Genomic DNA, 112,406 nt, shown 5'->3' on the forward strand with positions numbered 1-112,406 from the left:
GGAGATACGGTCCCATTGCGTGTCGTTCAGAACGAGCCGATCCAGAACCCCCAAGGCTTCCTCCTAAAAGAAAGCCTTGAATCACGTTCCGTCTGATTTGAGAATCCCAAGAGTCCACACAGCCTAGCGCTGCACCGGCGCGTTCGGATCCGGGAAAGGCGTACCGGCAGCGGTGGCCGGCTCGGCTGCGGGGGCTGCCGCAGCGGCGGCCGGCTTCGGCCGCTTCGGTCGCGGCTTGCGCGCCTTGGGCGGCGGAGCCGTGGGCTTCAGTTCCGCAACCACGGGGTTTGGATCGACGACGGTCGATGCCGCAGTGGTGAGGTCGCCGGGGTTGCGGACCACCGTGACCGGAACCGTGGCCGATTCATACTTCGGCAGGTTGAAGGTGACGGAGAAGCCACTGTCGGGCGCTGCCACCGAGACGGTGCAGGGCGTTTTGCAGCCCGGTCCGACCGAGGTCACCGCGTCCGCGCCCGGAGGCGTCGATTCGAGCTGAACCTGGACCGGCGCAGGCGCCGACTTGAACGAATCCCAAGAAAAAGACGAACAGCCCGCCAGGCTTGCCCCGGCGACGGCAATCGCGATGACACGACGCATGATTGATCCACCTAACTGTGGCTGAGAGCCACAATCCCCGGCCGGACCATAGGAGGGTGGGCACTGCGGCGCAACGGCGCAGGGCGAATTCGCTAAGCGATGGTTAATAAGGATGCCTGGCGTTGCAGAAAAGCAACGTTATCTCAGTAGGTTAAGAGATATTCACAGCCCTGGCGAGGCTGTCGACGGCCGCCGGCAGCTCCCGCATATGGCCGATCAGCCGATCCGGCTTCAATTCGGCAATAGGTATCTCGGTATAGCCGAATTCGACTCCGATCACCGGGATACCTGCCCGTCGGGCGACCCCGACATCCGGCCCGCCATCGCCGACCATGATTGCGGAGGATAGCTGTCCCTCCGCCCGCGCCACCGTTTGCCGGAGGATCGCGGGATCCGGTTTCGAGATTCCGAAGGTGTCCGCGCCGCAGATTGCAGCAAACCGGCCGCTCAGGCCGAGTTGATCGAGCAGGAGCTTTGACAGGAACTCGAGCTTGTTGGTGCAGACCGCAAAGCGGAACCCCTGCGCGGCGAGTTCGTCCAGGGCGTTTTCCAGGCCTTCGAACGGGCGCGATTCGTTGGCGATATGGGCGGCGTAATAGTCGATGAAATCCTTGGTCAGCCGGCTGACGTCGTCCGTGCTGATCTGGCGGCCCTCGACCTCGAGCGCGCGCTCGATCAATCTGCGTGCTCCGCCGCCGATCATGGTCCGCGCCGATTGCAGCGGCATCGGGGCCAAGCCCTCGCGGTCCAGCACGTAATTGAGCGCGCTGATCAGGTCGGGCGCGGTATCGACGAGGGTACCGTCGAGATCGAAAACGACAATGCCGGGAGAGTTCATCCTCCTTTGGCTATCGTTTCCGGCGCCGTCATGCAAGAGAAGAGGGCGGACTTCGCTGCGCATAGAGCATGATCCGGAAAAGTGGAGACCGGTTTTCCGAAAAGATCATGCTCAAACAAAAGATCCGAGGGAGGGCGTTCCATGCGTGAACTTGCCGGCAGAACAGCCTTTGTCACCGGCGGGGCCAGCGGCATCGGCCTTGCGCTTGGTCGTGCGTTCGCGGAGGCCGGCATGAAGGTGATGCTCGCCGACATCGAGGCGGACGCGCTCGAACGCGCCGTCAAAAGTCTGGCTGAGTTTGGTTCGAGCGTCAGAGGCACGCTCTGCGATGTCGCCGATCCCGCAAGCGTCGAGGACGCCGCCGGTGCCGCGTTCGATGCCTTCGGCAATGTCCACATTCTCTGCAACAATGCCGGCGTCGCCGCCGGCGGCGGCATTGACGCGATCTCGCTCGAGAGCTGGCGCTGGGTGATCGATGTCAACCTGATGGGCGTCGTGCATGGCATCGCAAGCTTCCTGCCGCACATGCGCAAGCACGGCGAGGGCGGGCACATCGTCAACACCGCCTCGATGGCGGGGATAAACGGCGGCCTCGGCTTCAGCCCATACTCGGCGACGAAGTTCGCGGTCGTCAGCATGTCCGAGGGGCTGGCCCTGCGGCTCAAGCCGCTTGGCATCGGCGTCAGCGTGCTGTGCCCGAGCTTCGTGCGGACCCGGATCGGCGAGAGCGGACGCAACCGCCCTCCGCGCTACGGTCCGACGCCTGCACTCGATCCTGAGAGCCCGGCGGCCGCCATGGTCGCGGAGATCGCGCGGCAGCTTGAGGCCGGCATCGATCCGGCCGACGTCGCCGCACGCGTCCTTGCCGCCATACGGGAGGATCGCCTCTATGTATTTACCCATCCCGGCATGCGGGCCGAGGTCGAGACTCGGTTTGGCGCGATCCTGGCCGCGATGGACGAGGTCTGAAAGTTAATCTTTCGGTAGAGGACGAAGCATTGCGTCGCCGGAAGAAAGCGTGGAAAAACAGCACGCTGGCGCCGGGTTCTGATCGAATATTAAAACTGCATTCCGCGGCCGTATAAGGCGCTATTGGCGCTGTCCCTGCGCGCAAAAGGCGGCTAGATATGCGCCGCCGGAGCGGGGATGGGGCCGCTCCCAAGCCTTGACAACTGGTCCCGCGAACAAGTTCTGGGAAATCGTCGCACGTGGACATGGACGGATTGAAACGACAGGCCGCCGCGCGCGCCCTGCAAGAGGTGCGCGACGGCATGAAGCTCGGGCTCGGCACCGGGTCGACCGCCAAGCATTTCGTCGACCTGCTTGGCGAGAAGGTGCGCGGTGGCATGAAGGTCGTGGGCGTGCCGACCTCGGAGGCGACCCGCGCGCAGGCGGAAGCCTGCGGCATTGCGCTCGCCACACTGGACGAGATCAACCATCTCGATCTCACGGTCGACGGCGCCGACGAGGTCGATCCCGCGCTCAACCTGATCAAGGGCGGCGGTGGCGCGCTGCTCCGCGAGAAGATCGTGGCGGCCGCATCCGATCGCATGGTCGTGATCGCCGATGAGAGCAAGTGGGTCGATCCGCTCGGCCGTTTCCCGCTGCCGATCGAGGTGAGCCCGTTCGGCCTCGCGGCGACCAAGGCGGCGATCGCCAAGGCCTTTGCGGAGGCCGGCGTTGCCGGCCAGATGGTGCTGCGGACGGCCAAGGATGGCCACGTTTTTGTCACCGATGGCGGCCACTGGATTGTCGACGCCCATCTGGGACGGATAGGGGATGCGCCGCGCCTGGCGGGACTGCTGAGCGTGATCCCGGGCGTTGTCGAACACGGGTTGTTCATCGGTCTCGCCGGCACGGTCGTGCTGGCGGGCGCGCAGGGAATTCGCGTTGTTGAACGGCGCTGACGCCGTAAATTCTGGGAGAATTAGAATGACGAGCTTTGTACGGATTTTGTCGGCCACAGGCCTCGGATTGGCTGTGGCCCTGACCGCCGTATCGGTGAGCGCGCAGCAGAAGGCGCCGGCTCCCGCGGCGGCGCCCGCGCTGAAGGAAGGCTCGCCGGCGGCGATCGCCGCGGCCAAGGAAATCCTCAAGATGAAGAACGCGAGCGCGATGTACGCCAACGCCGTTCCCAACATCGTGCTGCAGACCAAGGAAAGCCTGCTGCAGTCCAACCTCAACTACCAGAAGGACCTCAATGAGGTCGCCACCATCGTCGCCAAGAACCTGGCCGGCCGCGAGCAGGAGATCGGCGATGGCATGGCCAAGGTCTATGCCAACGAATTCACCGAGCAGGAACTGAAGGACCTCGTCACCTTCTACAAGTCGCCGCTGGGCCAGAAGCTGCTCGCCAGCGAGCCCCGGGCAATCCAGTTCTCGATGTCCTATATGAACCAGTGGGCGCAGCAGTTCGCCGAGACTGTGAACGCCCAGTTCCGGGCCGAGATGCGCAAGCGCGGCAAGGAGATCTAATTCTCTGAAGTAGGACATAGAGCGCCATGGCTGAATACGACGTCGATCTGTTCGTCATCGGGGGCGGTTCGGGCGGGGTTCGCGCCGCCCGTATCGCCGCCGGCCATGGTGCCAAGGTCATGGTCGCCGAAGAGTACCGGATGGGCGGTACCTGCGTGATCCGCGGCTGCGTGCCGAAAAAGCTGTTCGTGATCGGCTCGCACGTCCAGCAGGAGATCGAGGATGCCGCCGGCTTCGGCTGGACCATCCCGCAAGCCTCGTTCGACTGGCCGACGCTCGTCGCCAACAAGGACAAGGAAATTGCGCGGCTGGAGGCGGCCTATACCACCAATGTCGAAAAATCCGGCGCGCATATCGTCAAGACGCGGGCCATCTTCGAGGACGCGCACACGCTGCGTCTTGCGACCGGCGAGACGGTCAAGGCCAAGTACGTGCTGATCGCGACCGGCGGCGCGCCCAACCATGGGCCCGTGATTCCCGGTATCGAGCACGTGATCTCGTCCAACGAGGCGTTTCACTTGCCCGAGTTGCCGCGGCGCATCGTGATTCAGGGCGGCGGCTACATCGCGCTGGAATTCGCCGGCATCTTCGCCGGCTTCGGCTCGGACGTCACCGTGATCTACCGCGGCGACAACATCCTGCGCGGCTTCGACGAGGACGTCCGAGAGCATGTGCGCGCCGAGATGGAGAAGCGCGGCATCACCATCCTGACCGGCTGCACCGTTACCAAGGTCGATCGTCACGGCAAGGAATTCACCACGCATCTGTCCAACGGCTCGAGCCTCGCCTCCGAGAAGGTGATGTTCGCGATCGGCCGGCATCCGAACGTCGCCAATCTCGGCCTGGAGAAGGCGGGCGTCGCCATCAATCCGGACAATGGCGGCATCGCGGTCGATGCCTGGTCGAAAAGCTCGGTGCCGAACATCTACGCCATCGGCGACGTCACCCATCGCCACAACCTGACGCCGGTCGCGATCCGCGAGGGCCACGCCTTCGCCGACACCGTGTTCGGCAAGCGCCCGGTCCAGGTCGACCACGCCAGCATTCCGACCGCGGTGTTCTCGCAGCCGGAGGTCGGCACCGTGGGTCTGACGGAGGCCGAGGCGCGCGCGCAGTTCAGCCATGTCGACGTCTACAAGACCAGTTTCCGCCCCATCAAGGCGACGATGTCAGGCCGCGACACCCGCGTGCTGATGAAACTCGTGGTCGACGGCGTAAGCGACCGCGTGCTCGGCTGTCACATCGTCGGCGATTGCGCCGCCGAGACCATCCAGGTGCTCGCGATCGCGGTGAAGATGAAAGCGACCAAGGCCGACTTCGACGCGACCATCGCGCTACACCCCACCGCCGCCGAAGAACTCGTGACCATGCGCACGCCAAGCGCGCGGTACGTCAGGCAGGCCGCGGAGTAGCCCCCGCTCGTCATTCCGGGGCGCGCGAAGCGCGAGCCCGGAATCCGTCTTGCCATTCGCGTCCGCGGTCCGATGGATTCCGGGCCTGCGTGCTGCGCACGCATCCCGGAATGACGAGGGCGGAGGGGCAACGCTCCCGTCTCACTGCACAAGGCTGCGCACCGCCCACAGCCCTGCGAACACGGTGCGCAGCGGGGGCGATCCGGCCATGACGCCGGAAACTTGAATGCCCATGCAACGCATTTTGCTTCCGCGGCGGCGCCTCCGCGCCAGCGAGCGCTCAAAAGAACCTTTCCGGAGTTCGGCGATTAGGCGAACGAGGAAGCCCCTCAAAACCTGCGGAGAGTTCCATGCAAGTCCAGGAAATGATCAGCCGGCACCCACGGGCCCATGGCCAGGGCGATGGCCTGCTCGTCCGCTGCATCGAGGAATGCTATTCCTGCGCCCAGATCTGCACGTCTTGCGCCGACGCCTGCCTCGCCGAGGACATGGTCAAGTCGCTGACGCAATGCATCCGCCTCAATCTCGACTGCGCAGACGTCTGCAATATCACCGGCAGGATGGCCACCCGTCAGACCGGCTGGGACGACGAAATGATCCGCCGCATGCTGCACACTTGCGCCGCTGCCTGCCGGCTCTGCGCCGACGAATGCCAGAAGCACGCAGGCGAGCACGAGCATTGCCGCATCTGCGCCGACGCCTGCCGCCGCTGCATGCAGGCCTGTGACGAGGCCGGACGCAGCATGGCGCATTGACGGAACTGACCCGACAGCCATCTGTCGACGCGGCTATTCCGCGCCTTGCCGCCGGAACGAAGCGGCCGCTCTTGGCTTATGAGAACAGGAGTTTTGGTTTCGAGCAGAGCGGCGAGGAGCACATGCTCGCCCTGTCCATCATATGGAGCTGTCCAAACTGTCATCTGCCGCTGACGCACGTGGAGACAGTTTGGGACATGGAGAAAAGAGAGCGTATTCGGATATTCGAGTGTGGTCGCTGCACCGAATTGATCTGGGAGGATTCGTCGTGCGCGGTGGCCGCTTCACGCGCGAAGCGCTCGACTGTCCGTCAGCCTCACCACGTTACGCGAAAGGCCACCTTGCGCCCATAGCGGGGAGAAATCTCACCTGCCAGGAGCATCGGCGGCGCTGCGGGGCTCCCGCCGGCCGCCATCCGAGGGCCTGTCCGTATCCGGCTAACCGGGGCGGTCGAGTATCTCGCGGACGCGCAAAGCAAGCTTTGCTTGCGATACGGGCTTTTCCAGGAGATCGACCCCTTGATCCAGCCGGCCTTGGTGCACAATGGCGTTGCGCGAATAGCCGGTCATATAAAGGATTTTGAGTTCCGGCCGGATTTGGATCGCTCGTTTGCCCAGTTCCCTGCCGTTCATGCCGGGCATCACCACGTCCGTCAGCATGAGATTGATGTGCGGCTGATCCTGCAGCAGCAGCGTGAGCGCCGCTTGCGCGCTTGGAGCGGTGAGCACGCGATAGTTCAGGTCGCGCAGCAGCTCACCTACATAGGCGCGGAGATCTTCGTCGTCCTCAACAACAAGGATTGTCTCAACCTTGTCGCCTTCGGCGAAAGGCTCGCTGATCTCTTCCGCTTCCATGACCGCGCCATGGTGGCGCGGGAAATACATCTTGATGGTCGTTCCCTGTCCCACCTCGCTGTAGATCTTGACGTGTCCGCCCGACTGCTTGACGAACCCGTAGACCTGGCTGAGACCGAGGCCCGTGCCGTGGCCGGCTTCCTTTGTCGTGAAGAAGGGCTCGAAGGCATGATGCAGCACGTCCTGGTTCATGCCCACGCCGTTGTCGGTGACGCATACGACCACATACTGGCCCGGCGTCAGCTCGGGATTGCGTGAGCAATATTCCTCGTCGGCGGCGACGTTCACCGCTTCGATCGTGAGCTTGCCGCCCTCCGGCATGGCATCGCGCGCGTTGATCGCGAGGTTGACGAGCGCCGATTCCAGGTGGTTGGGATCGACCTCCACCTGCCAGAGGCCGGCGCTGCCGACGGTCTGCACTTCGATCCGCTCACCAAGGGTCCGCTGCAGGAAGTCCTGCAGGCCGGCCAGGAAGTTGTTGGGGTTGATCGACCTGGGGTCAAGCGCCTGGCGGCGCGAGAAAGCGAGCAGCCTGCTGGTCAGCGCGGCCGCACGTTGGGCGCCGCGCTTGGCGTGAGCGAGCGCGCGTTGGATGCTGCTGTTGGCCGGAACCTGCTTGAGATGGCGTTCGGCGGTTTCGAGATTGCCGATCACGATCATCAAGAGGTTGTTGAAATCGTGCGCGATGCCGCCGCTGAGCTGTCCGACCGCTTCGAGCTTCTGCGAGGCGACCAGCTGGTTTTGAATTTCCGCCAGCTTATCCTGGGCCTCCTTGCGCTCGCTGATGTCCCGCGTGACCTTGGCAAATCCGATCAATTCGCCGTTCTCGTCGGTGATCCTGTCGATCACCACGGAGGCCCAGAACTTCGAGCCATCCTTGCGGATTCGCCAGCCCTCGGCCTCGAACCGGCCTTGGCGCGCGGCCTGCTCCAGCGCCTTTTTCGGAATCTCGAGGGCGCGATCCTCTTCGCTGTAGAAGCGTGAGAAATGCTGGCCGATGATCTCGTCCGGCTCGTAGCCCTTGATCCGCTGCGCACCGGGGTTCCAGGTAACAATGTTGCCGGCAGCATCGAGCTGGAAGATCGCATAATCGACGACCGCTTCGATCAACTGCCGATAGCGCTGCTCGCTCTCCAGAAACCTCTGGTGGGCGTCCTGCCGCTCGGTGATGTCGCGGGTCAGCTTGGCGAAGCCAAGCAGCCTTCCTTGTTCATCCTTGATGGCATCGAGCACGACCATTGCCCAGAACCGGCTGCCGTCCTTGCGCACCCGCCAGCCTTCGGCGGTGAACCGTCCTTTCTCGCGGGCAGTGGCGAGCGCCCGTTCTGGCAGCCCAGCGTCGCGATCCTCGGGTGGGTAGAACATCGAGAACGATTTTCCGATGATTTCATCGGCGCGGTAGCCCTTCAGGCGCGCGGCGCCGGAATTCCAGCTCGCGATCGTGCCATCCGGCTCGACCATGTAGATGGCGTAGTCGACAATGGCGTCGATGAGGAGTTGAAGGCGTTCAGCGTCCGCTATCTGGTTTACGGGGTGTTCCATGCTTGGGAAGGCTGCTCGCGTGTCGAGGCATTGGGGCCGTGCAGGTTCTGCGCTGCACGATTGGCGGTGTTGCTGACAATAATAGCAGTAGCTCTAGCTAGTTCCGCTATCGGCCAAACGGCTTACCGTGACCGATAGGCAGTGATGATCGACCGGTCCGGCACACCCCTAACGACGGCCGCATAGACATAGGTTGTGGCGCGAGTCGGCGGCGGCTGTGAGCATGACGTGCCGGACTATTGACACCCCTTGTGAGTCCGGCAGGCCTCCGGTCCCCAGCTCATTCGGAGCTGGGGATTTTTATTCCTGCAGCCGCGGGCTGCGATGGATCGTTGCGGCCGCAGCCTTTTCCAGTTTGTTTGGAAATCCGGCTTGCGTTGGCGCGGATGGAAAGCGAGGAAATCTGGTTCCGGAATTAACCTGAATCCGCAGCATCAAGCTTAATTCCGGTATTGTGCTGCGGTCGGGAAATCTTGGCACTAGGTTGCGGTATGCCAAACCGCAACCGCCGCAATGAGCCGCCATCAGCGCCCTGGATCAGAAACGATCTGCGCGCCCAGTACGAAGAGCTTCTTCGCCTGCGAGCCAAGTTGAAGCGCTTGCTCGCGAAGAAGAAGCGCGGTCAATCGAAGCGACGGTCCAGCCACCATTAAAGCGAAGGACGAGCTATGATGTGCTCTTGCACATCAGAGAATCCATTAGGCCACAAGCGTGAACGGCGAAATGGACTCAATGCCGGACTTGGGCAAAATGCGATCTCACTCTCGTGGAATTTGTGCACCCGGCGCGGCGTGACTGTGAGGCCTCCTTTCCGGCGGCGACATAATGCGATCGATTCTACGGCACATAGCCTTGTAGCAATCGCATGCCGCTGCTTCGAGCCGCGGTCTGTCAATCTCAATCAGACCCCGCCGATTGGACCGGATGGCGCGCGACACCCGAAGCTTGTGCACGACCTGCGTCACGGTCGTTCGCCGCACGCCGAGCAACGTCGAAAGTTCCTCCTGCGTCACCGGCAGGATGTCACCATGAATTCTATCGTGGATGTGGAGCAGCCACCGCGCCAAGCGGGCGTCGACCGAGTGCAGCGCATTGCAGGCGCCCACGTACTGGAATTGCGTCATCAGGACCCCGGTGTGGGCCCAAACCAAATCCCTGATCGCGCCACTGTGGCTGAAGGCCGCATGAAATCTTGCAGGAGAAATCTGCAACGATGTCCCAGCGACGAGCACGATCGCGGTCGCCTCAGAGCGGGTGGGGCCCAGCGCCGACAACAGCCCCGCGGCTGCCTCATTCCCGATGACAGCGGTTGCCACCGTTTGTCCGTTGGGCATGTCCAGCATGAACGAAATCGTCGCGCTGCATGGGAAATAGATCTGCTCAATTCGCTCCGTTGATCGTATCAGAACCTCGTCGCGTTCAAGCGATACGTTTCGGAGGTAGGGAGCGAGCAAATTAAAATCTGCCGGCGGCAGTGCAGCTAACAGTCGATTACCAACCCTGGTAGGGTGCTCCATCACGGGAAAGCTCCTTCCCTCGACGGACGTGCGGCTCTCTGCAGAGAATTTCGGGGGCCAGGCTGCGGTGCCGCGCCTGATGGTCTTTCATTTCGCTAAGGTGTCCTGCTTGAAACGCAGTGGTGGTAGCTTGGCAGCCTCTTCGCGAAGCGCCTTAGCGTCCGCAGCCGGCGGGAGCACAACCGATCTCTCGGTTACCGACGCCCGCGAATAATCGCCACCAGCAACGCTAAAATTATGCGCCTAAATCCAAAATCGCGCTAGCCCTCCACGATGAACGATTTCGTAAGAACCTCGGGGCGTTTTGATCTGGATCAAGCTCGGCGGATGGGGCGGTGAACTCGTGGAAGGCTTTGATCTAAGTCAAACGAAATGCAGGCTCGCAACGAAAACTGTTGATGGTGCTGGTCCCCCTTTGGCGCGGGCATCTCTGCTGGAGCTATCGGATCGACGGCACTCCACAATCGGGAGGATGCCCATGGCTCGTTACGGTCTCATCGGCTTCGCGGCAGCCATTCTTGTCGCTGCCAGTTTGGTTCCAGATGACGCTTTTGCCCGCCGTGGTGGAGGTGGAGGGCTCCGTGCCGGTGGATTTCATGGCGGCGGCATGCGCGGCGCTCAGTTCCGGGGCGGGGCTGTTCATGCCGGGCGCGTCGGCGGATACGGGGTCGCCGGACGTGGATACGGGTATCGGCCAATAGCGGGGCGGCCGGTTGCCCGAGGGGTTTATGGCAATGCGGCTTATCGTGGGGCGTGGACAGGAGCGGCCTATGGTCTGGGTGCGGCAGCGGTCGGAGCCGCCGCAGCCGGGGCCTACGGCTACTACGGCAGCGGCTACAACAACTGCTCCTATGACACCTACGGCAATTGGGTCTGCCCGGGTCAGTATCCCTATGGATATCGGTAGTGACGACATTGATCGATTTGCGGACGGCAGCGCGCCAAGGCGGTTGCCGCCCGCTTTCAGATTTGTCGCCGCTTCCAGCGTCGCGTGCGCGGTGAGACGAATTATGCAAGCGATTCCAACAGGATTTGCCTCGTCCAGCCCTCGCACGAAAAATAAACCGCTTAACCCGTCGGGCAAATCAGTGATTTAACTCGGCGCGTCTCACGGCGGATGAGGGGCGGCTCGCGATCGTCACGAACGTTGTAGTGAGATGCGGTGGACGAGATGGGTGTGACTGACGAGCACGCGCATCACGGACGGTGAAGTCGTGTGGTCCTGGCGCCCCGACGCTGGCGCTAAGTTCGCAGAGATGATCTGTGAGTGATGGTGGCAAGAAAGCCCGGTCACCAAGGAGAGCACGAAGTAAGCCGTAAACCATCGCGCAGGGAAAGCCGGAATGCTTCGGTTGAACCTGTGGTCCTACCCCCGTACTTTTTGTTGCACGGGACCCATGGGTGCAACCGGCACCCGGCTTTCCCTGCGCCCTCTGTTCGATGAGAGGGTGAAACGAGACGCAAAGCTCGGGCACTTCATGCCGCGAGAGCGCGAACGCACATCCTCACGCTGTTTGAAAGTTGAATCAGAGCCCATCCCCGTCGTTGCGAGCGCAGCGAAGCAATCCATCGCGCCACTTGCGGAGAAAATGGATTGCTTCGCTGCGCTCCACCCATCCTACGGCCTGACCTCACTCGCTTGCCTCGAGCCATTCCGCGGCACCGCGCCAGAGCGTGTCGCGGTGCTCGGGACGGAAGAAACCGAAATGGCCGATCTTCGCAACGCCGGCATCATCAGGCGTGATCGCGATGATCTCCGGTTTGGCGGCGCCAAATCCCGAGCACAGCAATTCGACCGCGGGCCGCGTCGCCCAGGGATCGTCGCTGATGCAGAGCGCGCGCAGGGGGCCCTCGAACTTTGCGAAATTCGACACCGCGGTGAGCGCGGCATCATCGAACAGATAGCGCGGGCTGTTCACCCAATTCGTCCATTGCTCGAACACCCCCTTTGGCAAATCCATGCCGAGCCCCGCCCAGCCCGGTGTGTAGCCGAGCATGCGGGTCAACGGCAGGAGGACGTAGTTCATGGCGGCAAAGACCCGATAGCGTTCGGGCGAGGCCATCAATCGCCAGGTCGCGGCCTGCGAGGCGACCAGGAGCGCGCGCGACACCTCGATGTTGTTCGGGATCAGTCCCAGCGCCTGGCCACCGAAGGAATGGCCGATATAAGCGAGCGGCAGCGCCCGGTTGCGCTCGCGCATCCATCTCACGGCGGCGGTGACGTCGAGTGCGGCCCAGTCCGACATCGAAGCCTTGAAGCCGACCAGCGATTTCGGCTGCTTGTCTCCGCTCACGGACTTCGGCCCGGAATCGCCGGTGCCGCGATAATCGTAGGTGAGGACGACGGAGCCGCGCTTGGCGAGATAGGCGGCAAAGCCCTTGTAGACCTTGCGCGGCACGGCGGTCGCCGAATTGATCAGGACCGCTTGCCGCTTGGCGCCGCGGGGCAGGAACAGCGTCGCTCCGAGAGGGTAGCCGTCGATGGCGGGTACAATGATGTCGTCGGCGAAGACGTCGTCGAGCGCAGCCTCAGCCACTTACGGATTTTCCTTAAGCGTTGACGTTTTGCTCTAACAAATGCGAATTCGACTGTTGTTGCAAGAGCTTGAGCGGACAGATGGAATTCCGGCTGGCGGTCCTTCGACAGCCTGTATATATAGCTTCGCTTTCCCGGATAAGTAGCGGTTTTTGCTCAGGAGTTAACGCCCATGTCCGAGCGCTGGACACCCGACAGTTGGCGCGCCAAGACGGTCTTGCAGATGCCGGACTATCCGGATGCCAAGGTACTGGCCGACGTGGAGGCGCAGCTTGCGACCTTTCCGCCGCTGGTGTTCGCGGGCGAAGCCCGCAACCTGAAGAAGGCGCTGGCGCGTGTCGCTGCCGGCGAGGCTTTCCTCTTGCAGGGCGGCGACTGCGCGGAGAGTTTTGCCGAGCACGGCGCCAACAACATCCGCGACTTCTTCCGTGTGCTGCTGCAGATGGCGGTAGTCCTGACCTATGCCGGCGCGCTGCCAGTGGTGAAGGTTGGCCGCATCGCCGGACAATTCGCCAAGCCGCGCTCCTCGCCGACCGAGAAGGCAGGCGACGTCGAACTGCCGAGCTATCGCGGCGACATCATCAACGACATTGCCTTCACGAAGGAGGCGCGCACGCCCGACCCGCAGCGCCAGTTGATGGCCTATCGGCAGTCGGCGGCGACCCTCAATTTGCTGCGGGCGTTCGCCACCGGCGGCTTCGCCAATCTTGGGAGCGTGCACCAGTGGATGCTCGGCTTCCTGAAGGACTCGCCGCAGTCACGCCGCTACAAGGAACTCGCCGACCGCATCTCGGAAGCGCTGAACTTCATGCGTGCCTGCGGCCTAGACCTCGAGAGCCATCCGGAACTGCGATCGACCGATTTCTATACCAGCCACGAGGCCCTGCTGCTCGGCTATGAGCAGGCGCTGACGCGGGTCGATTCCACGACCGGCGACTGGTACGCGACCTCGGGCCACATGATCTGGATCGGCGACCGCACCCGCCAGCTCGAGAACGGCCATGTCGAATATTTCCGCGGCATCAAGAATCCGATCGGCCTGAAATGCGGCCCGTCGCTGAAGGCCGATGAGTTGTTGAAGCTGATCGACGTGCTGAACCCTGACAACGAGCCCGGCCGGCTGACGTTGATCGCCCGCTTCGGCGCCGACAAGGTTGCCGAGCATCTGCCGGCGCTGATCCGGGCGGTGCAGCGGGAAGGGCGCACGGTGGTGTGGTCCTGCGATCCCATGCACGGCAACACCATCACCTCGACATCAGGCTACAAGACCCGTCCGTTCGACCGGGTGCTGTCGGAAGTGAAGTCGTTCTTCGCCATCCACCAGGCCGAAGGCACCTACGCCGGCGGCGTTCACCTGGAGATGACCGGGCAGGATGTCACCGAATGCATCGGCGGCGCGCGCGCGATCACGGACGAGGATCTCAACGACCGCTACCACACGGTCTGCGATCCCCGTCTCAACGCCGAACAGTCGATCGATATGGCCTTCCTGATCGCAGAGCTCCTGAAACAGGAGCGGGCGAGCAAGGTCAAACCGATGCCGGCAGTAGCGGGGCTCTAACACTTGCTGCGGTTCTGGCGGGCCACCATCAATTCGTGGAACGGCCTTGGCTTTGCGATCCGTTCCGAGCAGGCGGTTCGCGAGGAGGTGGTGGCGCTGTTGTTGTCGGTGCCGGCGGCGTGGCTGATCGGCGCCACCGTGATGCGCTCCGTCGAGCTCGTTGCATCGGTGGTGCTGGTGCTCGTGATCGAGCTGGTCAACACCGCGATCGAGAAGCTCGCCGACCGTCTGACCACGGACCATGATCCGCAGATCGGTCGGGTCAAGGACATGGGCTCGGCCGCGGTCGGCGTGACGCTGGTGATGGCCGGGCTGTTCTGGCTGTTCGCCCTCGCCGAGCGCATGGGCATGATCTAACGCAGACGATTGCAGTTTACAGGGGTGCAAGGCACCATTGATCCCATGAGCGAACCTGAGTTCATTGTTACACTCGCGCAACTCAATCCGACTGTCGGCGACGTCGCCGGCAACGCCGCGAAGGCGAGCGCCGCGCGGCAGACGGCGAAGGCCGCCGGCGCCGATCTCATGGTGCTGTCGGAGCTGTTCATCGCCGGCTATCCGCCGGAGGACCTGATCCTGAAGCCGGCGTTCCAGGCCGCCTGCCGTGCCGCAGTCGAGGAACTGGCGCGCGAGACGGCTGATGGCGGTCCGGCGGTCCTGATCGGGACGCCCTGGGTCGAGGACGGCAAGCTCTATAACGCCTGCGCGCTGCTCGACGGCGGCCGCATCGCAGCGCTGCGCTTCAAGGCCAACTTGCCGAACTACGGCGTGTTCGACGAGAAGCGGCTATTCGCACGCGGACCGGCGCCGGGGCCGGTCACCGTGAAGGGTGTCCGGGTCGGCGTGCCCATTTGCGAGGACATCTGGCTCGAAGAGTCCGAGGATTATGAGAACGTCGTCGAATGTCTCGCCGAGACCGGCGCGGAGATTCTGGTCGTGCCGAACGGCTCGCCCTATGCGCGCGACAAGAACGATCTCCGGCTTTCGATCGCGGTCGCCCGCGTCACCGAAAGCGGCTTGCCCTTGATCTATCTGAACGAGGTGGGCGGGCAGGACGAATTGGTGTTCGACGGCGCCTCGTTCGCGCTCAACGCTGATCTGTCGGTGGCGGCGCAGCTTCCGGCCTTCGAGGAGAGCATCACGACGCTGCGCTGGACCAGGAGCGAGGCGGGCTGGCGCTGCAACGGACCGATCATGCCACTGCTCGAGGGCGACAAGGCGGACTATGCGGCCTGCGTGCTCGGTTTGCGCGACTATGTCCGCAAGAACGGCTTTCCGGGGGTGCTACTCGGCGTCTCCGGCGGCATCGATTCGGCGCTCTGCGCGGCGATTGCGGTGGACGCGCTCGGTACTGAGCAGGTCCTCGGCGTGATGCTGCCGTTCCGCTACACCGCGCAGGTGTCGCTGGATGATGCGGCAAGCCTGACCAGGATGCTCGGCATCCGCTACGAGGTGCTGCCGATCGCGGACGCCGTGAGCGGGTTCGAGAAGATCCTTGCCGAGCCGTTCAAGGGCCTGCCGCGCGACATCACCGAGGAGAATTTGCAGGCGCGGACCCGCGGCACCTTGTTGATGGCGCTCTCCAACAAAACCGGCGCGATGGTGGTGACTACCGGCAACAAGTCGGAGATGTCGGTCGGCTATGCCACGCTCTACGGCGACATGAATGGCGGCTTCAACCCGATCAAGGACATCTACAAGACCGAGGTGTTCCGGCTTTCCGCCCTGCGCAACACCTGGAAGCCGGACGGCGCGCTCGGCCCGTCGGGCGAGGTGATCCCGCCCTCGATCATCACGCGGCCGCCGACGGCCGAACTGCGCGAGAACCAGACCGATCAGGACTCGCTGCCGCCTTACGACGTGCTCGATGCGATCCTGGAACGCCTGGTCGAGCGCGAGGAGCCGCTCGCGTCGATCGTCGCCGCAGGCTTCGATCGCGAACTGGTCGCGCGTATCGACCGGCTGCTTTCCATCGCCGAATACAAGCGCCGGCAGGCCGCGCCCGGCGTCAAGGTCACACCAAAGAATTTCGGCCGCGACCGCCGCTATCCCATCACCAACCGCTTCCGCGATCGCGGCGAGGCGTTGCCGCAGCCGGACGAGAAGCTCGTGACGCGCGGTACCCGCGCTTCGGTGGAGGCGTTCGAGGGCTGATTATTGTTGTTTCTTCGGGAGGAAAGTCGGGCCAACGGTGCGGATCGGCCGATCTCCCGGCGGGGTCTGGTCGACCGGCGCCGCCGGTGCGTCGGGCGCCGGGCTGGCATTCGCTGATGTCGCGCCCTTCTTCCCGGCCGGGGCTTGCTTGGTGGACTGCTGTTGCGCGCGTTGCTGCATCTTCCGCGCGCTCTCCTCGGTGACGATGATGTCGCCCTGCTGCTCGACGGCGGCCTTGTCGTCGACCGATTTCAGCGCCTCCGCCCAGGTCTGCCCTGCCGGCTTGCAGGAGCAGGACGGGTTGAACTCGGTGCGGAACTTGAACGCGTTCGGCAGCGACGTATAGGGCTGGCCATTGACCGAGACCGCCTGGTTGATGTCCTCGCCGGGATTGCGATAGGCGAACAGGGTTGCTTCCGCCGCCGGGCACTGCGCCTTGCAGGTCTTCTCGTCGTCGGCGAAGCGTCCCTGCACCGTCGCAAACGAGATCGGGAAATAGGCGCCGTCACAGCTTCGCACGCAGACCGTACGGTAGGTGCCGGATTGCGGGGCGAGGTCGCTGGTCGGCGGCGCAATGGTCACGTTATCATCGTTACGATTGCCAAAGAGATTGTCGAGGAAATTGCCAGGCCCCCGCACGGCATTGGCATATTGCGGGCCGCAATTGTTCTGCGCGAGCGCAGTCAACACCGAGCGGCGCTGGTTCTCGCGGTCGCCGCCGCCGAGCCCGCCGCTGCGCATCCGCTCCAGGGTCATCATGATTTGATCGAGATTGCTGCGCATCTGCTGGATCTGGGTGTTGATCGGACCGCATTGCGCCGGGCCGTTGTTGAACAGCGAGAAGAAGCCGGAGCCATCGCAGCCCATGCGCCGCCCCTGCGCGATCACACGGTCGAGCTCTGCCTGCTGTCTCGAGGCGGCTTCCTGGTAGCGGCGGATCTGCTCGTCCCTGATCGAATCGCCGCTGCCGCCTCCGCGGTCGATGCTCGCAAGCTGACCCTCGAGCCGGATGCAGATCGGATTGGACGGCGCGCCCGGCGGCGCGTCCTGAGACATCTGCGCGTAAGCATCGTCAGGCGTCTGCGCCAAGGCATCAGTGGCCGGCAGGGCAGTGCCGACCAGAAGGGCGCACATCAAAATCCAGCGGGAGAAGCAAGAGTTCAGGCGATTGGGCATGTCCAGTCACAGAATGACGCCGCGCGGCGGGCGAGCCCGAAGGCGCGGCCAAGGCCGCCTGCAATAGCCGTTTCTCGGGGCAGCGTCACGTCGTTTCCGGGGCCCCGATGTGGCAAAACCCCGTGAGAATACCGGCCATTGGTGCCCCTTGGCCGGATCAGCGCTGGCAGGTGATGGCGATATATTCGCCGCAGGCGGCGCCGCTGCAGTTTCCCGCGGCCTTCGGAACGGCGCCGGTAATTTCGTCAGGATCGACGCGGCGATAGGCGGTGGCCTGGGGCAAAATCTCGTGACTGGCAATAGGAGCGGGCGGCGTGCGCCCCGCACTTGTCGCCCCGCGCGAGGCATTCGTCGACACCATAGCCGTCATCATGGTTGGCGATGATGAAGACGCGGCTGTCGGCCAGTGCGGCGGAGGTGGCTAAAATGAATGTGCAGGCAAGGAATGCCGATCGAAATCGCATGGAGCACCGAGTGGGGAAGGGAACCAGTGCCTATCCGATTACGCCCAATACGTTAATAATGATTAACCATGGTGCGTTTGGAATCATCGGAAGGGGCGGAATCGCCTTCAGAACGGGCGCAAACAGCCCTTGACGCCGTCCCCCGGATGGCGCCATGGTGGAACCATGAACGGCCACCTCGCCATCTGCAGCATTTGCCGCGAGATTATTAGCTAGCGATTCGCTGGCTGAGGCCGTCTTTTCTCACATCGAGATCACGTGACGCCCCGGCCACAAGGGACGGGTATTCCATGCAATTGCGTCTGTACGATACGTTGACCCGGGAAAAGCGGCCCTTCGTGCCGCTCGATCCCAACAATGTGCGCATGTATGTCTGCGGGCCGACGGTCTATGACTTCGCCCATATCGGCAACGCGCGCCCGGTGATCGTCTTCGACGTGCTGTTCCGCTTGCTGCGGCACGTCTATGGCGAGAACCGCGTCAAATATGTCCGGAACGTCACCGACGTCGACGACAAGATCAACGACCGCGCTGCGCGGGATTATCCCGGCCTGCCGCTGAACGAGGCGATCCGCAAGGTCACCGAGCAGACGGAGCGCCAGTTTCACGAGGACGTCGACGCGCTCGGCGCGTTGCGCCCCACCGTCGAGCCGCGCGCGACCGAGCACATCGCGGAGATGCGGGTGCTGATCGAGAAGCTGGTCACAGATGGTTTTGCCTATGTCGCCGAAGACCACGTGCTGTTCTCGCCGCAGGCGATGAACGCCGCCAACGGCGTGCTGCCGCGTTACGGCGCGCTCGCCAACCGCTCGCTGGACGAGATGATCGCGGGCGCCCGCGTCGATGTTGCCCCCTACAAGCGCGACAACACCGATTTCGTGCTGTGGAAGCCGTCCAAGCCCGGCGAGCCGTCGTGGCCGTCGCCGTCAGGCATCGCAGCGCCGGGACGTCCGGGCTGGCATATCGAATGCTCGGCGATGGCCTGGAAGCATCTCGGCGAGCAGTTCGACATCCATGGCGGCGGCATCGACCTCGTGTTCCCGCATCATGAGAACGAGCTCGCGCAAAGCTGCTGCGCCTTCCACGAAGCGCGTATGGCGAACACCTGGATGCACAACGGCTTCCTGCAGGTCGAAGGCGAGAAGATGTCGAAGTCGCTCGGCAACTTCGTCACGATCAGGGAGTTGCTGGCGGATTGGCCGGGCGAAGTGCTGCGCCTGAACATGCTCAAGACGCACTATCGCTCGCCGATCGACTGGACGCTGAAGGGATTGGAAGAAAGCGCCAGGACGCTCGACGACTGGTACGCCGTGGCAGCAGATGCCGTGGGCGATCGGCCGGCTGAGGGCGTGGTCGAGGCATTGTCCGACGATCTCAACACGGCGCAGACGATCACGGCGCTGCACGGATTGCGGAATGCGGCTGTGAGCGATGGAGAGGCGCGCGGCACTTTTGCGGCATCGCTCCGCTTCCTGGGCTTCCTCGGCCAGAGTGCCGCGGAATGGAAGGGCCGCAAGCAGCAGGCGAGTGGCATCGATCCGAAATGGGTTGAAGGCCTGATCTTGGATCGTGCGGCCGCACGTGCGCGGAAGGATTTCAAGGAGTCCGATCGCATCCGCGACGAGCTTGCGGCCAAGGGCGTCGTGCTGAAAGACGGCAAGGGGGCCGACGGCAAACCCGTGACCACATGGGAGTTGGCATGATGGCACAGGCACTCCCACAACCCGGACTGCGACCGTTCCTGCCGGCGGATACGCCGATGCTGGCGGCGATCTTCGTGGCCGCGATCCAGGAACTGACCGGCGACGACTACGGCGAGACGCAGCAGGAAGCCTGGGCAGCCGTGGCTGATGACGAGGTGGCCTTCGGCAAGAAGCTCGCCGGGGAGTTGACGCTGATCGCAACCATCCAGAATTCGCCGGTCGGCTTTGCTTCGCTGAAGAACAACAACCAGATCGACATGCTCTACGTGCATCCGAGCGTGGCCGGGCAGGGCGTCGGCGCGATGCTGTGCGACGCGCTGGAAAAGCTCGCCGGCGCGCGCGGCACCAAGACGCTTTCGGTCGATGCCAGCGACAACGCGCTCGATTTCTTCCGCAAGCGCGGCTACGTCGCCAAGCAGCGCAACAGCGTGAGTATTGAGGGCGAGTGGCTCGCCAACACCACGATGCAGAAGACGCTGGCGAATGGCACTGCCGCGGGAGGTACGCCGTGAGCCGCGAACGTCTCTATCTCTTCGACACCACCCTGCGCGACGGCGCGCAGACCAATGGCGTCGATTTCACCTTGCAGGACAAGCAGGTGATTGCGCAAATGCTGGACGAACTCGGCATCGACTATGTCGAGGGCGGTTATCCCGGCGCCAACCCGACCGACACCGAATTCTTCTCGGCAAAGCCGAAATTCGACCATGCACGCTTCACCGCCTTCGGCATGACGCGGCGTCCAGGCCGCTCGGCGTCCAACGATCCCGGGTTGGCGACGATCCTGGAGGCGAAGGCGGACGCGATCTGCTTCGTCGCGAAATCGAGCGCCTATCAGGTGCGCGTCGCGCTGGAGACCACGAACGAGGAGAACCTCGCTTCGATCCGTGACAGCGTCGCCGCGGCGACGGCTGCCGGGCGCGAGGTGATGGTCGATTGCGAGCATTTCTTCGACGGCTACAAGGAGAATGCCGAGTTCGCGCTGGCGTGCGCCAAGGCCGCCTATGAGGCCGGCGCGCGCTGGGTGGTGTTGTGCGACACCAATGGCGGCACCATGCCACATGAGATCGAAACCATCGTCGGCGACGTCGTGCGCCACATCCCCGGCAGCCATCTCGGCATCCACGCCCATAACGATACCGAGCAGGCGGTGGCGAACTCGCTTGCGGCGGTGCGCGCCGGCGTGCGCCAGATCCAGGGCACGCTGAACGGGTTAGGGGAGCGCTGCGGCAACGCCAATCTCTGCTCGCTGATCCCGACGCTCAGGCTGAAGAAGGAGTTCTCCGAGAAGCTTGAGATCGGCGTTACGCCAGAGAAGATGACGACGCTGATGAAGGTGTCGCGCACGCTCGACGACATGCTCAACCGCGCGCCCAACCGGCACGCGGCTTATGTCGGCGAAAGCGCCTTCGTCACCAAGACCGGCATCCATGCGTCCGCCGTGCTGAAGGACCCTCAGACCTACGAGCACGTGCCGCCGGAATCCGTCGGCAATCACCGCAAGGTGCTGGTGTCGGACCAGGCCGGACGCTCCAACGTCATCGCCGAGCTCGACCGGGCCGGCATTCCCTACGAGAAGAACGATCCGAAGCTGACGCGGCTCGTCGCCGAGCTGAAGGAGCGCGAGGCCGCGGGCTTCGCCTATGAATCCGCCAACGCCTCGTTCGAGCTGCTGGCGCGCCGTACGCTCGGAAAGGTGCCGGAATATTTCAAGGTCGAGCAGTTCGACGTCAATGTCGAGCAGCGCGACAATGCGCTCGGCCAGCGCGTCACGGTCGCGCTCGCGGTAGTGAAGGTCAACGTCGCCGGCGAGCGGCTGATCTCGGCCGCCGAAGGCAACGGCCCCGTCAACGCGCTCGACGTCGCCTTGCGCAAGGACCTCGGCAAGTATCAGAAATATATCGAGGGATTGAAGCTGATCGATTACCGCGTGCGTATCCTCAATGGAGGCACCGAGGCAGTGACGCGCGTGTTGATCGAGAGTGAAGACGAGACCGGCGAAAGCTGGACCACGGTCGGCGTGTCGCCGAACATCATCGATGCTTCGTTCCAGGCGTTGATGGATTCGGTATTCTACAAACTGGTGAAGTCAGGCGCGACGGGGTGAGGGGCGCGGCGACGCATCGGCAAACACCGTCATTGCGAGCGCAGCGAAGCAATCCATCTCTCCACGCGTGGAAGCATGGATTGCTTCGTCGCTTCGCTCCTCGCATGACGGTGAACCTGGGGTGAGGGTAACGCATGATCGACCATCTCTCTGTCGGTGTCAGCGATCTCGAACGTTCCGCGCGCTTCTATGAAGCAACGTTCGCACCGCTTGGCCTCTCGCGCCTGGTCACGCGTCCGGCCACGATCGGGTTCGGCAAGAGCTATCCCGAATTCTGGATCAACCTGCGCGCCGGGATGAAGCCGGTCGCGTCTGATACGGGCAGTCACATCTGCCTGCGGGCGAAATCAACCGCCGAGGTCGATGCCTTCCATGCCGCGGCCCTGAGTGCCGGCGGCCGTTCCGACGGCGCGCCTGGGCTGCGCCCGCACGACCGTGTCAGATACTACGCGGCGTTCGTCACCGATCCCGACGGCAACCGCATCGAGGCGGTGACGTTTCCGAGCGAGTGAACCTCTTCGTTGGAGCATGATCTCCGCGCAAACGCTTCGCGTTTGTCGCGAGGGAAAACCGGTTTCCACTTTTCCGGATCATGCTCTTACAGTCGCCGCGCCACGTCCGGCGCGAGTTCCTTGCCGGCCTCGGGCGCGCGCGCGGCAGCGGCGCGCAGGCGCGGCACGATGTCCTCGACGCGGTCGGCCGTCAGCACCTCGAGCGGCAGCGTCGGGCGGATGAAGGCCGTCGAGCGCATATGATCGAGCAGCGCGAGCAGCGGCTCCCAGAAGCCGTCGATATTGGCGAGCAGCACCGGCTTGGTGTGCCGGCCGAGCTGCTGCCAAGTGAGCTGCTCGACCAGCTCTTCCAGCGTGCCGATGCCGCCGGGCAGCGCCACGAAGGCATCCGAGCGCTCGAACATCAGCCGCTTGCGCTCGTGCATGTCGGGTGTGACGATCATCTCCTGGACGCGGGTGAGCGCGTTCTCGCGGGCGCGGAGAAAATCCGGGATGATGCCGGTGACCTTGCCGCCATGGTCGAGCGTGGAGGTCGCGACCGCGCCCATCAGTCCGATCGAGCCGCCGCCATAGACGAGGCGGATATCACTCTCGGCAAAGATCCTTCCGAGCGCGTTGGCTGCTTCGACAAAGCTGGGGCTGGTGCCGGGGCCGGAGCCACAATAGACGCAGACGGTTTTGATCTGGTTCATAGGTCTGATTTGGTTCATCCGCTCATGTGGCACTGCAACGAAAAAAACGTCAAGCCCGGCATTTCACGTGTCGTGGCGTAAAAGTGGCGTAAATCGCTGAAAATCGTGAAAGATCCACTCCATGAGGGTTTCCGCGAGGTCAAAATCCCCTATATGACGGGCACAATGCGGATCCATGCAAATCACGTGACAGCGAACCGGCGCGCCGTCCTGACGTCGGCGATGGCTTAATGTCGTCCCAACCCCAACTGCGCCTGAACGATATGTCATCTGCCGACGCAAACAGAGCCGAGAAGGCTACCCTGGTCGGTACGCTCGCGCATCTGTGGCCCTATATCTGGCCTGGCGACCGCACTGATCTGAAGATGCGCGTAGCGTGGTCGATGGTGCTTCTGCTCGTCGCCAAGCTCGCGACGCTGTCGGTGCCCTTCACCTTCAAATGGGCGATCGACGCGCTGAACGGCACGCCCAGCGCGCCGGTGCAATCGTCGAACTGGACGATGTGGCTGATCGCTTCGCCGCTCCTGTTGACGGCTGGGTACGGCGCGGTGCGTGTCCTGATGGCGGTGCTGACGCAATGGCGCGACGGCATCTTTGCTCGCGTCGCCATGCATGCGGTGCGGCGGCTTGCCTATCTCACCTTCGTGCACATGCACGAATTGTCGCTGCGCTTTCACCTGGAACGCAAGACCGGCGGACTGACGCGCATCCTCGAACGCGGCCGCACCGGCATCGAGACCATCGTGCGGATGGTGATCCTGCAGTTGATCCCGACGGTGGTCGAGGTTGCGCTATTGACGGCCGTGCTGCTTTGGCAGTTCGATTGGCGCTATGTCGGCGTCGTCGTGATCACTGTCGCGGCGTTCATGTACTACACCTATGTCGCGACCGAATGGCGGATCGAGATCCGCCGCAAGATGAACGACTCCGACACCGAAGCGAACACCAAGGCGATCGACTCGCTCCTCAACTACGAGACCGTGAAATATTTCGGCGCCGAGGCGCGCGAGGCCGAGCGCTACGACCGCTCGATGGAGCGCTATGAGCACGCCAGCATCAAGACCTATACGTCGCTGGCGATCCTCAACACCGGCCAGGCGATCATCTTCACCGCCGGCCTGACGGCGATCATGCTGCTGTGCGCGATCGGCATCCGCAATGGCAGCAACACGGTGGGCGATTTCGTGCTGCTCAACGCCATGATGATCCAGCTCTACCAACCGCTCAATTTCATGGGCATGGTCTATCGCGAGATCAAGCAGGCGATCATCGACATCGAGAAGATGTTCGGCGTGCTTGCGCGCAAGGCGGAGATCAAGGACGCAGCCGATGCCAAGCCGCTGGTGGTGACGGCGGGCAGCGTGCGGTTCGAGGATGTGCGGTTCGCCTACGAGCCTGATCGCCCGATCCTGAAAGGCCTCTCCTTCGAGGTGCCGGCCGGCAAGACGGTCGCGATCGTCGGCCCCTCGGGCGCCGGCAAGTCCACGATCTCGCGGCTGTTGTTCCGCCTCTACGACGTCTCCAGCGGCAGCATCCTGATCGACGGCCAGGACATCCGCAACGTCACGCAAAATTCGCTCCGGGCCTCGATCGGCATGGTGCCGCAGGACACCGTGCTGTTCAACGACACCATCCGCTACAACATCCGCTATGGCCGCTGGGATGCCGACGATGCCGAGGTGGAAGAGGCGGCGAAGCTCGCGCAGATCGATACGTTCATCCGGATGTCGCCGAAGGGCTACGAGACCCAGGTCGGCGAGCGCGGCCTGAAGCTGTCGGGCGGCGAGAAGCAGCGGGTGGCGATCGCCCGCACGGTGCTGAAAGCGCCGCCGATCCTGGTGCTGGACGAGGCGACGTCCGCGCTCGATAGCCACACCGAGCATGAGATCCAGGCTGCGCTCGAGCGGGTCTCGCGCAACCGCACCTCGCTGGTAATCGCGCACCGGCTCTCGACCATCGTCGGCGCCGACGAGATCATCGTCATCGACCAGGGCCGCATCGCCGAGCGCGGAACCCACCCCCGGCTTTTGGCGCAGGGCGGGCTTTATGCCAGTATGTGGAACCGGCAGCGCGAGGCCGAGGAGGCGCGGGAGAAGCTGGCGATGGTCGACGACGGAAGCGAGGCGCCGAACCGCGAGCCGCCGCCGGTCGACGAACCCGAGCCTGATCCCGTCGAGAAGCCCTTGCCGACGGCTGCCGAATAGGCTCCATCTCCGTCGCGAGCCTGATCCGATTAGACGGAATCGGATCATGCTCTCATCTCTTTGTTTGAGCATGATCTTTTCGGAAAACCGGTTTCCACTTTTCCGGATCATGCTCTAGGACCGGAAAACCGAGTGAGATTCGATGTCGATCGCCAATTCCATCCGCGCGCAGATTCCGCCCATTCATCCTGAGGGCTATCCGTTCATCGGCGGCTTCGCGCTGGCGAGCCTGATCCTGTTCTGGATCTGGACGCCGCTGGGCTGGATCGGGACCGTGCTGACGGTCTGGTGCGCGCTGTTCTTCCGCGATCCGGTGCGGGTGACGCCAGTGCGGGACGGGCTGGTGGTGGCGCCCGCCGACGGGCGCGTCTCGATGATCACCCAAGCCCTGCCGCCAGCCGAACTGGGGCTAGGCGACCGGCCGCTGACGCGGGTCTCGATCTTCATGAGCGTGTTCAACTGTCACGTGAACCGCAGTCCGGTTGCGGGGCGGATCGACCGGATCGCCTACCGGCCGGGCGTCTTCATCAATGCGGAGCTCGACAAGGCCAGCGAGGACAATGAGCGCAACTCGCTCGTGATCTCGACGCCCAACGGCCGCATCGGCGTGGTCCAGATCGCAGGCCTGGTGGCGCGGCGCATCGTCTCCTTCGTGCGCGAAGGCCAGTCGATCGGCGCCGGCGAACGGTTCGGCCTGATCCGGTTCGGCTCGCGGCTCGATGTCTACCTGCCCGAAGGCACCAAGCCGCTGGTATCCGAGGGCCAGACGGCGATCGCGGGCGAGACCGTTCTGGCCGATTTCCGCACCCCCGAGCCGGGGTGGACGTACCGGGCCGATTAACCATCGGCACCGCCAGTTGCGGCGCCTTGCCGCTGCAATGGCGGAGGGCGCCGGCGCTTGCTATATAATCGCGAGCCATGATGCCGATCGATTCCAAATACCCGGAACTGCGCCGCCGGCGGTTTCGCCAGATTCCGGTCCGGTTGCTGGTGCCCAATGTCATCACGCTGCTCGCGATCTGTGCCGGCCTGACCGCGATCCGCCTGTCGACCGAAGGGCGGATGGAGCTCGCGGTCGCGGCGATCGTGTTCGCTGCAGCGCTTGACGGCATCGACGGGCGCATCGCGCGCCTGATCAAGGGCCAGTCGAAATTCGGCGCCGAGCTCGACAGCCTCGCGGATTTCGTCAATTTCGGCGTGGCGCCTGGTCTGATCCTCTATTTCTGGCAACTGCACGAATTGGGCAATGGCGGCTGGATTGCGGCCATGGTGTTCGCGATCAGCGGCGGGCTGCGGCTCGCCCGCTTCAACGCCTCGATCGACGATCCAAACAAGCCGGCATTCGCGGCGAATTATTTCACCGGCGTGCCGGCGCCAGCTGGCGCCATCACGGTGTTGCTGCCGGTCTATTTGGGCTTCCTGGGCATCACTACGCCGCCGACGATGCTGACGGCCTTCTACACGCTCCTGATCGCGTTCCTGATGGTGTCGCGCCTGCCGGTGTTTTCCGGCAAGACAATGCGCATGCGGGTGCCGCCGGAAATGCTGCTGCCGGTGTTCGTGTCGGTGGTGTTCTTCATCGCGCTATTGGTCAGCTATCCCTGGCACATCCTCTCCGCGGGCTCGGTGCTCTATCTGATCAGCCTGCCATGGGGCTGGAAAACCTATCGCGACCACGCGCGCGCCGCGGAGGCGCAGGCCGCTGTGCCGGCCGGAGCCCCGACGTCGGCAACTCCGTCGCCGAGCTATCCGGGTGTCGCTGACGCCGACCACGACGACCGTCCGGCCCGTCTTAATTGAATAATGCTCGACCCTCATCCTGAGGAGCTTGCGTAGCAAGCGTCTCGAAGGATGAGGCCACAGACGGGGCCTCATGGTTCGAGACGGCGCGAAGACGCGCCTCCTCACCATGAGGGGCGGCAGTTGGCTTTCCCCCAAATATCAGCCATGAGCGGAAGCTTGGTTGGGTTCACGGCCGATCTCGGCTATAGGCATGGGCCAAGATCGTCTCGTCAAGAAGCGTCCATTTGCCAGGAGAAACGCCGTGAATAAAGCCGTCACTGCCCCGCTGCCCGCGTCCGTCCTCGAAGCCTTGGCGCGCTATGACACGCCGACGATCTGCAATGCGATGGAGATCGTCGCCCCGGAACGGCGGTTGATCGGCTACACCACTAAGCCGTTGGTCTGCCCGTTCCCGGACCTGCCGCCGATTGTCGGCTATGCCCGCACCGTGACGATCCGCTCCGTGCTGCAATCCGGTCTGCCGGCGGCCGAGCAGGCCAAGCGCCGCATCGAATATTACGAATATGTCGGCACCGGCTTTGGTCCGCGCATCGCCGTGATCCAGGATATCGATGGCGCCGATGTCGGCTATGGTGCGTTCTGGGGCGAGGTGCAGAGCAATGTCCACAAGGCGCTCGGCTGTCTCGGTGTGATCACTGACGGCTCGATCCGTGACATCCCGCAATGGGCGCCGGGCTTCCAGGCGCTCGCCGGATCGATCGGCCCGTCGCACGCCTGGGTGCATGCCGAGAGCTTCGGCGGCGAGGTGCGGGTTGCCGGCATGACCGTGCGCTCCGACGATCTTATCCATGCCGACAGCCATGGTGCGATCGTGATCCCGAACGATGTCGCCGCCAAGCTGCCGGACGCGGCCGAACTCTGCGCGCGTCGCGAGACGCCGATCCTGGAGATCGCACGCAGCCCGGACTTCTCGCTCGAGAAGCTGAAGGACGCGCTGAAGCGCTCGGCCGAGATCCACTAACTCCAATAGGTCGCGGCTCAGAGCGCCGCGACCTTGGCGACGTCGTGGGCGCCGCGAATGACCATGTCGATGGCGACATAGAGGATGACGGCGAGGCCGACATAGGCGATCCAGCGATGCTTCTGCAGCAGCCGCGCGATGAAGGTCGCGGCTGCGCCCATCAATGCGATGGAGAGGATCAGGCCGAAAATCAGCACGCTTGGGTGCTCGCGGGCCGCTCCCGCGACAGCCAGGACGTTGTCGAGCGACATCGAGACGTCGGCGATGATGATCTGCGTCGTGGCCTGGAAGAGCGTCTTCCGGGGCGCCCCGTCTGCAGACGCGCCACCGAGCTCTGCGTCGGCTTCCTCTTTCGCGGTGGCGCGCAGCTCGCGCCACATTTTCCAGCACACCCACAACAGCAGGATTCCGCCGGCAAGCAAGAGGCCGACGATCTGCATGATCTGCGTTGCCACGACGGCAAACATGATGCGCAGCACGGTCGCCGCCAGAATGCCGATCAGGATCGCCTTGCTGCGTTGCTTCTCGGGCAGGCCGGCTGCGGCAAGGCCGATCACGACGGCATTGTCGCCTGCGAGCACCAGGTCGATCAGGACGACCTGCAACAGCGCGGTGAGAAATTCAAAGCCAAGAAATTCGGACACGGGTCATGCTCCCCTTCTGGTCTGGAGAGTGACCCGGATGAGATACCGGCTTGATGGCGACGCACATCGGTGAGGGATTCACCGATACGTCCCGCGATCAATGCCGCAGATCAAAGCAGGGCCGCTCCAACTTAACTCCAGTCCGACATCGCAGCCTGTCGGCTGCCAGAGGGGCCCGGCCTGGTACGCTTTAGATCATGATCCGATGAGACGGATCATGATCTCATCTCTTTGAGTTTGAACATGATCTCTTCGGAAAACCGGTTTCCACTTTTCCGGATCATGCTCTGTTACGGTCGCGAATTCGCACGCGCGACGGCTTCTTCCTCGAAGAACAGCGCCGCCTGGTCCGGTTCGCCAAAGATTGCCGCTGCACACCCCATGAAGGTGAATGCACCGGCAAAATCCCACCACGTGACTTTCCCTGAGTTCTCCTGAGCCTTGATCAGGCGCGTCAGGATGGCGGCCACTGCGGCCTCCGCGAACAGCAGGATGCTGAACGCAGGCAGCACGAGCTCAGGTTCGAGCACGCGGATCATCAGGATGGCAGGGAACACGGTCAGGGCGCCGAACAGTGCGAACAGACCGAAAGGCTCCAGCGACGGAGCATTTCGCATGATCCAGTTTGAACTGGAGGCCAACATCGGTTCCCTTTGAATGAACGAACGCCCAATAGCAGCCGCGCAGCATCTGCTGACGAGCCAGCTATTGGCGGCAACCAATAGCAAAACACTCTTGCGCGCGGGAGGTTTCTGACCCGTGGCGCAGCGCCGCAGACGGGTGTAGTTGTCCTTCGACCGCCGTGTGGAACCCGGGCGGGCAGGGACCGGAGGTGTGCGATGGAAATGCGTGACAAAACCGTGTTCATCACCGGCTCAACCGACGGTGTCGGCCGCTACGTTGCGAAGAGGCTCGCCATCGGCGGCGCCAGCGTGCTGGTCCACGGGCGCGACAAAGCGCGCGGGGCATCGCTGATCGAAGAGATCAGGCGGGCAGGAGGCCGCGAGCCCATTTTCTATCAGGCCGACCTGTCCTCGCTTGCCGAGACGCGAAAACTCGGCGAGGCCGTGCTCGCGAACCACAAGCGGCTCGACGTATTCATCAGCAATGCCGGGATCGGCTCGCAGAACGAGGGACCGGCGCGGCAGACCAGCAGGGACGGCTATGAGCTGCGCTTCGCCGTGAACTACCTTGCGGGTTTCCTGCTCGCGCGTCTGTTGCTGCCGCTGTTGAAGGCGAGCGCGCCGTCGCGGATCGTCAATGTCGCTTCGCTCGGCCAGCATCCGATCGACTTCGACGACGTGATGATCACGAAGAACTACAGCGGCTCGCGCGCTTATGCCCAGAGCAAGCTTGCGCAGATCATGTTCACGATCGATCTCGCAGAAGAGCTGAAAGCCTCGGGCGTCACCGCAAATTCGCTGCACCCGGCAACCTATATGAACACCACGATGGTGCGCGCCGGCGGCATCACCCCGATCTCGACCGTCGAGCAGGGCGGCGAAGCGATCCTGCATCTGGTGTCGGGAGACGATGTCGCCGATGAGAGCGGGCTGTTCTTCAACGGCATGAACGAGGCCAGGGCCAATCCGCAGGCCTATGAGGCGTCCGCGCGGAGACGGCTGCGCGCGCTCAGTCTCGAACTCACGGGGCTCGATAGCGGTCACTGAGCGGCGCCGGCGATTATGGTTAGCGAAAGATTGAGACCAGCGCTGCGCTCAGGCCTGATCCGGCCACTCGGGATTTTACGGGTTCCTCTTCGGCTTAACCTTTACGGGTCTTTAATGGCGGCCACGTAGGGTTTTCCGGCGCGGTCCGGGGTTGGGTCGTGCACCGTCCAGGACAGGCGGTGTGTAGCGTACGCGTTGGAGTCTCCCATGGATATTATGACGGGCGTCGGGCTCGTGATGGGCATCATCGTGATCTCAGCGATGATGCTGATGGGCGGCGACCTGCACATGTTCATTTCCGAACATGCGATGATCATCATTTTCGGCGGATCGATCGCGGCCACGATGATCCGCTTTCCATTGGCCGCGATCCTGCATGGCCTGCCGCTGGGCGCCAAATTCGCCTTCACCATGAGCCGGCTTTCGGCGCGCGATCTCGTCGACGAACTGGCCCGGATTGCCGAGATCGCCCGCAAGCAGGGGCCGGTGGGCCTTGAAAAGGTCGAGACCAACGAGCCCTTCCTGGCCAAGGGAATCCGCTACGTCGCCGACGGCTACGACCTCGAATTCATTCGCGACAATCTCGAACGCGACCGCGACAATTTCCTGATGCATCTCGACGAGGGCAGCAAGATCTACCGCGCGATCGGCGACTGCGCGCCGGCCTTCGGCATGATCGGCACGCTGATCGGCATGGTGCAGATGTTCGCCAACATGACCGATCCCTCCAAGCTCGGCCCGTTCATGGCGACCGCGCTGCTGGCCACGCTCTATGGCGCGCTGGTTGCGAACCTGTTCTGTCTGCCGATCGCCGACAAGCTGCACGGCAAGCTCCTCGACGAGGAAACCAACCGCACCCTGATCATCGACGGCATCCTGATGATCCGCGATTCGAAGAGCCCGGCGCTGGTTCGCGAAATGCTGCTCGCCTATCTCCCGGAAAAGCACCGCGAGGGAGAGGGCGAGCCGGTCCCGGCCTGACCTTCGGCCTGGCAGCGATCCGGAGCTTCACGCGATGGCCAAGAAAAAGCGCGGCGATGCACATACCGGAGGTCACGGCTGGTTCGTGACCTTCGCCGACCTGATGGGCTTGATGATGAGCTTCTTCGTGATGCTCGTCGCCTTCTCCAGCATGGACAACAACAAGCTGAAGATCGTCGCAGGCTCGATGCGCGACGCCTTCGGCTCGCAGACCAATGTGCGCTATTCCGGTATCATCGAATCCGACGGCCTGCCGACGCGGCCGAAGTTGAAGAACGTCGAGCATATCTCGCCGGAGGAGACGTCGGACAGGCCGACGCCCGACGAGAAGGAGCGCAACCAGGAGAACGGCGCCAAGCTGCACACCGACCGCGCCTTCGCGCTCGCGTCCGCTTCGCTGCGGCAGGCGCTCCAGGACATGCCGGAATTGACCGAAATGTCCAAGCACATCATGTTCGAGGAAACCAAGGAGGGTCTCAACCTCGAGATCATTGACCAGGACGGCCGCTCGATGTTCGCCGACGGCTCCAAGGTACCTTACGACCGGACACGGCGGCTGATCCAGAAGCTCGCCGGGCCGCTTAAGGCAACGCCGCTGCGCGTATCCATCGTCGGCCACACCGCCGCCGGTTTCGTGCCGGCGCGCAGCGACTACGGAGCGTTCGACCTGTCGGCGGACCGCGCCAACGCGGTGCGCCAGATCCTGGAGCGCGAAGGGCTGCCCCCCTCGCACATCTTCGCCGTCTCGGGCAAGGCCGACAGCCAGCCGTTGTTTCCGGACGATCCTTCGCTCGCGGCAAACCGTCGCGTCACCATCACCTTGATGCGTGAGGATCCGCCGCTGCCGCCCGGCTTGAAGCCGTAATCCGCCGAATTTACTATCGGCCGCCTGTCCAGCCGGAAACCGTTACGCGCTTGTCGCGGCCGCCGCAACCGTTGACAGGGAACGCGGAAGCGTGGATAGCGGCGCCGGATCAAACTAGCAGATGGGGCGTTCCTCCCGCCATGGCTGTCAGCGTCTCATCCAGCGAGGTCCAAGAAGGGCCGGTCACGTCCAACTTCTGGGCCTTGACGCTGGGCAGTATCGGCGTGGTGTTCGGCGATATCGGTACCTCGCCGCTCTATGCGTTCCGCGAGGCAGTCGCCGGCGCGACGCATGGACAGCCGGTATCCCGAATCATCGTCCTGGGTGTGCTGTCGCTGATCCTGTGGGCGCTCTTCATTGTCGTCACGTCGAAATACGTGCTGCTGCTCCTGCGCGCCGACAACAACGGCGAGGGTGGCACGCTCTCGCTGATGGCCCTGGGGCAGCGGGCGCTGGGGCGGAGAAGCTGGCTGTTGCTGGCGCTCGGCGTGGTCGGCGCCTCGATGTTCATCGGCGATTCCATGATCACGCCGGCGATTTCCGTGCTGTCGGCGGTCGAAGGCCTCAAGCTCGCGACGCCCGCACTCCAACATTACGTAGTGCCCGTCACGATCGTCATCCTGGTCGTCTTGTTCTCGGTCCAGCGCATCGGCACCGGGCGGGTAGCTTCCGCCTTCGGGCCCGTGATGGTGGTCTGGTTCGCCACGCTCGCCGTGATGGGGCTGGTCCACATCAAGGATGACCCATCTGTACTGGCGGCGATCAATCCCTATTACGCGCTCCAGTTCCTGCTCACGCATGGCACCATCGGGCTGGTGACGCTGGGAGCGGTGTTCCTGGCCGTCACCGGCGGCGAGGCGCTTTATGCCGATCTCGGCCATTTCGGCCGCAAGCCGATCCAGTCCGGCTGGCTGTTCTTCGTGCTGCCGTCGCTTCTGCTCAATTATTTCGGGCAGGGGGCGCTGGTGCTCTCCGATCCATCCGCGATCGAGAATTCGTTCTATCGGATGGTTCCCGACTTCCTGCTGCTGCCGTTGGTGGTGCTCGCGACCGCGGCCACCGTGATCGCGAGCCAGGCCGTCATCACCGGCGCCTATTCGCTGGTCCGGCAGGCGGTGCAGCTCGGCCTGCTGCCGCGTTTCGAGGTCCGCTACACCTCGGAGTCCCATGCCGGGCAAATCTATCTGCCGCGCGTCAACCGCTTGCTGTTGGTCGGCGTTCTCTTGCTGGTACTGATGTTCCACACCTCGAGCGGACTGGCATCGGCCTACGGCATCGCCGTCTCCACCACCATGGTTGCCGACGGCATCATGGGCTTTGTGGTGATCTGGAAATTGTGGAACTGGCGCGCAGCGACCGCGGCCGCGGTGATCGTGCCGTTCGTGGTGGTCGACATGACGTTCCTGAGCGCCAATCTCCTCAAACTGTTCGAGGGCGCCTGGGTGCCGCTTTTGTTCGGCGCAGCCATGGCGGCCATGATCTGGACCTGGCGGCGCGGGACGGCCATCCTGATCGCCAAGACCCGGCGCATCGAGGTGCCGCTTGACGACCTGATCAAGAGCCTGGAGAAGCGGCCGCCGCATATCGTCAAGGGCACCGCGGTTTTCCTCACCAGCGATCCCGGCTTCGTGCCGACCGCGCTGCTGCACAATCTCAAGCACAACAAGGTGCTGCACGAGCAGAATGTCATCCTGACCATCGAGACGGCGCAGACGCCGCGCGTTGATGTTTCCGAGCGCGTCTACATGGAACGCATCAGCGACAAGTTTTCCAAGGTGCGCCTCAGGTTCGGCTTCATGGAGTCGCCGAACGTCCCGAAGGCGCTGGTGATCGCCCGCAAGCTCGGCTGGCAGTTCGATATCATGGCGACGTCATTCTTCGTGTCGCGGCGGTCTCTCAAGCCCGCGGCGCAGTCGGGCATGCCGCTGTGGCAGGATCACTTGTTCATCGCCATGAGCCGCTCCGCCAACGATGCCACCGACTATTTTCAGATTCCGACGGGGCGGGTGGTTGAGGTCGGCACCCAGGTAACTATCTGACGGGCGCACGATTGTGGCTGGTTAAACGATCGAGCTATGTGTAAAATGCATGGAGGCAGCCCATTTCTCGCCTAACCTATGCATTCGAGCGGGGATATAGGCCTGCGGCGCTGTTTCATTGTGCAGTGAACAATAGAGGCTCCCTCCCATGTCGTCCGAGAGTGCGGTCACCGCGGCGGAAACGCCCGCGGCCAGTGGACATGGAGAGGCGCATTCCACGGCAGGGTTCGGAGCGCTGACGCTCGGCAGCATCGGCGTCGTCTACGGAGACATCGGCACCAGCCCGCTCTACGCTCTGCGCGAAGCCGTTGTGGCGGCCAGCGAGCACAGTGGCGTCGCCACGACGCAGGCGGTCCTCGGCGTGCTCTCCCTGATCCTGTGGGCGCTGATTGTCGTCGTCACGCTCAAATATGTGGTGATCCTGCTGCGCGCCGATAACCACGGCGAGGGTGGAACGCTGGCGCTGATGGCACTGGCCGAACGCGCCGTTACCAAGGGCGCCGGCGCGGTCGTGATGCTCGGCATCATCAGCGGGGCCTTGTTCTACGGCGACGCGGTGATCACGCCGGCGCTATCGGTGCTGTCGGCGATCGAAGGCATCAAGCTCGTCACCGCGACCTTCGAACATTATGTCGTGCCGGTCACGGCGTTGATCCTGGTGGTGCTGTTTGCCGTGCAATCCCATGGCACAGCGCGGGTCGCCGCATTTTTCGGACCGATCATGTGCGTCTGGTTTGCGGTGCTGGCGATTGCAGCCGTGCCGCAGATCATCAAGCATCCCGAGGTCCTTCTGGCCTTTAATCCGCTGTATGCGGTCTCCTTCATGCTTCATCACGGTGTGATCGGGTTCGTCACCCTCGGCGCGGTGTTTCTCGCCGTCACCGGCGCGGAAGCGCTCTATGCCGATCTCGGGCACTTCGGCAAACGGCCGATCCAGTTCGCCTGGATGTTCATCGTGCTGCCGGCGCTGGTGCTGAATTATATGGGGCAGGCCGCGCTCGTCATCGTCGATCCCAAGGCGATCGAGAATCCGTTCTTCCTGATGTTCCCGGATTGGGCGCTGATCCCGATGGTCGTGCTTGCCACCGTCGCGACCGTCATTGCCAGCCAGGCCGTCATCACCGGCGCCTATTCGCTGACGCGCCAGGCGATCCAACTCGGCCTGCTGCCGCGCTTCGAGATTCGCCATACCTCGGAAGCCCATTCGGGGCAGATCTTTATTCCCCGCATCAACCGGATGCTGCTCATCGCGGTGCTGTTGCTGGTGCTGATGTTCCGCTCCTCCAGCGCGCTGGCCGCGGCCTATGGCATCGCGGTGACCGGCACCATGGTGGTCACGGGCATGATGGGCTTTGTCGTGGTGTGGAAGGTTTGGCGATGGTCGCCGATCGCCGCCGCCGCGCTGATCGCGCCCTTCCTGTTTCTCGACTTCACCTTCCTGACGGCAAACCTTCTGAAGGTGCTTGAGGGCGGCTGGGTGCCGCTGGCGCTCGGCGGGGCCGTGATGGCGCTGATGATCACGTGGCGGCGCGGCAGCCGGCTGTTGTTCGAGAAGTCGCGCAAGCTGGAATTCCCGCTCGCCGATCTTGTGGCGATGCTGGAGAAGCGGCCACCGCAGCGCGTCTCGGGCACGGCGGTGTTCCTGACCAGCGATCCCGCCAGCGCGCCGACCGCGCTGATGCATAGTCTAAAACACTACAAAGTGCTGCATGAGAAGAACGTCATTCTCACCATCGAGACCGCGCCGACGCCGCGGATCGACCCGTCCGAGCGGGTGCGAATGGAGCAGATCAGCCCGACTTTCTCCAAGGTGACGCTGCGCTTCGGCTTCATGGAATCGCCGAATGTGCCGAAGACGCTGGCGATCGCCCGCAAGGTCGGCTGGCAGTTCGACATCATGTCGACCTCGTTCTTCCTGTCGCGGCGCTCGCTCAAGCCCGCCGCGCATTCCGGGATGCCGCGTTGGCAGGACCATCTGTTCATCGCGCTCAGCCGCGCCTCCAACGACGCCACCGACTATTTCCAGATCCCGACCGGCCGCGTCGTCGAGGTCGGAACGCAGGTCACGATCTAGCTTTTTGCTGGTCCTAAGCTGTTTGCGGTGCTTGATTTTCCCCGCGCAAGAGGCGACTTTGCGCCCGAAACGGGGGCCGGCTGAGCCCAAGAACTGAGCCCAAGAATTGTCTGGAGAACGCGCGTGGCCGACCACAAGGTGCATGATCTAACGCCTCAGGAAGTGTCGAACGGGATAGCGGATGGACGCTATCTCCTGGTCGACGTCCGCGAGCCCAACGAGGTCGCCGCTGAGGCCTATCCGGATGGCGTCGTCGTGCCGCTGTCGACGTTTGATCCGGACGAGATTCCGGATCCGCAGGGCAAAGAGGTCGTGTTTGCCTGCCGCTCAGGCAAGCGCTCGGTGACGGCATCGCTCGCGGCGCAGGCGGCGGGGTTGCCTTACGACAAGCATCTGGCAGGGGGCATATTGGGCTGGAAGGCTGCGGGATTGCCGACCAAGACGGGCGGCTGACTTTCCATGACTTCCATGAACAAGGTCTTCGCAGACCTTCCCGTCACCATTTTCGAAGCGATGTCGCAGCTCGCGCGCGACAACAACGCCATCAATCTCGGCCAGGGCTTTCCGGACGATCCCGGTCCGGAGGACATCCGTCGCGCGGCCGCGGATGCTTCCGTCAACGGCTACAATCAGTACCCGTCGATGATGGGTATCCCCGAGCTCAGGCAGGCGATCGCCACCCATTACGGCCGCTGGCACGGACTTGACCTCGATCCCATGACGGAAGTCATGGTGACCTCGGGCGGCACCGAAGCGCTCACATCGTCGATCCTCGCGATGGTCGAACCGGGCGATGAAGTGGTCGTCTTCCAGCCGGTGTACGATTCCTATCTGCCGATCATCCGTCAGGCCGGAGGCATTCCGCGCCTGTTGCGGCTGGAGCCGCCGCACTGGCGGCTGAACGAGGAGATGCTGCGGAGCGTCTTCAACCACAAGACCAAGGCGGTGTTGTTCAACAATCCGCTCAATCCGTCCGCCGTGGTCTATCCGCGCGAAGACCTCGAACTGCTAGCGCGGTTCTGCCAGCAATTCGACGTGGTCGCGATCTGCGACGAGGTCTGGGAGCACGTGATCTTCGATGGCCGCGAGCACATCCCGCTGATCACGCTGCCGGGCATGCGGGACCGCACCATCAAGGTCGGTAGCGCCGGCAAGATCTTTTCGCTCACCGGCTGGAAGATCGGTTTTGTCTGCGCCGCGCCGCCGCTTCTGCGGGTTGCCGCCAAGGTGCATCAGTTCCTTACCTTCACCACCGCGCCCAACCTGCAGGCGGCGGTGGCCTATGGGCTCGGCAAGACGGATGCGTATTTTCACGACATGCGCAAGGACCTGGCGCGGAGCAGGGATAGGCTGACAAAGGGACTGGAGAGCCTCGGCTTTCCCGTCCTGAAATCGCAAGGTACCTATTTCCTCACCGTCGACCTGTCGCCGCTCGGGCTCAACGAGACCGACGAGGCGTTCTGCCGGCGCATCGTGACCGACTACAAGGTGGCGGCGATCCCCGTCTCGGCCTTCTACGAAAAGGACCCGGTGACCTCGGTCGTACGTTTTTGCTTTGCAAAGAAGGATGCAACCCTCGACACTGCGCTCGAGCGTCTGTCGGACGCGGTGCACCGTCGAAAGAGGTAGAGAGATGCACGGGCAGGGCCGTCATTCAATTTTTCTCGCCGCCCTGTTTGCCGCGGCTCTGCTCGTCTCCTCATCCGCCCGCGCCGAGGAACGCACGGTCAATTTCTACAATTGGTCGAACTATATGGCGCCGGGTGTGCTGGAGGACTTCACCAAGGAGACCGGCATCAGGGTGGTGTACGACACCTTCGACGCCAACGAGACGCTGGAAACGCGGCTGCTTGCGGGCAAGTCCGGCTACGACGTCGTGGTGCCGACCGGCTATTTCCTGCAGCGCCAGATCACCGCAAAGGTCTTCCTCAAGCTCGACAAGTCGAAACTGCCGAATCTCGCCAATGCCTGGCCGGTGGTGACCAAAGAGCTCGCGACCTACGATCCCGGCAACAACTACGCCGCCAATTACATGTGGGGCACCACCGGCATCGGCTACAACGTCCAGATGGCGCAGAAGATTCTCGGCCCCGACGCCAGGATCGATAGCTGGGACATGGTGTTCAAGCCGGAGAATCTCGCGAAGTTCAAGGATTGCGGCATCCATATGCTTGATTCCGCTGACGACATCCTGCCCGCGGCCTTGAACTATCTCGGCATCGATCCGAACTCCACCAAGCAAGCCGATCTCGAGAAGGCCGCTGACCTCGTCAGCAAGATCAGGCTTTATGTTCGCAAGTTTCATTCCTCGGAATATCTGAGCGCGCTCGCCTCCGGCGAGATCTGCTTCGTGGTGGGCTGGTCGGGCGACATCATGCAGGCGCGCAGCCGCGCGGTCGAAGCCAAGAACGGCATCGAAATCGGCTACGCCATCCCGAAAGAGGGCGCGCAGATGTTCTTCGACAATCTCGCGATTCCTTCGGACGCCAAGAACGTCGCCGAGGCCTATGAGCTGATCAACTACCTCTACCGGCCGGACGTCGCTGCGAAGAACTCGAACTTCCTGTCCTACGCCAACGGCAACTTGGCCAGCCAGAAGCTGATCGATCCGAAGATTCTCAACGACAAGAACATCTACCCGGACGAAGCGACCCAGAAGAAACTGTTCGTCATCACCGCGCGCGACCCGGCCACCCAGCGGATCATCAACCGGCTCTGGACCAGGGTGAAGACGGGGAAGTGAGGCTCGCTGCCGCCGTTATTGCGAGGAGCGCAGCGACGAAGCAATCCATATCTCCGCAAGTGGCGCAATGGATTGCTTCGCTTACGCTCGCAATGACGCGCAAAGGCAGCAGTCGGCTCACCGCCAGCGGCGGTGCAGCCAGAGCCACTGTTCCGGATATTCGCGCACCCAGCCTTCGATCACATTGGTGACGGCCTGCATCGTGCCCTGAATATCGATCTCCCCGGACGCATTGAACACGGGCTTCACTTCCTCCGACAGCTCGCCGCGGAAGCGGTTATTGGGCAGGCGGATGATGCGGGCGCCGTGGATCGGGCATTCCACTTGACGTCGGAGCCGCGCCAGCGTCGGGTTGGCCTTGGTCTTGCGGCCGAAGAAGGTGACCTCGACCCCGTTGGTCAGATATTGGTCGACGAGCATGGCGACGTGCTTGTTGTCTTGCAGCGCCTGCGCAAGCCGGAGCGGCGCGTCGCGGCCGGCGGGGATCAGCGTGCCCATCTTGATCGCGCGGATCTTCTCGATCGCGCGGTCGGCGGCTTCGCTATTCGGCCGGCGGAACAAAATCGCGGTGTCGAGCCCGTGCGCAACCGCCGCCAGCGCCGGCAATTCCCAATTACCGAGATGCGCGGCAAAGATCAGCGCCGGCTTGCCGTCGTCCCTTATCTGATCGAACAGCTCCATGGTCCGCGGCGACAATTCGATGCGGCTGTTCTCGGGATGGTCGCGGTCGTAGTCCCAGATATGGTCGAGATGGGCGAATTCGGCGCCGATGCGGCCGAGATTGTCCCAGACGCCGGCCAGGATCTTCTCGATCTCCTCAGGCGATTTTTCCGGAAACGCGGCCTTCAGATTCTCGCGACCGATCCGGTCCTCACGCAGCCTGCGACCGATGAAATGCGCGGCGCGTCCGAAGAAATCGGCAGTCTTGAACGGATCGAAGCAGCGCGTGGTGCGCAACAGAGCGATCGTCAGCGCGCCCACCGCTGCCTCGCCCACGGGCTTGACGGCGTCGCGAAGGCGCGCGCGGGCACGAAGGAGCTGGAGGCGGTTCATCGCGACAAGCGGCGCAGCGTTTGGTTGAGCATGATCTCTTCGGAAAACCGGAGATCAGTTCTTCCGATCATGCTCTAGGCCGGCTCGCGCGTCAGGATCAATGAGGCGTTCTGCCCGCCAAAGCCGAACGAATTGGACATCACGGCAGTGACACGGGCGTCGCGCGCCTTGTTGCCGACCACGTCGAAATGAATGGTCGGGTCCGGTACGTCATAGTTGATGGTCGGTGGAATCCGCTGGTGCTCGAGCGTGAGCAGCGAGAATACCGCCTCGACCGCACCGGCCGCGGAGATCGTGTGGCCGACCATCGATTTGTTCGACGACACCGGAATCTTCGAGATCTGCTCGCCGAAGACCGCCGAGGTCGTCAGATATTCCATCTTGTCGTTCTCGGGCGTCGCTGTTCCGTGCGCGTTGATGTGGTCGATCTGCTCCGGCTCCATCCCGGCGTCCGCCAGCGTTTTGCGCATGCAGCCGATGATCGGCTTGCCGTCCGGGCTCGAGCGGGTGCGGTGGAACGAATCAGTCAGTTCGCCGCAGCCGGCGACGACACCCAGGATCCTCGCGCCGCGCGCGGTGGCCGCCTCATAGCTCTCCAGCACCAGCGCGCCGGCGCCTTCGGCCATCACGAAGCCATCGCGATTCTTGGAGAAGGGCTTGGAGGCACCCTGCGGCGGATCGTTCTGCGTCGACAGTGCCGAGAGCAGGGAGAAGCGGACTACGGCCTCGGGATTTACCGAGCCGTCGGTTGCAACGCAGAGCGCCGCATCCGCCTCACCGCGACGGATCGCCTCGACGCCGAGCTGGATCGCGGTTGCGCCGGAGGCGCAGGCGGTCGACAGCGAGATCGGCGAGCCCTTGGTACCAAAGTTCTCGGCGAGGTATTTTGCGACCGAACCGAACATGAAGCGATCATGATAGGGCGCGAACCTGCCGCCACCGCTCGCGCGCAGCATGTCGTAGTAGTCGAATTCCTTCTTGTCGATCGTGCGCCCGAGTTCGAGCCGCTGCGGCCATTCGGTCTCGACCGGCGCGACTGCGAGGAAGAGGGGGCCTGGAAAGTCACCCTTGCTGCCGATACCGGATTGCGCCAGCGCTTCGTCGGTGGCGATTTCGGCGATGCGCTCGGAAAGGCTGGTCGAGGTGAACGGATCGACGCTGACGAAATCCACCGTTCCCGCCATCGTGGTCCTCAGTCCATCGATCGGAAAACGGGTGACCGTCTTGATGCCGGATTCGCCGGCAACGAGCTTGGCCCAATTGTCGGCTTTGCCGGCGCCGAGCGACGTGACGATGCCCATGCCGGTCACGACAACGATCGGCCTGCCAAACTTATCGCGTGGTGTCGCCATGCTTCCCCCGTCGATGCTTGCGCGAATGCGCCCTACTTGACGGCCTCAACCAGGGCCATCCCTTCGCCCTGCCAGTGACCGGTTCCCATCACTACAATCTGGGTCGGCGGATCGGATTTTTCAACCTCGAAGCCGGTCGGATCGTTCGGCGGAAACAGCGCGCCGCGTGAGACCGAGAGCGCCGCCAGGGCAACGCCGAGCGGGAATTGGGCCTCCACGGTGTGGCCGAACATCGTTCCGGTGGCGCGCACGGCAAGGCCCTGGTGCTGGCGCAGGAACGCGCGCTCCTCTGACGTGACGGGCTCGGCGCCGGTCGCGCCGGTGACCACCACGCCGACATCGTCGTCGACGCCGAGTTTCGACCATAGCGCCTCCAGAGACTTCGTCACCGCGCCCGGCTGTTTGCGCTGTGCGAGGTCGGCGACCACCTTGGAGAGCTTGGCATAAGGCTTGGCGCCGCGCGCCTCGGCGTGCTCACGGGATTCCAGCACCAGGAACGCGCCGGCGGAACCAAGCGCGAATCCGCTGTTGTTCTCGCGGGCCCAAACCGGAGTGAACTCTCCGGTCAGGTTGAAGTCGCCGAATTCGAAGAGGACGAGCAGGTCGAGGCGTTCGCCATTATAGGCGCCGCCGATCAGCGCAATGTCGCTTTGGCCGGCCTCGATGCGCGCCACCGCAATCCGCGCCGCATCGATGCTGGAGGCTTCCTCACCCATGAAAGTGCGCGAGGTGCCGCGGACGCCGTGAACGATGGCGATATTGCCCGCAAGCAGGTTGGAGAGCTGCGCCAGGAACAGCGTCGGGCGCAGCTCGCTCATCAGCCGCTCGTTGAGGAAGCCGGGGCTGAAATTGCCACGCGCATCGGCGTTCAGGATCGCCGTATCGACTGCGAGGTCGCGCTCGCCGCCGCCGGCCGCGACGATCATGTCCATGCGGGACAGGATTTCCTGATTGCCTTTGACGCCGGCCGAATCCAGCGCCATCCCCGCAGCATAGGTGCCGATGCGCTGCCAGGCTTCCATCTGGCGCTGGTCGCCCTTCTTCGGGATCTGCGCGTCGAAACTGACCGGGGCGAGCGGATGGACGATATAGGGCGCGAACCGCTTGTCGTCGATGTTGATGCGCTTGGCGTTGAGCGCATCCCAATGCGCGTCCAGTCCTTCGCCGAGCGACGAAAGGACGCCAATGCCGGTGATCCAGACTTCCTTCCGCTCAGTCATGCGTCAGCGCCTGCAGCGGAAAGCCGATCTTCTTGGCCATCGCGTCCATGTGCACGCGAAGATCGGGATGGGGGAAGGGGATGTGGCGGAATGTCAGATCGGCGCTGCATTTCAATTCCTTGCCTACCCGAACCTTGGCCGACGTCACCGCAAAGCCCGAACCTTCATGCTCGACCTTGGCCTCGATCGTCAGTACCTCGCCCGGGTTGACGAAGCCACGCATCTTGGCTTCCTTGATCATCGCGAGAAAGGGCATCCGCTCGAACTTCATCAGGCCGAGCAGCAGCCAGCCGGACGACTGCGCCATCGCTTCCGTCAGCAGCACGCCAGGCATGATCGGATAGCCCGGGAAATGGCCTTCGAAGATCGTGCTGGTCTGCGGAACGTCAGCTTCCACCACGATCGTCTTGTCGCCGATGTTGAGGTCGACGATGCGATCGATGAGCGTGAAATATTCGAGCTGCATGGGGCGCTCGGTTACGAGCCCGACGCCGTGCCCGTGCCTGCGTTCTTGGCCGCGACCAGTTCGTCGATGCGGTCAGCGAGGTTCTTCAGCACGAAGTACTGCTCGGTCGTGGCCTTGCCGTCGTTGACTTCCTGGGTCCACTTCTCAAGTGGCATCTTGATCCCGAACGCCTTGTCGATCGCAAAGGCGATGTCGAGGAAGTCGAGGCTGTCGATCCCCAGATCGTCGATGGCGTGGCTTTCCGGCTTGATCGTGTCGCGCGGGATATCGCAGGTCTCGGCGATAATGTTGGCGATCTGCTCGAATGTGGAAGACATCACTAAGCCTTTGATATATTGGCGATAAATTCCGGGACGATCGGGAGGCGGCGGGCTGATTTGCCCCGGAATGCCCTGTTCCCCCGGGCGGACTCGAGTGCCCGTATATCGGAGCGGGGCCGCGAGTTCAATGGAGCTTGGCCTTGTCTGTGGAGCCGCTTTGTTGGGCAGCAGATAGGGCTGCGGTTCCAGCGCTAGCCCCTCGGCATCACCGAAATCCGCGCGCAATCGCGCCGGCCCATCAGGACGCAATCCTGGGTTTTGCGCAGGTCGGCGATGCTCACGGCCAACCAGATGCCGATTGCGGTCAGCGCCACCGTGAAAGCGAAGGCCGCGATATTGGCCAGCATGCGCTGGCGGAAGTCATCGGGCTCCTCGCGCGGGCGCTCGTAATGGGAAAGGTCCCGGGCCACTTGCCCGGGCTTTCCCGCCTCGAGCGGTTGCTCGTGGCGGGCGGGCGGATGGGCGGAGGTGCGCGGCCGGAATTTGAGCACCACGTGCTCGCCGTCCGAGCTGATAGGCCGCTGGGTTTTCACTGCCGTCCGTCCGCAGAAGTTGTGATCCTGTTTAGCACGCCGTGCGCGCTCCTCACGTAAAATATTGGTGCGCGCTCTCGCAACCTGATCCCCCGCGACACTTCATGGAACTGACAGTGGGGCGATGGGCGCAAGGCATCGCGGCGATGCGTGCGATGCACCCTCGCGCGTCGTGGGGGATCCTCTGTTCACAGCTTGTCGAAACGAGAGACCAAGGAATTCAATCCCTGGTGGCGACGTGCCATAGTGGAACCGGCCCTCGATGGTTTCCGTCGGCAGCAATAGGGAGTTGAACCATGGCAAATACGCGTGAGCCGATTCTCAAGCCGGTTACGATCATGTCCCTGCGCCCGACTCAGATGACGGTCGGCATGAGGGAGGTCAAGGAGAAGCGTCAGCGTTGGCGCGAGCACAAGTCAGCGAAGAAGCGCGCCGAAATGCTCGGCCAGCACATGATCCCGGTGGTGCTCGGGCCCGATGAGCGCCACTACGTCGTCGACCATCACCATCTCGCCCGCGCGCTGCACGATGAGGGCGTCAAGGATGTGCTTGTCACCGTGATCGGCGATCTCACCATGGTCGAGCGCGATGCATTCTGGGGGGTGATGGACAACAAGCGTTGGGTCTTTCCCTACGACGCGAAGGGCGACCGCAGGCATTTTCGCGATCTGCCGAAATCGGTGGTCGACCTGAAGGATGATCCATTCCGCAGCCTCGCCGGCGAACTGCGCCGTGCCGGCGGCTTTGCCAAGGATACCACGCCATTCAGTGAATTCCTGTGGGCGGATTTCCTGCGCCGCAGGGTCGCCCGCAAGCTTGTGGACGCTGATTTCGACACGGCGATGGAGAAGGCGCTCGCGGCGGCAAAGAGCAAGGACGCGGTCTACCTGCCGGGCTGGTGCGGTCCAGCGTCCGATGACTAGCCGTTTGCCGGTCCCCGTGGTGGCGTGACCGCCGTATCCCGCTCACCGGGATCGTCGTGGCCGCCCAGTGCGCGATGCAGCAAGCGCTCAGTGCGGCGGCCGACGGTCAGGAGCACGAGCGCGATCACCAGGGCCGTCGCGACGATCCGCCACTCTCCGGCTCCGGAGACGATCCCGATACAGGCGGCCAGAAAGGCACAGGCGGCGCTCGTCAATCCACGGACGCGGAAGTGTTCTCTCTCATGGACGATGACGCCGGCGCCGAGAAAGCCGATGCCGGTCAAGATGCCCTGGATCACTCGGCTGGTCGCATCGGTGATCTTGCCAACTTCGGTGAACTGCACGGCGACCACCACGACTGTCGCGGTGGACAGTCCGACGATGCCGAGCGTCTTCAGGCCGATCGGCTTTCCGCGCAGATCGCGATTGAGGCCGATCAGGGCGCCCGCCAGCGTGGCGACGCCAAGGCGCAGGATGATGTCGCTCCATTCAAGCACGCGGCATACCTCGGCGGCCGGCTATTTCGGCAACCGTCCCATCATGTAGAACTCGTCGTTCGGGCGCATCGCGGTGAAATTCGCCATCCGGTTTGACAGTGCAAAGAAGGCGGCGATCGCCGCGATGTCCCAGATGTCGTCGTCACTGAACCCGTGCGCTTCGAGCGCGCTGAAATCTGTCTCCGAGATTGTGCTCGCCTCGCGGCTCACCTTCATCGCAAAATCCAGCATGGCGCGTTGGCGCGGCGTGATGTCGGCCTTGCGATAGTTGACGGCGATCTGGTCGGCGATCAGCGGATTCTTGGCGCGGACGCGCAGGATCGCGCCATGCGCGATCACGCAGTAGTGGCACTGGTTGGCGGCGCTCGTTGCCACCACGATCATTTCCCGCTCGGCCTTGGAGAGGCCGCTGTCCTTCTCCATCAGCGCGTCGTGATAGGCAAAGAAGGCGCGAAACTCGTCGGGGCGATAGGCGAACGCCAGGAAGACGTTCGGCACGAAACCGGATTTCTCCTGCACTGCGAGGATACGCTCGCGGATATCCTCGGGCAATTTGTCGAGGGAAGGCGTGGGAAAGCGTGTTGCGATCGGCTCAGTCATGGGCGGGTTCCGGCTCAAGGCAATGCAGCTTGGCCGGAACCATAGTCGATGACGGCGCGAGCGCAAGCGCCCGGCTGAAAGCGCTCAGCGCAATGGCTTCTTCAGGAGCGAGAAGCGGTCCGGATCGAGTCCCATCGAGGGCTGCAGCATCGGCGCATCCAGCGTGGTGCTGCGCGCGGCGGGCCGCTCGCTGATCGCGGGGTCGTTGGGCACGTCGCGGTGCGAGGTCGCGCCGCGCCAGCGCTCCAGGACGGCCGAGACGAAATGCATGTCGTGGCCGGCGGCAACCGACGGCACGGTCGCGATGGTGGCTTCGCTGCGCGGAAGCTGATGCGGCGGCACCTCCTTGAAGCGCAGCCGCGTCGGCAGCGCCACGCCCTCGCCGAACGCCAACACCTCGCGAGTGCCGAGCGAGGGCACGAACGACAGCAGGTTGGCCGCGGCGTCGGAAACCGCCGAGCGCAACAGCGCCTGGTCGCGGTCGTTGGCGAGCCGCATCGTGAACAGCGTGTTGCACTGGGAGATGATGGTGGCATCCAGCTCGGCCGGGCGCTGGGTGACGAGGCCGAGATAGACGCCGTATTTGCGGCCTTCCTTGGCGATACGGGAGACCGCCTTGCGGGTCGGGCCAAAGCCGATATTGCGGTCGGCGGACGCGTAGCGGTGCGCCTCCTCGCAGACGAACAATAGCGGCGAGACGCCGTCGCTCCACAGCCCGAAATCGAATGCCATCCGGCAGAGCACGCTCACGACGGAATCGATGACCTCGGCCGGGAAGCCGGCGAGCTGCATCACTGTCATCGGCTTGCCGTTGGCGGGCAGGCGGAACAGGTGGCTGATGACCTCCGCCATGGTGTCGCCGCCGACATTGGCGTTGTCGAACATGAAGGCGTAGCGCGGATCGTTGCGGACGGTTTCGATGCGCGAGATCAGCTTGTGATAGATGATGCGCGAGGAGCGGTTCTCGAGCTTGCCCATGCGCTCGTCGATCAGCGCGATCAGGTCGACAAGACGATACGGCACCGGCGTGTCGACGGTGTAGCCGATCTGCTTGGGATCGATGCGCTTCAGTCCGATACGGTCGGCATTCTGGTATTGGGTGTAGATGCCCTTCGCCATCGGGATGACTTCGGCAAGGATGTCGAGTTCTTCCGGCACGCCGGGGCGGCCGCCGAACAGCACGTCGACGATCTCTTCGAAGTTGAACAGCCAGAACGGCAGCTTCAGGTTGCGCGGGTTGAGCACCTGGGCGCGGTCGCCGAAGCAGCGCCCGTATTCGTTGTGCACGTCAAGGAGGAAGATGCGCAGGGTCGGCCGCGACTTCAGGATCTCGTTGAGGAGCAGCGACACGCCGGTGGACTTGCCGACGCCGGTCGAACCGAGCACGGCGAAGTGCTTGGACAGCATTTCCTCGATATCGACATAGGCGGTGACTGAACGATCCTGCTGCAGAGTGCCGACATTGATCTGGTCCGAGCCGCTCGGCGCATAGATCGTACGCAGTTCCTCTGCGCTGATCAGGTCTACGGTGTCGCCGATGGTCGGGTAGTTGGTGACGCCGCGCTGGAATTTGGGACGGTCGCCGCCGAGGATTTCGCCGAGCAGGTCGACGGAGGCGGTTGCGATATAATTGTCGGATGTCGGCAGGTCCTCGCAGCTCACCTCCGTGATCATGGCGACGATCACGGAAGACGCACTCCGGATGCTGACGAAGCGGCCGACGGTCGCACGCACTTCCGAAAACGGCATCTGGCTGGTTGCCAGGAGTCCGACGCGGGCTTGCGAGCCGCGCACCGAAATCACACGTCCAAAGGATGTCACAGTTCCGGACCCGGGATATTGTGAGATTGAGGTGGGCTCTCACTATGGGAAGCGGGGCTGCACAAAGGGTTAAACCGACGCCGTTCCGAATTTGCTAAATCCACATCATCTGAGTGAGGATTTACCTCTGGGCGATAGCGAGGGAGCCAAGTTGTACGGGAAAATCAGGGTTTTCTCGGTGGAACTCGGTTCGTGGCTCCGGTTAACGATCGATTTACCACTTCAGCAGAGCGCGATACCGTCAACCATGCGCGCCGCACCACTTTGATCGGGGCAGGGTGGAGGGGGGCCGATGGCACCGCGTATCGACTTTACCAGCGAACAATTTTTCCGCGATCCGGCGACCGCCGTTGCGGCGCTGCGAGCCCGAGCGCCTGTGGTCGCCACGCGATTTCCGATCGTGGGCAAGGTCTGGGTCACCACGACCTATGAGACCACCGCACAGATGCTGAAGGATTCCTCCACCTTCACGCTGCGCAAGGAGGACGGGGCGCTCGCAGGACTGCAGTGGTGGATGCCGAAATCCATCGCGACGATCGCCAACAGCATGTTGACGAAGGACGAGCCGGATCACAGCCGGTTGCGCGGCATCGTCGATGAGGCCTTCCGCCGTCGCTCCGTGCTCGGGATGGAGCCGCACATCCGGGTGATCGCGGACGGCCTTGCGGACCAACTGTTCGCATCGGGCAGCCCCGCCGATCTGGTGCAGCGCTATGCGCGCATCCTGCCGCTCTCCGTCATCTGCGAGCTGCTCGGCCTACCGGCGGCCGATCGGCCGAAATTCATCGGCTGGGCGAATGCGATGGGGCAGATTACCAGCGCCTTCGGCTTCCTGCGCATGCTGTTCACCTTGGGGAAGATCCGACGCTATCTGGAGGAGCGGCTACAGGCTGCGCGCAAGGAGGGCGGCGAGGGGCTCATTGCCGAACTGGTGCAGGTCGAAAGGGAAGGCGGCCGCATCACGCCGGACGAAATGGTGTCGATGGTGATGCTGCTGCTCGGAGCGGGTTCCGAAACCACCACGCATCTGATCAGCGGATCCGTCTTCGAACTGTTGAAGAACCCCGAAACGCGTGACTGGCTGGAGGCCGACTGGAACCGCGCCGCCCTCGCGATCGAGGAATTCCTGCGCTTCGTCTCGCCGGTGCAATTCTCGAAGCCGCGCTATGTGCGACACGATGTCGAGCTCGGCGGTGTCGCCCTGAAGAAGAACGATCGCGTGATGGCCATGATCGTGGCGGCCAATTTCGATCCCGCATCGCACGTGCAAACCGAGCAAATGGATCTCGAGCGGCGTCCGAACCGCCACATCTCCTTCGGCACGGGCATCCATTTCTGCCTCGGTCACCAGCTCGCGCGGATCGAGGCGATCTGCGCACTCAAGGCGCTGTTCACCCGCTGGCCAAAGCTTCAGCTTGCGGTTCAGCCGTCGGAGATCCATTGGCGACGCCGTCCCGGGATACGGATGATCGAGAAGTTGCCCGTGGTGTCGAATGCGTGAGCGGCGTAGCCTATCGAGACCATGCTAGCCTGTACGACCGGCCGCCGGGGTCGAAGTTGCGAGGAGGCGGTTCTTGGCAGACATCTGGGCCAGGAAATCGACAGCCGACCTGCTGCAGGAGGCGGCAGGCGTAGAAGGAGACGCGCGGGCCTCGCCGCTGCGGCGCACGCTGTCGGCGCTCAATCTCGTCGCGCTCGGGATCGGCGCCGTCATCGGCGCGGGCATCTTCGTCCTGACCGGACACGCCGCGGCGGCAAATGCAGGACCTGCGGTGACGCTTTCGTTCGCGTTCGGCGCGGTCGCCTGCGCTTTCGCGGGCCTCTGCTATGCGGAGATGTCATCGACCGTCCCGGTCTGCGGCAGCGCCTACACCTTTGCCTATGCGACGCTCGGCGAATTCGTGGCCTGGATCATCGGCTGGGACCTGATCCTGGAATATGCCGTCGGTGCTATCGCGGTCTCGATCGGGTGGTCCGGCTATGCCGTCAGCTTCGCCAGGGATTTTGGCCTTACGATCCCGCCGGAGCTCGCGTCTGCGCCGCTGAGCTATGACGCGACCACGCACGCATGGTCGTCGACGGGCGCGATCTTCAACGTGCCGGCGATGGTCGTCATCGTCTTCATCACGGCGCTGCTGGTTGCAGGGATCAGGGAGTCGGCGCGGTTCAACAATTTCATCGTCGCGGTGAAGCTGATCGTCATTCTGCTCTTCATCGCCTGCACGATCTCCTCGTTCTCGACCGCCAATTGGGTCACCGCGAGCAATCCCGAAGGGGCCTTCATTCCGCCGAATGCGGGCGTCGGCATCTTCGGCTGGTCCGGCGTGTTCCGCGGCGCGGCCGTGGTGTTTTTTGCCTATATCGGTTTCGACGCGGTCTCGACCGCAGCGCAGGAGGCGAAGTCGCCGGAGCGCGACATGCCGATCGGCATTCTCGGCTCGCTCGTGATCTGCGCGGCGGTCTATGTCGCCGTCGGCTTCGTGCTGACCGGGATCGTCCCCTTTGACCGGCTGAACGTTCCCGACCCGATCGCGGTCGGGATCGATGCGGCCGGCGTCGGCTGGCTGTCGCCGGTCATCAAGCTCGGCATCCTGTTCGGCCTGACGTCGGTGATACTGGTGATGCTGCTGGCGCAGCCCCGGATCTTCCGCGCCATGGCCTATGATGGATTGCTGCCGCCGGCGATCGCAAACATCCATCCGCGTTTCAGGACGCCTCATGTCGCCACCATCGGTTCCGGCATCGTCGTTGCCCTTCTCGGCGGGTTGCTGCCGATCGGGCTGGTCGGCGAACTCGTCAGCATCGGCACGCTGTTCGCGTTTGCCGTGGTCTCGATCGGCACCATGGTGCTGCGCGTCGTCGATCCCGACCTGCCGCGTCCGTTCCGGGCGCCGGCGATCTGGCTGGTGGGCCCGGCCGCGGCCGCAACCTCGATCTTCCTGATGCTCAGCCTGCCGATGGACACCTGGATCCGGCTCGCGGTGTGGCTCGTGATCGGCCTTGTGATCTATGCCGCCTATGGCCGGACGCATAGTCGTCTGCGCGCGGGCGATCAGCGCTGACGCGGCGGAACGATTCGGCCCGAAGCAAATTCCCCCATGACGCCTCACGCGATTTTGCAGATGTGAAGGCGTATTCCTGGCGTTCGGTGCTAGCGTGAGATCGATCAACGAGAGCGGCAAGGGAGCGCGTCGTGAGCGAGCAAACAATCGCCAACAGCGAACGACGACCATCCCGCCGGCATTTTCTGCAAACAGGTGCGGCGGTCGCGGGCGGGGCCGCCCTCGGCGCGACACCAGGCACCGCGGACACCAGCAACCTTCCGCCCAACATTCCCGAATGGATGAAGGCGCCGGGCGCACCGATGGGCGATCAGCCCTATGGCACGCCGTCGGTCTATGAGAAGGGCGTCGTCAAGAATATCTCCAAGACGCTGCCGCAATATATCTCGGCCTCCGGCCGTACGCCGCTGCAGGAACTCGACGGCATCATCACGCCGAACGGGCTGTTCTACGAACGTCATCACGGCGGCGTCCCGACGATCGATCCGGCGCAGCACAGGCTGATGCTGCATGGGCTCGTCGATCGCCCGCTGATCTTCACGATGGACGACATCCGCCGCTTTCCGTCGCAATCGCGGATCCATTTCATCGAGTGCTCCGGCAATCCCGTCTACACCAAGCCCTATGGCAAGACCGCATCCGATCTCGTCGGCCTCGTGAGCTGCGCCGAGTGGACCGGCGTGATGCTGAAGGACGTCCTTGACGAAGCCGGCCTGCAGAAGGAAGCGAAGTGGATCGTGGCCGAAGGTGCGGATGCGGCGGCGATGACGCGCTCGATCCCGATCGAGAAATGCCTCGACGACGCCATGCTGGTCTACAGCCAGAACGGCGAGCGGCTGCGCCCTCAGCAGGGCTATCCGTTGCGCCTCTTGCTGCCGGGCTTCGAGGGAAACATGAACATCAAATGGCTGCGGCGGCTGAAGGCGGTGGCCGAGCCGGTTTATTCGCGCGAGGAGACCTCCAAATATACCGACCTGATGCCCGACGGCACTGCGCGCGAGTTCACCTTCTACATGGAAGCGAAGTCGATCATCCTGCGTCCCTCGGGCGGACAGAAACTGAATGACACCGGCTTCCACGAGATATCCGGCATCGCCTGGAGCGGGCACGGCAAAATCAAGCGCGTCGAAGTCTCCGTCGACCACGGCAAGAGCTGGCAGGTCGCCAGACTTCAGGAACCGGTCCTGACCCGCGCGCTCACCCGCTTCCGCCTGCCATGGCAGTGGGACGGCAATCCCGCCGTAATCCAGAGCCGCGCGATCGACGAGACTGATTATGTGCAGCCGACACTTGCCGAACTGCTCGCGGTTCGCGGCGTCAATCATTACTACCACAACAACGCGATCTGGCCGTGGCGCATCAGCGCGAATGGGGAGGTGAGCAATGCGCTGGCTTAGATCGCATGTCGCCCTGCTGGCCGCCGTGATCGCCGGGCTCGCTGCTGCCGCGCAGGCCGAGGAGTCTTTCCATATCGGACGCGCGGCGACGCCGGCGGAAATCAAGGGCTGGGACATCGACATCGGCCATGATGGATCGAACCTGCCGCCCGGCAGCGGCAACGTCGAGCGCGGCCGCGTGGTCTTCAGCGAACAATGCGCCGCCTGCCACGGCGCCGACGGGCAGGGCGGTGTCGGCGATCGCCTGGTCGGCGGCCAGGGCACGCTTGCGGGCGCAAAGCCGGTGCGCACCGTCGGCAGCTACTGGCCCTATGCTCCGACACTGTTCGACTATATCCGCCGCGCCATGCCGCAGAACGCGCCGCAGTCGCTGAGCGATGAGGATGTCTACGCGGTCTCCGCCTACATCCTCAATCTCAACGGCCTCGTTCCGCCGGACGCCGTGCTCGACGCGAAGACGCTCGCCGCTATCAAGATGCCCAATCGCGACAACTTCGTTTCCGATCCGCGGCCAGACGTGCGCTAGCTCTACGGCAGCCGCAGCCGAACGGCGCGGAAGCCGGCCGCCGCGCGGATCACGCCGGCACTGAACAGCCGCCATATTGCCGCGCCGAAGCCGAGCGGCGCTTCCGCGCGCGCCGTCCCGGAGAGCGCGTGTCGGGCCATGTCCATCGCGGGCTTCTCGATCCAGCGATAGGAGAGCGCAGCGACGGGGACGACGAGGACCACGGAAAGAACCAGCGCGGCCACCAGCGCCTGCGCTGGCGTTCCCAGGACCACCAGCTTGTCGTCATTGTGCCAAGCCACCAGTTCGAGGTGGAGCTTGTGGCCGAGGAAGGAGGCGGCGCTGCGCATGATCTGGAAGATGAAGGTGTGGATCATGTAGATCGAATAGGACCACAGCCCGAGCTTCTGCAGCGCAGGCGAGCGCAGCACCGCCGAGATCTTGCCCTGGTCGAACGAGAACACGCAGATCACGACCGCGGCGAGCAGTGGAAACAGATATTGTGGTCCGCCGGATGGAGTAACCAACACGAACACGGCAACCAGCACCGCGCACGAGACCTCCAATATGTTCGGCATGTCGAGCCGGCCGTTGGAATAGAGGCGCAGGTCGTAGACCAGGCATCCCGCGAAGAAGGAGAACATCGCGCGCAGCATGCCCCAATCGCTGGAAACGAACAGCGTGCCTGGCGAACGTTCGTAGAGATGCATTCCGGCCGCAAGACAGAGGCCGAGGAAGATCTCGCGCCGCCGGCGCGGGAACAGCACGACGATGACCGCGAACAGCATCGAGACGTAGAACTCGACCGCCGCGCTCCAGGCGGGGCCGTTCCAGGTCAGGCCGCCATGCAGGTTGAAGGACTGCAGGAACAGGATATTGGTGACGGCTTCATAGAGCGTGTGCCCGGCGCCGAACGGTACCGAATCCAGCGAGAACGAACCGTCGGTGCGCATGAAGATGATCTTGCTCACTTCGATCATTACGAACAGCGCCAGCATCACCATATGCAGCGGCCAGAGCCGCGCGAACCGCATCGCCATGAAGCGGACGCCATCGCCGGCATGCTGAAGGCGCTGGCCATAGGCGTGACAGAGCACGAAGCCGGACAGGGCAAAGAACATGTCGACGCAGAATTGCAGGTTCACGAACGGCTGGGTGCCCTTCAGCGCATGGTAAATAGGGATGTGGAAGAGCACCACGAGCAGCGCGCAGATACCGCGCATTGCATCAAGTGCCTCAAACCGGCCCACGCCCGAAGATGTCTGTCCCGCCATGATACGCCTCTTTCGCCGGCAATGCGTTTGGCATGTCCTTGAGCAAGGCGGGGGCCAGCGCTGATGGCGGAGCGGCGGGGTGGTCGGGGTTCTCTGAGGTTGGTAAATCAGCGGATGATTCGCTTACGCTTGCAATGACGGAGCCGTCATTCCGGGGCATCGCGAAGCGATGAGCCCGGAAAATCCAATTCGCCGCTCGCGCCTGTGGCCAGATGGATTCTCTGATGTGCAATCGCACATCATAGCTCGCGCTGCGCGCGCCCCGGAATAACCACGGCGTATTCGTACGAGCGAACGGCAGGACTACGCTTCTCCCGCGCTCGTTGATTATCGCGCAGCGTGGGACGCTAACCCGCCCCCTTACGATTTCCTCACCAGCTTCCACTTGCCGTCGGCCGTTCGCTTGAGCGCGGGGTCGCTGAGCCGGATGTGGCGCGACAGGAAATCGATGAAGGCGCGCACGCGGGCGGGAAGGGGGCCGGCATGGCCCACATAGACCGCGTGAATATCTTCGCGGTCGCCGGGATTGAGAGTTTGAAGCACCGGAACCAATCGTCCGGCCTCGATGTCCGGACCGATGTGGAACAAAGCAAGGCGCGCCAGCCCGGCGCCGCCCAAAACGAGCCGGCGCACGGCTTCGCCGTCGCTGGCACGGACCATCGGCGGCGGCAGCACCTCTTCGATCCGCTCTCCCTTGCGGAATGGCCAGCCGCGGATCGTGCGCGGAAAGGTCCAGCCGATGCCGCGGTGGTTGGCGAGCTCGGTCGGCGTCTTGGGCGTGCCATGTTTGGCGAGGTAGTCCGGCGAGGCCACGACGACCATGCGGCTGGTCGCGAGCTTGCGCGCGATCAGCCGCGACACCTGCAGCGGGCCGGCCCGGATCGCGATATCAGCGCGCTCCTGCATCAGGTCGATCACGGTGTCGGTAAGGACGATATCGAGCGTGATCCCGGGATGCTCGGCAAGGAAGCGCGGTACCAGCGGAAGGATATGCAATGAGCCGAACGGGATGTTGCTGTTGACGGTGAGATGGCCTCGCGGCGTCGCGCCGGCGGCGGCTTCATGTTCGGCTTCCTGGATCTCGGCGAGGATGCGGACCGCACGTTGATAGAAGGCTTCACCTTCCGGCGTGAGCTGCAGCTTGCGCGTGGAGCGGTTGATGAGCCTGGCGCCGAGGCGTGCCTCCATCCGCGACACCAGCTTGCTGACGCCCGAGGGCGTGAGCCGCAGGCTCCGCGCTGCGGCAGTAAAGCCGGCGCGATCGACGACGCGGACGAACACTTCCATTTCGCCGGAGCGGTTGGTGTCTGATCGGACCATGTTGAACTGGTGTCACAAATGATTGGACTTGTCGCCCTCTAATTCCTGCAACCTCACAGCGCTATTTCCGGACTTGCCGTCCTTCCAGTCCGGAGCCACGTCCTTGCCCATCGCTGTCCTCGCGCTCACCGCCGGTGCCTTCGGCATCGGTACCACTGAATTCGTCATCATGGGTCTTCTGCTGCAGGTCGCTGCCGACATGCAGGTGTCGGTATCGGCCGCGGGCCTGCTCATCTCCGGCTACGCGCTGGGCGTGTTCGTCGGCGCGCCGATCCTGACGCTGGCGACGCGGCGGATGCCGCGCAAGGCCGTGCTGCTGGCGCTGATGGCCATTTTCACACTCGGCAATGCCGCCTGTGCGCTGGCGCCGAGCTATGGGCTGCTGATGGCTGCTCGGGTGCTGACCTCATTGGCACACGGCACGTTTTTCGGCGTCGGCTCGGTGGTCGCGACAAGCCTCGTCGCCGAGGACAAGCGCGCTTCCGCGATCGCGACGATGTTCGTCGGCCTCACGGTGGCGACCATTCTCGGCGTGCCGTTCGGCGCCTGGATCGGGCTATCGCTCGGATGGCGCGCGGCGTTCTGGGCGGTCACCGCGATCGGCGTCGGGGCCTTTGCCGTCGTGGCGTTGTTCGTGCCGGGCAGTGTGGGCGAGGACGGCAATGCGGTGAAGGTCCGAGATGAACTGGCGGTGATGCTTCGTCCGCAGGTCCAGCTCTGCCTCGCCATGACGGTGCTCGGCTATGCCGGGGTGTTCACGGTCTTCACCTACATCCAGCCGATCCTCACACGCGTCACCGGATTTTCCGATGCTGCCGTGTCGCCGATCCTCCTGGTGTTCGGGCTCGGGCTGTCGATCGGCAACGTCGCCGGCGGACGGCTGGCCGATCGAGGCCTGCCGCGCGCGCTGATCGGAACGCTGGCCGCGCTCGCGGTCGTCCTGGTCGCAATGACCGCTGTGCTTCCGCTGAAGGTGCTGACCATCGTGCTGGTCGGACTGCTCGGCATCGCGGCGTTCGCGACCGTAGCGCCGCTGCAGCTCCGGGTGCTCGAAACGGCAGGCGAAGCCGGACGGACGCTCGCCTCGAGCCTCAACATCGCCGCCTTCAATCTCGGCAATGCATTCGGCGCCTGGGCCGGCGGGATCACCATCGATCATGGACTTGGTCTCACCGCACTGCCGCTGGTTGCGGCGGCGATCACCTCGGCCGGTCTTGTCCTGGCGCTGTGGAGCCTGCGCCTGGATCGGCCGCAGGCCCGGGCGGCGACCTGTCCTGCGGAATAGGCGCCGGCCGATTTCCACAGTGAAGCTCGAAATAATCCGGCCGGTTTGGTCGAAAGCGAATGGCGGATTACGTTTCTCGCCTTCGTCCTCGAGATATAGCGGAGCGTGGGGCGCAAGGACGCGGACTCATTAAGGCGCAGCCATAGCCTGATCGACGCGAGTTGAACGAAGGCAAGGAGTTGGCAGCGAGCCTGTCGTAACGCGTCGCCACCCGACGACATTGTTTGATCCTGTTGAAGAACCGCTCGACCCGGTTGCGAGCGCGGTAGAGATAGGGGCTGAAGCAGATCGGATCGCTGCGATTGCTTTTCGGCGGGATGTTGGCCCACGCGCCCTTCTTCATGGCAAGCTCTCTGATCCAGTCGGCGTCATTAACCTGCCGACAACCCCTGTTGAATCCGTCGAAAATGACCCACAACGGACATGGTGGCCGCAGAAAAATCACGCAAAGGAGTCGAGGTTCCTCACGAGTGACCCGAGGTCACGGATACCGGCGATTTCAATTTCCTTCCCAGGGAAAGTCCCGCTCCATTTCATGAACTCGCTCCGCGATAAACTCGGCGAAGGCACGAGCTGACGCCTTGGCGGCGCGGCCAGCCGGCAAAATCACGTTGATGTCGGCCGAACCAACTTCCCAGTCTGGCAAGATCCTGACGAGTGCCCCCGACCGCAGCTCAGCCCGAACGCTTCCCTGGCTGGTCGAACAGATACCCAAGCCTGCAACTGCAGCGGCAGACGCTGTTTCCGTCGCGCTGATAACAAATCGTCCTTGGATGCGAACTGAAACAGCCTTTCTGGCTTTACGAAACGACCATGCCTCTGAAGACCCACCCGCAGGTCCCACAATGAGCGTGTGCTTGGTGATCTCAGCCGGCACGGAAGGAGCACCGGCTCGCGCCAGGTACGACGGGGCGGCGACGAGAGCCCGGTGAAGAGTGCCAATCTTGCGCGCCACAGCGGTGCTGTCATCGAGGGAGCCTATCCTGACGGCCACGTCCACGGAATCTTCGATGAGGTTGTGCCGAGCATCGTCGAGCGAAAATTCCATGCGCAGCTTCGGATGCCGATCGCTAAACTTGGCGAGCTTTGGCATGATCGTACGAGAAGCGAAGGACGGAGACGCCGCCACTCTCAGGGTGCCGCGCAACTCACCGGTGCCCCGTGCAGCATGATCGGCTTCATCGAGCGCTGCGAGGATCGCCTCGCACCGAGCGAGATAATCCGCGCCGGCTTCCGTGAGCGTCACAGCCCGCGTGCTGCGCAGCAACAATGCGACGCCGATTTGCTTCTCCAGCGCCGCCACGATCCTGGACGCGGTCGGCTGCGTAATCCCGATCTCGCGCGCTGCCACGGAGAAACCGCCGCTCCGTGCGACCCGCACGAACAGCCGCATTGAGGTGAAGCGATCATTCATACAGATCTCGTATTTATGAAAGTCATTTTTTTAGACTACTCCGAATGTTTGCATGAGCCAAATTATTCACGGTAGCCACGGCTGATAGAGCCAGAAGCAGTTCGCCGACTCCATCAACGCCCTGGTGGGCCTCGACGATCCGTAGGCGTAATGACTTGCGACGCGTCAGCACTTCTGATCCGGGATTTGGAGGGCCCATCATGAACCGCCGCGAATTTCTGACCTCCACCGGTGCCTCGGCTGCTGCAATGACGCTGAATGTAACGGTCGAAGGAAAGGAGGCGACAATGACAGACAATTCCTCGCTCTGGCCCAATGGCGCGCGTCTCGCGATCAGCATTTCCTTAATGTACGAAGGCGGCGGTCAGCCCCTCTCCGGCGCTCCTGGCGTGATCCCCGAACCGATCAAGGACGGCTTGCCGGACATGCCGACTAACGGCGTGTTCCAGTACGGCGTCTACGAGGGCACGCCGCGTTTGCTCAACCTGTTCGACAAGCACGGCATCAAGGTCACCGCCTTCATGATCGGGCAAGCGGTCGACAAGGATCCCGCTTTGGCACAAGAGGTCGTGCGTCGCGGACACGAAGCGGCCGCCCACGGCCGCACCTGGTCGGCGAGCTATGATCTGAGCCCGGCTGATGAGCGGCAGTTCATCATCGACAACATGAACAGCATCGAGCGCGCGACCGGCCAAACGCCGAAGGGATGGAGCGCCTATTGGGTACGCAACAGCCCGCACACACTCGATATCCTAAAAGAGCTCGGTTTCACCTACTATTTGGACGAAGCCAGTATGGACGAGCCGTTCATTCTGCCAGTCAGGGGCGGCGATTTCGTCACAGTGCCTTACACTTTCCATTTGAACGACATCGTGTCTTACCCATTCGAGGGCTATAACCCGGCTGCCTATGAGCAGTCGCTCAAGGACGAATTCGATCAGCTTTATGAGGAAGGGGCCAGTCGCCGTCGGATGATGGTGATGGCGGTCCATGACCGCCTCTCCGGTCACGCCAATCGCGTGCGCGCCCTTGATCGCTTTTTCACATACGCAAAGAGCAAGCCGGCCGTCTGGTTTGCCCGTAAGGACGAGATCGCGAATTGGGCGCTGAAGACGCGCGACAAGACCCCGTACCTCGATCGTGGCCCTGTGCAGAAGACCGGTCTTTCGGGGCCGTCGGCCTGATGGAGTGCACGGCTTGGCCGAAGGTTACCGCCGCGTGTGACATTCGGCCGGACAGCGCGATCGACCAGGAGTGGCCATGACTGCCTCGAATATGACGCTGACCTTGATCGGCGGCCCGACTGTCCTCATTCAGATTGACGACATTCGCCTGCTGACGGATCCGACGTTTGACCCGCCCGGGCAGTATCAGGGACCACATAGCCCTGTGAAGCACCTTAAGACCGAAGGGCCTGCCCTTTCGATCGAGCAGATTGGCAGGCTCGACGCCGTGTTGCTGAGCCACGACCATCATTTCGACAATCTCGACAACTCTGGCCGCGCTCTTCTGCCCAGCATCGGTGTGACCTACACGACAAAGTCGGGGGCGCAGCGTCTCGGCGGAAGTGTCGTCGGCCTGAGGCCGTTCGAGACGCGCTCGCTCGAGGTGGGTCGCAGCACGAAGCTGTTCGTGACGGCGACACCGGCACGCCATGGACCGATCGGGGTCGACGCTGGCGACGTGGTTGGATTTGCCCTCGGGGTTAATGAGCCGGGTGATCTCATCTACATCACCGGCGATACTCTCTGGTTCGATGGCACCGCGGACGTTGCGCGCCGCTTCTCTCCAAAGGTTGTCGTGCTGTACACCGGTGCCGCGGAGCCGCGAGGGCGTTTCCGCATGACAATGGGTAGCGAGGATGCTTTGGAAGCCGCGCACGCGTTTCCGAATTCGAGACTGGTCTCGGTTCACAACGAAGGTTGGGGCCACTTGCGGGAGAGCCAGGAACAACTCGCCGATGTCTTCCGCACGTTCGGTCTGGCAAATCGCCTGACTCGAATCGAAAAGGGCATGCCACTCGAATTCGCAGCAGCTTGACAGGAGGCCGAAATAGCCCGAGGCACGCTCTCCACTCGTCATTGCGAGGGGCGAAGCGACGAAACAGTCCAGAGCCTTTCCGCGGAACGATTCTGGTTGCTTCCGCGAAGCCTCTCATCGGGCTGCGCTTTGGAGCGCGGGCTCGCGCCTGCCTAGGCGAGGAAATAGCAAGGCGTTCGTCGCGATATTCTCCAGTTCGCCAGCGAACACGGTATGTTGTTCTATCCGAAGTTTGACAGTGCGCGGGAACGACTCGCAGCCCAATGTGCGAAGGAGCGGATTTCATCCAAACTCAGCCGGACTCGATGCGGTCGTGATGAGGATACTGCCGAACGTGGCGGAATTGATCCATCGCTCGGGCCGCTGAGCGGCCGCTTCACCAGCGGCGACAAGAATAATCCTTCATTGTCGCCGATGGGCGAGATGAAATAGGACCGAGCCATTTCGGGTTTTGGCCCATCGCGACATATTGCGCTGCCGCACGAACTCGGCCGCTATAGGGGCAAAGCGGACATTGCGTTCGTCGCATCACGCCGCAGGGTTTGTGGGTACACGGCCTAATCCGCCCCACGATGTCTGTTTGGCATCAGAATTTTCGGAGGACCTGGACGGGGAAGGTCGCGTTGTTGGTCTGGCCGCTGCCGTCGGTCCAGAAGCAGTCGACCTGATCGTCCTTGACCGTGTCGACCGTCATCAATGACCCGCCTGAGCGCAGGCGGACAAGATCGCCGGGGCGAAATTCGGGCGTGGCGGGGCCGGCGGTCGAGATGCCCTGTGAAGCCGGAGCGGCAAATGCTTGAGCGAAGAAAGGTGCGTTGAGTGAGAGGATCAAACCGGCACCGATCGACAAGCGCTTCATCATCGCGAGCATGTCGCAGCCTCCGTGTCTTGCAGGGGACAATGAGGTGAGATCCTCAGTCCGCCTCTAGGGCATTGAGCATGGTCTTTTCGGAAAACCGGTATCCACTTTTCCGGATCATGCTCTAAATCTGCATTTCGTATTCCGCGCGTACCCGTTCATGACCCGACTCGTTCCTCTGCGGGCGGTCACGTTGCGTGGGCGGCGGCACGCTCGTCGCGCCATCAGGCGTCAATCGATCGGTCCTCAGATAGCCGACCGCTGCGCGCTTCACTTTTTCAAAGGCGTGGTTCTCGATCTGCCGCACGCGCTCGGGCGAAATGTCCATCCGGCTCGCGAGTTCTGCCAGCGTGGGCGGGTTGTCGGTGAGGCGCCGCGCCTCGAAGACCTGTCGCTCCCGCGGTGTCAGCACCTTGAGCGCGGCTGAGAGTGCGGTCGTCTGCTGGGTCGTCTCGTCCCGCTCCGCCAGTATCACTTCGGCGTCAGGGGAATTATCGACCAGCATCGTTTCCCATTCCGCCGTTTGTCCATCGTCGTCCATCGGCTTGTTCAGGGAAAAATCGCCGCGCAGCCGGCCGTCCATCTCGATCACGTCGGCAGCGGTAACGCCCAGGTGCTCGGCGACCACATTGGCAATTTCCGGCGTGAGCGAGGTCTGGTTGTTCGAGACTTTCCTGATTTCGCTCCTGAGGCGGAAGAACAGCTTCTTCTGAGCGGCGGTGGTGCCGATCTTGACGAGCGACCAGGAGCGCAGGATATATTCGTGAATGCTCGCCTTGATCCACCATAATGCGTATGTCGAAAACCGCGAGCCACGGTCCGGCTCGAAGCGTTGTGCGGCAACGACCAGACCGACATTGGCTTCGGCGATGATATCGGCGAGCGGGAGACCATATCCGCGATAATGCCGCGCTACCTTGGCTGCAAGCCTGAGATGACTTTTGACGAGTGCATGCAGCGCGGCCTGATCGCCGAGTTCATGCCAACGGCGTGCAAATTGCTGTTCCTGTTCTGCGTCCAATAGAGAGTATTGTTCCATCGTAAAGGTTCCTATCTGCGCCCGACGCTTTGCGTCGAGTGCTGGTCGAGGCCCGCGCTATGTCGAGGCAGTACGATCATTAGCGGCAGGCGTTGCATCGGTCTTTCGAGAGCGACGGTTTTTGCTGAAACGCACATTTCAGATCACTTCGGTCGAAGCCCGGAGTTTGTGTCGTGCCGAGGTCGAAGCCGGTCGGGGCCGGTAACGTGCACTGAGCTGTTCATGGCGATCACGCTCTCGCTTCGAGTTAGCTGCAAGCTGAACGTAGGCCAGGCGTGGTCGGCGGAGCCACTAAACAGGCGTTTAATGAGTTCACGTCCGATTGAGAGGATGCTGCTTACAAATCGGTGAGCTTGCTGTGCTCGCAGGCAAGCGAGTTCACGCCGCGGTTATTTGTGAAGCGCAGGTTGGTCGAGGAGGGGAGGCGCCGTGCGAATTCGCAAATGCGTGCGATCTCGCTCTTGCCATTGCTCGCGGGCCGCGCGCCATTCCGATGATGCAGAGCCGGACGTCGCGAACGACGCCCGGCTCTGCCTTGCTCCTTGGGCTCCTCTAGCGCTTATGTGTCCGACTTGGTTTGGGCCGCTGGGCTCGTGGCGGACACCCGCCACACCGTGTTTCCGACATCGTCGGCGATCAGCAGTGCACCCGCCCGATCGATCGCGAGGCCAACCGGCCTGCCGCGCGCGTGGTCGTCCGCACTGAGGAATCCCGTGACGACGTCCTGCGCCGGACCGGATGGCTTGCCGCCGCTAAACGGCACGAACACCACCTTGTAGCCGTTGAGCGGGGTTCGGTCCCAGCTACCATGCTCGGCGACGAATGCACCTCCATGATATTGCGCTGGAAGGTTGTTGCCTGTGTACATGGCGAGGCCGAGCGGTGCCACATGCGAACTCAGGGCATAGTCCGGCACGATCGCCTTGGCCACGAGATCGGGGCGTTGCGGCTCGACGCGCGGATCGAGATGCTGGCCGTAGTAGCTGTAAGGCCAGCCATAAAAGCCGCCATCCTGCACCGAGGTCAAATAGTCCGGCACGAGATCGGGACCGATCTCATCGCGTTCGTTGGCGATGGCCCAGAGCTTGCCGGTCTCGGGCTCCCACTGCAGCCCGGTGGGATTGCGCACGCCGCTGGCGAAGATGCGATGGGCGCCGCTCGCGCGGTCGATCTCCCAGATCGCGGCTCTCTCGTACTCGGCCTGGATGCCGTTCTCGGTGATGTTGCTGTTCGAGCCGACACCGACATAGAGCTTTGCGCCGTCGGGGCTCGCGAGCAAGGTCTTGGTCCAGTGATGGTCGATAGGCCCGCCGGGAAGATCGGTCAGCTTGGTGCCTGATGCAGTGATGCTGGTTTGTCCATCCTCGTACGGATATCGCACGATCGCATCGGTGTTCGCGACGTAGAGATCGTGGCCGACCAGAGCGACGCCAAACGGTGAGTTGAGGTGGTCGAGAAACACGGTGCGGAGATCGGGAATGCCGTCGCCATTGGTGTCGCGCAGCAGCGTGATGCGATTTGCATCCTCAGCCTTGGCGCCGGCGAACCATTGCACCCAGCCGGTGACGAGATCCTTGGGCCGGAAGACCGGGGCCTTCGGGCCGTTGCTTTCGACCACCAGCACGTCGCCGTTCGGCAGCACGTAAAGCGATCGCGGATGTTGGAACCCCGTGGCCAATGCACGGACCTGCAACCCTTCCGCCACCTTCGGCGTTTCGTCACCCCACGGAGCTGGCCGCGCAATCCTGATCGGCGGCAGCAGATATTGCTGCACCTCCGGCAAGTACGGATGGGCGCCGATCTGCCTTGCGGGATTCCCGCCGCTGTCGTCACAGCCCGCAAGACTCAAGGCAGCAGCGGCGACAGCCACGGTGGCAAAGCGCGGCAGGTTCGTCGCACGGGCAAGATTGAGCAAGCTGGTCATTCGACTGCTCCTGCGCGATCGCCATAGGTCAAGCCCCAGCCTCCCACCGCCAGCGACAGCAGGAGGATCGTGACGAGTCCCGAGAGCGCGAGGCCGGTCGGCACGACAGCGGTGTAACCATCGCGGCTGTGAACGAGGACATTCACGATCGAGAGCACGATCGCGACGACATAGGTGAGTGCACGAAACCAGGCCGGCCTCTGCCTGTCGATCAGGAGATCGATCACGGCGGCGATGGCCGCAAGCGCCGCGATCACCAATCCGGCCGCAATCAGCCAGACCGAAAATCTTTCCCACATCACCAGCGCAGTTCGCCAATAGGCGAGATCGGTGACGAAGGCGCCGATCAAGTAGGCGACCGAAAACGGCAGCAGCACTTGATGGATGGCGTGCCGGCGGGGCGCAACCACCGGCACCGCTTCAGTTTCGACTGTGGAGTTGGTGTAGGCCACCGCGATCTGTGTCATACTTCGATCCTCACCATCGTGTGCAAGTGCGCGGCTTTGCGCCGACGCCTGCTTTGCGAGGCAACTTTCGATCTGTTCGATATGCCGGAGCGCTTCGCAGCTCCCATACATTGCAGATGGGAAAGTGGGGCGCGCTTTCAAAAGCACGCGTTCGAAACTGACGGTAAATCCTCTGTGACCTTACCCGCTGAGCTCGGCCGGCTCGCGAAACCTATCCGAGCTGCTTCCCGCGTCATCGTCTCGAGGCGCGCGCTCGTTCGGCCGCGGCGGTATCGGCTGATGTGCCAAGGTCGGGCAGGTGACGCCGTCAGGCAATCTGTCATATGGTTGACATAGGAAGGTACGATGTGAGGACCGAGGGATGGCGCGACCTCCGGGATCTGCTTGCGCGAAATCGAAGGCCCTTGCGAGGAAGTAGCCGGCGAGACGGCTCAGTTGTCAGTGATGCTAAGTATTGGCCAAATCGCTTCGTCCCGGGCGCAAGTCCGGCAGAGGATGAACTTACCCCGCCTCGGCGCCTGGACCTTGGCGAAGGTCGTGGCGGTACTTGTCATTCTGGTCGGGGTTACCGTCGCATCTGGAAACGAGCGGACGCCGCCGGTCGGGCTCATGACGTTCAATATCCCGGCGCAGCCACTGATCGACGCGCTGCAGGCGTACAGCCAGCAGGCCGGCGTCCAGGTGATGTTCGAAACGACCTCGGCAGCCGGCTTCCGTTCGCTGTCGGTCAACGGCGAGTTTACGCCGCAGGCCGCGCTGCTGATGCTCCTGGCCGATACTGACCTGAGGGTTCGCTATAGCCGATCCAATGCCGTGACGCTCGCGCCGGCGTCCGTGCCGGATCCGGACGAGCCGCGCATCCATCCCCCAGTCTCCGCGGACATAACGCTTGGAACGTTACGCGTTCGCGGTACGACCGACGCTCCCGATCGCAATCTGGGAGAATATATCAGCCTCCTGCAATCGGACATTCAGAAGGCGCTCAAGAAGGGCGGGCGGACCAGGCGGGGCGAATATCGGGTCGCGGTCAAACTATGGGTGACGCCGTCCTCGCGAGTCATAGACAGGGCCGAGCTCGACGGTTCGACAGGCGACTTTGATCGGGATAGCTCGATCGCCGAGAGCTTGCGTGGCCTGGTGTTGAGCCAGCAGGCGCCGCCCAACATGCCGCTCCCGATCCGCTTCATGATCTCGATCCACGCGCTGTAGGCGACTAATATAAAGGGTTGCCTCAAGCTCCGGCGACATCTTACTCGATGCTGGGGCGATCAAACGATTCTCGGGGCGCAGCCGTTGCAAGCTTCCGGCTGAATGGCCGCGGTATCTTAATATTCCCGCACCTGTGGTTCGATTGCCGCAATCGCCGACCAGCTTGCGAGTGACTGATGTCCGTCACGCGAGTGTCATCCTCGGTGGATAGGGAAAATAGTGGGACTGACTACGATCTGCGAAACGCAGGGCGTGGCGTTGCGGGGCTGGTAGGTGTCTGATTCGAATAGTAAATCTCTGCGAGAGACAGTCGCAGCTGATTACGAGGGCTTGGCTAGGCGTCTGACGCGTTGCCTTGGCTCCTCGGATTTCGCGCGCGAGGCGCTGCACGAAGCGTTTCTGCGGGTCGATCGAGTATCCGATGCGGTGCCGATTCATAGCCCCGTCGACTATCTGTTTCGTACCGCGCTGAATGTCGCCAAGGATCGGCGCAAAAGCGATCGGCACTTGTTGAACGCCTCGGAAATCGCGGCGATCATGGACGTCATCCCCGACGACCGTCCGGACCCGGCAATGGTGACGGAATCGCGCATCGAGCTGACGGAATTTCAGAAGGCTCTCGCAGAATTGCCCGCCCGGCGGCGCGACGTATTTATCGCAGCCCATCTTGATCATCAGCCCCACCGCGAGATCGCGGATCGGTTTGGCATCAATGTGCGCACGGTCGATTTCGACCTGCAGCATGCCATGGAGCATCTCAGCCGTCGGCTGGGCCGCACCGTTCTCCGGCGTCTCGGGCCGCGTCCAAAGGCGAAGGCCAGCGAGTAGCTTGCGTCTTGGCGAGAGACGTGCTTGTCAGGCTGTCTAGATCATGATCCGATTGGACGGAATCGGATCATGATCTCGTCTCTTTGTTTAAGCATGATCTTCCTGCGCAAACGCTTCGCGTTTGTCGCGAGGGAAAACCGGTTTCCACTTTTCCGGATCATGCTCCAGCGGCATTTTTCCAACGCGCACGGTTGAATGCCGGCGCGGATCGCGAATCTTCAAGAAAAATTTTGAAAGATGCACTTTCTATAGCGACAAAGAGCTTGAAAGTGCGGATAGGCTGCATTTTCGATTCAGTCTTCCTTTGCGTCAATCGTCTATAGAGCATGAGGACGCGGTATTTCTGAGTACGCCGAAGTCATTCGGCGGGAGAATCAACAAAGAGCGATTGGCCTTGACCGCAGGCGACGATATTCCTTCCGAGCTTGACCCGCTGCTGCGGCAGGCGCTTGCGTGGGTTATTCGCCTGCACTCCGGGTCGGCGTCGTCGGACGATGCTGCCGCTTTGGCGCTTTGGCGGCAGCGCAGCGCTGAGCACGAGGCCGCCTTCCGCGATGCCGTGAGGCTGTGGCGCAGTTTCGGCGAGGCGACGCGCGTGCTCGCAAGCCAAGAGCTTGTGAATGTTGAACGCCGCAGTCAACGCGACGCGCGCGACAGGCTCAGCCGCCGGGCGCTGATCGGGGGCGCGATGGCTGCCGCCGCATCGGTGGCCGCCGGATACGTGGTCGTTCGTCCGCCGATGGGGCTATGGCCGTCTTTCGAAGAACTTTCGGCGGACTATCGGACCGGCAAGGGCGAACGGCGCAACATCGCATTGGCCGACAATGTCTCGCTGACGCTCAACACCCAGACCAGCATCGCCGTACGATCCGAGCAGGGGGCTCCGCGCATCGAGCTGATTTCGGGCGAGGCCGCCGTCCAGGCGGAGCGCGACGCGCCCGCGCCACTTGTCATTGATGCCGCCGGAGGCCGGGTCACGGCGCATCGTGCCAGTTTCAATGTGAGATGTCTCGATCGTGCCGTCTCGGTGTCGTGCCTTGAAGGCGCCGTCGAAGTCGAATGGAAAGGACAACGCGTCGCCATTTCGGGCGAGCAGCAGATATCCTATTCGGCGGAGATGGGGCTCGGACGCGCCTCGCAGGCGGATCTGGAACAGGCGAATGGCTGGCGAAAGGGTCTTCTGATTGTCCGCGACTGGCCGGTCAATCGTTTGGTCGAAGAGATCAATCGCTACCGGCCGGGCAGGATTGTCGTTATGGACGAGCAGCTTGGGCACCGCATGATTTCGGGCACCTTCCATCTCGATCACCTCGACGACTTCATCGCTCAGGCCCACGGCCTGTTCGGCGCCACGGCGCGGAGCTTGCCGGGAGGCATCGTGTTGCTGAGCTAGCGTCTTGAACGGACTCCGCGCCCCGCGACAAATTGTTCGAAAACGGGTCTGCCAGACAAATTGCAGGACAAGAGGATTCAATGATCAAGCCGCGACATGCGGATGGCGCGCACCGGTGTCGCGGGTTGGCCACCGTCATCCGAGGCATCGCGGTCGGTGTCGGACTGCTGGGGTTGACAACGGCGGCCGCCTGGCGCGCCGAGGCTCATGACATCGGCTGGGCGGTTGGGAATTTCGCGGCGCATCAGCAGCGGTCTGAGGTTTCGCCCCTGGCGCGCACGCAGGAGCCTACGGTGCCTAACCGCCAAAAGACCGGCACCGGCTTTTTTGTCGACGACAAGGGCCATATGTTGACCGCCCGTCATGCGGCGGAAGATTGCGCGCGGCTCATTGTCTTCAAGGAAGGCCGGGCGCTAGCGGCGCAGCTCGTGGCCTTGTCGCCCAGCGCGGATATCGCGCTGATCAAGGTGACGAAGACCCTGGGGCTGGCTGCGGTTTTCCCGAATACGGTCGGCGTGAGCACCAACGACATGGTGTTTGCCTCCGCTTACGATAAGCTGGCGACCAGCCGCGGCATGTTTGCAAACGCGACCGTGGCGGGAAGCCCAGGCAGCCAGTCGGGTGTGCTGCAGATAGATACGGATGTCACCTTCGGCGCCAGCGGTGCGCCGGTACTGGACAGTCGTGGCCTGGTACAAGGGATCATAAGCCGCAGGACCGGATCGAGCCGTGTGGTCGCGGTGGGGGCAGGGGACGCCAAGAGTTTCCTCGCCTCCAAGGGAGTTCGTGTCGCGGAAGATGACCGATCCCAGATCGTCGCCACGACCTCGCGCGCCAGCCGAGCGGCCTCGCTCTCGGCGCGGGTCACGTGTTTGCAGAATTGAGGCGAGACGGATGTGGCAGATGAGTTTGTCCAAGATAGCCGGTTGGGTTGCGGCGACAGCCATCGTGGCGACGTTTTCGCCGGCGCTGGTTTCCGCGCCAGCGCGGTCGCAGGAATATCGCGAGGCGAGCAAGGCGCCGCCGCATTGGACTCAATTCGCGAAGCTGGTCAGGTATCGTTTTGAAGACTGGATGGGAGCGGATGACGAGGTCGGCAATCGTTTCCGGGCCTATCTTCGCGAACACCGCGGAAAAGAGGACGGGGCGCCGCAGATGCTCGAGGTGCGCGCCTGGCTCAATCCTGACGGCTCGGTCGAAAAGGTGACCTTCCCTCCGCTCAACAATGCGCAGGCCGACGCCGATCTGCGGAAGATCCTCACGCGGGGCAATGTCGGGGAGGCGCCGCCACCGGAAATGCTGCAGCCCCTGCGCCTGCGCCTGTTGCTGAATCTGAAATAGCATCACGACCGGGACGACGCCGGGAAAGCCCGATGCCGCGTGGTTTGCGCCGCGCGCTTCGCTGGCGATCCGCACGGCGCACGCGCTGTCCGCGAATCGTAAGGCGCGCAAAAATTTCTTAAGACTTTGATTCAGTCTCGTTCCGGCTCGATCGTCTGTTGAAGTGAGGCACCATGAACGCGGCATTCCGCCGTGTCGTCATGTGCGTGCCCAGGAGACGAGCGAGCACCCGTGCAATCTGAGATCGGTTACAAGCGTGGCGGACCTGCGTCCGCCCGAACGGTGTTGCTCGGCCTGAGGCCTGTCGTGTCGGTGATCGCCGGCGGTCTTTGCGCGCTGACGTGGGGTGAGGCAGGCGCCGCGCCGCAAAGGGCGCCGCAGCCGGCGAATGCACCCACGGCGCAGCAGCCCGCGAATGCGGACAATGCGGCGGCGCCGGCGCAACGCTTCGACATCGACGATTTCGCGGTGCAGGGCGCCGACAAGCTGCCGCAGATCGAGATCGAGGAGGCGATCTATCCGTTCCTCGGGCCGAACAAGAGCGCCGACGACGTCGAGAAGGCGCGCGCGGCGCTGGAGAAGGCCTATCGCGACAAGGGCTTTCAGACCGTCAGCGTGTCGGTGCCGACGCAGAATGCGCTGCGCGGGGTCGTCATTCTCAAGGTGGCGGAGATGAAGGTCGGGCGGCTGCGGGTGAAGAATTCGCGTTACTTCGACATCGAGCAGATCAAGGACCGGGCGGCCTCGCTGAAAGAGGGCACGCTGCCGAATTTCAACGATGTCACCAAGGACATCGTCGCGCTCAACCAATGGCCGGACCGGCGGGTCACGCCCGCGCTGCGCGCTGGCGTCGCGCCGGGCACGGTGGATGTCGACCTCAACATCGAGGACAAGGCGCCGCTCCACGGCACCGTCGAGGTCAACAACGCCAACTCGCCGAACACCACGCCGGCCCGCCTCATCGCCACTGTGCACTACGACAATCTGTGGCAGCTCGGGCATTCCGCCAGCTTCACCTATCAGGTGGCGCCGCAGCGGCCGGGCGATGCCGAGGTGTTCTCGGGGTCGTATCTGGCGCGGATTCCCGACGTCGAATGGCTGAGCTTTTTGCTCTACGGCGTGAAGTCGAGCAGCAACGTCGCCACCGTCGGCGGCACCAACATCGTCGGCCCCGGCGAGATCATCGGCGGCCGCGCGGTGATGACCTTGCCGGGCCGCGAGAACTTCTTCCAGACGCTGTCGGTCGGGGTGGACTACAAGCACTTCGATCAGACCGTGGGGCTCGGCACCGACAGTTTCGCCTCGCCGGTGACCTATTATCCGGTGGTTGCCAGCTACGGCGCGACGTTCCAGAACGAGACCTTCACCACCCAGTTCAACGCCGGCATCACCTACAGCCTGCGGCCGTTCGGCAGCGACTGGACCGAGTTCGACGCCAAGCGCTACTACGCCTCGCCGAGCTTCACGCATTTCAACGTCGACGTCGCGCACACCCAGGAATTGCCGGAGAACTTCCAGCTCTGGGGCAAGGTGCAGGCGCAGGTCGCCGACGGCCCTCTGGTGTCGAGCGAGCAGCTCAGCGCCGGCGGCCTCAACACCGTGCGCGGCTATCTGGAATCCGAGGTGCTCGGCGATGACGGCGTGATCGGCAATCTGGAGCTCCGCAGCCCGGATCTCGGCGCGATGCTGCAGAAGGAGATGAAGGACGAGACCGGCCAGGGCGCGCCGCGTTTCACCACCTTCAACGAGTGGCGGCTGTTCGCCTTTGCCGACGCCGCGCATGTCAGCATCCAGAAGCCGCTGCCGGATCAGCAGTCGGCGTTCAACCTGTGGAGCTACGGCGTCGGCACCCGCTTCAAGGTGTTCAACGCCTTCAATGGCATGTTCGCGCTGTCCGTTCCGATGGTCAGCCAAACCTATACGCGCGCGGGCGACCCGCGCTTCAACGTTCGGCTCTGGGGTGAATTCTGATGATGATGGGATGGGACAAGATGCGGGCCATGGGGAGCGGTGCGAGGCGCGCGGCCGCGAACGCGGCGGCGATGCTGTTGCTGGCCGTGGTGGCGGTGCTGGCGCTGGCGGCGCCGGCGAACGCCTGGTGGAACGATGAGTGGCAGCTGCGCAAGAAGATCACGATCGATGCAAGCGCCGCGGGCGCCAACATCACCGACCCGATCGGCTCGACGCCGGTGCTGGTGCGGCTGCACACCGGCAATTTCCGCTTTGCCTCCGCCAAGGACGACGGCTCCGACCTCAGGTTCGTCGCCGGCGACGACAAGACGCCGCTGAAGTATCACGTCGAGAAATATGACGGGCTGCTCAGCGAGGCGCTGCTCTGGGTCGCGGTGCCGAACCTGCAGCCGGGGGCCAAGGCCGAGATCTGGCTCTACTACGGCAACAAGAAGGCGCTGGCCGCGGCCGACGCCAAGGCGACCTACGACCCCGACACGCTGCTGGTCTATCACTTCAACGAGCGCGGCACGCCGTCGCTGGATTCCTCGGTGTGGGCCAACAACGCCCAGAGCGTCGGCCAGCCGGCGGAAGGCGCGCTCATCGGCAATGGCGTGCGGCTGACCGGGCAGAACCCGGTGACGCTGCCGGCCTCGCCGTCGCTGACGCAGGCCGCCGGTGGCGCGTTCACCTGGTCGGCGTGGATCAAGCCGGCGGCGGCGCAGCCGAACGCGGCGCTCTACAGCCGCCGCGATGCGGCGGCCGGCAATGCGCTGGTGATCGGTCTGGACAATGGCGCGCCGTTCGTCGAGGTGACGACGGCCGGCGCCGCGCAGCGCAGCGGCACCGGCGCGCCGGTCGCACCTAGCACCTGGCATCATCTGGCGGTGGTCGCGAACAACGGCCAGGTGACCTTGATGCTGGACGGCACTCCTTACGCGTCGGTCGCCGCCGCGTTGCCGGCGCTGAACACGGTGGCCCTGATCGGAGGTGACACCTCTGCAACCTCCAGTGCACCTCCGGTCACCCAGGCCGCCCCGTCCGCAGCCGCGCAGTCCCCTGCTGCGACGGCTGCGGACGGCAGCGCGGCGCCGGCGGCGGACGATGCGGCCGCCGCGGCGCCGGTCGCGGTCCCGGCGATGGCGGGCTTTGCCGGCGACGTCGACGAACTGCAGATCGCGAAGATCGCGCGGCCGGCCGGCTTCATCAAGTTCGCCGCGGTCGGGCAGGGCCCCGACCAGGCCAAGCTGATCGCCTTCAGCGTCGATGAGGAAACCGGCAGCTGGCTGTCGGGCTACTTCGCGGTGATCCTGAAGTCGGTCACGCTCGACGGCTGGGTGGTGATCGGCCTCTTGGTGATCATGGCGGCCTTGAGCTGGGTGGTGATGGTCGACCGCTCCGGCTATCTGAACCGCCAGGCCAAGGCCAACGCGGTGTTCATGAAGCACTTCCGCGCGGTCGCCGACGACCTCACCATCCTCGACCGCGGCGCGGATGCCGACGTCGCCACCCTCGGCGGCCGGCTGTCGGCGGCCGATGCCAAGGCGATGAAGGCGTCCTCGCTCTATCGCATCTACCACATCGGCGCCGAGGAGATCCGCCACCGCTTCCGGAATGGCGCCGCCCCGGTGCTGTCCGGCGCCTCGATCGCGGCGATCCGCGCCGCGCTCGACAGCGGCGTGGTCAAGGAGATCCAGCGGCTGAACCGGCTGATGGTGATCCTGACCATCGCGATCTCCGGCGGTCCGTTCCTCGGCCTGCTCGGCACCGTGGTCGGCGTCATGATCACCTTCGCGGCGATCGCGGCCTCCGGCGACGTCAACGTCAACGCGATCGCGCCCGGCATCGCGGCGGCGCTGGTCGCCACCGTGGCCGGCCTCGGCGTCGCGATCCCGGCGCTGTTCGGCTACAACTACCTGATCTCCAAGATCAAGGACCTGACCAGCGACATCCAGGTCTTCGTCGACGAGTTCGTGACCAAGATGGCGGAGTTCTACTCCGCCGACCGGCCGGACCCGACCCTGCACCGCATGGCCGCGGAGTAAACGGCGATGCAGCTGCAGAGCGACTCCAAGCCGTATGACGACATCAACATCACCCCGATGTTGGACCTCGCCTACGTGCTGCTGGTGATCTTCATCATCATGACGACGGCGACCGTGCAGGGCCAGAAGGTCAACCTGCCGAAGGCCTCGGCCGCGCCGTCGCTGGCGACGCAGACCACCAAGGCGATCACGGTCGCCAACGACGGCAAGATCTTCCTCGACACCATTCCGGTGACCTTGCCCGAGCTCGAGCAGCGCCTGGTGCAGCAGAAGGCGCTGACGCCGGAGTTCCCCGTGGTGCTGCGCGGCGACGCGCAGGCCCAGTACCAAAGCGTGATGGACGTGCTCGACCTCTTGGGCCGCATCGGCCTCAACCAGGTTGGACTCGCCACCAAACCGCTCGTGAAGTGATGCGATCGTCGATCCCGGTGCCAACGCCTCTTCCTCACACGCCCATTCGGCGCAAACGCGCCTATGAGCGTGCGCTCGATGCGCTGCAGCGAGCGCTCGTCCGGCTGCGGCTGGTCGGGCCGGCTCTCGATAACCTTGCCTCCGATGCCGCGAAGGGAGGGGATTGCGTGAGTTCTGTCGTTCTGCCGTTTCCCATTCGGGGCGAAGCGCTTCTGGTCAAGCTGGCGAACGAGCTCCGCGGCCGCGTCACGGCCGGAGAGCTGGAGGATGATCCGTTCCTGGCGACGATCTCGCGCGGCCGCCGGCCGCGCCTGTCGATCGACCGCGACGCCTATGTCGAGTTCAACGCCGAAGACGAAACCTTTCATCTCAAGATAGATGCCTCGCCCGTACTAGCGCTGACGCTGGAGACGAAAGAGTTCACAAGGCTCGTTGAATTCGTCTTTCAGTATTTCGCTGAGCGCGATCGCGGTCTGCGGCAGGTCGAGGTCGTATCGTGAGCAAGCTTCGGGACGATTGGAATCTGCCGGACGAGCCGTCAGATCGTCAGCGCTCTATATTCCGCGGCCCCGGGATGCGCTACGGCGCGGCGCTTGTGGTGATCGCCTTGCTGTTCGGCGGGGCAGGCTACTGGCTGTTCGGCGGGGACGATCTGCCGCCGCCGCGACAGGTCCGCGAGATCACGATCGTCAACATCACGCCGCCACCTCCGCCGCCACCGCCACCTCCGCCGCCCGAGCAGAAGATGATCGAGCAGCCGAAGATGGCCGAACCGGAGTTCAAGGAAGAAAAGCCCATCGAGAAGCCGCAGGACGAGCCGGTCAAGGACGCCAAGAACGACGAGCCGCCGGGGCCGCTGTCGCTTGACGCGCAGGCGACCGGACCGGGCGATCTCTTCAATCTCGGCGGCAAGCCGGGCGGCAGTCCTTACGGCGGTGGGGGCGGCGGTGGCAGCCGTTGGGGCTGGTACGCCTCGATGGTGCAGGCGCAGATCGAATCCGCGCTGCGCGCCAACAACAGGACGCGCCGGGCGGTGATGGAGGTGCAAATCCGCCTGTGGGCCGACAGCACCGGCCGCATCAACCGGGTTCAGCTCGTGCCGTCGACCGGCGATGCCGAACTCGACACGCTGATACGTAACGACATTCTCGGCAGTCTGACGCTGCGCGAACCGCCGCCGAAAGACATGCCGATGCCGATGGTGACGCGCGTGACCGCGCGTCGGCCGAGCTAACGCGACGTTTGTCAAACACAACGGACTACAAGAGGACTGGGGACAAAATGTTTGAGATTAATCCAGGTGCACGCCGGCGCACGCTGCTGCTCGCTGTCTCGCTGGCTGCGCTGTCCTGCGTGGCGCCAGCACTTGGCCAGCCCGCGGACGAGGCCGGTGCGCCTGAGAAGAAGGTGGAGTCCAAGCGGCCGAAAGTGTCGGATGCCAAGCCGACCTCGCCGAATACGACGGTCAATCTTCTCAACCTCATGGTGAAGCGCAAGCTGCTGAGCGAGGATGAGGCGCAGTCGCTGATCAAGCAGGCCGAGGACGAAGCCTATGTGTCGCGCCAGGCCTCCAAGGACGCCACCAGCAAGGCGGATGAAGCCGCGAAGGCAGCGACCGCGGCCGCGGCTGCCGCCAATCCGCCCGGCACCCGGCACGTCACCTATGTGCCGGAGATCGTGAAGCGGCAATTGCGCGAGGACATCAAGAAGGAAGTGATGGCAAAGGCCGAGAAGGAGAACTGGGCCTCGCCGGGCGCGTATCCGGAATGGGCGCAGCGCATCCGCTTCTACGGCGACGTGCGCGCTCGTTATATGGGCAGCTTCTTCCCGACCGGCAACGATCCGGGGCTGATCAACTTCAACGCCATCAACTCAGGCTCGCCTTACAATCTGGGACCAGACAACCTCAACCAAATCCCGACGTACAACACCTATCAGAACCGCAACCAGGTGCGGCTGCGCGCCCGCCTCGGCATGGACGCCGACCTCACCAACGGCTTCGCGGCGGGCCTGCGGATCGCGACCGGCGAGAGCAACTCGCCGGTCTCGACCAACCAGACGCTGGGGGGCAGCGGCTCGAATTTCTCCAAATATTCGATCTGGCTCGATCGGGGCTTCCTGAAGTATCAGCTCCCGAACCAGGACGTGGTGGCGCAGGTCGGGCGTTTCGACAATCCGTTCTGGTCGCCGACCGATCTGGTCTGGTACCGCGAACTCGGCTTCGACGGCTTCGCCGTGCAGGCCAAGCAGGAGGTGATTCCGAACATTACGGCGTTCGGCGTCCTGGGCGCGTTTCCGATCTTCAATACCGACTTCAACGCGGGTACCAACGCGTCTTACGAGAATGGTGGTGGAAAGCTTCCGAGCCACGACAAATGGTTGTTCGGCGCCCAAGGCGGCTTTGCCGCACGGTTCGACCCGGTCTCTGAGTTCCGCTTCGGCGTGGCCTATTACGATTTCGAGAACGTGCAGGGGCAGCTCTCCGAGACTTGCTTTGTCGGCTCGAGTTCGGATAGCTGCAGCTCGGATCTGTCGCGGCCGCTGTTTGCCCAGAAGGGCAACACCTACATGATGTTGCGCAACATCTACAGCGATGTCCACAATAATTTGGGCCAGAACCTTCAGTTTCAGTATTTCGGACTGGTCCAGAAATTCCGCCCGGTGGTCGCCAGCGCCTCGCTCGACCTCGGCGAATTCCATCCGTTCCACATCGTGCTCGACGGCGAATTTGTCTGGAACTCAGCGTTCAATCGCGCGCTGACGATCCCCGGCACCGGGCTTGCGCCTGTGTCCAACGTCCCCGGCATCGCCATCAACAACCGCGCTGGTACCGCGAGCGGGTCGGTGCTTGGCCCGTTCAACGGCGGCGACATGGGCTGGATGACGCGCGTCACCGTCGGCAACAAGGAGATCAAGCACTTCGCCGACTGGAACGTGCATGTCGGCTACAAATACCTGGAGTCGGACGCGACGCTCGATGCCTTCGCCGATTCCGATTTCGGGCTCGGCGGCACCAACCTCAAGGGTTACTTCCTCGGCGCCAATGTCGGTCTCAGCGAGAACGTATGGGCGTCGATGCGCTGGCTGAGCGCCAACAACATCGCCGGCTCGCCCTATGCCGTCGACGTCCTCTTGGTCGATCTCAACGCAAAGTTCTGATCATGAAGATACGCATCCTCACCTTCCTCACGGCGGCCGTCGCGGTGTGTTCGCATCTCGAACCCGCCCGCGCCGATGCCGAGACCGACCGGCTGCGCGAAGCCCTGCGCAGCGCCACCCTGCAGACCCGGCAACTGGAGGACCAGCGGACGGCGCTGCAGGCCAAGCTGGCCGACGCCGAGCGCGACAAGGCCGCGGCGAAAGCCCAGGTCGACGCCGCCAAGGCGCAGGTCCGCCAGACCGAGAAGCAGCATCGCGAGGCCGTCGACGAGTTCAACAAGCGCCTCGCCGAGCGCGACGAGACCTTGGAGAAATGGAAGTCGGCCTATGAAGAGGCGGCCAATGTCGCGCGCGACAAGGACGCCGCGCGGGCCAAGTTCGAGGGCGAGGCCAACGCCTACAAGGCCGCGACCAAGGGCTGCGTCGCCAAGAACGACCAGATGCTGAAGGCCGGCCGCGAGCTGTTGAAGCAGTACAAGAGCGTCACGATCGGCGACACCATCGTCGCGCATGAGCCGATGCTGGGGCTGCGGCGGGTGGAAATCCAGAACAACATCCAGGACAGCGGCGACAAGATCCTCGACCAGAAGGCAGAACCATGAACATCTCCTCCCTCCGCGGTGCACCCCTGATGCGATCCTTCCGTGTGTCGATGATGGCGACGGTGCTGGCCGCGCTCCCGCTGGCCGCCGCCGCCCAGACGGCACCGCCGCCGGTGCCGCAGCGTCCGGTGCAGGCCGTCGCTAAGCCGAAGCCCGTGGCCCCCGCCGCAGTGGCCCCGCAGCCGGCGGCGACGACGCAGGGCGCGGCCACCGCCAAATCCGGCGCCGGCGACGACGTGATCGCCCGGGTCGGCAGCACCAACATCTCGGCCGACCAGATCCGCGCCTATGTCGCCGCGCTCGGGCCGCGCGAGCGCGCCGCGTTCGGGCAGGATCCGAACCTGCTCAGCCAGGCGGTGCGGTTGATGCTCGCCAACCGCCTGGTGCTGCAGGAGGTCGCGGCCAAGAAGTGGGACCAGCAGCCGGCCATCGCCGAGCAGCTCGACCGGGTGCGCGAGAGCGCGGTCGCCGAGCTCTATCTGCAGCAGGTCTCGACGCCGCCGGCGAGCTTCCCGAGCGAGGACGACCTGCAGAAGGTCTATGACGCCAACCGGGCCTCCTTCCTGATGCCGCGGCAGTTCGAGCTGGCGCAGATCTTCGTGGCGGTGGCCAAGGACGCCGACAAGGCGGCCGAGGACAAGGCGAAGAAGACCGTCGAGGACATCCAGCGCAAGCTGAAGGCCCCCGGCGCCGACTTCGCCGCGCTCGCCAACGAGACCGGCGAGGTCAAGAATGGCGGCGAGCTTGGCTGGCTGGCCGAGACCCAGATCCGGCCGGAAATCCGCACCCAGGTGATGGCGCTCGCCAAGAACGCGATCGCCGAGCCGATCAAGCTCGACGACGGCTGGCACATCATCAAACTCACCGACACCAAGGCCTCCTACACAAGGACCTTGCCGGAGGTGCGCGAGGTGCTGGTGCAGCAGATGCGCAGCGAACGCGCCGCGATGCTGCGGCGGGCCTACCTCGCCGAGCTGCTCAAGCAGAATCCGCCCGTCATCAACGAGCTCGCGCTCTCCAGCCTGATCGGCGGCCCGACGCCGGCGGCGCGGTAGCCTGTGCGATGGCCGCCGTGCCGCCCATCGCCGAACCGGCGCCGGACTGGAGGCTGACCACCGGTCGGCTGCGGACGCTGCTTGCGATGTGCGGCTATCGCGGCGCCGTGCTCGCGACCTGGCGGCGGCATGTGCTGCCGGCCGGGTGCCGGGTCTGCCTGCAGTTCGGCGATCAGCTCGCGCGCGACGGCGACGGCCTGACCCGTGTGGTGATCCGCTGCAGCCTGGAGCTCAACGGCCATGACGCGCGCATCGGCGAGGTGACCTATTGGCAGATCCGCAAGGTGGTGCCGGCCACGGTCGACGGGCAGCGCGTCCATTTCGAGCTCGAAACCGATCTGTTGCTCGGCAGCATGATCCGGTTTGACGACGTGCTGACGCAGGGGGCGGAGATGCTGCGCCATCTGCGGCTGTTGATCGCGGATGCGCGGCTGACGCTGGCGCATCTGCCGGTCAACGACCGGCTTGGCGAGGAGGCCCGTGCGCCGGTGCTGCGGATCGAGGCCCGCTTCGCCGCCGACCTCGCCGCCGGACGCTCCGGTCTTGTGGTGCCCGATCCGCAAGACGCCGGCGGGCCGGCCACCGCATCGTCCCGCACCACCACGCGCCATGTCGGCCTCGGCCTCGCCGCCTGCGATTGCCTGACCGACCAGGTGCTGCCCGAATTGGCGCAGGCGGCGCGCGCCCTGATCGCGCAGGAGCGTTCGCCCGGGACGGCGCCATGGCCCTCCCAGGTGCTGCCCGCAAGCGCCGCCCTTTGATGCCGATGACGCAACGATTGTCGTCGGAACACTGCAACGTCTGCAACACACGCCGGCAGCATTCCGCTGCCATTTGACGATCCGCTCACCCACAACCTGTTACGGAGTTTTCCATGTCCGACGCCACGATCACCAAACTGACGCTCGACAGCCTGCGCGAACTGTTTCAGCTCGCCGGCTATCGCGTCGAGACCCTGACCGACCCGGTCGCCAACATCTCCTACCTGCGCTCCGGGACCAATGGGCTTGCGTTCGACGTCCGTCCCGGAAACCGGATCGCCGGCGACGAGCAGAGCTTCATCGATGTCGCCCTCATTGCCGTGCTGCAGGTGCAGGGCGAACTGCCGCTTGAGCTGGTCAACCGCTGGAATGCGACCCGCCGGTTCGCGCGCCTGCAGCTCAGCCCGCCGTTCCTCGCTCTGTCGCTCGATTTCTCGGTGGCGGGCGGCGTGACGCAGAACAATCTGCGGGCGCAGATCGAAATCTGGGATCACCTGGTGCAGCAGCTCGTGGCCTATCTGCGCGAAGAACTGGCCAATCTGGCAAAGGCCAAGGCGCCGAATGCACCCGCTCCCAGCACAGCCTTGCAGACGCCCGCGACGGATCGCGATCGCGTCGCCGAGACAGACCTGCCCCACACGGTTCAGTAGCCGCGCCAGATGCGGATGAAGGCCGCTATCCATACCGGCGGAAGCCGCATCTTGTGGCGACGACGAAGCGCGCGCTGGTTCGGCGCAGCGCTCGGCGCGCTTGCCGTCTTGCTCGGGGCCAAGCCAATCTCGGCCAAGGCCGCAACCGACGTGGATGGCAGGCTGAACGCGGACCCAGCGCCGGCGGCCTGGCAGGACTTCGCCAAGCGCCTGCAGCTTCGATTGCAGGAGCGCTTGGCGTCGGAATCGACGCCGGCGCTCCGCTTCCATGACGCGGTCGCAAGGCGCGCATCTGATGCCAGGACGGCGTCCCCGTCGATTGTCGTGCGCGTATGGGTGATGCCCGATGGCAAAGTCCAGCGCATTGAGTTGGAAGGCCTCGACGACGACGCCTCGCATGATCTGTCCACGCTTCTGATCGGCGATGGCGTTGGCAGCACGCCGCTCGATATGCCGCAGCCGCTGCGGATGCGGCTCTCGTTGCGTCCGAAGACACGCGTGGAGGATTGAACGTGCCGGCACCGGCATCGCAGCGATGGCGCGGCTTGGTGGCGGCAATGGCGGTACTATCCGCCGCGTTGATGACGGCTGCCGGCCGGGCGGAGCCAGCCGCGAACGATGCGAGTTTCCCCATCCGTTACGCCGCGATCGAGATGCCTGCGGATACGGCTCCCGCACCGGGCCCGCCGTCTGCCGGACCGCTGGCTGGTTCTTCAGCTCCGGCCAAGCCCCAATCGCCGATGAACCGCAGCGACGCGCTGGCCTACTACCGCGCGCTGATCGAGAAGGAGGCCGGGCGGCAGGGACTGGCGCCGGCCATTGCCGAGGCGGTGATGGCGGTGGAGAGCGGTTATAACCCCGGCGCAATCGGCGGTGTCGGCGAAATCGGGTTGATGCAGATCCTGCCGTCGACGGCGCGCATGCTGGGTTTCACGCGAAGCAATGCCGAGCTCGCGATGCCCGAAAACAACATCCGTTACGGGGTGACCTACCTTGCGCAGGCATGGCGTCTTGCCGGCGGCGACCTTTGCACAGCGACGATGAAATATCGCGCGGGCCACGGGGAGACGCGCTTCTCCCATCTCTCGGTCAATTACTGCCTCGCGGTCCGCGCCAAGCTCTTCGCGCGCGGATTTCCCGTCACCGGCAGCGTCCCGGCGGCAACCTTCGGCAAGCCGGCGGGGCTAGGCGGTGGCTGCGGAAAGAAGTGTCTTGGCACAGCCGGCATCGGCCGCGTCGATCTCGCTGGGCTCAATACGAGGCTCAATGCAATCGTCATGCAGGTGCGCAGCGGAAGGTGAGGGGTGCTGGGCTCGGATGGCGATGGAGCGACAGCGCTATGAGCCGTTCCATCGGCCGCGGTGAAAAGCCGGTTTCCGATCAAGCTGTTGGTGGGATTTGTCTAGTCTGGCTGGGGAACCTGGATTCGAACCAAGACAAACAGAGTCAGAGTCTGTTGTGCTACCGTTACACCATTCCCCAAGAATTGCTCAACGGCATCAATAGCTTAAGTCTATGGCCGGGGCAATACCGGCGGGCGGGATCATGGCAAATCGCCGCCTCGCTGCGAGGTCCTTCTACTGTTCGGTCAGGGCCTTGGCAAGCAGGTATGGCGCGTGTTTCCAGGCAAAATGCGGCCGGCCGCAGGTAGGGATCGGCGCAGCGGTTGATTTCGATGCTTCCTTGATTCTTGAAGCGAGGCCGTCGCCATCGGCGGCAACCCTGTAACGACAGCGCTCGGTCACGCCTGACGCGGCGTCAACACGCGCAGTGACGCGCCATCTCGCACTCGGATGCGCACGTACGTGCAGGGCGCGATTGCCTAGCGTTGAAGCAGCGATAGCGCGATCGGCTCGCGTGATGCGCATGCGGACTCGCGCCTGGCTTGGCTTGCCGAGGTCGGGGTGCCATGCGATGCTGGTGTACCAAGAAAATTGGGGGCGGGCCTGCAACGGCTCGTGCGCTTCCCATGCATAAAAAGCCCGGCATCGGGCAAGGGATAGTGGAGACGTTCGAAGATGAGATTTTCACATGTCATCGGGCTGTTTTCGGCTGCCGTCATGTCGGCCGCGCTGGTGGGCAATGCCGCGGCCCAAAGCAAGACCGTCAAGATCGGCGGCATCTTCCCGATGAGCGGCAATGCGGCGAGCATCGGCGTTCACGTCAAGCATGCGTTCGATGTCGCGCTCGACATCATCAACAACCCCCATCCCGAGCTCGGCAACTTCCCGCTCGCCAAGAATGGCGGCCTCGCAGGTCTCGGCGGGGCCAAGGTCGAGATCGTCTACGCCGATAACCAGGGCAGCCCCGCAACCGGGCAAAACCAGGCGCTGCGGCTGATCACGGAGGAAAAAGTGGTGGCGTTGACCGGCGCCTATCAGTCCGGCATCACGCTGACCGCGAGCGCGATTGCCGAGAAATACAACATCCCCTTCGTCAACGGCGAGTCGGTGGCGCCCAATCTCACCGAGCGCGGCTTCAAATGGTTCTTCCGCGTCACGCCGATCGCGACCGATTTCGCGCGGGTCTATTACGAATTCCTCAACGACATGAAGGCCGCCGGCGCCAAGACCGACAATGTCGCGATCCTCCACGACAACACCGAATACGGCGCTTCCGTCGCCAACACCCTCACCACGGCGTTCAAGGAGAAGGGTATCGCGGTTGCGCTCGACGTCGCCTATGCCACCAACGCGACCGACGTGCAGGGCCAGGTGCTGCAGCTCAAGGAGAAGAAGCCCGACGTCGTCATCGCGATCTCCTATACGTCGGATGCGATCCTGTTCGCCAAAACGATGCAGGCGCTCGATTACAAGCCGCCGATGCTGCTCGCCGACGACTCCGGCTATTCCGACCCGTCCTTCATCAAGGCGGTCGGCAAGATCTCGCAAGGCGTCTTCAACCGCTCGTCCTGGAGCGTCGGTCCCGCGGGCTCGCCGACCGCGATCATCGCCAAGATGTACAAGGACAAGAGCGGCGATGACATGGACGATACCGTCGCGCGCCAGATGCAGGCGCTGTTCGTGCTGTGCGAGGCGATCGACCGCGCCGGCTCGACGGAACCCGCTAAGATCCAGGCCGCGTTGAAGGCGACCGACCTCAAGCCCGATCAGATCATGATGGGCTACAAGGGCGTCAAGTTCGACGACAAGGGCCAGAACATCCTGGCGTCCGGCCTCATCATCCAGCTCCAGGACGGCGAGAACTACGTCTCGGTCTGGCCGAAGGCGAGCGCCGAGAAGACGCCGATCATGCCCTACAAGGGCTGGTGATGAATTTCTTCACCTCTCCCATCGGGAGAGGTCGATTTGCGCAAGCAAATCGGGTGAGGGGTTACGCTCTATCGATAGACCTGATCCCCTCACCCGGCGCTTCGCGCCGACCTCTCCCGACGGGAGAGGTGGTCAGGGGGGTTGACGGCCAAATGATTCAACCAAGAACAATACGCGCACATCCATGACCTTCACGCTTGTTCAGGTGATCGTCGGCGGCCTCTTGCTGGGAGCTGTCTACGCACTGTTCTCCTCCGGGCTGACGCTGGTCTGGGGCATGATGAACGTGGTCAACTTCGCCCATGGCGATTTCGTCATGCTCGGCATGTACGTCGCGTTCGTCGTCTACACGCTGCTCGGCGGCGGGCCGCTCATCGGCGCGCCGCTCGCGACGCTGTTGCTCGCCACCCTCGGCGTCATCGTCTATTTCGGCCTGATCCGCGACATCATGAAGGGGCCGATGCTGGCGCAGATCCTCGGCACCTTCGGGCTGGCGCTATTGCTCCGCTATTCGGTGTTCTGGTGGTTTGGCGCAAACTTCCTGTCGCTGCCGGAAAACCTCGTCGGCGGCACCTTCGACATCTTCGGCATCCGCATCCAGGCCTCGCGCCTGCTGGCCGGCGTGGTCGCGCTGGTGGTGACACTCGCCCTGCATCTTCTGCTGACGCGCACCACGCTCGGCTCGCGGATGCTGGCGGTCGCGGAGGATGCGACGGCCGCGCAGCTCATGGGCATCCGGCCCGACAGCATGCAGGCGATCGCCTGGGCGATCGCGGCCGGCGCCACCGGCCTTGCCGGCGCGCTGATCGCAACCTTCTTCTACATCGTGCCGACGGTCGGCGAGACGCTCGGCATCGTCGCCTTCGTCACGGTCTCGCTCGGCGGCTTCGGCAGCGTGCCCGGCGCGCTGATCGCGGGGCTGCTGATCGGCGTGATCGAGTCGCTATCGGGCTATCTGATCGGCGCCGTTTACAAGGACATCGTGGTGTACTCGCTGTTCCTCGGCTTCCTCTGGTTCAGGCCACAGGGCCTGATGGGCAAGACGTGATGCGGCGCACGCTCTGGCTCCTGATCGCGCTTGCGCTGGTGGTCGCTTATCCGCTGGTGTTCACGACGCCGTTCCAGCAACGGCTCGGCGCGCTGGTCCTGCTCTATGCGATCGCAGCCTCGGCGTGGAACATCGTCGGCGGCTACGCCGGCCAGATTTCGGTCGGCCACGTCGTGTTCTTCGGCTGCGGGGCCTACGCCGCGATGGGCGCGTATACGCATTTCGCGCTGTCGCCGCTGGTCGGAATTCCCGCCGGCATCGTCTTTGCCGTGCTGATCGCGGCCGTGATCGGCCGGCCGACGCTGCGGCTGTCGGGCCACTATTTCAGCATGGCGACGATCGCGGTCGCCGAGCTCGCGCGGCTGATCGTTACCAACACCGAATATCTCGGCGCCGCCGTTGGCCTGAGCGGCCCGACCGTGCCGCGCAACGTGTTCGATCTCTCCTTCATCTCGGCGCTGCCATATTACTATCTGTTCCTGGCGGTTCTGATCATCACGCTCGGCATCACCTGGTGGATGACGCGCAGCAGGATGGGCTTCTACCTGCGTGCGATCAAGGATTCCGAGCGCGCGGCGCGTTCGCTGGGCGCGCCTGCGAGCCGCATCAAGCTTTACGCCTACATGCTGAGCGCAGGGCTCACCAGCGTCGCCGGCGCGCTCTATGCGATGATGTTCGGCTTCGTCGATCCGGAGTCCGGGCTCGGCATCCTGATCTCGGTGAAGATCCTGATCATGGCGGCGCTCGGCGGCGCCGGACTATTGTTCGGCCCATTCGTCGGCGCTGCAATCCTGGTGCCGCTCGAGGAAATCTCCAACAGCCTCTTGGGCGGCAAGGGCGCCGGCCTGACCTTCGTCGTCTATGGCGCCATCATCGTGCTGATCGCGCGCTTCCAGCCCGGCGGCATCCTGGCCCTGATCAACCGTCTGTGGGCGAAGCGTCGGGCCAAGCCGATGGAAGAAGGCATCGAAGAGGCCGGCCATGCTTCTTGAAGCGCGCGGGGTCACCAAGGCTTTTGGCAACTTCAAGGCGGTCGATGCGGCCAGCGTCACGCTGGGGCAGGGCGATATCCTCGGCCTGATCGGGCCGAATGGCGCCGGCAAATCCACCTTCTTCAATTGCCTCACCGGCGATCTCGCGCTGACATCGGGCCAAGTGCTGTTCGAGAACCACGACATCACGCAGCTGTCGCCGGAGGCGCGCGCACGGCTCGGCTTGGCCCGCACCTTCCAGGTGCCGCAGACCTTCGAGGGCATGACGGTGCTGGAGAACGTGATGATCGGCGCCTTCCTGCGCACGCCGCATCGCGTCGAGGCCGAGACCAAAGCCCGCTCAGTGCTGGAGCAGGTCGGCATGATGCAGCTTGCGGATGCGCCGGCGCGCTCGCTCGGCACGCCCGGCCGCAAGCGGCTGGAGATCGCGCGGGCGCTTGCAACCGAACCCAAAGTGCTCCTGCTCGACGAGGCGATGGCAGGGCTGACGCAGCGCGAGGTGCAGCTTGCGATCGAGCTGGTGCGCGATATCCATCGCTCCGGCATCACGCTCGTGATCGTCGAGCACATCATGGAAGTGATCATGTCGCTGGCGAGCCGGGTGATGGTGTTCCACCAGGGCAAGGAGATCGCGCGCGGCACTCCGCGCGAGGTGACGTCCAATCCGGCCGTCATCGCAGCCTATCTCGGCACCCGTGCCGCCAAGGCCGCCGCCGGCCACACCCCGATCGAGTTGATGGGCGGGCCCGCGACATGACCGGGCCGCTCTTGAGGCTCGAACATCTCGAAGTGCGCTACGGCGACCTGATCGGCATCTCCGACGTCTCGCTGGATGTGCCCGCGGGCAGCGTGGTCGCGCTGCTCGGCTCAAACGGCGGCGGCAAGACCACGACGCTGAATGCGATCGCTGGCCTGATCCCGGTGCATGCCGGCAGCATCCATTTCAACGGCGAGGCGATCGCGGGGCAGAGCGCGTTCGCGATCGTGCGCAAGGGCCTTGCTTTGTCGCCGGAAGGCTGGCGGCTGTTCGTGCAGCAGAGCGTCGAGAACAACCTTCTGCTTGGCGCCACGCCCTTGCGGGACAAGACGCGCGCCAGGACATTGCTCGAGCGGGTCTACGAGATCTTCCCGCGATTGAAGGAACGCCGCAGCCAGCGCGCCGGCACCATGTCCGGCGGCGAGCGGCAGATGCTTGCCGTCGGCCGCGCGCTGATGAGCGATCCGAAACTTCTGATGCTGGATGAGCCGTCGCTCGGCTTGGCGCCGGCCGTGGTGGAGTCGATGTACGAGACGTTCGGCCGGCTGCACCGCGAGGGGCTGACGATCCTGCTTGCGGAGCAATCGATCGAGCTCGCGCTGGAAGTTTCCGACTTCGCCACCGTGCTGCAGGTGGGCAGGAGCGTGCTGTCAGGCACAGCCGCGTCGCTGGCGCAGGATCCGCAGGTGCAGAAGGCATATCTCGGCGGCTGATGCGACCTTGTAGGATGGGTAGAGCGAAGCGAAACCCATCATCTTCTTCGCGGGCGGCAACCAATGGGTTTCGCTTCGCTCTACCCATCCTACGGGCTACGAACAGCTCACTCCGCGGCTTCCTTGACGGAACGCTCTTCTTCGCGCCGATGCTCCTCCTCGTCCTCTTCATCGGTCGAGCTGCTCCAGCCCGCGAACATATTGGAGAGCTTGTCGAGATAGAGGTAGACCACCGGCGTCGTGAACAGTGTCAGCGCCTGGCTCACGATCAGGCCGCCGACCATGGCGTAGCCGAGCGGCTGGCGGATTTCCGATCCTGTGCCGGTGCCGAGCATCAAGGGCACGCCGCCGAGCAGCGCCGCCATCGTCGTCATCATGATCGGGCGGAAGCGCAGCAGCGCTGCCTGCCGGATCGCAGCCTCGGGCTCCAGGTGATCGTCGCGCTCGGCCGCGATCGCGAAGTCGACCATCATGATGCCGTTCTTCTTGACGATGCCGATCAAGAGGATGATGCCGATCAGCGCGATCAGGCTGAAGTCGAAGCCGGCCGCCATCAGGATCGCGAGCGCGCCGACGCCGGCCGAGGGCAGCGTCGACAGGATGGTGATCGGATGGATGTAGCTCTCGTAGAGGATGCCGAGGATCAGGTAGACGACCACGAGCGCGGCGAGGATCAATAGCGGCACAGTGCTCAGCGATTGCTGGAACGCCTGCGCGGTGCCCTGGAAGCTCGAATTCAGCGTCGGCGGCGCACCCATCTCGACCATCGCCTTCTGCACCGAATTGGTCGCTTGTCCCAGCGCCACGCCCTGCGCGAGGTTGAAGCTGATGGTGATCGCCGGGAACTGGCCCTGGTGGCTGATCGACAGCGGGCGCACCGGCACGCTGGTCCAGGTCGCAAAGGTCGACAGCGGCACCTGCTCGCCGGTTAGCGGTGACTTCAGATAGATCTTGTTCAGCGTGTCGATGCCGGCCTGCAGTTCGGGCAGCACTTCCAGGATCACGTGATAGCTGTTGAGCTGGGTGAAATATTGCGTCACCTGACGCTGGCCGAACGCGTCATACAGCGTGTCGTCGATGAGCTGCGGCTGGATGCCGTAGCGCGAGGCGGTGTCGCGGTTGATCTTCAGTTCGAGCGTGGTGCCGTTGGTCTGCTGGTCGGTCGCGACGTCGCGCAGTTCCGGCAATGTCTGCATCTTCGCGAGAATCTTCGGCGCCCATTCGTTCAGCTCGGCGAGATTGGCGTCCTGCAGCGTGAATTCGAATTGGGTGCGGGTCGGCCGGCCGCCGAGGCGGACGTCCTGCGCCGCCTGCATGAACAGCCGCGCGCCTTCGACCTGCTCGAGCTTTGGCCGCAGGCGCGCGATGATCTGCTGCGCGTTGGCGGAACGCTGGTCGCGCGGCTTCAGCGTGATGTACATGGCGCCATTGTTGCCCGCCCGGCCGCTGCCGCCGATGGCCATGGCCACCGTCGCGACGTCAGGGTCGGCGAGCACGATCTTGCCGAGCGCTTCCTGCTTGCGCTTCATGTCGACGAAGGAAATGTCCTGGTTGGCTTCCGAGGTCGCGGTGATCAGGCCGACGTCCTGCTGCGGGAAGAAGCCCTTCGGGATGACCACGAACAGGTAGACCGACAGGCCGAGCGTCGCGAAGAAGATCATCAGCGTCGTGAACTTCCAGCGCAATGCGAGGTCGAGCACGTTTTGATAGCCCCGCAACATGGCGTCGAAGCCACGCTCGCTGATCTGGTAGAAGCGGCCGTGCTTGGTCTCGCCATGGGCGCGCAGGAAGCGCGAGGCCATCATCGGCGTCAGCGTCAGCGACACGAACATCGAGACGAAGATCGTCATCGCCAGCACGACCGCGAATTCGCGGAACAGGCGCCCGATGATGCCGCCCATCAGGAGCAGCGGGATCAGCACCGCGACCAGCGAGATGCTGATCGAGACGATCGTGAACCCGATCTCGCTCGCGCCCTTGAAGGCGGCCGCCATCGGCTTCTCGCCTTCCTCGATATAGCGCGTGATGTTCTCCAGCATCACGATGGCGTCGTCGACCACGAAACCCACGGCGATGGTCAGCGCCATCAGGGACAGGTTGTCTAGCGTGTAGCCGAACACCCACATCAGTGCACAGGCGCCGAGCAGGGCGAGCGGCACGGTCACAGTCGGGATGACCGTGGCCCAGAAGCTGCGCAGGAACACGAAGATCACCATCACGACCAGCCCGATCGTGAGCAGCAGCGTGAATTGCACATCCTCGACCGCGGCGCGGATCGTGGTGGTGCGGTCGCTGATGACGTCGATCTTGATCGCCGGCGGGATCGCGGCGACCAGCCGCGGCAGGGTTGCCTTGATCTTGTCGACGGTGTCGATGACGTTGGCGCCGGGTTGCTTGAAGATGACCAGGAACACGCCGCGCTGGCCGTTGGCCCAGGCCGCCTGCTTGGCGTCTTCCGGGCCGGCGACGGCCTGGCCGATATCGCGGATTCGCAACGGGCCGCCATTGCGGTAGGCGATGATGACGTCGTTCCAGGGGGCGGCCTTCAGGAGCTGGTCGTTGGCGTAGATCGTATAGGCGCGGGTGTCGCCGTCGATATTGCCCTTGGGACTGTCGACGGTGGCGCTGGCGATGGCGGCGCGCACGTCCTCCAGCGACAGGCCCTTTGCCACCAGCTTGGCCGGATCGATCTGGACCCGTACCGACGGCTTCTGTTGACCGCCGATGATGACCTGGGCCACGCCGGAGATCTGGCTGATCTGCTGCGCAAGCTGCGCGTCGACGGCATCGCTCACCTCGGTCAGCGGCAGCGTCTCCGAGGTCGCCGACAGCAGCATGATCGGGGAGTCCGCCGGGTTGACCTTTCGGTAGGTCGGCGGCGACGGCAGGTTCTTCGGCAATTGGCCGCTCGCCGCGTTGATGGCGGCCTGTACGTCGTTGGCCGCGCCATCGATACTGCGATTGAGATCGAACTGGATGGTGATCGATGCGGTGCCGAGATAGCTCGTCGAGGTCATCTGGGCGACGCCGGGGATCTGCGCGAATTGGCGTTCCAGCGGCTGCGCCACCGAGGTCGCCATGGTTTCCGGGCTGCCGCCGGGCAAATTCGCGGTGATCTGGATGGTCGGGAAGTCGACCTGCGGCAGCGGCGCGACCGGCAGCAGCGGATACGCCACGAGGCCGACGAAAAGAATGCCGGCCATCAGCAGCGAGGTGCCGATGGGGTAGCGGATAAAGGGAGCGGAAATGCCGTAGCTCATTCCGGCTTCACCTTGGATTGCGTCGCATCCGAGCTCGCGACCGCGGTGCTGACGAGCACGCCGGGCGAGACTTTGTATTGGCCTGAGGTAATCACCTGCTGGCCTGGCGATAACCCCTCATCGACCACGGATTTGCCGTCGATCGAGTAGCTGACCTTGATCCGGTGCAGCTCCGCCTTGTTCTCCTGGCTGACAGTATACGCGTAAAGCCCGTCCGTGCCATGCTGGACGGCATCGTCGGGAACCACGGTCGCATCCTTCAGCGTCCGCACCAGGAGCCGCGTCGATACCGATTGGCCCGGCCACAGCGCGTGGTCCTTGTTCTCGAACACCGCCTTCAGGCGGATGGTTCCGCTGGTCGTATCGACCTGGTTGTTGATCAGCGCGAGAACGCCGGTGGACAGGAGGCGCTTGCCGTCAGTGGAGTAGGCGATGGTCTTCGGCGGGGAGGCCGCCAGCGCCGCCTTGATGTCAGGCAGTTGGTCCTCGGGCGCGGTGAAAATCACCGCGATCGGCTCGATCTGGGCGATCGAAACGATGCCGGTCTGGGTCGCGGCATTGACGATGTTCCCGACATCGACCTGGCGCAGGCCGGCGATCCCCGTGATCGGCGCCTTGACGGTCGCGTAATCGAGCTGCGTCTGCGCATTCGTGATCGCCGCATCGTCTGCGGCGATCTGCGCCGTCAATTGCGCGACCATGGAGCGCTGGGTGTCAGTCTGCTGGCGCGTGGCGAACTCGCCGAGCCGGGTGAAACGCTGCAGATCGAGCTTGGCGTTGGCGAGATTCGCCTCGTCCTGCTGCTTCTTGGCCGTGGCCTGGTCGAGCGCGGCCTGATACGGGCGCGGATCGATCTCCACCAGGACGTCGCCCTTGTTGACCAGCTGGCCTTCCTGGAAGGCGATCTTCATGATCTGTCCGTCGACGCGGGTGCGGACCTGGACGGTGTTGAAGCCCTGCACGGTGCCGAGGCCGGTCAAATAGACCGGGAAATCGGCGGTTTCGACGCGTGCAATCCGAACCGGGACGGGCGGACGGGCAGCGGCGGCAGTCTTTTGCCCGTCAGCTTTGGTGTGCCCCCCGCCATAGCGCTGCCAGCCAAAATAGCCCGCGGCGCCGACGGCGGCGACCAGCAAGAGCCAGCCTATCGTTCGTGACTTGGACATGCGCGCTCATGGGTTCGGAGACAATTATAGGTGTTTAAAACCGTTCCGGGGAAACCATATAATGCGTCAGCACTTAATGCGTACACACACTAACACTTGAGAATCCTAAACATTTGGAAAGGTTTAGGAGCGCGTTCCTGAAGCCTCGATCCGTCCGTTGAAACCGACATGTCGCTCGATCTGAAACGCCAGCTTGTTTCGCAGCTTGTCGAGAGTTCACGCCTGTTGCGTAACTATATCGACCATCGTGCGAAGACGCGTGGCACCACGCGCGCGCAATGGATCGTGCTGTTCCGGCTGCGGGAGCAGGAGGGGCTGTCGCAGGTCGATCTCGCCGATGTGCTCGAACTGCAGCCAATCTCGCTGGTGCGACTGCTTGACCGACTGGTCGAGCACGGGCTGCTCGAGCGCCGGCCTGATCCGAAGGACCGCCGCGCCAACCGCCTGTTCCTCACCGATCGCGGCCGGCAGCTGGTCGACGATCTCGACAGCCTGCGCGATGCGATCGCAACCGACGTGCTGCGCGACATTCCCGATCAGCGGATCGAGGCCAGCCTTCAGACGCTGCGGGACCTCAAGGATCGCATCAAGTCGCTCGGCGAAGGCCCGGACGTTGCGGTGAAATAAAGCACTTCACCTCGCCCGCAAGCGGGAGAGGGAGTTTCTCTCCCGGTTGAATCCGGACTCGATGTCGGTCATATCGCAGCCCGCGAGCGAAATCGGGGTGAGCGATGGACGAGCTGAACGGACGCATGATGGCCTGCCAGATCCTGATCACGGGATTGATCGCGCGCGTTGCCAACGAGCAGAAGGATCCGCTGCGTTTCATCACCGATTTCCGCGACGAGATCAAAGCGGTGGTGAATGGAGTCAATATTGCAGGCGAGAACACCGATCGCGTGCGTCAGGTCGCACAGCGGACGGTGGACGAATTGTTCTCGCTGATGAAGCCGCCGAGCGCCGATTAAGCTTCGTTTACCGCCGAACTGTGCGGTGATTGATTTCGCAGCGGTTTTCCTGCTCTTTAGAATCGTTATTAGAATAGTTTGAAATAATCAGATTAGAAGCGTTCTGATCTGGATCGATTCAAACGAGCGATCGACGCATTCGCGTTGACCCGAAATTTCGTCGCCGATACCACCCGCCCATCGTCGCGTATCAAAGCGCATAGATCAGAATTCATCGCGGGGGCGAGTGATGAGCAACATAAAGACGCCGAGGTCGCTGCGTTTCGAGGTGGCGATCAACTCGGCCGGCGAACGGCTTGAGGGCTACTCGGGCAAGAAAGTGTCGACGGTTGCGGGCCTGATCGCGGCCGCATCGTTTTCCGGCGCCGAAGCGCAACAGCCCAATTTGCCGCCGGTGAATGTGGAAGCGCCCGTGGCGCGGCCGCGGCCGGCCAACACCAAGCCGACACCGGATCAGGTCCGCGCCCGCACCGCACTCAGGCGCGCGTCACGTCGCACGCAGCAGACACGGGTTGCGGCCGTGCCTTATCCCAACGCCGGTGGGCTCAATGCCGATCGCGATCCCTATGCGGATCCTGCCGCGCCTTACAAGGTCGATCGCGTGCAGGCGTCAGGAAAGTTTCCCGAGCCGATCCTGAATACGCCGAAGACGATCACTGTGCTCTCCAGGCAAGTGCTGGACGACAAGAACGCCACCACGTTGCGGCAGGCCGTGCTGAGCACCGCCGGTGTCACGCTCGGCACGGGCGAGGGCGGCAACGCCTTCGGCGACCGCTTCTTCATCCGCGGCTTCGATGCCCGCAACGACATATTCATCGATAGCGTGCGCGACGCCGGCGTCAGCATCCGCGAGAACTTCTTCACCGAGCAGGTCGAAATCCTGCGCGGCCCCGGCTCTTCATTTGCCGGCCGAGGCACCACCGGCGGCGCCATCAACATCGTCACCAAGCAGGCGACGACGGAGGGCAGCTTCTACAACATGGATACGACGTTCGGCACCGACCGCACCAAGCGCGTCACGCTCGACGTCAACCAGGTGATCAGCCCGACGCTTGCCGTGCGCGCGGGCGGCCTGTTCCAGGACGCGGGCGTTGCCGGCCGTGACTACGTGTCCGATGACCGCGGCGGCGGGTTCGTTGCGGCGAAGTGGACGCCGATCGATGCGGTGAAGGTGACTGCAGGCTACATTCACACCGATATTCACGGCCTGCCGGATTTCGGCGTGCCCTATTTCCGGCCGAGCACCGCGAGCAAGGCAGGCGGCCCGTTCCCGGATTTCGGCGTCAACCGCAACAATTGGTACGGCTTCACCGATCGCGACTTCTCGCAGGTGAAGCAGGATATCGGCACCATCAACGCCGAGGTGCAGGTCACGCCGGATCTTACGCTCAGCAACAAGACCAGGGCCTCGCGCTCGCTGTTGAATTACATCGGCACGCTGCCTGAGGCGCCGGTCCTCAGGAATCCGCTGATTTTCTCGACGTTGTCGGCCAATCCGCAGAGCCGCTATCAGACCACCGATACGCTGGCCAACCAGACCGAGGCCACCTACAAATTCGACACTGGCGGCTGGCGCCATACGGCGCTCGCCGGTGTTGAAGTGTCGCAGGAGCGCTCCAGCATCGACAAGTATACCGGCTTGAGTTCGGAAGCCATTGGCGCGCCGTTCTCGGGCACGGGCTCTGTCACGGGTGTCAGCGTGTTCAACCCGCAATACACATTCCTGCCGTTCGGCACGACCCCGACGCTTGCAGGTCTCCCAACCAAGATCGGAATCGACACTACCAGCGGCTATCTGCTCGACACCGTCAACTACCACGATCTCGTCATCCTCAACGGCGGCATCCGCTACGATGATTACAAGATCAACACGAGCGGCTTCGGCACGGTGAACGGCGTGCCCAACGTGTTCGGGACGCAGTCGGCCGAGTTCGGTCTGCCGAACTTCAATTTGGGCATCGTGCTCAAGCCGCTTCCGATCGCGAGTGTCTACGCGGCCTATGCCACCTCTTCCAATCCCGTCGGTGCTGAGTTCGACGGCACCAGCACGGCGTATGGCGGCCTCTCGCCGGTGCTGAACGGTAACACCAATCAGATCTTCGGTCCCGAGAAGAACACGGCGATCGAACTCGGCACCAAATGGGAGTTGTTCGATCGGCACCTGTTGGTGACGGCGGCGCTATTCCAGACCGAAAAGGATAACGCGCGTGAATCGGTCAATATCACGCCGGCGACCGCCACCGCATCCTGTCCCTATCCCGCGAACACAAGCGGCACCGTGCCCTGCATCAGTGCCGGCGCTGCCTACCGCATCCGCGGCATCGACCTCGGCCTTGGCGGCAAGATCACGGACAAATGGAGCGTGTTCGGCGGACTGGTGCTGATGCAGTCCGAGGTGACGAAATCGCTCGTTCCGCCCGCGAACACGATTCTCTACACCACCAATGTCGGCCTGCCGCTCGCCAACGTCGCGCATCAATCGTTCAGCCTGCTGACGAAGTACCAGCTCACGGACATGTGGGAGATCGGTGGGCAGGCGGTCTACCGTTCCAAGATCTATGGCGGCACGTTCCTCGCGGCGAACCAGGGTACGCAATTGCCGAGCTACTGGCGCTTCGATGCGTTCGCGGAGGCGAAGCTCAACAAGAACTGGAGAGTCAAACTGTTCGTGAACAACATCTTCAACAAGCTTTATTACGACGCGTTGTATCAGAGCCCGGCTCCGTTCGTGCTCGAGGCGCCAGGTCGCGCCGCCTATCTCGTCGTATCGGCACGGTTCTGAAACGACAGGGCATGCTGATTTGCGTTCCGAATGTGCTGAGCAAGACCGATGTGGCTGACTTCCGTCGCATCATGGATGCCAGCGCCTGGGAGGATGGACGTTCGACGGCAGGCGCCGCATCGGCGCTGGTGAAGCGCAACGAGCAGTTGCCGCCGGATAGCGAGGTTGCACGCCAACTCGGCAGCCGCGTGCTGTCGGCGCTTTCGGCCAGTGCGCGCTTCATCTCGGCGGCGATCCCACTTAGAATCTTTCCACCTTTGTTCAACCGTTACGTCGCCACCGACGGTCATCATTTCGGTCTGCATGTCGACAACGCGGTGAGGGGAGACCATCTCACCGGCTTGCGGATACGCACCGACCTCTCGGTCACGCTGTTTTTATCGGAGCCGGATGAATATGATGGCGGCGAGCTCGTCATCGAAGATCTCTACGGCTCGCATGAAGTGAAGCTGCCGGCCGGCGACCTCGTTCTTTATCCTGCTTCTAGTTTGCATCTGGTCACGCCGGTGACGCGGGGCGCGCGGGTTGCGTCTTTCTTCTGGCTCCAGAGCATGGTACGGGAGGCGCACGCTCGCAGTCTGATCTTCGATCTGGACACCGCTATCCAGGCCTTGGTGGAGCGGCTTGGGCGAGACGATCCCGAAACGGTCAAATTGACCGGCATCTATCACAACTTGATACGCCACTGGGCCGAAGTATGAACATCCTAACTACCCGCGCGACACTCCTTGCACTCTCCGTGCTGACGCTGGTCTCGTTTGCAGCACCGTCGTCGGCGCAGCAGCAGATGGCGCCCGCCGCTCCCGCTCCATCTGCGCCTGTCGCGCAACAGACTGCTCCCGCCGCGCCGCAACCGCCGGCAGAGGCGGCGACGCCGGCGCAGTCACCCTCCGCCGCCGCGTCGGTTGCCTCGCAGGGAACTCAAGACGTCAGTGCAGCGCCCGCCGAGGGCGACGGCAAGAAATCGGCGACCATCGCCGGACTGAAGGAACTGTCGCCCTGGGTGATGTTCTGGAATGCCGACATCGTCGTGAAGGCGGTGATGATCGGTCTTGCCTTTGCATCGCTGGTGACCTGGACGGTGTTCATCGCCAAGATGATCGAGCTTACCGTCGTGCAGCGCAAGTTGCGCGCCGCGCTCGCCAAGATCAGCGATGTGCGCTCGCTTGCTGAAGCGCAGTTCGCGCTCGGCGCCAAGGGCAGCGTGCTGTCGACCCTGATCGCGGCGGCGATGCGGGAAGGGCGACTGTCGGCCGGCATCTCCAGCGACGCCGGCATCAAGGAACGCGCGGCATCGAGTTTTGCCGAGATCGTGCGTGCCGAAGGCCGCCGCATTCGCGTCGGCATGGGCCTGCTTGCGACCATTGGCGCGACCTCGCCCTTCGTCGGTCTGTTCGGCACCGTCTGGGGCATCATGAACAGCTTCATCGGCATCTCGAAATCGCAGACCACCAACCTCGCGGTGGTCGCGCCCGGTATCGCCGAGGCGCTGCTCGCGACCGCGATCGGCCTCGTCGCGGCGATCCCGGCCGTGATCATCTACAATCACTTCTCGCGGGTGACGAAGGGTTATCTGGAACTGGTCGGCCGTGCCTCGGGCGCGGCTGCGCGGCTGCTGTCGCGCGACCTCGACCGCACCAATGTCAGCGTGTCCAGCGGCGCACATTCGCGCACGGCGGCGGAGTAGGCGATGGCTGTCTCGATCGCGGACAATGACGGCGACGACGACGATTTCGCGGAATCGCACGAGATCAACGTCACGCCATTCATCGACGTCATGCTGGTGCTGCTGATCATCTTCATGGTGGCCGCGCCGCTCTCCACCGTGGACCTGCCGATCGATCTGCCGACGTCGAGCGCGACGCCGCAGAAGAAGCCGGATAAGCCGACCTATGTCAGCATCAAGTCCGACCTGACGCTTGCGATCGGCGAAAATGCGGTCAAGCGCACTGAGCTGGTGCATTCGCTCGATACCTTGGCCGACATGAGCAAGGATAAGTATGTATTCCTGCGCGCGGATCGCGCGGTGCCTTATGGCGAGCTGATGGGGGTGATGGAAATCCTGCGCTCGGGCGGCTACAACAGGGTCAAGCTGGTGACGCTCGAAGGTGTTCCCGGCGCGCCTGCCGCACCGCAAGCCGCCGAACCGGCAAAACCTTGACGACGGACAGCGATGTCTGACCTCGATCTCGAGCAGAAGCCTTCCCGACGGCTATGGATTTGCGCCGCAGCGACGGCGCTTGCGCTGCATGTTGGCGGCGCGGCGCTGGCGCTTGCGAATTTGCGCGGCGATGACGTCGGCGACGGCTTGGGCGCAAATGCCGCCGAGTTCGCGGTGGAGATGGCCTCGCCCAAGGTCGAGGAGGAGAATCTGCCGCCGGGTCCTGACGCCGATGCGTCGCAGGCCGCTCCGCAGCTCTCCGAGCAGAAGGCCGAGGTCAAGGAGACCGACCTGCCAAAGGACGTGCCGCACGAGTCCGAAGACCCCGACCGCATCGTCACGCAGAACGACTCGAAGAAGCCCCAGGAAGACGATCCCAAGGTCCAGGCTGTCCAGACCCAGGCCTCCGAAGAGGCGCCGGCCCAGGAAGCAACCGCGCGGCAGACGCTGGAGGAGAACGCGCCGGAGGCCGAGCAGGCCAAGGCCCCCAATCGCGGCATCGGCAAGGACAGGCAGAAGCTGACCGCCGACTGGGGCCGCAAGATCAGCGCCTATTTCGAGCTCCACAAGCGCTATCCGCACAACAAGAGCAGGGCGACCACCGTGAAGGTCAGCATCGTGCTGAACCGCCGCGGCAATATCGTGAATGTCGCCGTCGCGGAGTCCTCAGGCGACCCGGCCTTCGATGACGCGGCCATCTCGATGGTCCGTCGGTCCGATCCGGTCCCCGCGCCGCCAGCCGAACTCACCGAAGACCAATTCGCCTTCAGCCTCGACGTGAACTTCAAGAAGCCGAAGTAACGGATTGAGGCACAGGGCGGATTAGCTCGTAGGATGGGTAGAGCGGAAGCGAAACCCATCGGTCTCAAAGCAAGCTGCGCGAATGATGGGTTTCGCTTCGCTCTACCCATCCTACGGCTGCAACGCGGCTCTAGCGCCAGAAATAGCGGATGCCGACGTAGACCACGACGAGGCAGGCGAAGATCAGCGCCACAGGGAGCGGCCGTTTGCCTGTCGGGCCCGATACCCCCGGCTTCTTGGCGGGGAGGCGGCGGAAGGCGGTGACATTGCCGCGGTCGGCGACCGGCTCGCGGGAGGGGGCGGGGACATCGGGCGGCGTGCCGGCACCGCCCATCTCGGCATAATAGCTCTTGTACATCAGCTTGATGGTGGCCTCGCTCGCCTCAAGCTCCGGCATCTGCTCCAGGAGCTTGTTGTAGGTGCCGAGGAAGTTCTGCGCGTCGGCCGACAAGGACGACGTGCCGTTCAGCTTGGCGAGCATTTTCCAGGTCGCGAAGTCCGCTCTGGCACGGGTGTCCGCACGTCGAGCGATCAGCATATCGGCAGCTTTGATCAAGAGGCCCTCGCGATTTTTTCTCAACCTAGGCGTTGCCGGTGATGAGGAGAAGCGCACCTATCACATAGCCGGTCAGTGTCCTCAGTATCGCGGAAATAATATCAAGATTGAGACCAAGCTGCGAACCGAGCAGGGGCAGCAAGATCAAAAGCCCGATCAGGATCAGCAACCCGTAGGGCTCGAGGCGCGCGAGCGGCTCAGCGAGCGGCCGGGGCAAGAGCCCGACCGCCACCCGGCCGCCATCCAGCGGCGGGATCGGCATCATGTTGAAGATCGCGAGCACGATATTGATGAGGAAGGCGTTTTTGAGATTGTCCGCGACCCAGCGCGCGCTGTCCGGCGGGACGAATGGGAGTAAGTGGAATGCCAGTGCGGCAACCAAAGCGAGAATGATGTTGGTGGCGGGGCCGGCCAGCGCCACCCAGACCATGTCGAGCCGGGGATGCTTGAGATTGCGGAAATTGACCGGCACCGGCTTGGCATAGCCGAACAGGAAGGGCGACTGCGACAGCAACAGCACGGCGGGCAGGACCACTGTGCCGAAGGGATCGATATGCTTCAGCGGATTGAAGCTGACGCGGCCGAGCTGCCAGGCGGTGTTGTCACCCAGCCGGTGGGCGACGAAGCCGTGCGCCGCCTCATGGAAGGTGATGGCGATCAGGAGCGGCAGCACCCAGACGGAGATGGTGTAGAGGGAGATGTTCAAGGGGGATATCCGGTCGCGGCGGCGCCGCTCTCAACCACACATGATGGTTGCGGCCGGGTTCCGGCGCAAGGCGGAAATGCGCTGCGACGCATTAGCGCGGAATATCGGCCGTCAGCGTAGCTTCTGCACTGCCGGATCGGCCTCGACGACCTCCTTGGGGCCGGATTGCGTCGTCGCGATCCAGATGCCCGCGAACACGGTCACGATGCCAATCACCAGATTCCAGCGCAGCGGCTCGCCCAGCAGCGCGGCGCCGACGAGCGATGCCGCGATCGGATTGACGGTCACCGAGATCGCGACGCGGGTCGGCGTCGTGCGCTCCAGCGCGAATGCCCAGAGATAGAACGTCAGCGCCGCGCCGAAGGCCCCGAGATAGACCGCGCCGAACCATTGTGGGACACCGAAAGCGGCGACCGGGGCAAAACTGCCACGCGCGAGCGAGGCGAGGATAAGGCAGGCGGCACCGGCGGCCATGGCCATCGTCGTGAACGGGATGGGGCCGGAGCGGCGGATGAAGGGCCTCGACCAGATGCTGTAGAGCGCCATGCAGAGCGCGGCCGCGACCATCAGGAGATCGCCGCGCCACGCCCCATCAGGCGCGGTGCTGAGGCCGGAGAGCAGGGCCATGGCGACACCTGTTATCGTCACCAGTACGCCCGTGGTCTTTCGCACCGTCAATTGCTCGCTGCCAAGCGCCGCGCCGACCGCCATCGTCAATAGCGGCAATGTCGAGAGCGCGAGCGCACCGCGCGCCGCCGTCGTGAAGATCAGCGATGCGTTGAACAGGATCGGGAACAGGGCGAAGAACAACAGGCCGAGGCCAATCACCGCCGGCCAGTCGCGTCGCGCCGGCCAGCCTCGTCCCTGTATCAGGACGAGCGGAAGCAGCAGCAGGAAGCCGATGCCGAAGCGGAACGCGCCGATGGCGAGCGGGTCGATGGCGCCCACGAGGTAGCGCGTTGCCCCGATCGACGTGCCGCCAAGCGCGCTCGAAAGCACCGCGGCCAGGACACCCCAAGTTTCGCCCATCCGGCTTGACCTCATTTTTCGGTTCTTGCCGACGGTAGGGGACACGCGATAATCAAGAAATCAAATTTATCTTATGGATAAAATCACGGTTCGTTATGAGCATGGATCCGGACCTCCTGAAGGCATTCGTTGCGGTGGCGGACCATCGTTCCTTCACCCGCGCGGCCGTGGCGCTGAACCGGACGCAATCGGCGGTCAGCATGCAGGTGAAGCGGCTGGAAGAGCGGCTGCAGGCGGAGCTGTTTCATCGCACCAAAGCCAATGTTGACCTCAGCGCGGCCGGCGAAGGCCTGCTCGGCTATGCGCGCCGCATCCTCAGCCTGAACGAGGAGGCGATGGGCCGCGTCCGGGAGCACAAGGTAGAGGGGCGCGTCCGCCTCGGCGTGATGGACGACTACGGCACGCTACTGGTCCCGCCGCTGCTCGCCAGCTTCGTCGCCAATTATCCGCTGATCCATATCGAGATGGAGACGGGGCTGACTTCGTCCATGACCGACCGGCTCGGAGAGGCCTACGACCTCGTCATCGCCATGCTCCCGGAAGGACGCGGCGAAGGCGAACTCCTGCGGTGCGAGCAGGCGGTGTGGGCGGCGAGCCCGGAGCATCGCGTCGAGGAGCTTGATCCGCTTCCGGTGGCGCTTTACCCGCAGGGCTGCCTGTTCCGGAGTTGGGCGATGCAGGCGCTTGACGCTGCGAAGCGGCCGTGGCGGCTCGCCTTCGTCAGCCACAGCCTCGCGGCGGTCGAGGCGATCGCGGTGCAGGGATTGGCCGTGACCGTGGTCAAGGCCGGGACCTTTCCGCCGCGGCTCCGGCGCCTGTCGGATCGCGACGGCATGCCGCCGCTGCCGCGCGCCGAGATCAGGCTGCATCGCGCCGCGAACCTGTCGCGCGCGGCGTTACTGTTGGCCGACCATCTGGTCGCGGAGCTCCGCCAACCGATTTAATTAGTAGGTCGCGCGGCCGCCCGAGATGTCGAACACAGCGCCGGTGGAGAAGGCGCAATCCTCCGACGCCAGCCAGGCGACCAGCGCGGCGAGTTCTTCCACCAGCACGAAGCGGCCCTTCGGAATCTTCGACAGCATGAAATCGATATGCTGCTGCGTCATCTGGTCGAAGATCGCGGTACGCGCCGCCGCCGGCGTTACCGCGTTGACGAGGATATCGTGTTGCGCGAGTTCCTTGCCGAGCGATTTCGTCAGCGCGATCAGGCCGGCCTTCGACGACGAATAATGCGCCGCGTTCGGATTGCCTTCCTTGCCGGCAATGGAGGCGATGTTGACGATGCGGCCGTAGCCCTGCTTGAGCATCGCCGGCACGATCGCCTTGCAGCAGATGAAGGGGCCGTCGAGGTTGATGCGCAATACCTTGCGCCATTCCTCGAGGTCAGTCTCCCACACGGTCTTGTTGATGCCGGCGATACCGGCATTGTTGACGAGGATGTCGATCTTGCCGAACGCTTTCAGCACTTCGTCGCGCGCTTTCTCGACGCCGGCGGGATCGGTAACGTCGACCTTGAAGGCGGCCACCTCCGGGCCGATCTCCTTCGCGGTCTTCTCCGCCAGCGCGATGTCATGATCCCAGATCGCGACTTTGGCGCCGGAGGCGACAAAGCGATCGGTGATTGCGCGCCCAAATCCCTGCGCGCCGCCGGTGACAACCGCAACGCGGCCGGTGAGATCGTATTCGTTCATGGTGTGCTTCCTTGAAATTAGAGTGTCCAGCCGCCGTCGATGGCATGCGCGACGCCGGTGGTGAACGCGCTCTCGTCGCTGGCGAGATAGACGGCGAGTGCGGCGATCTCCTCGGCGGTGCCGAGCCGGCCCATCGGCTGGCGGGCGATGAACATGTCGCGCCCTTGCGGGCCTGCGGCGGCGGCGCGCTGTAGCATCGAGGGCGTCTCGACCGTGCCGGGGCAGATGCAGTTGCAGCGGATGCCTTTGGAGATGAAGTCGGCCGCGACCGAGCGGGTGAGGGCGGCCACCGCCGCTTTGGTCGCTCCGTAGGCGTAACGGTTCGGCGCGGCCTTGAACACGCCGGCGGCGGAGGCGATGTTCACGATCGCGCCACCGCCCGCGTCCAGCATGCCCGGCAGGAAGGCACGGATCGTGCGGTGCATCGACTTCACATTGAGATCGAAGGAGAAATCCCAGTCCTCATCGGAGCAATCGAGCACCGTGCCGTGATGGACGAAGCCGGCGGCATTGAGCAGGATGTCAGTCTTGCCGACGCGCTTGGCCATCGCCGCGACCGCAGCGGTGTCGCGCACGTCCAGCCGCGCCACCTCGGTGACGCCCTCCCGCTTGAGCAGCGCAAGCTTCTCCTCGTCGATATCGGTGGCGAACACGGTGGCGCCCTCGCGCGCAAAGGCCACCGCGCAAGCGCGGCCGATGCCCACGGCCGCTGCGGTGACGAATGCGCGCTTGCCCTTCAGGCGGTCTGACATGTTGTCTCCCTTCATTCTGCCCGTCATTCCGGGGCACGCGAAGCGTGAGCCCGGAATCCATTTGTCCGCTCGCGTTTGTGGCGCAATGGATTCCGGGTTCGCCGCTTCGCGACGCCCCGGAATGACGCCGACCTAGTGATTATCCCTGGCCACCCCGACCTTGCCGGCGATGTCGTGATAGCGGGTGGCGAGTTCGAGGCAGGCGCCGGTGGCCTGCTGGCCGACGGTGGCGCGATAGAGTTCCTGCCACGGCGTCTGGTTCGCCGGATAGCGGAAGCCGCCATTCGCCTTCAATTCGGCATGCCGCTTCTTCACCTCGTCATCCGAGATCAGGATGTTGGCGGTGCCTTTGTTCAGGTCGATGCGCACCCGGTCGCCGGTCTTCAGGATCGCCAGCCCGCCATCGGCGGCCGCTTCCGGCGAGGCGTTGAGGATCGACGGCGAGCCCGAGGTGCCGGACTGGCGTCCGTCGCCGATGCACGGCAGGGACAGGATGCCGCGTTTGATCAGCGCCGCCGGCGGCTGCATGTTCACGACTTCGGCACCGCCGGGATAGCCGATCGGACCTGCGCCGCGGATGAACAGCATGCAGTGCTCGTCGATCTCGAGCGAGGGATCCTCGATCCGCTTGTGGTAATCCTCCGGCCCCTCGAACACGATGGCGCGACCCTCGAAGGCGTTCGGGTCCTTCGGGTTGACCAGATAGCGGTCGCGGAACTCCTTGGAGATCACGCTGGTCTTCATGATCGCGGAATCGAAGAGATTGCCGCGCAGTACCAGGAAGCCTGCGTCCTTCACCAGCGGCTTGTCGTAGGTCCAGATCACGTCGGCATCGGGCCGGGCTGCATCCTTGCAGTTCTCGCCCATGGTGCGGCCGTTGACCGTCACCGCATCTTCATGGATGCGCTTGCGCGTCATCAATTCGCGCACCACCGAAGGCACGCCGCCTGCGCGGTGATATTCCTCGCCGAGATAGAAGCCGGCCGGCTGCATGTTCACCAGCAGCGGCACGTCGTGGCCATATTTCTGCCAGTCGTCGATCGACAATTCGACGCCGACATGGCGGGCGAGTGCGTTGATGTGGATCGGCGCGTTGGTCGAGCCGCCGATCGCCGAATTCACCACGATGCAGTTCTCGAACGCCTTGCGGGTGAGGATGTCGGAAGGCTTCAGGTCCTCCCAGACCATCTCGACGATGCGCTTGCCGGTCTCATAGGCGATCTGGCCGCGCTCGCGATAGGGCGCGGGAATCGCCGCGCATCCTGGCAGCGACATGCCGAGCGCTTCGGCCAGCGAGTTCATGGTCGAGGCGGTGCCCATCGTGTTGCAATGGCCGACCGACGGCGCCGAGGAGGCGACGACGTTCATGAACTCCTCATAATCGATCTCGCCGGCGGCGAGTTGCTCGCGCGCCTTCCAGACCACGGTGCCGGAACCTGAGCGCACGCCATTGTGCCAGCCGTTCAGCATCGGCCCGCCCGACAGCACGATCGCGGGCAGGTTCACGGTCGCCGCCGCCATCAGGCAGGCGGGTGTGGTCTTGTCGCAGCCGGTGGTCAGCACCACGCCATCGAGCGGATAGCCGAAGAGAACTTCGACAAGGCCGAGATAGGCGAGATTGCGATCGAGTGCGGCGGTGGGCCGCTTCCCCGTCTCCTGAATTGGATGGGTCGGAAACTCCATCGCGATACCGCCGGCTTCGCGGATGCCTTCGCGCACCCGATGCGCCAATTCAAGATGATGGCGATTGCAGGGCGAGAGATCGTTGCCGGTCTGCGCAATGCCGATGATCGGTTTGCCGGACTGCAGTTCCTGCCGCGTCAGTCCATAATTAAGGTAGCGCTCGAGATAGAGCGCGGTCATGCCGGGATTGTGCGGGTTGTTGAACCATTCACTGGAGCGGAGCTTGCGTTTGGTGACTGGCGTAACGGGCTTGTTCATTGTTTCTCCCCGAGCGCAAAAGGCATGCTGCACTGCACTCAGCCTTGTTTCATTGACGCAACTTTATGCACGTCGACCGACTGTTCGCAATTGATTGAGCGCCGCGATATTCAACTTTGATCCAACGACATGGCGAAAAAATTCTGCTAAGAGGCAGCTCAACTTGAAGAGTGGGCAGGGGCCTTTGTGGTCCTAACCGCCGCTAGAATCGGAGGGAATTGAATGGCGTCGGTGCAGATTAGCGACGTGCGCAAGTCGTTCGGTGGGTTTGAAGTCCTGCACGGCGTGACTGTTCCGATCGAGGACGGCGCGTTCGTGGTGTTGGTTGGCCCCTCCGGCTGCGGCAAGTCGACGTTACTGCGCATGCTGGCGGGACTGGAGAACATCACCTCCGGGACGATCTCGATCGGCAATCGCGTCGTGAACAACGTGCAGCCGAAAGAGCGCGACATCGCGATGGTGTTCCAGAACTACGCGCTCTACCCGCATATGACCGTTGCCCAAAATATGGGCTTCTCGTTGAAATTGCGGAATGCGAACCAGCAGGACATCACCTCCCGGGTCAAGAAGGCCGCCGAAATCCTCGCATTGACGCCGCTCCTTGAGCGCTTCCCCCGTCAATTGTCGGGTGGTCAGCGCCAGCGCGTCGCAATGGGGCGCGCGATCGTCCGCGATCCCCAGGTGTTCCTGTTCGACGAGCCGCTGTCCAATCTCGACGCCAAGCTGCGCGTCGCCATGCGCACCGAGATCAAGGAACTGCACCAGCGGCTGAAGACCACGACGGTCTATGTCACCCACGACCAGATCGAGGCGATGACGATGGCCGACAAGATCGTCGTCATGCATGACGGCATCGTCGAGCAGATGGGATCGCCGCTCGAGCTCTATGACAAGCCCGACAACCAGTTCGTCGCCGGCTTCATCGGCTCGCCCGCAATGAACTTCCTCAACGGGCATCTGAAAGCCAACGGTCAGGTTTATGTCGAGACCGAGGAGGGCGCCCGGTTGCCGCTGGCGACCGCGCCGACCGCTTCCGACGGCAAGCCGGTGGTTTATGGCATCAGGCCCGAGCATCTCGACCTCGCCAGTGACGGCATCGAGGCCGAAGTCATCGTCGTCGAGCCCACCGGTTCGGAAACCCAGATCGTGGCGCGCATCGGCAAGCAGGACATCATTGCGGTGTTCCGCGAGCGACACGACGTCAAGCCCGGCGAAAGGATTCATTTGCGGCCGCGCGCGTCGTCCGCTCACCTGTTCGACAAGGACACCGGCCACCGTCTTTAGAGCATGATCCGGAAAAGTGGAGACCGGTTTTCCGAAGAAGATCATGCTCGAACAAAGAGCTAGAGCGGGATGACAATTCGAAGAAAAGTCATCGCGCTCTAGGCAGCCGGATTAACAAGCCCAAGCAAGACCATAAAATTAAGGGAGAAGACTTGAAATGAATAAGTTTACGACCGATCGCCGCTCGCTGCTCAAGGGCGGTGCGGGCCTTCTGGCAGCCGCCGCGACGATGTCGGGCGACGAACTGCTGGGCTATGCGAAGGCCTGGGCGCAGACTTCGCCGTGGAAGCCGGAGCCGGGGGCCAAGATCAACCTGTTGCGCTGGAAGCGGTTTGTTGAAGCCGAAGACGTCGCCTTCATGAAGATCGTCGACGCCTTCCAGAAGGCCAACAACGTCACCATCAACGTCTCCAACGAATCCTACGATGACATCCAGCCCAAGGCGTCGGTTGCCGCCAATACCGGGCAGGGCCTCGACATGGTCTGGGGTCTCTACTCGCTGCCGTTCCTGTTCCCGAGCAAATGCGTCGATGTTACCGACGTCGCCGACTATCTCGGCCAGAAATGCGGCGGCTGGACTGACTCCGGCAAGGCCTACGGCATGCTCAACGGCAAATGGATCGGCATTCCCGTTGCCGCCACCGGCGGCCTCGTCAACTACCGCGTCGCCGCGGCCGAGAAGGCCGGTCACAAGGAGTTCCCGAAGGATCTCGCCGGCTTTGCCGACCTCGTGAAGGGCATGAACAAGAACGGCACGCCGGCCGGCATGGCGCTGGGCCATGCCTCGGGCGACGCCAACGGCTGGCTGCACTGGGCGCTGTGGGCCCATGGCGGCAAGATGATCGACAAGAACAACAAGGTCGTCATCAACTCGCCCGAGACCGCCAAGTCGCTGGAGTACGTCAAGGGCCTCTATGAGAACTTCGTGCCGGGCACGGCCTCATGGAACGACAGCTCCAACAACAAGGCGTTCCTCGCCGGCCAGCTTCACCTCACCACGAACGGCATCTCGATCTATGTGACGGCGAAGAAGGAGAATCCGCAGATCGCGGAGGACATGAACCATGCGCATCTGCCGCCCGGCATCGACGGCAAGACGCGCGAGCTTCATCTCGGGTTCCCGATCCTGATCTTCACTTTCTCGAAGTATCCGCAGACCTGCAAGGCGTTCACCGCCTTCATGCTGGAGCCGGACCAGTTCAACCCCTGGATCGAAGCGGCGCAGGGTTATCTGTCCCACTTCCTCCTCGGCTACGACAAGAACCCGGTCTGGACCGCAGATCCGAAGACGACGCCTTACCGCAGCGTGGCGCAGAGCGCGTCGACGCCGGCCGGCGAGGCGCAGATGAGCGAGAACGCGGCGGCTGCGATCGCCGACTTCGTGCTCGTCGACATGTACGCGAACTACTGCACCGGACGCGAGGATACGAAGACCGCGATGGCTTCGGCCGAACGCGCGGCCAAGCGCATCTTCCGCTAAGCGAACGGCCGGCGCGAAGTGCCGCGCCGGCTTTGGATATGAAGGTGATCGGGGCGACGCTCGGCCGTGGGGGCTCGGGCCGGGCGTTGCCTTCGATTTGGAGTTGGAGACGGAATGAGCACTGTCCAGACATCGATGCCGGTACAGGCTGCCGCTGCCGGCGAGCAGTCACTTTGGTCAAGACTGCGCGCCAGCCGTAACTGGGCGGCGCTGTGGTTCATGCTGCCGGCCGCGGCCTTCCTGATCCTGTTCCTGGCCTATCCGCTGGGGCTCGGCATCTGGATGAGCTTCACGGACGAACGCATCGGCCGTGCCGGCGTCTTCATCGGCCTGGAGAACTATCTATGGCTGTGGGACGACGCGATCTTCTGGCTGTCGGTCTTCAACACGATCCTCTACACGCTGATCGCCAGCGTCATCAAATTCGCGATCGGCCTCTACCTCGCGCTGCTCTTGAACCGGCACATGCCGTTCAAGGCCATGATCCGCTCGATCGTGCTGATTCCCTTCATCGTGCCGACGGTGCTGTCGGCGATCGCATTCTGGTGGATCTATGACGCCCAGTTCTCGATCATCTCCTGGTCGCTGATCAAGCTCGGCCTGATCGAACACAACATCAACTTCCTCGGCGACAGCACCTGGGCCCGCGCCAGCGTCATCTTCGCCAATGTCTGGCGCGGCGTTCCGTTCGTGGCGATCACGCTATTGGCCGGCCTGCAGACGGTGTCGCCCTCGCTCTATGAGGCCGCGACGCTCGATGGCGCCACCAACTGGCAGCGCTTCTGCTACATCACCTATCCGCTGCTGACGCCGATCATCGCCGTGGTGATGACGTTCTCGGTGCTGTTCACCTTCACCGACTTCCAGCTCATCTGGGCTCTGACCCGCGGCGGGCCGGTCAATGCGACGCATCTGATGGCGACGCTGAGCTATCAGCGCGGCATCATCTCCGGACGGCTGGGCGAGGGCGCGGCGATTGCGACCGCGATGATTCCGTTCCTGCTCGCCGCGATCGCGATCTCCTGGTTCGGCATGCAGCGCCGCAAGTGGCAGCAAGGATCGAACAATGACTGATTCAGCCCTGCAAACCAAAGCGCCGGCGTCGGCCGCGAGCGACGACTCCGAGGGCATGAGCTATCTGGAGTCGCTGCCGCGTCGCCTGATCACGCTCTATCTGCCGCTGTTCATCATCCTCGTGGTGCTGCTGTTCCCGTTCTACTGGATGGTGCTGACGTCGATCAAACCGGACGAGCAGTTGATCGACATGGAGAAGTTCAACCCGTTCTGGGTTGTCCATCCGACCTTCAAGCACATCAGCAAGCTGCTGTTCGAGACGCAGTATCCGCGCTGGCTCTGGAACACGATGTATGTGGCTGTCGGCGCCACCTTCCTATCGATCGCGGCCAGCGTGCTGGCGGCCTATGCGATCACCCGGCTGCGGTTCAAGGGCGCCGACACGGTCGGCATCCTGATCTTCTTCGCCTATCTGGTGCCGCCGTCGATCCTGTTCATCCCGCTGGCCTCGGTGATCCAGGCCTACGGCCTGTTCGACTCGCCGCTGTCGCTGATCCTGGTCTATCCGACCCTGCTCATTCCGTTCTCGACCTGGCTCTTGATGGGGTACTTCAAGACCATCCCCTATGAGCTCGAGGAATGTGCGCTGATCGACGGCGCCTCGCGCTGGCAGATCCTGGTCAAGATCATCGTGCCCCTGGCGATCCCCGGCCTGATCTCGGCCTTCATCTTCTCGTTCACGCTGTGCTGGAACGAGTTCATCTATGCGCTGACCTTCCTGCAATCGACGCCGAACAAGACGGTGCCGGTCGCGATCGTCAACGAGTTCGTCGACGGCGACATCTACAAATGGGGATCGCTGATGGCGGGCGCGCTGGTCGGCTCGCTGCCGCTCGTGATCCTTTACGCCTTCTTCGTCGAGCATTATGTGTCGGCCATGACGGGAGCCGTGAAGGAATAGCGCAGGCGCCCATCTAGCCCTGAAGAACACGAAGGAGTTGGGTCTTGCACGTTCTGATTCTCGGCGCCGCCGGCATGGTCGGCCGCAAATTGACCGACCGACTGCTGCGCGACGGCCGCCTCGGCAAGCAGGACATCACCAGGATGACCCTGCAGGACGTGGTCGAGCCTGCAAGGCCGGCCAACGCCTCGATCCCGGTCACGGTTGTGGCGTCCGACTTCGCCGATGCCGGCGCCGCGGCGCCATTGATCGCCGAGAGGCCCGACGTGATCTTCCATCTCGCCGCGATCGTGTCCGGCGAGGCGGAGGCTGACTTCGACAAGGGCTACCGCATCAATCTCGACGGCACGCGCTACCTGATCGACGCCATCCGCGCGGTCGGCGGCGGCTACAAGCCGCGGCTGGTGTTCACGTCCTCGATCGCCGTGTTCGGCGCCCCGTTCCCGGAAAAGATCGGCGATGAATTCTTCCACACGCCGCTGACGAGCTACGGCACGCAAAAGTCGATCTGCGAGCTTCTGATCAACGACTATACCCGCAAGGGCCTGTTCGACGGCATCAGCATCCGCCTGCCGACGATCTGCGTCCGGCCGGGCCGGCCGAACAAGGCGGCGTCGGGCTTCTTCTCCAACATCATGCGCGAGCCGCTCGCCGGCGAGGAGGCGATCCTGCCGGTGTCCGAGGACGTGCGGCATTGGCATGCCTCGCCGCGGTCGGCGGTCGGCTTCCTCGTGCATGCCGGGACCATGGACCTCAATGCCATCGGCCCGCGCCGCAACCTCAGCATGCCCGGGCTCTCCGCCACTGTCGGCGAGCAGATCGCAGCACTCGAGCGCGTCGCCGGCAAGAACGTCACGGCGCGGATCAAGCGGGTGCCGGATCCGACCATCATCGGCATCGTCTCCGGCTGGCCACGCGACTTCGTCACCGACCGCGCGCTGAAGCTCGGCTTCACCACGGCCGAGAAGACCTTCGACGACATCATCCGGATTCATATCGAGGACGAGCTCGGCGGCAAGTTTGCAGCCTAGCTTTCCCTTCGGAGTGCGGTCATGACGCGGGTAGCCTCTATCGGCGAATGCATGATCGAGTTGAGGCAGGCGCAAGGCGGAGCCCAAAGCGGGCACCACGGCGGCCTCTACTCCCGGGGTTACGGCGGTGACACCCTCAACACCGCCGTCTATCTCGCGCGCCTTGGCGTCGACGTCGACTACATCACGGCGCTCGGCGACGATGCGTTGAGCGAAGAGATGATCGCCACCTGGAAGGCCGAGGGCGTCGGCACCAAGCGCGTCGCCCGGCTCGCGGGTAAATTGCCGGGCCTCTATCTGATCCAGACGGATGAGAAGGGCGAACGGAAATTCTTCCATTGGCGCGAGAACTCGGCCGCGCGCAAGCTGATGCATTTGCCGGAGACTGAGGATCTCCTCAATTCACTCGCGACCTACGACCTCGTCTATCTCTCCGCTATCACGCTCTCGATCTATGACGATTACGGGCGAGGGCGGTTGATGACGGCCTTGAAGCGTGCGCGCCTGCTTGGCACGCGCTTCGCGTTCGATACCAATTTCCGCGCCCGCGGCTGGCCCGATCTGGCCGAGGCGCGCAGCGCCTATAGCGCGGCGTTTGAGGCGGCCGACATCGTGCTCGCCTCGACCGAGGATTTGTTGCCGCTCTATCCGGGCGAGGGCACCGAGGCGCTGCTCGCGGGCATTCCGAGCCCGGAAGTGGTGCTGAAGCTGTCAGAGCCGGCCTGCGTGCTGCGCTTTTCCGGCGGATCGCGGGAGGTGAGGGCCGAGCCGGTGACCCAGCCGGTTATCGACACCACCGCCGCGGGCGATAGTTTCGCGGCCGCCTACCTTACGGCCCGGCTTTCCGGCGCCGAGCCGCCGGAAGCCGCGCGCGCGGGCCACCGTCTGGCCGGCGTCGTGGTGTGCTATCCCGGCGCGATCATTCCGCGCTATGCCATGCCGCCGAAGAAAGTGCCGCGGCCGCCGAGTTCGCGCAGGGTTTCGCAATGACATCAGCCAAACAGGAAACGCTGGTCACGCTGTTCAGCCAGGCCAAGGTCATCCCCGTCCTCACCATCGAGCGGCGAGAGGATGCGGTGCCGCTGGCGCGCGCCCTGGTCGCCGGCGGGGTGGTCACCCTTGAGGTCACTTTGCGGACACCGGTCGCGATCGAGGCGGCAAAGGCGATCATGGCCGAGGTGCCGGACGCGATCGTCGGCATCGGCACGATCCTGAGCCCTGATGATCTGGCCCGCGCCGAGTCGCTCGGCGCCAAATTTGGGATCAGCCCAGGCGCGACGCCCGAGCTCCTGACGGCGGCCGCGGCAAGCAGCCTGCCATTCGCGCCGGGGATCGCGACCGCATCCGAATTGATGCAGGCGCTGGCGCACGGCTTCGATCTCGCAAAATTCTTCCCTGCGGAATCGTCAGGCGGTATCAAAGCACTTCGGGGGCTGGCCGGGCCGTTCCCGAATGCGCGGTTCTGCCCGACCGGCGGCGTCGGGGAAGCCAATGCCGCCACCTGGCTGGCGGAGCCCAATGTGGTCGCGGTCGGTGGGTCCTGGCTCTGCCCGCCCGCGGAGGTCAGGTCCAACAATTGGGCCGGCATAACCGCCATGTGCGACCGCACCCTGAAATCGCTGAAAGCCGGGTGAAGTCCGGTTACGGATCAGCTACAAGCGATCAGGAACATTTTTGGGAGAACGGCCATGACAGCCAGCATCGTGGGGTGGGCCCACACGCCTTTCGGCAAATTCGACGCGGAGACGGTTGAAAGCCTGGTGGTGCGCGTCGCCCACGAGGCGCTGACCGATGCCGGCATTTCGGCCGGCGACGTTGACGAGATCGTGCTGGGACATTTCAACGCAGGCTTCTCGCCGCAGGATTTCACGGCCTCGCTGGTGCTGCAAGCCGATCCGCAGTTCCGTTTCAAGCCGGCCACGCGCGTCGAGAACGCCTGCGCGACCGGTTCTGCCGCTGTGCACCAGGGAATCCGCGCCATCCAGACCGGCGCTAAATTCGTGCTGGTGGTCGGCGTCGAGCAGATGACGCGGACGCCGGGGCCGGAGATCGGCCGCAACCTGTTGAAGGCGTCCTATTTGCCGGAAGATGGCGACACCGTTGGCGGTTTTGCCGGCGTGTTCGGCAAGATCGCGCAGGCCTATTTCCAGAAATATGGCGACCAGTCCGATGCCCTGGCGCTGATCGCCGCCAAGAACCACAAGAACGGCGTCGCCAACCCTTACGCGCAGATGCGCAAGGATTTCGGCTTCGAGTTCTGCCGCGCCGAGAGCGACAAGAACCCGTTCGTCGCCGGCCCCTTGAAGCGCACCGACTGCTCGCTGGTGTCGGATGGCGCCGCCGCGCTGGTGCTGACGGATGCGGAGACCGCCAAGACCATGGGCAAG

At 63.7% G+C, this 112,406-nt stretch carries 106 protein-coding genes, 1 tRNA gene and 2 pseudogenes (1 of these 109 running past the window's edge); 72 read left to right on the plus strand and 37 right to left on the minus strand.

The genetic code is table 11. The annotated features are described in order from the left end of the window. Positions 1–123: 123 nt before the first annotated feature. Both ACZIRK_RS24480 and gph read right to left on the minus strand, forming a co-directional pair. Positions 124–597, minus strand: a complete 474-nt coding sequence (locus ACZIRK_RS24480; protein ID WP_130228071.1) for a hypothetical protein — start codon at positions 595–597, stop codon at positions 124–126. Between the two features lie 151 nt (positions 598–748). After that, a complete protein-coding gene (gene gph, locus ACZIRK_RS24485; RefSeq protein WP_130228070.1) occupies positions 749–1,435 on the minus strand; it encodes a phosphoglycolate phosphatase in 687 nt (228 codons plus the stop codon). A gap of 141 nt (positions 1,436–1,576) precedes the next feature. Here gph and ACZIRK_RS24490 point away from each other — a divergent pair, with 141 nt between their 5' ends. From ACZIRK_RS24490 to ACZIRK_RS24510, 5 genes are all read left to right on the plus strand, one after another. Continuing rightward, the gene (locus ACZIRK_RS24490; protein WP_130228069.1) at positions 1,577–2,404 is read left to right on the plus strand and encodes an SDR family NAD(P)-dependent oxidoreductase; all 828 of its coding nucleotides are present in this window, start codon (positions 1,577–1,579) and stop codon (positions 2,402–2,404) included. A gap of 245 nt (positions 2,405–2,649) precedes the next feature. Beyond that, positions 2,650–3,342: a ribose-5-phosphate isomerase RpiA gene (rpiA, locus tag ACZIRK_RS24495; RefSeq protein ID WP_130228082.1), complete on the plus strand. Its 693-nt coding sequence runs from the start codon at positions 2,650–2,652 to the stop codon at positions 3,340–3,342. Positions 3,343–3,367: 25 nt separating this feature from the next. Beyond that, positions 3,368–3,910: a DUF2059 domain-containing protein gene (locus ACZIRK_RS24500; protein WP_130228068.1), complete on the plus strand. Its 543-nt coding sequence runs from the start codon at positions 3,368–3,370 to the stop codon at positions 3,908–3,910. 26 nt (positions 3,911–3,936) lie between these two features. Continuing rightward, on the plus strand, positions 3,937–5,322 hold the full coding sequence (gene gor / locus ACZIRK_RS24505; protein WP_130228067.1) for a glutathione-disulfide reductase: 1,386 nt from the start codon (positions 3,937–3,939) through the stop codon (positions 5,320–5,322). 350 nt (positions 5,323–5,672) lie between these two features. Continuing rightward, a complete protein-coding gene (locus tag ACZIRK_RS24510) occupies positions 5,673–6,077 on the plus strand; it encodes a four-helix bundle copper-binding protein (protein WP_028166525.1) in 405 nt (134 codons plus the stop codon). Positions 6,078–6,514: 437 nt separating this feature from the next. On the opposite strand, the gene ACZIRK_RS24515 is transcribed toward ACZIRK_RS24510, so the two are convergent. Together ACZIRK_RS24515 and ACZIRK_RS24520 are read right to left on the minus strand one after the other, a co-directional pair. After that, positions 6,515–8,473, minus strand: coding sequence for a hybrid sensor histidine kinase/response regulator (locus tag ACZIRK_RS24515; protein ID WP_130228066.1), 1,959 nt, complete (start codon positions 8,471–8,473; stop codon positions 6,515–6,517). Positions 8,474–9,231: 758 nt separating this feature from the next. Further along, the gene (locus tag ACZIRK_RS24520; RefSeq protein ID WP_165435392.1) at positions 9,232–9,990 is read right to left on the minus strand and encodes a Crp/Fnr family transcriptional regulator; all 759 of its coding nucleotides are present in this window, start codon (positions 9,988–9,990) and stop codon (positions 9,232–9,234) included. A 478-nt stretch (positions 9,991–10,468) separates the two neighbouring features. Here ACZIRK_RS24520 and ACZIRK_RS24525 point away from each other — a divergent pair, with 478 nt between their 5' ends. Further along, a complete protein-coding gene (locus ACZIRK_RS24525) occupies positions 10,469–10,897 on the plus strand; it encodes a hypothetical protein (protein ID WP_130228064.1) in 429 nt (142 codons plus the stop codon). A gap of 724 nt (positions 10,898–11,621) precedes the next feature. Here the strand turns inward: ACZIRK_RS24525 and ACZIRK_RS24530 are convergent. Continuing rightward, positions 11,622–12,527, minus strand: coding sequence for an alpha/beta hydrolase family protein (locus ACZIRK_RS24530; RefSeq protein WP_130226355.1), 906 nt, complete (start codon positions 12,525–12,527; stop codon positions 11,622–11,624). A 171-nt stretch (positions 12,528–12,698) separates the two neighbouring features. Between ACZIRK_RS24530 and ACZIRK_RS24535 the strand changes: the two genes are divergently transcribed. Genes ACZIRK_RS24535 through ACZIRK_RS24545 form a run of 3 tightly spaced genes read left to right on the plus strand, consistent with a single transcriptional unit; the run spans position 12,699 to position 16,241 of the window. Then, the gene (locus tag ACZIRK_RS24535; protein WP_130226354.1) at positions 12,699–14,087 is read left to right on the plus strand and encodes a class II 3-deoxy-7-phosphoheptulonate synthase; all 1,389 of its coding nucleotides are present in this window, start codon (positions 12,699–12,701) and stop codon (positions 14,085–14,087) included. Between the two features lie 3 nt (positions 14,088–14,090). Continuing rightward, positions 14,091–14,444: a diacylglycerol kinase gene (locus ACZIRK_RS24540; protein ID WP_463328238.1), complete on the plus strand. Its 354-nt coding sequence runs from the start codon at positions 14,091–14,093 to the stop codon at positions 14,442–14,444. Between the two features lie 45 nt (positions 14,445–14,489). Next, positions 14,490–16,241, plus strand: coding sequence for an NAD+ synthase (locus ACZIRK_RS24545; RefSeq protein ID WP_463328239.1), 1,752 nt, complete (start codon positions 14,490–14,492; stop codon positions 16,239–16,241). On the opposite strand, the gene ACZIRK_RS24550 is transcribed toward ACZIRK_RS24545, so the two are convergent. Together ACZIRK_RS24550 and ACZIRK_RS24555 are read right to left on the minus strand one after the other, a co-directional pair. After that, a complete protein-coding gene (locus ACZIRK_RS24550; RefSeq protein ID WP_463328240.1) occupies positions 16,242–17,375 on the minus strand; it encodes a DUF2865 domain-containing protein in 1,134 nt (377 codons plus the stop codon). Between the two features lie 199 nt (positions 17,376–17,574). Continuing rightward, a pseudogene (locus tag ACZIRK_RS24555) lies at positions 17,575–17,881 on the minus strand (hypothetical protein). Positions 17,882–18,171: 290 nt separating this feature from the next. On the opposite strand from ACZIRK_RS24555, the gene cysS reads away from it, so the two are divergent. From cysS to ACZIRK_RS24575, 4 genes are all read left to right on the plus strand, one after another. Then, the gene (cysS, locus tag ACZIRK_RS24560) at positions 18,172–19,584 is read left to right on the plus strand and encodes a cysteine--tRNA ligase (RefSeq protein ID WP_130226350.1); all 1,413 of its coding nucleotides are present in this window, start codon (positions 18,172–18,174) and stop codon (positions 19,582–19,584) included. Beyond that, positions 19,584–20,096, plus strand: coding sequence for a GNAT family N-acetyltransferase (locus tag ACZIRK_RS24565; RefSeq protein WP_130226349.1), 513 nt, complete (start codon positions 19,584–19,586; stop codon positions 20,094–20,096). Before cysS ends, ACZIRK_RS24565 begins: the two co-directional genes overlap by 1 nt. Next, positions 20,093–21,691 (plus strand): citramalate synthase, encoded by a 1,599-nt coding sequence (gene cimA / locus ACZIRK_RS24570; protein ID WP_130226348.1) that lies wholly within the window; start codon positions 20,093–20,095, stop codon positions 21,689–21,691. The genes ACZIRK_RS24565 and cimA overlap by 4 nt, the downstream gene beginning before the upstream one ends. Positions 21,692–21,825: 134 nt before the next feature. Further along, a complete protein-coding gene (locus ACZIRK_RS24575; RefSeq protein WP_028166513.1) occupies positions 21,826–22,203 on the plus strand; it encodes a VOC family protein in 378 nt (125 codons plus the stop codon). Between the two features lie 86 nt (positions 22,204–22,289). On the opposite strand, the gene ACZIRK_RS24580 is transcribed toward ACZIRK_RS24575, so the two are convergent. Continuing rightward, positions 22,290–22,895, minus strand: coding sequence for an LOG family protein (locus ACZIRK_RS24580; protein WP_028166512.1), 606 nt, complete (start codon positions 22,893–22,895; stop codon positions 22,290–22,292). Positions 22,896–23,125: 230 nt separating this feature from the next. On the opposite strand from ACZIRK_RS24580, the gene ACZIRK_RS24585 reads away from it, so the two are divergent. The 4 genes from ACZIRK_RS24585 to ACZIRK_RS24600 all read left to right on the plus strand — a co-directional run bounded on the left by ACZIRK_RS24585 (position 23,126) and on the right by ACZIRK_RS24600 (position 27,863). Further along, positions 23,126–25,099, plus strand: coding sequence for an ABCB family ABC transporter ATP-binding protein/permease (locus ACZIRK_RS24585; protein ID WP_130226347.1), 1,974 nt, complete (start codon positions 23,126–23,128; stop codon positions 25,097–25,099). A 142-nt stretch (positions 25,100–25,241) separates the two neighbouring features. Further along, the gene (locus tag ACZIRK_RS24590) at positions 25,242–25,940 is read left to right on the plus strand and encodes a phosphatidylserine decarboxylase (protein ID WP_028166510.1); all 699 of its coding nucleotides are present in this window, start codon (positions 25,242–25,244) and stop codon (positions 25,938–25,940) included. Between the two features lie 77 nt (positions 25,941–26,017). After that, positions 26,018–26,899 carry a CDP-diacylglycerol--serine O-phosphatidyltransferase gene (gene pssA, locus ACZIRK_RS24595; RefSeq protein ID WP_130226346.1) on the plus strand — a complete coding sequence of 294 codons (882 nt, stop codon included), beginning with the start codon at positions 26,018–26,020 and terminating at the stop codon, positions 26,897–26,899. A gap of 244 nt (positions 26,900–27,143) precedes the next feature. After that, positions 27,144–27,863 carry an RraA family protein gene (locus ACZIRK_RS24600; RefSeq protein WP_130226345.1) on the plus strand — a complete coding sequence of 240 codons (720 nt, stop codon included), beginning with the start codon at positions 27,144–27,146 and terminating at the stop codon, positions 27,861–27,863. A gap of 17 nt (positions 27,864–27,880) precedes the next feature. On the opposite strand, the gene ACZIRK_RS24605 is transcribed toward ACZIRK_RS24600, so the two are convergent. Further along, positions 27,881–28,507, minus strand: a complete 627-nt coding sequence (locus ACZIRK_RS24605) for a TerC family protein (RefSeq protein ID WP_130226344.1) — start codon at positions 28,505–28,507, stop codon at positions 27,881–27,883. 290 nt (positions 28,508–28,797) lie between these two features. Continuing rightward, a complete protein-coding gene (locus ACZIRK_RS24610; protein WP_245474747.1) occupies positions 28,798–29,229 on the minus strand; it encodes a hypothetical protein in 432 nt (143 codons plus the stop codon). 117 nt (positions 29,230–29,346) lie between these two features. Here ACZIRK_RS24610 and ACZIRK_RS24615 point away from each other — a divergent pair, with 117 nt between their 5' ends. From ACZIRK_RS24615 to ACZIRK_RS24650, 8 genes are all read left to right on the plus strand, one after another. Next, on the plus strand, positions 29,347–30,177 hold the full coding sequence (locus tag ACZIRK_RS24615; protein ID WP_130226343.1) for an SDR family NAD(P)-dependent oxidoreductase: 831 nt from the start codon (positions 29,347–29,349) through the stop codon (positions 30,175–30,177). 207 nt (positions 30,178–30,384) lie between these two features. Next, positions 30,385–31,158 carry a motility protein A gene (locus ACZIRK_RS24620; protein WP_028166504.1) on the plus strand — a complete coding sequence of 258 codons (774 nt, stop codon included), beginning with the start codon at positions 30,385–30,387 and terminating at the stop codon, positions 31,156–31,158. Positions 31,159–31,192: 34 nt separating this feature from the next. Continuing rightward, positions 31,193–32,023: an OmpA/MotB family protein gene (locus ACZIRK_RS24625; RefSeq protein ID WP_130226342.1), complete on the plus strand. Its 831-nt coding sequence runs from the start codon at positions 31,193–31,195 to the stop codon at positions 32,021–32,023. A 140-nt stretch (positions 32,024–32,163) separates the two neighbouring features. Next, positions 32,164–34,062, plus strand: coding sequence for a potassium transporter Kup (locus tag ACZIRK_RS24630; RefSeq protein ID WP_130226341.1), 1,899 nt, complete (start codon positions 32,164–32,166; stop codon positions 34,060–34,062). A gap of 148 nt (positions 34,063–34,210) precedes the next feature. Beyond that, positions 34,211–36,136, plus strand: a complete 1,926-nt coding sequence (locus ACZIRK_RS24635; RefSeq protein ID WP_463328241.1) for a potassium transporter Kup — start codon at positions 34,211–34,213, stop codon at positions 36,134–36,136. A gap of 123 nt (positions 36,137–36,259) precedes the next feature. Further along, positions 36,260–36,589 carry a rhodanese-like domain-containing protein gene (locus tag ACZIRK_RS24640; protein WP_130226340.1) on the plus strand — a complete coding sequence of 110 codons (330 nt, stop codon included), beginning with the start codon at positions 36,260–36,262 and terminating at the stop codon, positions 36,587–36,589. 6 nt (positions 36,590–36,595) lie between these two features. Then, positions 36,596–37,765, plus strand: coding sequence for an aminotransferase (locus ACZIRK_RS24645; protein ID WP_130226339.1), 1,170 nt, complete (start codon positions 36,596–36,598; stop codon positions 37,763–37,765). 4 nt (positions 37,766–37,769) lie between these two features. Beyond that, on the plus strand, positions 37,770–38,879 hold the full coding sequence (locus tag ACZIRK_RS24650) for a polyamine ABC transporter substrate-binding protein (RefSeq protein ID WP_463328242.1): 1,110 nt from the start codon (positions 37,770–37,772) through the stop codon (positions 38,877–38,879). A gap of 117 nt (positions 38,880–38,996) precedes the next feature. On the opposite strand, the gene ACZIRK_RS24655 is transcribed toward ACZIRK_RS24650, so the two are convergent. The 6 genes from ACZIRK_RS24655 to ACZIRK_RS24680 form a co-directional block, all read right to left on the minus strand. Further along, entirely contained in the window at positions 38,997–39,932 is a 936-nt protein-coding gene (locus tag ACZIRK_RS24655; RefSeq protein ID WP_130226337.1) for a lipid A biosynthesis lauroyl acyltransferase, read from the minus strand. Positions 39,933–40,006: 74 nt separating this feature from the next. After that, complete coding sequence (locus ACZIRK_RS24660; protein WP_130226336.1) at positions 40,007–41,284, minus strand: beta-ketoacyl-ACP synthase; 1,278 nt, start codon at positions 41,282–41,284, stop codon at positions 40,007–40,009. Between the two features lie 32 nt (positions 41,285–41,316). After that, a complete protein-coding gene (locus ACZIRK_RS24665) occupies positions 41,317–42,504 on the minus strand; it encodes a beta-ketoacyl-ACP synthase (protein WP_130226335.1) in 1,188 nt (395 codons plus the stop codon). Next, positions 42,497–42,970 carry a 3-hydroxyacyl-ACP dehydratase FabZ family protein gene (locus ACZIRK_RS24670; protein ID WP_028166494.1) on the minus strand — a complete coding sequence of 158 codons (474 nt, stop codon included), beginning with the start codon at positions 42,968–42,970 and terminating at the stop codon, positions 42,497–42,499. The genes ACZIRK_RS24665 and ACZIRK_RS24670 overlap by 8 nt, the downstream gene beginning before the upstream one ends. Before the next feature lie 11 nt (positions 42,971–42,981). Next, positions 42,982–43,287, minus strand: coding sequence for an acyl carrier protein (locus ACZIRK_RS24675; RefSeq protein WP_027583603.1), 306 nt, complete (start codon positions 43,285–43,287; stop codon positions 42,982–42,984). A gap of 194 nt (positions 43,288–43,481) precedes the next feature. After that, the gene (locus ACZIRK_RS24680; RefSeq protein WP_130226333.1) at positions 43,482–43,823 is read right to left on the minus strand and encodes a hypothetical protein; all 342 of its coding nucleotides are present in this window, start codon (positions 43,821–43,823) and stop codon (positions 43,482–43,484) included. Between the two features lie 296 nt (positions 43,824–44,119). On the opposite strand from ACZIRK_RS24680, the gene ACZIRK_RS24685 reads away from it, so the two are divergent. Then, positions 44,120–44,746 carry a ParB-like protein gene (locus ACZIRK_RS24685; protein ID WP_130226332.1) on the plus strand — a complete coding sequence of 209 codons (627 nt, stop codon included), beginning with the start codon at positions 44,120–44,122 and terminating at the stop codon, positions 44,744–44,746. Here ACZIRK_RS24685 and ACZIRK_RS24690 read toward each other — a convergent pair. The 3 genes from ACZIRK_RS24690 to ACZIRK_RS24700 all read right to left on the minus strand — a co-directional run bounded on the left by ACZIRK_RS24690 (position 44,743) and on the right by ACZIRK_RS24700 (position 47,664). Then, the gene (locus tag ACZIRK_RS24690; RefSeq protein ID WP_130226331.1) at positions 44,743–45,243 is read right to left on the minus strand and encodes an MgtC/SapB family protein; all 501 of its coding nucleotides are present in this window, start codon (positions 45,241–45,243) and stop codon (positions 44,743–44,745) included. The two genes, ACZIRK_RS24685 and ACZIRK_RS24690, sit on opposite strands and share 4 nt — an antisense overlap. A gap of 21 nt (positions 45,244–45,264) precedes the next feature. After that, positions 45,265–45,843: a peroxidase-related enzyme gene (locus tag ACZIRK_RS24695; RefSeq protein ID WP_130226330.1), complete on the minus strand. Its 579-nt coding sequence runs from the start codon at positions 45,841–45,843 to the stop codon at positions 45,265–45,267. Positions 45,844–45,927: 84 nt separating this feature from the next. Then, positions 45,928–47,664, minus strand: coding sequence for an ATP-binding protein (locus ACZIRK_RS24700; RefSeq protein WP_028166489.1), 1,737 nt, complete (start codon positions 47,662–47,664; stop codon positions 45,928–45,930). Positions 47,665–47,956: 292 nt separating this feature from the next. On the opposite strand from ACZIRK_RS24700, the gene ACZIRK_RS24705 reads away from it, so the two are divergent. From ACZIRK_RS24705 to ACZIRK_RS24720, 4 genes are all read left to right on the plus strand, one after another. Beyond that, positions 47,957–49,165 carry a cytochrome P450 gene (locus ACZIRK_RS24705; protein ID WP_130226329.1) on the plus strand — a complete coding sequence of 403 codons (1,209 nt, stop codon included), beginning with the start codon at positions 47,957–47,959 and terminating at the stop codon, positions 49,163–49,165. Positions 49,166–49,238: 73 nt separating this feature from the next. After that, positions 49,239–50,726 carry an amino acid permease gene (locus ACZIRK_RS24710; RefSeq protein WP_130226328.1) on the plus strand — a complete coding sequence of 496 codons (1,488 nt, stop codon included), beginning with the start codon at positions 49,239–49,241 and terminating at the stop codon, positions 50,724–50,726. A 146-nt stretch (positions 50,727–50,872) separates the two neighbouring features. Continuing rightward, positions 50,873–52,123: a sulfite dehydrogenase gene (gene soxC / locus ACZIRK_RS24715; protein ID WP_463328262.1), complete on the plus strand. Its 1,251-nt coding sequence runs from the start codon at positions 50,873–50,875 to the stop codon at positions 52,121–52,123. Next, positions 52,110–52,649, plus strand: a complete 540-nt coding sequence (locus tag ACZIRK_RS24720; RefSeq protein ID WP_130226326.1) for a c-type cytochrome — start codon at positions 52,110–52,112, stop codon at positions 52,647–52,649. The genes soxC and ACZIRK_RS24720 overlap by 14 nt, the downstream gene beginning before the upstream one ends. A 2-nt stretch (positions 52,650–52,651) precedes the next feature. Here ACZIRK_RS24720 and ACZIRK_RS24725 read toward each other — a convergent pair whose 3' ends face one another. Beyond that, positions 52,652–53,902, minus strand: coding sequence for an acyltransferase family protein (locus ACZIRK_RS24725; RefSeq protein ID WP_130226325.1), 1,251 nt, complete (start codon positions 53,900–53,902; stop codon positions 52,652–52,654). A 360-nt stretch (positions 53,903–54,262) separates the two neighbouring features. Beyond that, complete coding sequence (locus ACZIRK_RS24730; RefSeq protein WP_130226324.1) at positions 54,263–55,222, minus strand: LysR family transcriptional regulator; 960 nt, start codon at positions 55,220–55,222, stop codon at positions 54,263–54,265. A 103-nt stretch (positions 55,223–55,325) separates the two neighbouring features. Between ACZIRK_RS24730 and ACZIRK_RS24735 the strand changes: the two genes are divergently transcribed. Further along, on the plus strand, positions 55,326–56,507 hold the full coding sequence (locus tag ACZIRK_RS24735; protein WP_463328243.1) for an MFS transporter: 1,182 nt from the start codon (positions 55,326–55,328) through the stop codon (positions 56,505–56,507). Between the two features lie 137 nt (positions 56,508–56,644). On the opposite strand, the pseudogene ACZIRK_RS24740 reads toward ACZIRK_RS24735, so the two are convergent. Together ACZIRK_RS24740 and ACZIRK_RS24745 are read right to left on the minus strand one after the other, a co-directional pair. Beyond that, a pseudogene (locus ACZIRK_RS24740) lies at positions 56,645–56,877 on the minus strand (transposase); the annotation flags it as partial. A 129-nt stretch (positions 56,878–57,006) separates the two neighbouring features. Then, positions 57,007–57,921 carry a LysR family transcriptional regulator gene (locus ACZIRK_RS24745; protein ID WP_130226322.1) on the minus strand — a complete coding sequence of 305 codons (915 nt, stop codon included), beginning with the start codon at positions 57,919–57,921 and terminating at the stop codon, positions 57,007–57,009. A 200-nt stretch (positions 57,922–58,121) separates the two neighbouring features. On the opposite strand from ACZIRK_RS24745, the gene ACZIRK_RS24750 reads away from it, so the two are divergent. The 3 genes from ACZIRK_RS24750 (at position 58,122) to ACZIRK_RS24760 (ending at position 60,393) form a co-directional block, all read left to right on the plus strand. Continuing rightward, complete coding sequence (locus ACZIRK_RS24750; protein WP_130226321.1) at positions 58,122–59,105, plus strand: polysaccharide deacetylase family protein; 984 nt, start codon at positions 58,122–58,124, stop codon at positions 59,103–59,105. A gap of 76 nt (positions 59,106–59,181) precedes the next feature. Then, positions 59,182–59,961, plus strand: a complete 780-nt coding sequence (locus ACZIRK_RS24755) for an MBL fold metallo-hydrolase (protein WP_130226356.1) — start codon at positions 59,182–59,184, stop codon at positions 59,959–59,961. 213 nt (positions 59,962–60,174) lie between these two features. Next, the gene (locus ACZIRK_RS24760) at positions 60,175–60,393 is read left to right on the plus strand and encodes a hypothetical protein (protein WP_130226320.1); all 219 of its coding nucleotides are present in this window, start codon (positions 60,175–60,177) and stop codon (positions 60,391–60,393) included. A 154-nt stretch (positions 60,394–60,547) separates the two neighbouring features. On the opposite strand, the gene ACZIRK_RS24765 is transcribed toward ACZIRK_RS24760, so the two are convergent. From ACZIRK_RS24765 to ACZIRK_RS24780, 4 genes are all read right to left on the minus strand, one after another. After that, positions 60,548–60,832: a DUF2158 domain-containing protein gene (locus tag ACZIRK_RS24765; RefSeq protein ID WP_130226319.1), complete on the minus strand. Its 285-nt coding sequence runs from the start codon at positions 60,830–60,832 to the stop codon at positions 60,548–60,550. 112 nt (positions 60,833–60,944) lie between these two features. Further along, positions 60,945–61,859: an RNA polymerase factor sigma-32 gene (locus ACZIRK_RS24770; protein ID WP_463328244.1), complete on the minus strand. Its 915-nt coding sequence runs from the start codon at positions 61,857–61,859 to the stop codon at positions 60,945–60,947. 559 nt (positions 61,860–62,418) lie between these two features. Then, complete coding sequence (locus ACZIRK_RS24775) at positions 62,419–63,783, minus strand: PQQ-dependent sugar dehydrogenase (RefSeq protein ID WP_130230449.1); 1,365 nt, start codon at positions 63,781–63,783, stop codon at positions 62,419–62,421. Beyond that, positions 63,780–64,250 (minus strand): DUF2231 domain-containing protein, encoded by a 471-nt coding sequence (locus ACZIRK_RS24780; protein ID WP_130230451.1) that lies wholly within the window; start codon positions 64,248–64,250, stop codon positions 63,780–63,782. The genes ACZIRK_RS24775 and ACZIRK_RS24780 overlap by 4 nt, the downstream gene beginning before the upstream one ends. A 495-nt stretch (positions 64,251–64,745) precedes the next feature. On the opposite strand from ACZIRK_RS24780, the gene ACZIRK_RS24785 reads away from it, so the two are divergent. Then, positions 64,746–65,459, plus strand: coding sequence for an STN domain-containing protein (locus ACZIRK_RS24785; protein WP_130230453.1), 714 nt, complete (start codon positions 64,746–64,748; stop codon positions 65,457–65,459). A gap of 273 nt (positions 65,460–65,732) precedes the next feature. Continuing rightward, a complete protein-coding gene (locus ACZIRK_RS24790) occupies positions 65,733–66,287 on the plus strand; it encodes an RNA polymerase sigma factor (RefSeq protein WP_028164570.1) in 555 nt (184 codons plus the stop codon). A gap of 87 nt (positions 66,288–66,374) precedes the next feature. Here the strand turns inward: ACZIRK_RS24790 and ACZIRK_RS24795 are convergent, their stop codons facing one another. Then, on the minus strand, positions 66,375–66,509 hold the full coding sequence (locus ACZIRK_RS24795) for a hypothetical protein (protein ID WP_283813341.1): 135 nt from the start codon (positions 66,507–66,509) through the stop codon (positions 66,375–66,377). Between the two features lie 172 nt (positions 66,510–66,681). Between ACZIRK_RS24795 and ACZIRK_RS24800 the strand changes: the two genes are divergently transcribed. The 15 genes from ACZIRK_RS24800 (at position 66,682) to ACZIRK_RS24870 (ending at position 80,955) form a co-directional block, all read left to right on the plus strand. Then, entirely contained in the window at positions 66,682–67,680 is a 999-nt protein-coding gene (locus ACZIRK_RS24800) for a FecR family protein (protein WP_245475106.1), read from the plus strand. Between the two features lie 80 nt (positions 67,681–67,760). Beyond that, on the plus strand, positions 67,761–68,564 hold the full coding sequence (locus tag ACZIRK_RS24805; RefSeq protein WP_130230455.1) for a S1 family peptidase: 804 nt from the start codon (positions 67,761–67,763) through the stop codon (positions 68,562–68,564). 19 nt (positions 68,565–68,583) lie between these two features. Next, positions 68,584–69,021, plus strand: a complete 438-nt coding sequence (locus ACZIRK_RS24810) for a hypothetical protein (RefSeq protein WP_245475107.1) — start codon at positions 68,584–68,586, stop codon at positions 69,019–69,021. A 231-nt stretch (positions 69,022–69,252) separates the two neighbouring features. Continuing rightward, positions 69,253–70,992 (plus strand): ShlB/FhaC/HecB family hemolysin secretion/activation protein, encoded by a 1,740-nt coding sequence (locus ACZIRK_RS24815; RefSeq protein ID WP_463328245.1) that lies wholly within the window; start codon positions 69,253–69,255, stop codon positions 70,990–70,992. Further along, positions 70,992–73,016, plus strand: coding sequence for a DUF2341 domain-containing protein (locus ACZIRK_RS24820; RefSeq protein WP_463328246.1), 2,025 nt, complete (start codon positions 70,992–70,994; stop codon positions 73,014–73,016). Before ACZIRK_RS24815 ends, ACZIRK_RS24820 begins: the two co-directional genes overlap by 1 nt. A 6-nt stretch (positions 73,017–73,022) precedes the next feature. After that, complete coding sequence (locus tag ACZIRK_RS24825; RefSeq protein ID WP_027584694.1) at positions 73,023–73,427, plus strand: ExbD/TolR family protein; 405 nt, start codon at positions 73,023–73,025, stop codon at positions 73,425–73,427. Positions 73,428–73,594: 167 nt separating this feature from the next. Further along, positions 73,595–73,927 (plus strand): hypothetical protein, encoded by a 333-nt coding sequence (locus tag ACZIRK_RS24830; protein WP_245475176.1) that lies wholly within the window; start codon positions 73,595–73,597, stop codon positions 73,925–73,927. Then, a complete protein-coding gene (locus ACZIRK_RS24835) occupies positions 73,924–74,661 on the plus strand; it encodes a TonB C-terminal domain-containing protein (protein WP_463328247.1) in 738 nt (245 codons plus the stop codon). Before ACZIRK_RS24830 ends, ACZIRK_RS24835 begins: the two co-directional genes overlap by 4 nt. A gap of 47 nt (positions 74,662–74,708) precedes the next feature. Beyond that, a complete protein-coding gene (locus tag ACZIRK_RS24840) occupies positions 74,709–76,586 on the plus strand; it encodes a putative porin (RefSeq protein ID WP_130231500.1) in 1,878 nt (625 codons plus the stop codon). Positions 76,587–76,588: 2 nt separating this feature from the next. Beyond that, positions 76,589–77,188, plus strand: a complete 600-nt coding sequence (locus tag ACZIRK_RS24845; RefSeq protein ID WP_130231502.1) for a hypothetical protein — start codon at positions 76,589–76,591, stop codon at positions 77,186–77,188. Continuing rightward, positions 77,185–78,243 carry a peptidylprolyl isomerase gene (locus ACZIRK_RS24850; RefSeq protein WP_463328248.1) on the plus strand — a complete coding sequence of 353 codons (1,059 nt, stop codon included), beginning with the start codon at positions 77,185–77,187 and terminating at the stop codon, positions 78,241–78,243. Before ACZIRK_RS24845 ends, ACZIRK_RS24850 begins: the two co-directional genes overlap by 4 nt. An 8-nt stretch (positions 78,244–78,251) precedes the next feature. Then, positions 78,252–79,004, plus strand: a complete 753-nt coding sequence (locus tag ACZIRK_RS24855) for a hypothetical protein (RefSeq protein WP_130227782.1) — start codon at positions 78,252–78,254, stop codon at positions 79,002–79,004. 113 nt (positions 79,005–79,117) lie between these two features. Next, positions 79,118–79,654 (plus strand): YbjN domain-containing protein, encoded by a 537-nt coding sequence (locus ACZIRK_RS24860; protein WP_130227783.1) that lies wholly within the window; start codon positions 79,118–79,120, stop codon positions 79,652–79,654. 15 nt (positions 79,655–79,669) lie between these two features. Then, a complete protein-coding gene (locus ACZIRK_RS24865; protein ID WP_130227784.1) occupies positions 79,670–80,164 on the plus strand; it encodes a hypothetical protein in 495 nt (164 codons plus the stop codon). 47 nt (positions 80,165–80,211) lie between these two features. Further along, positions 80,212–80,955: a lytic transglycosylase domain-containing protein gene (locus ACZIRK_RS24870; protein WP_245474871.1), complete on the plus strand. Its 744-nt coding sequence runs from the start codon at positions 80,212–80,214 to the stop codon at positions 80,953–80,955. A 107-nt stretch (positions 80,956–81,062) separates the two neighbouring features. Here the strand turns inward: ACZIRK_RS24870 and ACZIRK_RS24875 are convergent. Then, a tRNA-Gln gene (locus tag ACZIRK_RS24875) sits at positions 81,063–81,136 on the minus strand. A 536-nt stretch (positions 81,137–81,672) separates the two neighbouring features. Here ACZIRK_RS24875 and ACZIRK_RS24880 point away from each other — a divergent pair. From ACZIRK_RS24880 to ACZIRK_RS24900, 5 genes are all read left to right on the plus strand, one after another. Beyond that, entirely contained in the window at positions 81,673–82,926 is a 1,254-nt protein-coding gene (locus ACZIRK_RS24880) for an ABC transporter substrate-binding protein (RefSeq protein ID WP_463328250.1), read from the plus strand. Between the two features lie 184 nt (positions 82,927–83,110). After that, entirely contained in the window at positions 83,111–83,974 is an 864-nt protein-coding gene (locus ACZIRK_RS24885; RefSeq protein WP_130227785.1) for a branched-chain amino acid ABC transporter permease, read from the plus strand. Continuing rightward, positions 83,974–84,966 carry a branched-chain amino acid ABC transporter permease gene (locus ACZIRK_RS24890; RefSeq protein ID WP_130227786.1) on the plus strand — a complete coding sequence of 331 codons (993 nt, stop codon included), beginning with the start codon at positions 83,974–83,976 and terminating at the stop codon, positions 84,964–84,966. The genes ACZIRK_RS24885 and ACZIRK_RS24890 overlap by 1 nt, the downstream gene beginning before the upstream one ends. Beyond that, positions 84,956–85,723 carry an ABC transporter ATP-binding protein gene (locus ACZIRK_RS24895; protein WP_130227787.1) on the plus strand — a complete coding sequence of 256 codons (768 nt, stop codon included), beginning with the start codon at positions 84,956–84,958 and terminating at the stop codon, positions 85,721–85,723. The genes ACZIRK_RS24890 and ACZIRK_RS24895 overlap by 11 nt, the downstream gene beginning before the upstream one ends. Continuing rightward, entirely contained in the window at positions 85,720–86,436 is a 717-nt protein-coding gene (locus ACZIRK_RS24900) for an ABC transporter ATP-binding protein (RefSeq protein ID WP_130227788.1), read from the plus strand. Before ACZIRK_RS24895 ends, ACZIRK_RS24900 begins: the two co-directional genes overlap by 4 nt. A 107-nt stretch (positions 86,437–86,543) precedes the next feature. Here ACZIRK_RS24900 and ACZIRK_RS24905 read toward each other — a convergent pair whose 3' ends face one another. Together ACZIRK_RS24905 and ACZIRK_RS24910 are read right to left on the minus strand one after the other, a co-directional pair. Further along, the gene (locus tag ACZIRK_RS24905) at positions 86,544–89,696 is read right to left on the minus strand and encodes a multidrug efflux RND transporter permease subunit (protein ID WP_130227789.1); all 3,153 of its coding nucleotides are present in this window, start codon (positions 89,694–89,696) and stop codon (positions 86,544–86,546) included. Beyond that, positions 89,693–90,862: an efflux RND transporter periplasmic adaptor subunit gene (locus ACZIRK_RS24910; protein WP_130227790.1), complete on the minus strand. Its 1,170-nt coding sequence runs from the start codon at positions 90,860–90,862 to the stop codon at positions 89,693–89,695. The genes ACZIRK_RS24905 and ACZIRK_RS24910 overlap by 4 nt, the downstream gene beginning before the upstream one ends. 168 nt (positions 90,863–91,030) lie before the next feature. On the opposite strand from ACZIRK_RS24910, the gene ACZIRK_RS24915 reads away from it, so the two are divergent. The 7 genes from ACZIRK_RS24915 (at position 91,031) to ACZIRK_RS24945 (ending at position 97,574) form a co-directional block, all read left to right on the plus strand. Beyond that, on the plus strand, positions 91,031–91,489 hold the full coding sequence (locus ACZIRK_RS24915; protein ID WP_130227791.1) for a MarR family winged helix-turn-helix transcriptional regulator: 459 nt from the start codon (positions 91,031–91,033) through the stop codon (positions 91,487–91,489). Positions 91,490–91,593: 104 nt separating this feature from the next. After that, positions 91,594–91,830 carry a hypothetical protein gene (locus ACZIRK_RS24920; protein WP_130227792.1) on the plus strand — a complete coding sequence of 79 codons (237 nt, stop codon included), beginning with the start codon at positions 91,594–91,596 and terminating at the stop codon, positions 91,828–91,830. A 229-nt stretch (positions 91,831–92,059) separates the two neighbouring features. Then, positions 92,060–94,612, plus strand: a complete 2,553-nt coding sequence (locus tag ACZIRK_RS24925) for a TonB-dependent receptor (protein WP_463328251.1) — start codon at positions 92,060–92,062, stop codon at positions 94,610–94,612. An 11-nt stretch (positions 94,613–94,623) separates the two neighbouring features. Continuing rightward, entirely contained in the window at positions 94,624–95,313 is a 690-nt protein-coding gene (locus tag ACZIRK_RS24930) for a Fe2+-dependent dioxygenase (protein ID WP_130227794.1), read from the plus strand. After that, positions 95,310–96,299, plus strand: a complete 990-nt coding sequence (exbB, locus tag ACZIRK_RS24935) for a tonB-system energizer ExbB (protein ID WP_130227795.1) — start codon at positions 95,310–95,312, stop codon at positions 96,297–96,299. Before ACZIRK_RS24930 ends, exbB begins: the two co-directional genes overlap by 4 nt. A gap of 3 nt (positions 96,300–96,302) precedes the next feature. After that, the gene (exbD, locus tag ACZIRK_RS24940) at positions 96,303–96,773 is read left to right on the plus strand and encodes a TonB system transport protein ExbD (RefSeq protein WP_028164594.1); all 471 of its coding nucleotides are present in this window, start codon (positions 96,303–96,305) and stop codon (positions 96,771–96,773) included. Between the two features lie 12 nt (positions 96,774–96,785). Continuing rightward, positions 96,786–97,574 carry a cell envelope integrity TolA family protein gene (locus tag ACZIRK_RS24945; RefSeq protein WP_130227796.1) on the plus strand — a complete coding sequence of 263 codons (789 nt, stop codon included), beginning with the start codon at positions 96,786–96,788 and terminating at the stop codon, positions 97,572–97,574. Positions 97,575–97,704: 130 nt separating this feature from the next. Here the strand turns inward: ACZIRK_RS24945 and ACZIRK_RS24950 are convergent, their stop codons facing one another. From ACZIRK_RS24950 to ACZIRK_RS24960, 3 genes are all read right to left on the minus strand, one after another. Beyond that, positions 97,705–98,112 (minus strand): hypothetical protein, encoded by a 408-nt coding sequence (locus ACZIRK_RS24950; RefSeq protein ID WP_130227807.1) that lies wholly within the window; start codon positions 98,110–98,112, stop codon positions 97,705–97,707. Between the two features lie 43 nt (positions 98,113–98,155). Further along, positions 98,156–98,836 (minus strand): site-2 protease family protein, encoded by a 681-nt coding sequence (locus tag ACZIRK_RS24955; RefSeq protein ID WP_028164597.1) that lies wholly within the window; start codon positions 98,834–98,836, stop codon positions 98,156–98,158. A gap of 111 nt (positions 98,837–98,947) precedes the next feature. Beyond that, positions 98,948–99,865, minus strand: coding sequence for a DMT family transporter (locus ACZIRK_RS24960; protein WP_463328252.1), 918 nt, complete (start codon positions 99,863–99,865; stop codon positions 98,948–98,950). A 101-nt stretch (positions 99,866–99,966) separates the two neighbouring features. Between ACZIRK_RS24960 and ACZIRK_RS24965 the strand changes: the two genes are divergently transcribed. Further along, on the plus strand, positions 99,967–100,809 hold the full coding sequence (locus ACZIRK_RS24965) for a LysR substrate-binding domain-containing protein (RefSeq protein ID WP_463328253.1): 843 nt from the start codon (positions 99,967–99,969) through the stop codon (positions 100,807–100,809). Here ACZIRK_RS24965 and ACZIRK_RS24970 read toward each other — a convergent pair whose 3' ends face one another. From ACZIRK_RS24970 to ACZIRK_RS24980, 3 genes are all read right to left on the minus strand, one after another. Further along, complete coding sequence (locus tag ACZIRK_RS24970) at positions 100,810–101,556, minus strand: SDR family NAD(P)-dependent oxidoreductase (RefSeq protein WP_130227799.1); 747 nt, start codon at positions 101,554–101,556, stop codon at positions 100,810–100,812. A 17-nt stretch (positions 101,557–101,573) separates the two neighbouring features. Continuing rightward, the gene (locus ACZIRK_RS24975) at positions 101,574–102,308 is read right to left on the minus strand and encodes an SDR family oxidoreductase (protein WP_463328254.1); all 735 of its coding nucleotides are present in this window, start codon (positions 102,306–102,308) and stop codon (positions 101,574–101,576) included. Between the two features lie 132 nt (positions 102,309–102,440). After that, positions 102,441–104,249 (minus strand): IlvD/Edd family dehydratase, encoded by a 1,809-nt coding sequence (locus ACZIRK_RS24980; protein WP_463328255.1) that lies wholly within the window; start codon positions 104,247–104,249, stop codon positions 102,441–102,443. A gap of 222 nt (positions 104,250–104,471) precedes the next feature. Between ACZIRK_RS24980 and ACZIRK_RS24985 the strand changes: the two genes are divergently transcribed. From ACZIRK_RS24985 to ACZIRK_RS25020, 8 genes are all read left to right on the plus strand, one after another. After that, the gene (locus ACZIRK_RS24985; RefSeq protein ID WP_028164602.1) at positions 104,472–105,533 is read left to right on the plus strand and encodes an ABC transporter ATP-binding protein; all 1,062 of its coding nucleotides are present in this window, start codon (positions 104,472–104,474) and stop codon (positions 105,531–105,533) included. A 157-nt stretch (positions 105,534–105,690) separates the two neighbouring features. Further along, complete coding sequence (locus ACZIRK_RS24990; RefSeq protein ID WP_028164603.1) at positions 105,691–107,013, plus strand: ABC transporter substrate-binding protein; 1,323 nt, start codon at positions 105,691–105,693, stop codon at positions 107,011–107,013. Positions 107,014–107,127: 114 nt separating this feature from the next. Beyond that, entirely contained in the window at positions 107,128–108,087 is a 960-nt protein-coding gene (locus ACZIRK_RS24995) for a carbohydrate ABC transporter permease (RefSeq protein ID WP_130227802.1), read from the plus strand. Next, positions 108,080–108,988 (plus strand): carbohydrate ABC transporter permease, encoded by a 909-nt coding sequence (locus ACZIRK_RS25000; protein ID WP_130227803.1) that lies wholly within the window; start codon positions 108,080–108,082, stop codon positions 108,986–108,988. Before ACZIRK_RS24995 ends, ACZIRK_RS25000 begins: the two co-directional genes overlap by 8 nt. A 44-nt stretch (positions 108,989–109,032) precedes the next feature. Continuing rightward, a complete protein-coding gene (gene denD / locus ACZIRK_RS25005; RefSeq protein WP_130227804.1) occupies positions 109,033–110,019 on the plus strand; it encodes a D-erythronate dehydrogenase in 987 nt (328 codons plus the stop codon). Positions 110,020–110,040: 21 nt separating this feature from the next. After that, complete coding sequence (locus ACZIRK_RS25010; protein ID WP_463328256.1) at positions 110,041–111,009, plus strand: sugar kinase; 969 nt, start codon at positions 110,041–110,043, stop codon at positions 111,007–111,009. Beyond that, positions 111,006–111,653, plus strand: a complete 648-nt coding sequence (gene eda, locus ACZIRK_RS25015; protein WP_130231089.1) for a bifunctional 4-hydroxy-2-oxoglutarate aldolase/2-dehydro-3-deoxy-phosphogluconate aldolase — start codon at positions 111,006–111,008, stop codon at positions 111,651–111,653. Before ACZIRK_RS25010 ends, eda begins: the two co-directional genes overlap by 4 nt. A 54-nt stretch (positions 111,654–111,707) precedes the next feature. Further along, positions 111,708–112,406, plus strand: partial view of an acetyl-CoA acetyltransferase gene (locus ACZIRK_RS25020; protein ID WP_130231087.1) — the 5' portion only. Its footprint extends 468 nt past the window's final position; the window shows 699 of its 1,167 coding nt (coding positions 1–699); it begins with the start codon at positions 111,708–111,710; its stop codon lies off the right edge, out of view.

It is taken from the genome of Bradyrhizobium sp. Leo114 (assembly GCF_055229415.2).

What these genes read in the sequence shown, in the direction of transcription:
- ACZIRK_RS24480 (WP_130228071.1), bottom strand. Translation starts at nt 597, where the DNA reads ATGCGTCGTGTCATCGCGATTGCCGTCGCCGGGGCAAGCCTGGCGGGC.
- gph (WP_130228070.1), bottom strand. Translation starts at nt 1,435, where the DNA reads ATGAACTCTCCCGGCATTGTCGTTTTCGATCTCGACGGTACCCTCGTC.
- ACZIRK_RS24490 (WP_130228069.1), top strand. Translation starts at nt 1,577, where the DNA reads ATGCGTGAACTTGCCGGCAGAACAGCCTTTGTCACCGGCGGGGCCAGC.
- rpiA (WP_130228082.1), top strand. Translation starts at nt 2,650, where the DNA reads ATGGACGGATTGAAACGACAGGCCGCCGCGCGCGCCCTGCAAGAGGTG.
- ACZIRK_RS24500 (WP_130228068.1), top strand. Translation starts at nt 3,368, where the DNA reads ATGACGAGCTTTGTACGGATTTTGTCGGCCACAGGCCTCGGATTGGCT.
- gor (WP_130228067.1), top strand. Translation starts at nt 3,937, where the DNA reads ATGGCTGAATACGACGTCGATCTGTTCGTCATCGGGGGCGGTTCGGGC.
- ACZIRK_RS24510 (WP_028166525.1), top strand. Translation starts at nt 5,673, where the DNA reads ATGCAAGTCCAGGAAATGATCAGCCGGCACCCACGGGCCCATGGCCAG.
- ACZIRK_RS24515 (WP_130228066.1), bottom strand. Translation starts at nt 8,473, where the DNA reads ATGGAACACCCCGTAAACCAGATAGCGGACGCTGAACGCCTTCAACTC.
- ACZIRK_RS24520 (WP_165435392.1), bottom strand. Translation starts at nt 9,990, where the DNA reads ATGGAGCACCCTACCAGGGTTGGTAATCGACTGTTAGCTGCACTGCCG.
- ACZIRK_RS24525 (WP_130228064.1), top strand. Translation starts at nt 10,469, where the DNA reads ATGGCTCGTTACGGTCTCATCGGCTTCGCGGCAGCCATTCTTGTCGCT.
- ACZIRK_RS24535 (WP_130226354.1), top strand. Translation starts at nt 12,699, where the DNA reads ATGTCCGAGCGCTGGACACCCGACAGTTGGCGCGCCAAGACGGTCTTG.
- ACZIRK_RS24545 (WP_463328239.1), top strand. Translation starts at nt 14,490, where the DNA reads ATGAGCGAACCTGAGTTCATTGTTACACTCGCGCAACTCAATCCGACT.
- ACZIRK_RS24550 (WP_463328240.1), bottom strand. Translation starts at nt 17,375, where the DNA reads ATGTGCGCCCTTCTGGTCGGCACTGCCCTGCCGGCCACTGATGCCTTG.
- cysS (WP_130226350.1), top strand. Translation starts at nt 18,172, where the DNA reads ATGCAATTGCGTCTGTACGATACGTTGACCCGGGAAAAGCGGCCCTTC.
- ACZIRK_RS24565 (WP_130226349.1), top strand. Translation starts at nt 19,584, where the DNA reads ATGGCACAGGCACTCCCACAACCCGGACTGCGACCGTTCCTGCCGGCG.
- ACZIRK_RS24575 (WP_028166513.1), top strand. Translation starts at nt 21,826, where the DNA reads ATGATCGACCATCTCTCTGTCGGTGTCAGCGATCTCGAACGTTCCGCG.
- ACZIRK_RS24580 (WP_028166512.1), bottom strand. Translation starts at nt 22,895, where the DNA reads ATGAACCAGATCAAAACCGTCTGCGTCTATTGTGGCTCCGGCCCCGGC.
- ACZIRK_RS24585 (WP_130226347.1), top strand. Translation starts at nt 23,126, where the DNA reads ATGTCGTCCCAACCCCAACTGCGCCTGAACGATATGTCATCTGCCGAC.
- ACZIRK_RS24590 (WP_028166510.1), top strand. Translation starts at nt 25,242, where the DNA reads ATGTCGATCGCCAATTCCATCCGCGCGCAGATTCCGCCCATTCATCCT.
- pssA (WP_130226346.1), top strand. Translation starts at nt 26,018, where the DNA reads ATGATGCCGATCGATTCCAAATACCCGGAACTGCGCCGCCGGCGGTTT.
- ACZIRK_RS24615 (WP_130226343.1), top strand. Translation starts at nt 29,347, where the DNA reads ATGGAAATGCGTGACAAAACCGTGTTCATCACCGGCTCAACCGACGGT.
- ACZIRK_RS24620 (WP_028166504.1), top strand. Translation starts at nt 30,385, where the DNA reads ATGGATATTATGACGGGCGTCGGGCTCGTGATGGGCATCATCGTGATC.
- ACZIRK_RS24625 (WP_130226342.1), top strand. Translation starts at nt 31,193, where the DNA reads ATGGCCAAGAAAAAGCGCGGCGATGCACATACCGGAGGTCACGGCTGG.
- ACZIRK_RS24630 (WP_130226341.1), top strand. Translation starts at nt 32,164, where the DNA reads ATGGCTGTCAGCGTCTCATCCAGCGAGGTCCAAGAAGGGCCGGTCACG.
- ACZIRK_RS24635 (WP_463328241.1), top strand. Translation starts at nt 34,211, where the DNA reads ATGTCGTCCGAGAGTGCGGTCACCGCGGCGGAAACGCCCGCGGCCAGT.
- ACZIRK_RS24645 (WP_130226339.1), top strand. Translation starts at nt 36,596, where the DNA reads ATGACTTCCATGAACAAGGTCTTCGCAGACCTTCCCGTCACCATTTTC.
- ACZIRK_RS24650 (WP_463328242.1), top strand. Translation starts at nt 37,770, where the DNA reads ATGCACGGGCAGGGCCGTCATTCAATTTTTCTCGCCGCCCTGTTTGCC.
- ACZIRK_RS24655 (WP_130226337.1), bottom strand. Translation starts at nt 39,932, where the DNA reads ATGAACCGCCTCCAGCTCCTTCGTGCCCGCGCGCGCCTTCGCGACGCC.
- ACZIRK_RS24660 (WP_130226336.1), bottom strand. Translation starts at nt 41,284, where the DNA reads ATGGCGACACCACGCGATAAGTTTGGCAGGCCGATCGTTGTCGTGACC.
- ACZIRK_RS24665 (WP_130226335.1), bottom strand. Translation starts at nt 42,504, where the DNA reads ATGACTGAGCGGAAGGAAGTCTGGATCACCGGCATTGGCGTCCTTTCG.
- ACZIRK_RS24670 (WP_028166494.1), bottom strand. Translation starts at nt 42,970, where the DNA reads ATGCAGCTCGAATATTTCACGCTCATCGATCGCATCGTCGACCTCAAC.
- ACZIRK_RS24675 (WP_027583603.1), bottom strand. Translation starts at nt 43,287, where the DNA reads ATGTCTTCCACATTCGAGCAGATCGCCAACATTATCGCCGAGACCTGC.
- ACZIRK_RS24685 (WP_130226332.1), top strand. Translation starts at nt 44,120, where the DNA reads ATGGCAAATACGCGTGAGCCGATTCTCAAGCCGGTTACGATCATGTCC.
- ACZIRK_RS24695 (WP_130226330.1), bottom strand. Translation starts at nt 45,843, where the DNA reads ATGACTGAGCCGATCGCAACACGCTTTCCCACGCCTTCCCTCGACAAA.
- ACZIRK_RS24705 (WP_130226329.1), top strand. Translation starts at nt 47,957, where the DNA reads ATGGCACCGCGTATCGACTTTACCAGCGAACAATTTTTCCGCGATCCG.
- ACZIRK_RS24720 (WP_130226326.1), top strand. Translation starts at nt 52,110, where the DNA reads ATGCGCTGGCTTAGATCGCATGTCGCCCTGCTGGCCGCCGTGATCGCC.
- ACZIRK_RS24725 (WP_130226325.1), bottom strand. Translation starts at nt 53,902, where the DNA reads ATGGCGGGACAGACATCTTCGGGCGTGGGCCGGTTTGAGGCACTTGAT.
- ACZIRK_RS24730 (WP_130226324.1), bottom strand. Translation starts at nt 55,222, where the DNA reads ATGGTCCGATCAGACACCAACCGCTCCGGCGAAATGGAAGTGTTCGTC.
- ACZIRK_RS24745 (WP_130226322.1), bottom strand. Translation starts at nt 57,921, where the DNA reads ATGAATGATCGCTTCACCTCAATGCGGCTGTTCGTGCGGGTCGCACGG.
- ACZIRK_RS24750 (WP_130226321.1), top strand. Translation starts at nt 58,122, where the DNA reads ATGAACCGCCGCGAATTTCTGACCTCCACCGGTGCCTCGGCTGCTGCA.
- ACZIRK_RS24755 (WP_130226356.1), top strand. Translation starts at nt 59,182, where the DNA reads ATGACTGCCTCGAATATGACGCTGACCTTGATCGGCGGCCCGACTGTC.
- ACZIRK_RS24760 (WP_130226320.1), top strand. Translation starts at nt 60,175, where the DNA reads ATGTTGTTCTATCCGAAGTTTGACAGTGCGCGGGAACGACTCGCAGCC.
- ACZIRK_RS24765 (WP_130226319.1), bottom strand. Translation starts at nt 60,832, where the DNA reads ATGCTCGCGATGATGAAGCGCTTGTCGATCGGTGCCGGTTTGATCCTC.
- ACZIRK_RS24770 (WP_463328244.1), bottom strand. Translation starts at nt 61,859, where the DNA reads ATGGAACAATACTCTCTATTGGACGCAGAACAGGAACAGCAATTTGCA.
- ACZIRK_RS24775 (WP_130230449.1), bottom strand. Translation starts at nt 63,783, where the DNA reads ATGACCAGCTTGCTCAATCTTGCCCGTGCGACGAACCTGCCGCGCTTT.
- ACZIRK_RS24780 (WP_130230451.1), bottom strand. Translation starts at nt 64,250, where the DNA reads ATGACACAGATCGCGGTGGCCTACACCAACTCCACAGTCGAAACTGAA.
- ACZIRK_RS24785 (WP_130230453.1), top strand. Translation starts at nt 64,746, where the DNA reads ATGAACTTACCCCGCCTCGGCGCCTGGACCTTGGCGAAGGTCGTGGCG.
- ACZIRK_RS24805 (WP_130230455.1), top strand. Translation starts at nt 67,761, where the DNA reads ATGATCAAGCCGCGACATGCGGATGGCGCGCACCGGTGTCGCGGGTTG.
- ACZIRK_RS24810 (WP_245475107.1), top strand. Translation starts at nt 68,584, where the DNA reads ATGAGTTTGTCCAAGATAGCCGGTTGGGTTGCGGCGACAGCCATCGTG.
- ACZIRK_RS24820 (WP_463328246.1), top strand. Translation starts at nt 70,992, where the DNA reads ATGATGATGGGATGGGACAAGATGCGGGCCATGGGGAGCGGTGCGAGG.
- ACZIRK_RS24825 (WP_027584694.1), top strand. Translation starts at nt 73,023, where the DNA reads ATGCAGCTGCAGAGCGACTCCAAGCCGTATGACGACATCAACATCACC.
- ACZIRK_RS24840 (WP_130231500.1), top strand. Translation starts at nt 74,709, where the DNA reads ATGTTTGAGATTAATCCAGGTGCACGCCGGCGCACGCTGCTGCTCGCT.
- ACZIRK_RS24845 (WP_130231502.1), top strand. Translation starts at nt 76,589, where the DNA reads ATGAAGATACGCATCCTCACCTTCCTCACGGCGGCCGTCGCGGTGTGT.
- ACZIRK_RS24850 (WP_463328248.1), top strand. Translation starts at nt 77,185, where the DNA reads ATGAACATCTCCTCCCTCCGCGGTGCACCCCTGATGCGATCCTTCCGT.
- ACZIRK_RS24855 (WP_130227782.1), top strand. Translation starts at nt 78,252, where the DNA reads ATGGCCGCCGTGCCGCCCATCGCCGAACCGGCGCCGGACTGGAGGCTG.
- ACZIRK_RS24860 (WP_130227783.1), top strand. Translation starts at nt 79,118, where the DNA reads ATGTCCGACGCCACGATCACCAAACTGACGCTCGACAGCCTGCGCGAA.
- ACZIRK_RS24865 (WP_130227784.1), top strand. Translation starts at nt 79,670, where the DNA reads ATGAAGGCCGCTATCCATACCGGCGGAAGCCGCATCTTGTGGCGACGA.
- ACZIRK_RS24870 (WP_245474871.1), top strand. Translation starts at nt 80,212, where the DNA reads ATGGCGGTACTATCCGCCGCGTTGATGACGGCTGCCGGCCGGGCGGAG.
- ACZIRK_RS24880 (WP_463328250.1), top strand. Translation starts at nt 81,673, where the DNA reads ATGAGATTTTCACATGTCATCGGGCTGTTTTCGGCTGCCGTCATGTCG.
- ACZIRK_RS24885 (WP_130227785.1), top strand. Translation starts at nt 83,111, where the DNA reads ATGACCTTCACGCTTGTTCAGGTGATCGTCGGCGGCCTCTTGCTGGGA.
- ACZIRK_RS24890 (WP_130227786.1), top strand. Translation starts at nt 83,974, where the DNA reads ATGCGGCGCACGCTCTGGCTCCTGATCGCGCTTGCGCTGGTGGTCGCT.
- ACZIRK_RS24895 (WP_130227787.1), top strand. Translation starts at nt 84,956, where the DNA reads ATGCTTCTTGAAGCGCGCGGGGTCACCAAGGCTTTTGGCAACTTCAAG.
- ACZIRK_RS24900 (WP_130227788.1), top strand. Translation starts at nt 85,720, where the DNA reads ATGACCGGGCCGCTCTTGAGGCTCGAACATCTCGAAGTGCGCTACGGC.
- ACZIRK_RS24905 (WP_130227789.1), bottom strand. Translation starts at nt 89,696, where the DNA reads ATGAGCTACGGCATTTCCGCTCCCTTTATCCGCTACCCCATCGGCACC.
- ACZIRK_RS24910 (WP_130227790.1), bottom strand. Translation starts at nt 90,862, where the DNA reads ATGTCCAAGTCACGAACGATAGGCTGGCTCTTGCTGGTCGCCGCCGTC.
- ACZIRK_RS24915 (WP_130227791.1), top strand. Translation starts at nt 91,031, where the DNA reads ATGTCGCTCGATCTGAAACGCCAGCTTGTTTCGCAGCTTGTCGAGAGT.
- ACZIRK_RS24920 (WP_130227792.1), top strand. Translation starts at nt 91,594, where the DNA reads ATGGACGAGCTGAACGGACGCATGATGGCCTGCCAGATCCTGATCACG.
- ACZIRK_RS24925 (WP_463328251.1), top strand. Translation starts at nt 92,060, where the DNA reads ATGAGCAACATAAAGACGCCGAGGTCGCTGCGTTTCGAGGTGGCGATC.
- ACZIRK_RS24930 (WP_130227794.1), top strand. Translation starts at nt 94,624, where the DNA reads ATGCTGATTTGCGTTCCGAATGTGCTGAGCAAGACCGATGTGGCTGAC.
- exbB (WP_130227795.1), top strand. Translation starts at nt 95,310, where the DNA reads ATGAACATCCTAACTACCCGCGCGACACTCCTTGCACTCTCCGTGCTG.
- exbD (WP_028164594.1), top strand. Translation starts at nt 96,303, where the DNA reads ATGGCTGTCTCGATCGCGGACAATGACGGCGACGACGACGATTTCGCG.
- ACZIRK_RS24945 (WP_130227796.1), top strand. Translation starts at nt 96,786, where the DNA reads ATGTCTGACCTCGATCTCGAGCAGAAGCCTTCCCGACGGCTATGGATT.
- ACZIRK_RS24950 (WP_130227807.1), bottom strand. Translation starts at nt 98,112, where the DNA reads ATGCTGATCGCTCGACGTGCGGACACCCGTGCCAGAGCGGACTTCGCG.
- ACZIRK_RS24960 (WP_463328252.1), bottom strand. Translation starts at nt 99,865, where the DNA reads ATGGGCGAAACTTGGGGTGTCCTGGCCGCGGTGCTTTCGAGCGCGCTT.
- ACZIRK_RS24965 (WP_463328253.1), top strand. Translation starts at nt 99,967, where the DNA reads ATGGATCCGGACCTCCTGAAGGCATTCGTTGCGGTGGCGGACCATCGT.
- ACZIRK_RS24970 (WP_130227799.1), bottom strand. Translation starts at nt 101,556, where the DNA reads ATGAACGAATACGATCTCACCGGCCGCGTTGCGGTTGTCACCGGCGGC.
- ACZIRK_RS24975 (WP_463328254.1), bottom strand. Translation starts at nt 102,308, where the DNA reads ATGTCAGACCGCCTGAAGGGCAAGCGCGCATTCGTCACCGCAGCGGCC.
- ACZIRK_RS24980 (WP_463328255.1), bottom strand. Translation starts at nt 104,249, where the DNA reads ATGAACAAGCCCGTTACGCCAGTCACCAAACGCAAGCTCCGCTCCAGT.
- ACZIRK_RS24985 (WP_028164602.1), top strand. Translation starts at nt 104,472, where the DNA reads ATGGCGTCGGTGCAGATTAGCGACGTGCGCAAGTCGTTCGGTGGGTTT.
- ACZIRK_RS24990 (WP_028164603.1), top strand. Translation starts at nt 105,691, where the DNA reads ATGAATAAGTTTACGACCGATCGCCGCTCGCTGCTCAAGGGCGGTGCG.
- ACZIRK_RS24995 (WP_130227802.1), top strand. Translation starts at nt 107,128, where the DNA reads ATGAGCACTGTCCAGACATCGATGCCGGTACAGGCTGCCGCTGCCGGC.
- ACZIRK_RS25000 (WP_130227803.1), top strand. Translation starts at nt 108,080, where the DNA reads ATGACTGATTCAGCCCTGCAAACCAAAGCGCCGGCGTCGGCCGCGAGC.
- ACZIRK_RS25010 (WP_463328256.1), top strand. Translation starts at nt 110,041, where the DNA reads ATGACGCGGGTAGCCTCTATCGGCGAATGCATGATCGAGTTGAGGCAG.
- eda (WP_130231089.1), top strand. Translation starts at nt 111,006, where the DNA reads ATGACATCAGCCAAACAGGAAACGCTGGTCACGCTGTTCAGCCAGGCC.